This is a genomic window from Leucobacter allii (assembly GCF_022919155.1).
GTDB lineage: Bacteria > Actinomycetota > Actinomycetes > Actinomycetales > Microbacteriaceae > Leucobacter > Leucobacter allii.
This window is the reverse complement of the sequence record NZ_CP095045.1, coordinates 2,888,499-2,999,467: the sequence shown is the minus strand read 5'-3', so window position 1 is coordinate 2,999,467 and position 110,969 is coordinate 2,888,499. Positions and strand designations below refer to the sequence as shown.

102 protein-coding genes, 3 tRNA genes and 1 pseudogene (2 of these 106 cut by a window edge) are annotated in these 110,969 nt (G+C 72.5%); 60 read left to right on the top strand and 46 right to left on the bottom strand.

Going from position 1 to position 110,969, the window contains the following annotated elements; genetic code table 11:
- Nucleotides 1-691, top strand: the 3' portion of a protein-coding gene (locus MUN78_RS13880; protein ID WP_244727188.1) for a 1,4-dihydroxy-2-naphthoate polyprenyltransferase. Its footprint begins 266 nt before the window's first position; only the last 691 of its 957 coding nucleotides appear in the window; its start codon lies off the left edge, out of view; the stop codon is at nt 689-691.
- Nucleotides 692-710: 19 nt separating this feature from the next.
- On the opposite strand, the gene MUN78_RS13875 is transcribed toward MUN78_RS13880, so the two are convergent.
- The 4 genes from MUN78_RS13875 to MUN78_RS13860 all read right to left on the bottom strand — a co-directional run bounded on the left by MUN78_RS13875 (nt 711) and on the right by MUN78_RS13860 (nt 5,677).
- The gene (locus tag MUN78_RS13875; protein ID WP_244727186.1) at nt 711-2,075 is read right to left on the bottom strand and encodes a toxic anion resistance protein; all 1,365 of its coding nucleotides are present in this window, start codon (nt 2,073-2,075) and stop codon (nt 711-713) included.
- Between the two features lie 31 nt (nt 2,076-2,106).
- Complete coding sequence (locus MUN78_RS13870) at nt 2,107-3,192, bottom strand: hypothetical protein (RefSeq protein WP_244727184.1); 1,086 nt, start codon at nt 3,190-3,192, stop codon at nt 2,107-2,109.
- A 9-nt stretch (nt 3,193-3,201) separates the two neighbouring features.
- Nucleotides 3,202-5,025, bottom strand: a complete 1,824-nt coding sequence (locus MUN78_RS13865) for a substrate-binding and vWA domain-containing protein (RefSeq protein ID WP_244727182.1) — start codon at nt 5,023-5,025, stop codon at nt 3,202-3,204.
- 166 nt (nt 5,026-5,191) lie between these two features.
- On the bottom strand, nt 5,192-5,677 hold the full coding sequence (locus MUN78_RS13860; RefSeq protein WP_244727180.1) for a DUF4229 domain-containing protein: 486 nt from the start codon (nt 5,675-5,677) through the stop codon (nt 5,192-5,194).
- Between the two features lie 97 nt (nt 5,678-5,774).
- Here MUN78_RS13860 and MUN78_RS13855 point away from each other — a divergent pair, with 97 nt between their 5' ends.
- From MUN78_RS13855 to MUN78_RS13830, 5 genes are all read left to right on the top strand, one after another.
- Nucleotides 5,775-6,320, top strand: coding sequence for a PLDc N-terminal domain-containing protein (locus MUN78_RS13855; RefSeq protein WP_244727179.1), 546 nt, complete (start codon nt 5,775-5,777; stop codon nt 6,318-6,320).
- 29 nt (nt 6,321-6,349) lie between these two features.
- Nucleotides 6,350-8,224, top strand: a complete 1,875-nt coding sequence (gene menD / locus MUN78_RS13850) for a 2-succinyl-5-enolpyruvyl-6-hydroxy-3-cyclohexene-1-carboxylic-acid synthase (protein WP_244730103.1) — start codon at nt 6,350-6,352, stop codon at nt 8,222-8,224.
- Nucleotides 8,225-8,754: 530 nt separating this feature from the next.
- Nucleotides 8,755-9,867, top strand: a complete 1,113-nt coding sequence (locus MUN78_RS13840; protein ID WP_244727177.1) for a PucR family transcriptional regulator — start codon at nt 8,755-8,757, stop codon at nt 9,865-9,867.
- A gap of 124 nt (nt 9,868-9,991) precedes the next feature.
- Nucleotides 9,992-11,281, top strand: a complete 1,290-nt coding sequence (locus MUN78_RS13835; protein WP_244727175.1) for an ArgE/DapE family deacylase — start codon at nt 9,992-9,994, stop codon at nt 11,279-11,281.
- Between the two features lie 184 nt (nt 11,282-11,465).
- The gene (locus MUN78_RS13830; RefSeq protein ID WP_244727174.1) at nt 11,466-12,335 is read left to right on the top strand and encodes a PPK2 family polyphosphate kinase; all 870 of its coding nucleotides are present in this window, start codon (nt 11,466-11,468) and stop codon (nt 12,333-12,335) included.
- Between the two features lie 36 nt (nt 12,336-12,371).
- Here MUN78_RS13830 and MUN78_RS13825 read toward each other — a convergent pair whose 3' ends face one another.
- On the bottom strand, nt 12,372-13,673 hold the full coding sequence (locus tag MUN78_RS13825; protein ID WP_244727172.1) for an isochorismate synthase: 1,302 nt from the start codon (nt 13,671-13,673) through the stop codon (nt 12,372-12,374).
- A 32-nt stretch (nt 13,674-13,705) separates the two neighbouring features.
- Entirely contained in the window at nt 13,706-15,223 is a 1,518-nt protein-coding gene (locus MUN78_RS13820) for a SulP family inorganic anion transporter (protein WP_244727170.1), read from the bottom strand.
- 208 nt (nt 15,224-15,431) lie between these two features.
- On the opposite strand from MUN78_RS13820, the gene MUN78_RS13815 reads away from it, so the two are divergent.
- From MUN78_RS13815 to MUN78_RS13805, 3 genes are all read left to right on the top strand, one after another.
- The gene (locus MUN78_RS13815) at nt 15,432-16,595 is read left to right on the top strand and encodes a class I SAM-dependent methyltransferase (RefSeq protein WP_244727169.1); all 1,164 of its coding nucleotides are present in this window, start codon (nt 15,432-15,434) and stop codon (nt 16,593-16,595) included.
- 41 nt (nt 16,596-16,636) lie between these two features.
- Nucleotides 16,637-17,650, top strand: a complete 1,014-nt coding sequence (locus MUN78_RS13810) for a polyprenyl synthetase family protein (protein WP_244694065.1) — start codon at nt 16,637-16,639, stop codon at nt 17,648-17,650.
- A gap of 113 nt (nt 17,651-17,763) precedes the next feature.
- Nucleotides 17,764-19,140: a ferredoxin--NADP reductase domain-containing protein gene (locus MUN78_RS13805; RefSeq protein ID WP_244690780.1), complete on the top strand. Its 1,377-nt coding sequence runs from the start codon at nt 17,764-17,766 to the stop codon at nt 19,138-19,140.
- 63 nt (nt 19,141-19,203) lie between these two features.
- On the opposite strand, the gene MUN78_RS13800 is transcribed toward MUN78_RS13805, so the two are convergent.
- The gene (locus MUN78_RS13800) at nt 19,204-20,217 is read right to left on the bottom strand and encodes a LysR family transcriptional regulator (protein ID WP_244727167.1); all 1,014 of its coding nucleotides are present in this window, start codon (nt 20,215-20,217) and stop codon (nt 19,204-19,206) included.
- Nucleotides 20,218-20,300: 83 nt separating this feature from the next.
- Here MUN78_RS13800 and MUN78_RS13795 point away from each other — a divergent pair, with 83 nt between their 5' ends.
- Entirely contained in the window at nt 20,301-21,341 is a 1,041-nt protein-coding gene (locus MUN78_RS13795) for a YeiH family protein (RefSeq protein WP_244727165.1), read from the top strand.
- A gap of 70 nt (nt 21,342-21,411) precedes the next feature.
- On the opposite strand, the gene MUN78_RS13790 is transcribed toward MUN78_RS13795, so the two are convergent.
- From MUN78_RS13790 to MUN78_RS13755, 8 genes are read right to left on the bottom strand one after another with little or no spacing between them, the layout of a single operon-like run.
- Nucleotides 21,412-22,581, bottom strand: a complete 1,170-nt coding sequence (locus tag MUN78_RS13790; protein WP_244690775.1) for an acetyl-CoA acetyltransferase — start codon at nt 22,579-22,581, stop codon at nt 21,412-21,414.
- On the bottom strand, nt 22,553-23,188 hold the full coding sequence (locus MUN78_RS13785; RefSeq protein ID WP_244727163.1) for a TetR/AcrR family transcriptional regulator: 636 nt from the start codon (nt 23,186-23,188) through the stop codon (nt 22,553-22,555). Before MUN78_RS13785 ends, MUN78_RS13790 begins: the two co-directional genes overlap by 29 nt.
- 48 nt (nt 23,189-23,236) lie before the next feature.
- Entirely contained in the window at nt 23,237-24,064 is an 828-nt protein-coding gene (locus tag MUN78_RS13780; protein ID WP_244727161.1) for a VOC family protein, read from the bottom strand.
- Nucleotides 24,061-24,798: an SDR family oxidoreductase gene (locus MUN78_RS13775; RefSeq protein WP_244727159.1), complete on the bottom strand. Its 738-nt coding sequence runs from the start codon at nt 24,796-24,798 to the stop codon at nt 24,061-24,063. Before MUN78_RS13775 ends, MUN78_RS13780 begins: the two co-directional genes overlap by 4 nt.
- Complete coding sequence (locus MUN78_RS13770) at nt 24,795-25,265, bottom strand: MaoC family dehydratase (protein WP_244727157.1); 471 nt, start codon at nt 25,263-25,265, stop codon at nt 24,795-24,797. Before MUN78_RS13770 ends, MUN78_RS13775 begins: the two co-directional genes overlap by 4 nt.
- The gene (locus MUN78_RS13765) at nt 25,262-25,699 is read right to left on the bottom strand and encodes a Zn-ribbon domain-containing OB-fold protein (protein ID WP_244727155.1); all 438 of its coding nucleotides are present in this window, start codon (nt 25,697-25,699) and stop codon (nt 25,262-25,264) included. Before MUN78_RS13765 ends, MUN78_RS13770 begins: the two co-directional genes overlap by 4 nt.
- Nucleotides 25,684-26,469, bottom strand: a complete 786-nt coding sequence (locus MUN78_RS13760) for an enoyl-CoA hydratase (RefSeq protein WP_244690764.1) — start codon at nt 26,467-26,469, stop codon at nt 25,684-25,686. The genes MUN78_RS13765 and MUN78_RS13760 overlap by 16 nt, the downstream gene beginning before the upstream one ends.
- Nucleotides 26,466-27,680 (bottom strand): CaiB/BaiF CoA transferase family protein, encoded by a 1,215-nt coding sequence (locus tag MUN78_RS13755; RefSeq protein WP_244727153.1) that lies wholly within the window; start codon nt 27,678-27,680, stop codon nt 26,466-26,468. The genes MUN78_RS13760 and MUN78_RS13755 overlap by 4 nt, the downstream gene beginning before the upstream one ends.
- 241 nt (nt 27,681-27,921) lie before the next feature.
- On the opposite strand from MUN78_RS13755, the gene MUN78_RS13750 reads away from it, so the two are divergent.
- Nucleotides 27,922-29,265, top strand: a complete 1,344-nt coding sequence (locus MUN78_RS13750) for an SLC13 family permease (RefSeq protein WP_244727151.1) — start codon at nt 27,922-27,924, stop codon at nt 29,263-29,265.
- A 74-nt stretch (nt 29,266-29,339) separates the two neighbouring features.
- On the opposite strand, the gene MUN78_RS13745 is transcribed toward MUN78_RS13750, so the two are convergent.
- Together MUN78_RS13745 and MUN78_RS13740 are read right to left on the bottom strand one after the other, a co-directional pair.
- Entirely contained in the window at nt 29,340-30,176 is an 837-nt protein-coding gene (locus MUN78_RS13745) for a Sir2 family NAD-dependent protein deacetylase (RefSeq protein WP_244727149.1), read from the bottom strand.
- Complete coding sequence (locus MUN78_RS13740) at nt 30,173-31,789, bottom strand: PucR family transcriptional regulator (RefSeq protein WP_244727147.1); 1,617 nt, start codon at nt 31,787-31,789, stop codon at nt 30,173-30,175. Before MUN78_RS13740 ends, MUN78_RS13745 begins: the two co-directional genes overlap by 4 nt.
- 84 nt (nt 31,790-31,873) lie before the next feature.
- Between MUN78_RS13740 and lysA the strand changes: the two genes are divergently transcribed.
- From lysA to MUN78_RS13690, 10 genes are all read left to right on the top strand, one after another.
- A complete protein-coding gene (gene lysA, locus MUN78_RS13735) occupies nt 31,874-33,199 on the top strand; it encodes a diaminopimelate decarboxylase (protein WP_244730101.1) in 1,326 nt (441 codons plus the stop codon).
- Between the two features lie 10 nt (nt 33,200-33,209).
- Entirely contained in the window at nt 33,210-33,764 is a 555-nt protein-coding gene (pyrE, locus tag MUN78_RS13730; protein ID WP_244727145.1) for an orotate phosphoribosyltransferase, read from the top strand.
- Between the two features lie 787 nt (nt 33,765-34,551).
- Nucleotides 34,552-35,049, top strand: a complete 498-nt coding sequence (locus tag MUN78_RS13725) for a RidA family protein (protein ID WP_244690750.1) — start codon at nt 34,552-34,554, stop codon at nt 35,047-35,049.
- A 22-nt stretch (nt 35,050-35,071) separates the two neighbouring features.
- Complete coding sequence (locus MUN78_RS13720) at nt 35,072-36,220, top strand: branched-chain amino acid ABC transporter substrate-binding protein (RefSeq protein ID WP_244727143.1); 1,149 nt, start codon at nt 35,072-35,074, stop codon at nt 36,218-36,220.
- A 76-nt stretch (nt 36,221-36,296) separates the two neighbouring features.
- Nucleotides 36,297-37,202 (top strand): branched-chain amino acid ABC transporter permease, encoded by a 906-nt coding sequence (locus MUN78_RS13715; RefSeq protein ID WP_244727141.1) that lies wholly within the window; start codon nt 36,297-36,299, stop codon nt 37,200-37,202.
- A gap of 2 nt (nt 37,203-37,204) precedes the next feature.
- Entirely contained in the window at nt 37,205-39,064 is a 1,860-nt protein-coding gene (locus MUN78_RS13710) for a branched-chain amino acid ABC transporter ATP-binding protein/permease (protein WP_244727139.1), read from the top strand.
- On the top strand, nt 39,061-39,786 hold the full coding sequence (locus MUN78_RS13705; RefSeq protein ID WP_244690742.1) for an ABC transporter ATP-binding protein: 726 nt from the start codon (nt 39,061-39,063) through the stop codon (nt 39,784-39,786). The genes MUN78_RS13710 and MUN78_RS13705 overlap by 4 nt, the downstream gene beginning before the upstream one ends.
- Before the next feature lie 57 nt (nt 39,787-39,843).
- A complete protein-coding gene (locus MUN78_RS13700; RefSeq protein ID WP_244727138.1) occupies nt 39,844-40,587 on the top strand; it encodes a FadR/GntR family transcriptional regulator in 744 nt (247 codons plus the stop codon).
- Entirely contained in the window at nt 40,584-42,146 is a 1,563-nt protein-coding gene (locus MUN78_RS13695) for a gamma-glutamyltransferase family protein (RefSeq protein WP_244727136.1), read from the top strand. Before MUN78_RS13700 ends, MUN78_RS13695 begins: the two co-directional genes overlap by 4 nt.
- A 97-nt stretch (nt 42,147-42,243) precedes the next feature.
- On the top strand, nt 42,244-43,020 hold the full coding sequence (locus MUN78_RS13690; RefSeq protein ID WP_244727134.1) for a sulfite exporter TauE/SafE family protein: 777 nt from the start codon (nt 42,244-42,246) through the stop codon (nt 43,018-43,020).
- Between the two features lie 36 nt (nt 43,021-43,056).
- Here the strand turns inward: MUN78_RS13690 and MUN78_RS13685 are convergent, their stop codons facing one another.
- A complete protein-coding gene (locus tag MUN78_RS13685) occupies nt 43,057-43,938 on the bottom strand; it encodes a fumarylacetoacetate hydrolase family protein (protein ID WP_244690734.1) in 882 nt (293 codons plus the stop codon).
- Between the two features lie 110 nt (nt 43,939-44,048).
- Between MUN78_RS13685 and MUN78_RS13680 the strand changes: the two genes are divergently transcribed.
- From MUN78_RS13680 to MUN78_RS13665, 4 genes are read left to right on the top strand one after another with little or no spacing between them, the layout of a single operon-like run.
- Nucleotides 44,049-44,783, top strand: a complete 735-nt coding sequence (locus MUN78_RS13680) for a FadR/GntR family transcriptional regulator (protein WP_244690732.1) — start codon at nt 44,049-44,051, stop codon at nt 44,781-44,783.
- Nucleotides 44,780-46,006 carry a DUF3500 domain-containing protein gene (locus tag MUN78_RS13675; RefSeq protein ID WP_244727133.1) on the top strand — a complete coding sequence of 409 codons (1,227 nt, stop codon included), beginning with the start codon at nt 44,780-44,782 and terminating at the stop codon, nt 46,004-46,006. Before MUN78_RS13680 ends, MUN78_RS13675 begins: the two co-directional genes overlap by 4 nt.
- Nucleotides 46,007-46,036: 30 nt before the next feature.
- Nucleotides 46,037-47,344: an MFS transporter gene (locus MUN78_RS13670; protein WP_244727131.1), complete on the top strand. Its 1,308-nt coding sequence runs from the start codon at nt 46,037-46,039 to the stop codon at nt 47,342-47,344.
- Nucleotides 47,341-49,152 (top strand): FAD-dependent monooxygenase, encoded by a 1,812-nt coding sequence (locus MUN78_RS13665; RefSeq protein ID WP_244727129.1) that lies wholly within the window; start codon nt 47,341-47,343, stop codon nt 49,150-49,152. Before MUN78_RS13670 ends, MUN78_RS13665 begins: the two co-directional genes overlap by 4 nt.
- 74 nt (nt 49,153-49,226) lie before the next feature.
- Here the strand turns inward: MUN78_RS13665 and MUN78_RS13660 are convergent, their stop codons facing one another.
- Nucleotides 49,227-50,138, bottom strand: coding sequence for a LysR family transcriptional regulator (locus tag MUN78_RS13660; protein ID WP_244727127.1), 912 nt, complete (start codon nt 50,136-50,138; stop codon nt 49,227-49,229).
- Between the two features lie 217 nt (nt 50,139-50,355).
- Here MUN78_RS13660 and MUN78_RS13655 point away from each other — a divergent pair, with 217 nt between their 5' ends.
- Nucleotides 50,356-51,561 carry a CaiB/BaiF CoA transferase family protein gene (locus tag MUN78_RS13655; RefSeq protein WP_244727126.1) on the top strand — a complete coding sequence of 402 codons (1,206 nt, stop codon included), beginning with the start codon at nt 50,356-50,358 and terminating at the stop codon, nt 51,559-51,561.
- A complete protein-coding gene (locus MUN78_RS13650; protein WP_244727124.1) occupies nt 51,558-53,093 on the top strand; it encodes an acetyl-CoA carboxylase carboxyltransferase subunit alpha/beta in 1,536 nt (511 codons plus the stop codon). The genes MUN78_RS13655 and MUN78_RS13650 overlap by 4 nt, the downstream gene beginning before the upstream one ends.
- Nucleotides 53,094-53,146: 53 nt before the next feature.
- Here MUN78_RS13650 and MUN78_RS13645 read toward each other — a convergent pair whose 3' ends face one another.
- The 6 genes from MUN78_RS13645 to MUN78_RS13620 form a co-directional block, all read right to left on the bottom strand.
- Nucleotides 53,147-53,941: an HAD-IIA family hydrolase gene (locus MUN78_RS13645; protein WP_244727122.1), complete on the bottom strand. Its 795-nt coding sequence runs from the start codon at nt 53,939-53,941 to the stop codon at nt 53,147-53,149.
- A gap of 89 nt (nt 53,942-54,030) precedes the next feature.
- Complete coding sequence (locus tag MUN78_RS13640) at nt 54,031-54,825, bottom strand: ABC transporter ATP-binding protein (protein ID WP_244727120.1); 795 nt, start codon at nt 54,823-54,825, stop codon at nt 54,031-54,033.
- Nucleotides 54,822-55,628, bottom strand: a complete 807-nt coding sequence (locus MUN78_RS13635) for an ABC transporter ATP-binding protein (RefSeq protein WP_244690714.1) — start codon at nt 55,626-55,628, stop codon at nt 54,822-54,824. The genes MUN78_RS13640 and MUN78_RS13635 overlap by 4 nt, the downstream gene beginning before the upstream one ends.
- Nucleotides 55,625-56,509: an ABC transporter permease gene (locus MUN78_RS13630; RefSeq protein WP_244690713.1), complete on the bottom strand. Its 885-nt coding sequence runs from the start codon at nt 56,507-56,509 to the stop codon at nt 55,625-55,627. Before MUN78_RS13630 ends, MUN78_RS13635 begins: the two co-directional genes overlap by 4 nt.
- On the bottom strand, nt 56,506-57,591 hold the full coding sequence (locus MUN78_RS13625; protein ID WP_244690711.1) for an ABC transporter permease: 1,086 nt from the start codon (nt 57,589-57,591) through the stop codon (nt 56,506-56,508). Before MUN78_RS13625 ends, MUN78_RS13630 begins: the two co-directional genes overlap by 4 nt.
- 19 nt (nt 57,592-57,610) lie before the next feature.
- Nucleotides 57,611-59,206 (bottom strand): ABC transporter substrate-binding protein, encoded by a 1,596-nt coding sequence (locus MUN78_RS13620; RefSeq protein ID WP_244727118.1) that lies wholly within the window; start codon nt 59,204-59,206, stop codon nt 57,611-57,613.
- A gap of 315 nt (nt 59,207-59,521) precedes the next feature.
- On the opposite strand from MUN78_RS13620, the gene MUN78_RS13615 reads away from it, so the two are divergent.
- From MUN78_RS13615 to pheA, 7 genes are all read left to right on the top strand, one after another.
- A complete protein-coding gene (locus tag MUN78_RS13615) occupies nt 59,522-60,277 on the top strand; it encodes an IclR family transcriptional regulator (protein ID WP_244727116.1) in 756 nt (251 codons plus the stop codon).
- Nucleotides 60,278-60,344: 67 nt separating this feature from the next.
- A complete protein-coding gene (locus MUN78_RS13610; protein WP_244727115.1) occupies nt 60,345-62,084 on the top strand; it encodes a hypothetical protein in 1,740 nt (579 codons plus the stop codon).
- Complete coding sequence (locus tag MUN78_RS13605) at nt 62,081-62,785, top strand: hypothetical protein (protein WP_244727113.1); 705 nt, start codon at nt 62,081-62,083, stop codon at nt 62,783-62,785. The genes MUN78_RS13610 and MUN78_RS13605 overlap by 4 nt, the downstream gene beginning before the upstream one ends.
- Nucleotides 62,782-63,792, top strand: coding sequence for a dipeptidase (locus MUN78_RS13600; RefSeq protein WP_244727111.1), 1,011 nt, complete (start codon nt 62,782-62,784; stop codon nt 63,790-63,792). Before MUN78_RS13605 ends, MUN78_RS13600 begins: the two co-directional genes overlap by 4 nt.
- A complete protein-coding gene (locus tag MUN78_RS13595; protein WP_244727109.1) occupies nt 63,789-64,223 on the top strand; it encodes a RidA family protein in 435 nt (144 codons plus the stop codon). Before MUN78_RS13600 ends, MUN78_RS13595 begins: the two co-directional genes overlap by 4 nt.
- A gap of 70 nt (nt 64,224-64,293) precedes the next feature.
- The gene (locus MUN78_RS13590) at nt 64,294-65,946 is read left to right on the top strand and encodes a phosphoglucomutase (protein WP_244727108.1); all 1,653 of its coding nucleotides are present in this window, start codon (nt 64,294-64,296) and stop codon (nt 65,944-65,946) included.
- Between the two features lie 28 nt (nt 65,947-65,974).
- A complete protein-coding gene (pheA, locus tag MUN78_RS13585) occupies nt 65,975-66,934 on the top strand; it encodes a prephenate dehydratase (RefSeq protein WP_244727106.1) in 960 nt (319 codons plus the stop codon).
- Nucleotides 66,935-66,966: 32 nt separating this feature from the next.
- On the opposite strand, the gene MUN78_RS13580 is transcribed toward pheA, so the two are convergent.
- The gene (locus MUN78_RS13580) at nt 66,967-67,965 is read right to left on the bottom strand and encodes a diacylglycerol/lipid kinase family protein (protein ID WP_244727104.1); all 999 of its coding nucleotides are present in this window, start codon (nt 67,963-67,965) and stop codon (nt 66,967-66,969) included.
- A 41-nt stretch (nt 67,966-68,006) separates the two neighbouring features.
- On the opposite strand from MUN78_RS13580, the gene serS reads away from it, so the two are divergent.
- Together serS and MUN78_RS13570 are read left to right on the top strand one after the other, a co-directional pair.
- A complete protein-coding gene (serS, locus tag MUN78_RS13575; protein WP_244727102.1) occupies nt 68,007-69,278 on the top strand; it encodes a serine--tRNA ligase in 1,272 nt (423 codons plus the stop codon).
- A 4-nt stretch (nt 69,279-69,282) separates the two neighbouring features.
- Nucleotides 69,283-70,161, top strand: a complete 879-nt coding sequence (locus MUN78_RS13570; protein ID WP_244727100.1) for an HAD family hydrolase — start codon at nt 69,283-69,285, stop codon at nt 70,159-70,161.
- Nucleotides 70,162-70,295: 134 nt separating this feature from the next.
- Here MUN78_RS13570 and MUN78_RS13565 read toward each other — a convergent pair whose 3' ends face one another.
- A complete protein-coding gene (locus tag MUN78_RS13565) occupies nt 70,296-71,225 on the bottom strand; it encodes a sulfurtransferase (RefSeq protein WP_244727098.1) in 930 nt (309 codons plus the stop codon).
- A 58-nt stretch (nt 71,226-71,283) separates the two neighbouring features.
- Between MUN78_RS13565 and MUN78_RS13560 the strand changes: the two genes are divergently transcribed.
- Nucleotides 71,284-71,371 (top strand) — tRNA-Ser (locus MUN78_RS13560).
- Between the two features lie 297 nt (nt 71,372-71,668).
- On the opposite strand, the gene MUN78_RS13555 is transcribed toward MUN78_RS13560, so the two are convergent.
- Nucleotides 71,669-72,145 carry a hypothetical protein gene (locus MUN78_RS13555; protein ID WP_244727096.1) on the bottom strand — a complete coding sequence of 159 codons (477 nt, stop codon included), beginning with the start codon at nt 72,143-72,145 and terminating at the stop codon, nt 71,669-71,671.
- A gap of 130 nt (nt 72,146-72,275) precedes the next feature.
- Between MUN78_RS13555 and MUN78_RS13550 the strand changes: the two genes are divergently transcribed.
- Both MUN78_RS13550 and MUN78_RS13545 read left to right on the top strand, forming a co-directional pair.
- A tRNA-Thr gene (locus tag MUN78_RS13550) sits at nt 72,276-72,347 on the top strand.
- 28 nt (nt 72,348-72,375) lie between these two features.
- Nucleotides 72,376-72,449, top strand: a tRNA-Met gene (locus tag MUN78_RS13545).
- A gap of 57 nt (nt 72,450-72,506) precedes the next feature.
- Here the strand turns inward: MUN78_RS13545 and MUN78_RS13540 are convergent.
- From MUN78_RS13540 to MUN78_RS13520, 5 genes are all read right to left on the bottom strand, one after another.
- A complete protein-coding gene (locus MUN78_RS13540) occupies nt 72,507-73,493 on the bottom strand; it encodes an AraC family transcriptional regulator (protein WP_244727095.1) in 987 nt (328 codons plus the stop codon).
- A 4-nt stretch (nt 73,494-73,497) separates the two neighbouring features.
- The gene (locus MUN78_RS13535) at nt 73,498-73,998 is read right to left on the bottom strand and encodes a flavin reductase (RefSeq protein WP_244690682.1); all 501 of its coding nucleotides are present in this window, start codon (nt 73,996-73,998) and stop codon (nt 73,498-73,500) included.
- Nucleotides 73,995-74,315, bottom strand: coding sequence for an EthD family reductase (locus MUN78_RS13530; RefSeq protein ID WP_244690680.1), 321 nt, complete (start codon nt 74,313-74,315; stop codon nt 73,995-73,997). Before MUN78_RS13530 ends, MUN78_RS13535 begins: the two co-directional genes overlap by 4 nt.
- Before the next feature lie 14 nt (nt 74,316-74,329).
- The gene (locus MUN78_RS13525; protein ID WP_244727093.1) at nt 74,330-75,559 is read right to left on the bottom strand and encodes a styrene monooxygenase/indole monooxygenase family protein; all 1,230 of its coding nucleotides are present in this window, start codon (nt 75,557-75,559) and stop codon (nt 74,330-74,332) included.
- 213 nt (nt 75,560-75,772) lie between these two features.
- Nucleotides 75,773-76,468, bottom strand: coding sequence for an IclR family transcriptional regulator (locus MUN78_RS13520; RefSeq protein WP_244727091.1), 696 nt, complete (start codon nt 76,466-76,468; stop codon nt 75,773-75,775).
- Between the two features lie 125 nt (nt 76,469-76,593).
- Between MUN78_RS13520 and MUN78_RS13515 the strand changes: the two genes are divergently transcribed.
- Nucleotides 76,594-77,430 carry a class I SAM-dependent methyltransferase gene (locus tag MUN78_RS13515; protein ID WP_244727089.1) on the top strand — a complete coding sequence of 279 codons (837 nt, stop codon included), beginning with the start codon at nt 76,594-76,596 and terminating at the stop codon, nt 77,428-77,430.
- 79 nt (nt 77,431-77,509) lie between these two features.
- Complete coding sequence (gene fdhA, locus MUN78_RS13510) at nt 77,510-78,736, top strand: formaldehyde dehydrogenase, glutathione-independent (protein WP_244727087.1); 1,227 nt, start codon at nt 77,510-77,512, stop codon at nt 78,734-78,736.
- A 122-nt stretch (nt 78,737-78,858) separates the two neighbouring features.
- On the opposite strand, the gene MUN78_RS13505 is transcribed toward fdhA, so the two are convergent.
- Entirely contained in the window at nt 78,859-80,076 is a 1,218-nt protein-coding gene (locus MUN78_RS13505; RefSeq protein ID WP_244727085.1) for a pyridoxal phosphate-dependent aminotransferase, read from the bottom strand.
- 211 nt (nt 80,077-80,287) lie between these two features.
- Here MUN78_RS13505 and MUN78_RS13500 point away from each other — a divergent pair, with 211 nt between their 5' ends.
- The gene (locus MUN78_RS13500) at nt 80,288-80,857 is read left to right on the top strand and encodes a TIGR02611 family protein (RefSeq protein WP_244727084.1); all 570 of its coding nucleotides are present in this window, start codon (nt 80,288-80,290) and stop codon (nt 80,855-80,857) included.
- A gap of 237 nt (nt 80,858-81,094) precedes the next feature.
- On the opposite strand, the gene MUN78_RS13495 is transcribed toward MUN78_RS13500, so the two are convergent.
- Nucleotides 81,095-81,694, bottom strand: coding sequence for a DUF4870 domain-containing protein (locus MUN78_RS13495; RefSeq protein ID WP_244727082.1), 600 nt, complete (start codon nt 81,692-81,694; stop codon nt 81,095-81,097).
- Between the two features lie 90 nt (nt 81,695-81,784).
- Entirely contained in the window at nt 81,785-82,486 is a 702-nt protein-coding gene (locus MUN78_RS13490; protein ID WP_244727080.1) for a winged helix-turn-helix domain-containing protein, read from the bottom strand.
- A 385-nt stretch (nt 82,487-82,871) separates the two neighbouring features.
- Here MUN78_RS13490 and MUN78_RS13485 point away from each other — a divergent pair, with 385 nt between their 5' ends.
- The gene (locus MUN78_RS13485; RefSeq protein WP_244727078.1) at nt 82,872-83,417 is read left to right on the top strand and encodes a GNAT family N-acetyltransferase; all 546 of its coding nucleotides are present in this window, start codon (nt 82,872-82,874) and stop codon (nt 83,415-83,417) included.
- A gap of 60 nt (nt 83,418-83,477) precedes the next feature.
- On the opposite strand, the gene upp is transcribed toward MUN78_RS13485, so the two are convergent.
- On the bottom strand, nt 83,478-84,116 hold the full coding sequence (upp, locus tag MUN78_RS13480) for a uracil phosphoribosyltransferase (protein ID WP_244727076.1): 639 nt from the start codon (nt 84,114-84,116) through the stop codon (nt 83,478-83,480).
- Between the two features lie 57 nt (nt 84,117-84,173).
- Between upp and MUN78_RS13475 the strand changes: the two genes are divergently transcribed.
- Complete coding sequence (locus tag MUN78_RS13475; protein ID WP_244730099.1) at nt 84,174-84,608, top strand: nucleoside deaminase; 435 nt, start codon at nt 84,174-84,176, stop codon at nt 84,606-84,608.
- Nucleotides 84,609-84,638: 30 nt separating this feature from the next.
- Here the strand turns inward: MUN78_RS13475 and MUN78_RS13470 are convergent, their stop codons facing one another.
- Nucleotides 84,639-85,601, bottom strand: a complete 963-nt coding sequence (locus MUN78_RS13470; protein ID WP_244727075.1) for a cation diffusion facilitator family transporter — start codon at nt 85,599-85,601, stop codon at nt 84,639-84,641.
- 175 nt (nt 85,602-85,776) lie between these two features.
- Here MUN78_RS13470 and proC point away from each other — a divergent pair, with 175 nt between their 5' ends.
- Nucleotides 85,777-86,589 carry a pyrroline-5-carboxylate reductase gene (gene proC / locus MUN78_RS13465; protein WP_244730097.1) on the top strand — a complete coding sequence of 271 codons (813 nt, stop codon included), beginning with the start codon at nt 85,777-85,779 and terminating at the stop codon, nt 86,587-86,589.
- A 27-nt stretch (nt 86,590-86,616) separates the two neighbouring features.
- Here proC and MUN78_RS13460 read toward each other — a convergent pair whose 3' ends face one another.
- Both MUN78_RS13460 and MUN78_RS13455 read right to left on the bottom strand, forming a co-directional pair.
- Complete coding sequence (locus MUN78_RS13460; RefSeq protein WP_244727073.1) at nt 86,617-88,209, bottom strand: amidohydrolase; 1,593 nt, start codon at nt 88,207-88,209, stop codon at nt 86,617-86,619.
- The gene (locus MUN78_RS13455; RefSeq protein WP_244727071.1) at nt 88,202-89,572 is read right to left on the bottom strand and encodes an MFS transporter; all 1,371 of its coding nucleotides are present in this window, start codon (nt 89,570-89,572) and stop codon (nt 88,202-88,204) included. The genes MUN78_RS13460 and MUN78_RS13455 overlap by 8 nt, the downstream gene beginning before the upstream one ends.
- 105 nt (nt 89,573-89,677) lie before the next feature.
- Here MUN78_RS13455 and MUN78_RS13450 point away from each other — a divergent pair, with 105 nt between their 5' ends.
- The gene (locus MUN78_RS13450) at nt 89,678-90,562 is read left to right on the top strand and encodes a LysR family transcriptional regulator (RefSeq protein WP_244690656.1); all 885 of its coding nucleotides are present in this window, start codon (nt 89,678-89,680) and stop codon (nt 90,560-90,562) included.
- Between the two features lie 9 nt (nt 90,563-90,571).
- Here MUN78_RS13450 and MUN78_RS13445 read toward each other — a convergent pair whose 3' ends face one another.
- Nucleotides 90,572-91,237, bottom strand: coding sequence for a potassium channel family protein (locus tag MUN78_RS13445; RefSeq protein ID WP_244690653.1), 666 nt, complete (start codon nt 91,235-91,237; stop codon nt 90,572-90,574).
- Nucleotides 91,230-92,603 carry a TrkH family potassium uptake protein gene (locus tag MUN78_RS13440; RefSeq protein WP_244730096.1) on the bottom strand — a complete coding sequence of 458 codons (1,374 nt, stop codon included), beginning with the start codon at nt 92,601-92,603 and terminating at the stop codon, nt 91,230-91,232. Before MUN78_RS13440 ends, MUN78_RS13445 begins: the two co-directional genes overlap by 8 nt.
- 202 nt (nt 92,604-92,805) lie before the next feature.
- Here MUN78_RS13440 and MUN78_RS13435 point away from each other — a divergent pair, with 202 nt between their 5' ends.
- The 4 genes from MUN78_RS13435 to MUN78_RS13420 all read left to right on the top strand — a co-directional run bounded on the left by MUN78_RS13435 (nt 92,806) and on the right by MUN78_RS13420 (nt 94,260).
- Nucleotides 92,806-93,279 carry an ArsR/SmtB family transcription factor gene (locus MUN78_RS13435; RefSeq protein ID WP_244727070.1) on the top strand — a complete coding sequence of 158 codons (474 nt, stop codon included), beginning with the start codon at nt 92,806-92,808 and terminating at the stop codon, nt 93,277-93,279.
- A 113-nt stretch (nt 93,280-93,392) separates the two neighbouring features.
- Entirely contained in the window at nt 93,393-93,491 is a 99-nt protein-coding gene (locus MUN78_RS13430) for a 30S ribosomal protein bS22 (protein WP_005504750.1), read from the top strand.
- 111 nt (nt 93,492-93,602) lie between these two features.
- Complete coding sequence (locus MUN78_RS13425) at nt 93,603-93,893, top strand: glutaredoxin family protein (RefSeq protein ID WP_244727068.1); 291 nt, start codon at nt 93,603-93,605, stop codon at nt 93,891-93,893.
- Between the two features lie 64 nt (nt 93,894-93,957).
- Nucleotides 93,958-94,260 (top strand): Dabb family protein, encoded by a 303-nt coding sequence (locus tag MUN78_RS13420; protein ID WP_244690648.1) that lies wholly within the window; start codon nt 93,958-93,960, stop codon nt 94,258-94,260.
- Nucleotides 94,261-94,303: 43 nt separating this feature from the next.
- Here the strand turns inward: MUN78_RS13420 and MUN78_RS13415 are convergent, their stop codons facing one another.
- On the bottom strand, nt 94,304-95,629 hold the full coding sequence (locus tag MUN78_RS13415) for a flavin-containing monooxygenase (protein ID WP_244727066.1): 1,326 nt from the start codon (nt 95,627-95,629) through the stop codon (nt 94,304-94,306).
- A 238-nt stretch (nt 95,630-95,867) separates the two neighbouring features.
- On the bottom strand, nt 95,868-96,821 hold the full coding sequence (locus MUN78_RS13410; RefSeq protein WP_244727064.1) for a LysR family transcriptional regulator: 954 nt from the start codon (nt 96,819-96,821) through the stop codon (nt 95,868-95,870).
- Nucleotides 96,822-96,977: 156 nt separating this feature from the next.
- Here MUN78_RS13410 and MUN78_RS13405 point away from each other — a divergent pair, with 156 nt between their 5' ends.
- From MUN78_RS13405 to MUN78_RS13375, 7 genes are all read left to right on the top strand, one after another.
- The gene (locus MUN78_RS13405) at nt 96,978-97,409 is read left to right on the top strand and encodes a RidA family protein (protein WP_244690642.1); all 432 of its coding nucleotides are present in this window, start codon (nt 96,978-96,980) and stop codon (nt 97,407-97,409) included.
- Nucleotides 97,406-98,083, top strand: a complete 678-nt coding sequence (locus tag MUN78_RS13400; protein WP_244727063.1) for a DUF1028 domain-containing protein — start codon at nt 97,406-97,408, stop codon at nt 98,081-98,083. Before MUN78_RS13405 ends, MUN78_RS13400 begins: the two co-directional genes overlap by 4 nt.
- The gene (locus MUN78_RS13395; RefSeq protein ID WP_244690638.1) at nt 98,076-99,272 is read left to right on the top strand and encodes a M20 family metallopeptidase; all 1,197 of its coding nucleotides are present in this window, start codon (nt 98,076-98,078) and stop codon (nt 99,270-99,272) included. The genes MUN78_RS13400 and MUN78_RS13395 overlap by 8 nt, the downstream gene beginning before the upstream one ends.
- A complete protein-coding gene (locus MUN78_RS13390) occupies nt 99,269-100,759 on the top strand; it encodes an aldehyde dehydrogenase family protein (RefSeq protein WP_244727061.1) in 1,491 nt (496 codons plus the stop codon). The genes MUN78_RS13395 and MUN78_RS13390 overlap by 4 nt, the downstream gene beginning before the upstream one ends.
- A gap of 129 nt (nt 100,760-100,888) precedes the next feature.
- On the top strand, nt 100,889-101,659 hold the full coding sequence (locus tag MUN78_RS13385) for an SDR family NAD(P)-dependent oxidoreductase (RefSeq protein WP_244727059.1): 771 nt from the start codon (nt 100,889-100,891) through the stop codon (nt 101,657-101,659).
- Nucleotides 101,660-101,692: 33 nt separating this feature from the next.
- Nucleotides 101,693-103,102 (top strand): purine-cytosine permease family protein, encoded by a 1,410-nt coding sequence (locus MUN78_RS13380; RefSeq protein WP_244690632.1) that lies wholly within the window; start codon nt 101,693-101,695, stop codon nt 103,100-103,102.
- A gap of 19 nt (nt 103,103-103,121) precedes the next feature.
- A complete protein-coding gene (locus MUN78_RS13375; protein ID WP_244727057.1) occupies nt 103,122-104,447 on the top strand; it encodes an amidase family protein in 1,326 nt (441 codons plus the stop codon).
- A 12-nt stretch (nt 104,448-104,459) separates the two neighbouring features.
- On the opposite strand, the gene MUN78_RS13370 is transcribed toward MUN78_RS13375, so the two are convergent.
- Nucleotides 104,460-105,596 (bottom strand): FAD-dependent oxidoreductase, encoded by a 1,137-nt coding sequence (locus MUN78_RS13370; RefSeq protein WP_244690628.1) that lies wholly within the window; start codon nt 105,594-105,596, stop codon nt 104,460-104,462.
- Here MUN78_RS13370 and MUN78_RS16835 point away from each other — a divergent pair.
- A pseudogene (locus MUN78_RS16835) lies at nt 105,567-106,055 on the top strand (DUF6389 family protein); the annotation flags it as partial. The gene MUN78_RS13370 and the pseudogene MUN78_RS16835 overlap by 30 nt on opposite strands.
- A gap of 62 nt (nt 106,056-106,117) precedes the next feature.
- Here MUN78_RS16835 and MUN78_RS13365 read toward each other — a convergent pair.
- A complete protein-coding gene (locus tag MUN78_RS13365; RefSeq protein ID WP_244727055.1) occupies nt 106,118-107,986 on the bottom strand; it encodes an FAD/NAD(P)-binding protein in 1,869 nt (622 codons plus the stop codon).
- A 176-nt stretch (nt 107,987-108,162) separates the two neighbouring features.
- Between MUN78_RS13365 and MUN78_RS13360 the strand changes: the two genes are divergently transcribed.
- Nucleotides 108,163-109,311 (top strand): ABC transporter substrate-binding protein, encoded by a 1,149-nt coding sequence (locus tag MUN78_RS13360; protein ID WP_244690623.1) that lies wholly within the window; start codon nt 108,163-108,165, stop codon nt 109,309-109,311.
- Nucleotides 109,312-109,375: 64 nt separating this feature from the next.
- Nucleotides 109,376-110,969: the 5' portion of an ABC transporter permease gene (locus MUN78_RS13355; RefSeq protein ID WP_244690621.1), read on the top strand. The gene runs 335 nt beyond the window's last position; only the first 1,594 of its 1,929 coding nucleotides appear in the window; its start codon is at nt 109,376-109,378; its stop codon lies beyond the right edge, outside the window.

Genomic DNA, 110,969 nt, shown 5'->3' with positions numbered 1-110,969 from the left:
CTACTCCGACGGCATCCGCGGCACCGACGACTTCCGAGTCGGCCCCGCCAGGCTCACCGGTTCGGGGCTCGTCGAGCCGAAGCGCGTGCTCGCGCTGGCGCTCGGCTTCTTCGCCCTCGCGGCGATCAGCGGCCTCGCGGCCGTGGTGCTCAGCGGGCGATGGTGGTTCCTCGCGCTCGGCGTGCTCGCGATCCTCGCCGCGTGGTTCTACACCGGGGGGAAGCGCCCCTACGGGTACGCGGGGCTCGGCGAGGTAATGGTCTTCATCTTCTTCGGCCTGGTCGCGACGGTCGGCACCGTGTACCTCCAGAGCGACGTGCAGACCCAGGAGGCCTGGTTCGCGGGGGCCGGGGTCGGGCTCTTCGCGGTCGCCGTGCTCGTGGTGAACAACCTCAGGGACATCCCGACCGATCGGCTCGCGGGGAAGCGGACGCTCTCCGTACGGATCGGCGCGACCGCCTCCCGCGTGCTCTACATCCTCTGCGTGCTGCTGCCGTTCGCGGTGCCGCTGCTCTTCGGCTTCGTGAACCCCGGCATGGTCCTGGTGTGGTTCGTGCTGCTGCTCGTCGTGCCCGCCGTGCTCATCGTGCTCTGGGGCAGGACGCCGCGCGAGCTCATCCTCGTGCTGCAGCTCACGAGCTTCGCGGCCCTCGCCTACGGCATCCTGCTCGGCGTCGGCTTCGCCTTCTGAGCCGGCCTCGGAGCCGGTCTCAGCTCGTGAGGCGGTTGAGGAGGTCGTCGCCCGCATCGCCCGGGTCGGCACCGGCCGCGGCGGGGGCCGGTGCGCCGCCCGGCCGGCTCGCGTCGGCCAGGGAGCGCTGCGCGAGCACGACCGCGTCCTCGATCGTGCGCTCGCCGCGCTCGAGCGCCTGCAGGTTGCGTGCGCGCAGGGCCCGCCCCGCCTTGTCCGCCGTGACGATCGCCGAGCACTGCGCCTTCACGGAATCGATCACGGCCCAGATCGTGTCCTCCGAGATGACGGGCGCCTGAGCCGCGTTCGCGATCGCCTCGACGGACTGCGCCGTCTCCGCGAAGGCGCTCTGGATGAGCTTGTTCGTGCCGTCCTGCACCGCGTCGCCGATCTCGCTGCCCTCCCGTGCGAAGGCCGCCTGCTGCCACATGGCGAGCGAGCGACGGGCGGAGGGCAGGCCCATGGTGCGGAAGGTCGCGAGGCGCCGGCGGAGCGCGAAGGTCGTGACGATGAGGTTGCGCGTCGCCGGGGCGTGCGCGAAGCCGAGGAAGAACTGCGAGCGCCAGTCGGCCCACGACTTCTCGGTCTCGGAGAGCACGAATGACAGGTTCGCATGGATCTCGCGCAGCTCGCTCACCGCGATGGTCTCACCGCGGTACGCGACGGACTCGGCCCCCGCGGCCTCGGCGCCGCGCAGCGCCGCGTCGGCCTCGTCGAAGTCGCCGCGCAGCACCTCGATGACCTGCTCGAGCGCCGCGAGCACGGCGACGACGTCGTCCATGTGCTCGAGGGTCTGCCGGTGCAGCAGCTGGCCGCGGGCGATGTTGTCGGCGAGGGAGGTCTCCATCTCCTGCAGCTTCACCTCGGCGAGGTCGATCTTGTCGGAGATCGGCTTCGACTCTCGCACCATCGTCGTCAGCGTGTAGCGGCCCTTCTTGAACCAGCCGACGACGGTGTTCACGGCGTCCTCGAGCTTCTGCGACCGCCACTTCTTCTCGAAGCCGTCCATGGTGCGCAGCATGTCGTTGACGATGGCGTCGGCCTCGGGCACCTTGATCTGGCGCTGCGCCTCGAGCAGCTGCACGGAGGCGCTGTTCATCTTCTCCATGATCGGCCCGCCGAAGGTGACGATCTGATTGACGTCGTCGGCGAACTTCCTGGCGAGCACGGGTGCGCCCCGCTCGAGGTCGGCGCGCTGCTGCGCCGTGAGCAGGCTGCGGAACTTGAACGCGGCGTCCTCGGGCCGCCGCACCTCGACCCCGTCGTCCGGGGCCTCGGCGATGGCGGCCTCCAGCGGGGTGCCCGGCACCTCCGCGCTCGGTGTGTCGCCCGGCTCGATCAGCGCGGCGAAGTCGATGGCGACGGTCTCCTGCTCTTCGGACATCGTTCGGCTCCTTCGGGGTGGGGTGGGAATCTCAGGACTCGCGGTCGGGGTAGACGTCGGAGAGCTTGGCCTCGGCGACGGTCTTGATCAGGGAGTCGAGCGCGACCTTGAACTCGAGGTCGCGCGACTCGTTCACCTGGCGGATGTTCTCGACGGCCTGCTGATCGACGGACTCGACGGCACGCCGCACCTCGGCGAGACGCGCCTCCGGGTTGCTCCAGTACTGGGGATTGCGCAGGATGTCGCCGTAGTAGTCCTCGTGCAGCGCCTTGAGCAGTTTCGACAGCGTGTCCTTGTACTGCGACTGCAGCAGGCGGATCTGCTGATCCGTGCCGCGGCGGCGCACCCGCACGAAGAGCTCCGAGACGTGCTGGGCGAGCGCCGCGATCCGTTCGCCGAGGTCGGGGTAGGCCCCGGTCAGTTCCTCGAGCGCGTCGACGGCCTCCGAGACGTAGGCGCCGTCCTCGCCGTCGAGCGCCGCGGCGAGCTCTTTCTCGAGCTTCGCCGAGATGGCGAACGCCGTCCGCTCGCGCCGGCGACGGCGCCGCAGGATCAGCCAGACGGCGCCCGCAGCGACGGCCGCGACCGCGAGCGCGGCGCCCGCGATGATGCCGGCGCCCGCGCCGATCGCGGCATCGGGGGCGTCCGCTCCGGCCGCGGGGACGAGCTCGTCCCGGATCGCGGCGACGGCCGTGCCGCCGTCGCTCGCGCCCTGGGAGTAGAGCGCCTCCGTGATCGCGGCGGCATCGCCCGCGGAGGAGACGGCGAAGCGATCCGTCGCCCGGTCCTCGATCACGATCACGGTCTCGGCGCCGGTCGCGCTCCGGAGCTCCGCGGCGATCGTGCTCGAGGGCACGCTCTGCGCCTGGTCCGGCTGCGGGATGACGACGACACGCACGCCCTCGGGGAGGGCGGAGCCCAGCTCCGCCGCGTTCTCGACGGAGGCCCCGTCGACCAGGCAGACCGGCTGCTCGCCGCAGCTCTGGGCGATCCGCCCCGCCTTCGAGGCCGCGTGGGCCGGCGAGGCGAGCGCGCCGGGGGCGCCGGCCGCCAGCAGCGCGCCGGCGAGCGCGAGGCCGGCGAGCCCCGCGCTCCGCGCCCTCCTGAAGCATCCCACGCTGCCAGCCTAGAAGTTGTTCATCACGGACTGGAAGGTCTCCGTGATCTTCTGCGGATCGGTCGCATCGAAGACCTGGCCGCCCGAGGCCGTGGCGAGGCGCTGCAGGGAGTCGACGTCGGCGTTGTTCGAGTAGGCGATCGCGAAGATGCGCACCGGCTGGTCGTTGCCGCCCTCCTGCTGATCCGCGTTGATCCGCTGGATCAGGGTGTCGAGCCGCGTCGTCGAGTCGGTGTCCTCGCCGTCCGAGAGCACCACGATCGCGTTGATGCGCCCCGGCTCGGCGTGGCCCTGCATGTAGTCGTACGCGGTCGCGATGGCGTCGTACATCGGAGTGCCGGCGCGCTGGCTGTTCGCGAGGTCCTCGATGCTCATGCGGAGCCCCTCCTTGTCGCCGCCGAGGGTCGAGAACTCGCGGACCACGCCGATGCCCGGCGTCTCGGCGCCGTCGATCTCGGAGGAGATCCCGGTCGTGAACGCCCAGACGCCGATCTCATCGGTCGAGCGCACCTGGCCGAGCGTCGTCGTCGACCCCTCGATCGCGCCGTCGAGGCGGCTCCGGCCCTCGCCGATGCTCTCGTCCATGGAGCCCGAGATGTCGATGAGCTGCAGCACCGCCGAGGGCTTGCGGATCGTCGCCCACTGGTCGATCGCGGCGGAGACGACCGCCGGATCCGGCTGCGGCAGCGAGGTCGCCGGCTGCGCGGGATCGATGCCGACATCCTCGTTCAGCGTCGCGCTGACGTCGATCTCGTCGTCGAGGGGTCGGAAGCCGTACTCCGGCAGCGTCTCCTGGGCCGCCTGCGTGTGCAGGAACGCGACGAAGGCCTCCGAGGCCGCCCGCTGCTCCGGGGTCACCCAGTCCGCCCCGAGCACGACCGCGGGGTTGTCGCTCCAGAGCGAGCCCTCCTCGGGATAGACGGCGACGAGCTTCTCGTCCGGCGGGGTCAGCGTCTCGCCCGGCTGCACCGTGTGCGAGTCGGGGTTGCCGATGTTGTAGTTGTAGAGCGAGGTCTCCTCGAGCGCGATCGCGCTCACGTAGGAGGACCCGCCGCCCGAGGTCTTGTCGGCGAGGTTCTGGAGCACCTTGCCGGTCGTGTCGCCGTAGTGGATGGCGCCCGATTCGAAGGTGCGGGAGAAGTCCTCGGCCGCCGCGACGTCCTCCGCGGTGAGTCCCTCCGACTTCCCCGAGGCCGCGTAGGCCTGCATGAGCAGCGTCGACATGCCGGTGGTCGAGCTGTTGGGGTTCGTCTTGGCGATCTTGAAGGAGCCCCAGATGGGCTTGCCGACCGCGCCCCACCCCTCCGGGTCCGCGATGAGATCGCGGATCTCGGCGATGCTGATGGGCTGCTCGGGGTAGTCGAGCGCGCGCGCCATCGACGCGGGCATGCCGAACACGACGGGCGTCTTGGTGAAGCTCTCAGCCCCGGCGACGACGCCCTCCCCGGCGATCGAGGCGACGCGGTCCGTCCAGACGGTCGACGCCGGCGACCACACGGTCGGAGCGGTGTCCGCGCCGAGGGCCCACTCCTCGGTCGAATCGGAGAGGTACTCCGCCGCCTTGCCCGAGGCCACGTTGACGGCGTGCACGGTGGCGCACTGCTCGAGCCCCTCGTGCTCCGCGGACTCCTTGAACTGCGCTCCGAGGTCCTCCATGAGGTTGACCTTCTCGGAGGAGGTCGCGACGACGACGGCCGTGCAGCCGTCGTCAGCGCCCTCGCCGGCGAGCAGGGACCCGCTCGCGGAGCACCCGGCGAGCAGCAGCGCGCCCGCACCCGTTGCGGCGATGACCCCGGTCAGCCTCCGGGCGAGCACTCCGTCGAACACCGTCACGTTGCGCTCCCCTCGAGTCCGGCCCCGATGCGCGATCGACACCGGCGGCGCAGGGCCGGCGACGCGAGCGACGCCACACCCTGGGAACCAACATACGCCATTGCGCATGCGGGATTCCTGCGCGTGCGGGAGTCAGGTGCGCGCGGGCGTCATGCGTTTGGGGGAGTCAGGCGCGCGCGTCGGGATCCGCGTCGGCCGCCGTCCGCCCGCGGCTCGCCGCTGCGTCTCCCGCTGTCGCGCCTTCCGCAGCTGTGTGTTCCGCTGCCGCATCTTCCGCAGCTGCGTGTCCCGCTGCCGCGACTTCCGCCGCGTCATCCGCCGCCGTGTCCTCCGCCGCCGCGTCCTCCGTCGCTGCTTCCGGGCGGATCTCGGCGTCGCCGTCGAGCGCCGCATCCTCGGCGATGTCGTCGGCGGTGCGATCCCGGTTGCGCCAGTCGTGGATGCTCTCCGCGGCGATGCTCCGCGGCTTCGAGAGCAGCAGCACCGAGAGCGAGATGCCGATGAGCGCGGCGAAGACCGCGGCGACGAGCGCGGCCGTCATCATGGAGAACCGCAGCGCCAGGCCCAGCACGTAGACGAGGGCGAACGGCACGGCGAAGAAGACGAGTCGCAGAACCGTGTAGGTGATCCAGGCGGAGCGGGTGCGTTTCACCCGCTCGAGTGTACCCGCGGAGCCTGGGCCCGGGCTCCGCCGCCCGCACGGCAGCCGCGGACGGCCGGCTCCCTGGTGGGACGGGTACGATGACGGTATGGTGCGATTCGTGATTATCGGGATCGTCATCGCCGTGGCATTCACGCTGTATGCGCTCGTCGATGCGGCGATGACCGACGGATCGCGCGCGCGGGGCGTGGGCAAGCCCGTCTGGGTGGTGCTCATCGTCGTGCTGCCCGTGGTCGGCGGCATCCTGTGGTTCTTCGTGGGCAAGGGATCGGCCGCCGCGCCGGGTCGGGCGAGGCCCGCGCCGGACGACGATCCGCGCTTCGCCGGCACGCGGATGTCGAGCAGCGACCTCGACACGCACATGCGCGATCTCGAGGAGCGCCTCCGCGAGCTCGACAACGAGACCTTCCCCGGCGAGCGCCCGGGATCGGGCGCCGATCCCGCATCGGAGACGGCCGATCCCGGGGGCGTCCGGCCGCAGGGTCCCGCGCCCGGCGGCGCGGCGTCCGGAGCTTCCGACGCGGGGACGGCCGATTCGCCCGCCGAGCCCGACGCCGAGGGCGATCAGGCGGATGGCCCGGCGGCGCCCGGGGAGCCCGGCAAACGCGCCGACGGCGACGCGGCCGCGCAGTGAGCGGGGCGCCGAGGCCGGCCGCCGCCTCGATGTTCGCCGTCGAGCTGCTGGCCGAGCTCATCCGCCGCGGCGTCCGCGACGCGGTCGTGTGCCCGGGCTCCCGCTCGCAGGCGCTCGCGCTCGCCGCCGCGGCGGCCGAATCCGCCGGCGCCGTGCGCCTCCACGTGCGGCTCGATGAGCGCTCGGCCGCCTTCTTCGCCCTCGGGATCGCTCGCGAGACCGGGCTCCCCGCACCGGTCATCGTGACGAGCGGGACGGCGGTCGCGAACCTCGGCCCCGCGGTGCTCGAGGCGCACGAGGCTCGGATCCCGCTCCTGCTGCTCACCGCGGACCGACCGACGGAGCTCCGCGGGATCCGTTCGAACCAGACCACCAGGCAGGCCGAGCTCTTCGGCCCCGTCGCGCGGCTCGTGCGCGACGTGCCGGCGCCGGATTACGGTCCGGACGGCGACCTCGCGCGCGATTCGGGGCGAGACCCGGGCGCGCTCGCGCGCATGGCGCTCGCGGCCGCGCTCGGAGCATCGGGCGGAGCGCCCGCTGGGCCCGTGCAGCTCAACCTCGCGTTCCGGGAGCCGCTGTCCGGCACCGCGGGGTTCGACGGCATGATCGCCCGCGGCTTCGCGGAGGCCGCGGCCGAGGGCGGGCAGGCTCGCGCGACTCGCGCGGCGTCGCATGGCGTGGGTGCTGGTGCTCGTATCGGCACGGGTGCCGATGCGGATCGGGCCGATGCCGATGGCGCCGCTCATGTGCCCGACCGCGCATACGTCCACCGCGGTGACGTGCTCGCCGTCGCGATCGCGGGAGCCGGTGCCGGCCCCGAGGCCGAGGCGTTCGCGCACGCCGCCGGGATCCCGCTCCTCGCCGAGGTCGTCAGCGGTGCCCGCTTCGGGCGCGAGGCGATCGCCGCGTACGCGAGCCTCATCGACGACCCCGCCGTCGGCGGACTCGTGGAGCAGGCGATCGTCTTCGGCCACCCGACGCTCACCCGCCAGGTGCCCGCCCTGCTGCGCCGCGACGACGTGGACGTCGTGGTCGTCGACCCGCACGCCGGTCCGGGCGTCGATCACTATGATCCGAGCCGCTCCGCCCGCGTGGTGCGCGAGGCCCGCGTCGCCGACGACCACGACGCGGCCGCGCTCCGGCGCTGGCTGGGCGCCTGGGTCGTCGCCGACCGCGCCCTGCAGCGCGCGCGCAGCACCGCGCACGAGCCCGACCTCGACGCCGCGCGCGCGACCGGCTACCAGGAGCGCAACGCCTTCGCCCGGGCCGAGGTCGCGGCGCTGCGCGAACCGGTCACGCGGGCGATGCTCGTCGAGCGCGTGTGGCGGGCCACCTGGCCGCACGACCGGCTCGTGCTCGCGGCCTCGCGGCTCGTTCGGGTGCTCGACGGCCTCGCGCCCGCCCGCCGCGCCCTCGTGCACGCGAACCGCGGCCTCGCGGGCATCGACGGCACCGTGGCGACCGCCCTCGGCATCGCCGACGCGGCGCAGTCCGATCCCGACCCCGTGCGCGCTGCCGGGACCGTGCGGCTCGTGATCGGCGACCTCGCGCTGCTGCACGACGCCGGCTCGCTGCTCCTGCCCGCGGCGGAGTCGCGGCCGCGCATCCAGGTCGTCGTCGGCAACGACGGCGGCGGCACCATCTTCGACGGACTCGAGGTCGCGGCCTCGGCCCCGCCCGCCGCCTTCGAGCGGGTGATGCGCACGCCGCAGCACGCCGAGCTGTCCGCGCTCGCCGCCGCCTACGGCTGGGAGTACCGGCGCGCCGAGAACCGCGGCGAGCTCGACCGGCTGCTCACCGAGCCCGTCGCGGGCCCCGTGCTCGTCGAGGTCGTGCTCGCGGACCCTGCTCCTGCTCCTGCTCCTGCTCCTGCTCCTGCTCCTGCTCCTGCTCCTGCGGACTGACGCAGTATCGGCTCAGGCAGGCCCGCCGCCGGTGCGGCCTGATGCGTGGCCGGCGCGGGCCCGCCTGCTGCGTGCGCCTCGGCTCGCCGCTCCGGTCTTGCCTGCCTCCGTGCCCGCGCGCCTCGCGCCGCCCCGCTCCGCGTGTGCGCCCCGCTCCGCGTGTGCGCGCCGCCCCGCACGTTCGGTCGTGGATGCGGCTTCGGTGAGCAGCATTCGCCGTTTGCGGGCTCACGGACGCCGCATCCCTCACGGAACGCGCGGCGGCGGAGGGCGCGGGGGCGCGGAACGCGTGAAGACCGCACGTTCGGTCGGTGATGCGGCTTCGGTGAGTCGTGATTCGCGTTTGAGGGCTCACGGACGCCGCATCCGTCACGGAACGTGCGGCGGCGGAGTGTGCGGCGGCGGAGCGGCTGGCGGCGGAGCGTCTGAATGCCGAACGAACGGCGGCGGAGCGGCTGGCGGCGGAGCGCCTGGCGGCCGAACGAACGGCGGCGGAGCGCGCGGCGGAGCGGACGCGCGAGAATGAAGGCATGTCAGACACCGGATGGGCGCAGCTGCTCGATCGCGTCCGCGCGCAGATCCCCGAGCTGCTCGCGGAGTTCCTCGACGAACTGCGGACGCACGGCGGCTACGCGGACGGCGAGGTGCCGCAGGCGGACATCGAGCGCACCGCGCTGCAGGCCTTCGACCTCTTCCTCGACCGACTCGCCGATCCCGAAGGGGCTGCGTCCTCCGCGTTCCCCGAGGCGCTCGGGCGGCGGCGGGCGCGCCAGGGCATGCGGGTCGAGCAATTCGCGGAAGGGGTCAGGATCAACTTCCGCCTGCTCTGGCGCGCGCTGCACCGGGCTGCCCAGCCCGACCTCGTCGACGCGCTCGTCGCCGGCGGCGAGCGCGTGCTCACCGTCGTCGAGGGATACGCGACGGAGGTGCAGGCCGCGTTCCTCGACGAGACGCAGACCATGGCGCGCTTCCATCGGACCGCCCGCGAGCGCGCCCTCGCCCGCATCTTCTCGGGGGCCGCCGCGGAGGAGGAGCTGCGCGCCGCGGCGGAGACCCTCGCGCTGCCGTTCGAGCAGCGGTACGAGCTCGTCTCGCTCGCCTCCGACGGCGTCGCGGAGGAGCTGCGCCGGAGCCTCGCGGAGCAGGCGCTCTGGGTCTACGAGGACGACGACCTCGTCCACGCCTTCCGGGCTCGGCGCGGGAGCGTCGACTGGTCCCTCGCGGTCCGCGATGTCGCGGGCGCCCGCGTCGCCCGCGTCCACGGCGTCGCCGCGCTCGCTCCAGCGGCCGCCCTGACCCGCCGGATCAGCGCGCTCGGCCGGGCGAACCGGATCCTCTCGGCGCGCGAGGCGTTCCCTGCACTGCTCCAGGAGCGCGCGCTGACCCTGTTCGCGGGCTTCGAGGAGGAGCTCCTGGGGGACTGGCGCCGCGCCCCGGCCGAGGAGCGCCTCAGGCTCGCAGAGACCCTCCGCGCCTTCATGCGCCGCGGCTCCGTGAAGGAGGCGGGCGAGGAGCTGTTCCTGCACCGCAACACCGTGTTCAAGCGCCTCCGGGCGTTCCAGGATCTCACCGGGCTCGACGTCACGGTGCCCGCGGATGCTGCGATCGCGGCGGTGATGCTCGCCGAGATCGCCGAGGTGTGAGGATCAACACGGCGGCGGCGGGATCGGCGGCGTTCTGACACTCCGCGCCTCGCGGGCCGCGCCTAGGCTCGGATCGCGGGCGCCGCGCCGCCCGCCGCCGCATCGAGCCGAGAGGACCCCGCCCATGATCCCCACTGAAATCGTCGAGCGCATCCTGGCGGCCGTCGACGCCCGCTTCGACGCCCAGCTCGAGCGCACCGCGGAGCTCGTCGCCTCGCCGTCGCTGCGCGCCGGCGAGGAGCCCGCGCAGGATCTCGTCGAACGCGGACTCCGGGAGCTCGGTCTCGAGATCGACCGCTGGACCATCGATTCGCCCGAGCTCCGCGCGCATCCGGGCTTCGGGCGGGCCACGGTCGACTACGGCGCCATGACCAACGTCGTCGGCACGTACCGGCCCGCCCGGGAGGTCGGCCGCTCGCTGATCCTCAACGGGCACATCGACGTGGTGCCCGAGGGGCCCCAGGAGCAGTGGTCGCGCTCGCCGTGGGACGCCGAGATCCGCGACGGGTGGATGTACGGGCGCGGCGCCGGCGATATGAAGGCCGGGCTCATCGCGAACCTGTTCGCCTTCGAAGCGATCGGCGCGGCCGGTCTCTCCCTCACCGGACGCGTCCACCTGCAGTCGGTCGTCGAGGAGGAGTGCACCGGCAACGGCTCGCTCGCGGCGCTGCTGCGCGGCTACACGGCGGACGCGGTGATCATCTCCGAGCCGGAGGAGGACGCTCTCGTGCGCGCGAACGTCGGCGTGCTCTGGTTCACCGTCCGCGTGACCGGGAGCCCCACGCACCCGCGCGAGATGGCGAACGGCTTCAACGCCATCGATGCCGCGTACGAGGTCATCGCGGCGCTCCGCGGGCTCGAGGCCGATTGGAACGCCCGACGCAGCGAGCACCGCTATTTCGAGGATCTCGACCACCCCATCAACTTCAACATCGGCGGCATCCGCGGCGGCGACTGGCCCTCGAGCGTCCCGGCGTGGTGCGAGCTGCAGGTGCGGGTCGCCACCTACCCGGGCACGACCGCCGACGACGCCTGGGGCGAGATCGTCGCGTGCGTCGAGCGGGCCGCGCGCACCGCCTCGCCCCGGCCCTTCGAGGTCGGGCTGACGCCCGACGGCTTCTACGCCGAGGGCTATGTGCTCGAGCCCGGGAGCGACGCCGAGGGCCTGCTCGAGGAGACGCACCGCGCGGCCTTCGACCGCGAGCTCACGAGCTTCACGACCCCCGGATACCTCGACGGGCGCGTCTTCGTGAACTACGGGGACATGCCGACGCTCGTCTACGGACCCGTGTCCGAGAACATCCACGGTTTCGACGAGCGGGTGAGCATCGAGTCGATCCGCCGCTGCACGCAGTCGATGGCGCTGTTCCTCGCCTCCTGGTGCGGGGTCGAGGAGGCCGAGCGGAGCTCCTGAAGACCGCGGGTGCTCGAGATCCCGCCGCGCGCCCGGTCGGAGATGCGGTTTCGGTGAGATGCGATCCGCGCGGGCGGACGCACCGAAACCGCATCTCCGACGGCATGCGCGCCGCCCGGGGACTCCCGCCCGGCCGGACGCTGCCCCTACAGTGGGGGTGACGGCCACGAGGAAGGGCGGGCGCATGTCGGGTGCATTCTGGGAGGCGGATCCGGGCGAGCTGCTCCGGGTCCGTGAGGGCTTCGCCCTCGGCGATGTCGATCCGGCAGCGACACCGGGGACCTCCGGGGGCAAGAAAGGCGGGATCGCGGAGCTCGCCCGCGCCGCCCAGGAGCTGCGCGGTCTGCAGGAGAAGCTCTTCGCCCAGAGCCGTCTCGGCGCGCCGGATCGGCTGCTCGTCGTGCTCCAGGCCATGGATGCGGCGGGCAAGGGCGGCATCGTCAACCACGTCTTCTCCCTTGTCGAGCCCTACGGGTTGCGCCTCACCGCGTTCAAGGCCCCGACCGCCGAGGAGCGGGCGCACGACTTCCTCTGGCGGGTCGAGCGCCGACTGCCCGGCCCCGGCGTGATCGGCGTGTTCGACCGCTCGCACTACGAGGACGTGCTCATCCAGCGCGTGCGCGGCCTCGCGCCGCCCGAGGAGATCGAGCGCCGCTACGGCGCGATCGTCGACTTCGAGCGGCGCTTCGTCGAGGACGGCGGGCGGATCGTGAAGATCATGCTGCACATCTCGCCCGAGGAGCAGGCCGAGCGCCTCCTCTCGCGGCTCGACGACCCCGAGAAGCACTGGAAGTACAACGCGGGCGACGTCGAGGAGCGGGTGCACTGGGCGGCCTACATGGAGGCCTTCGGCGCCGCGATCGCGCGCAGCGACGCGCCGAGCGCGCCCTGGTTCGTCGTCCCGGCGAACGCGAAGTGGTACGCCCGAGCCGCCGTGCAGCGGATCGTGATCGGCGAGCTGCAGCGCATCGATCCCCGGTGGCCCGATCCCGGCTTCGACGTCGCCGCGGAGCGCGCCCGCGTCGAGGCGACGCTCGGACTGCGCTGGCCCTGAGCGGCGCGGCGGCCGGGCTCAGGGGCGGCCCGCGGGCTATGCGGCGAACGCCTCGGTGACCGGACGGAGCTTCGACACCGTCTCGCCGAGCTCGTGCTCGGGATCCGAGCCGGCGACGATGCCGCCGCCCGCGCTCGCGACGACGGCGCGGGCGCCCGAGCCCGGCTGCGGGTCGCCGAGCTGCGCGCAGCGCAGCGCGATGACCCACTCGCCGTCGCCGGCCGCATCGATCCAGCCCACCGCGCCCGAGTAGCGGCCGCGGTCGAACGGCTCGAGCTCCGCGATGGCCGCGACGGCCGCGGAGGTCGGTGTGCCGGCCACGGCCGCGGTCGGGTGCAGCGCACCGACGAGCTCGAGCGCCGAGCTGCGCTCGTCGAGGCTCGCACCGAGGTCGGTCGCGAGGTGCCAGACGTTCGGGAGGCGCAGCGGGAACGGCTCCTCGCTCGTGCTGAGGTCCCGCACGTGCGGCGCGAGCGCCGTCACCACGCTCTGCACCGCGAAGGCGTGCTCGTGCTGCTCCTTCGCGCTCGTCACCAGCTCGTCGCGCGCCCGGGCGTCGCGCGCCTCGTCCTCGGGATGCCTGCCGCGCGTGCCCGCGAGCACGCGCGCGGAGACCGCGCCTCCCGTCGAGCGGATGAGGGTCTCGGGGCTCGCGCCGACGAGACCGTCCACCGCGAAGGTCCAGCAGTCGAGGTAGCGCTCGGCCAGGCGGCGCAACGGCACCCGGAGATCGGATCCCGCGGGGAGCTCCCCGCGGATGCGACGGGCGAGCACGACCTTCTCGAAGGCGCCGTCGTCGATGCGCCCCACCGCTTCGCGGACACCCGACAGGTAGTCGTCCACGGCCTCCGCGGCGAAGCCGACGCCAGGCCACGATCCCTCGGGAGCGGCCGCGGGCAGCGCCGCGGCGCCCGTGCCGTCCGCGGGCGGCGGAGCGTCCGTGGCGGCGGGATCGTCCACGCGACGGATCTCGGTCACCCACCAGCGGTCGCGATGCCGCGCGACGAGCAGCCGGGGCACGACGAGCACGCTCTCCGCGCCGCTCGCATCGTCGAAGGCGAAGGTGCCGAGCGCCACGAGCCCGGTGCCGGGCAGCCGCACGGGATCGTCGATCCGCGCGGCTTCGGCGACCCCGCGCCAGCTCCGCGCCGCGGCGGCGAAGCGATCTGGGCCGGAGAAGCTGAGCCTGAGCACCTCGCCGACGCCCACGCAGCCGCGATCGCCGCGATGCCAGAGCATCGGCTGCTCGGGATCCGCGAGGCCGATGAGATCGGGGGCGCCGTCGAGGAGTCGCGTCACCGCATGCAGGCGCGGTGCCTTCGAATCGCTCTTCACCATCCCAATCTACTCGCCCGCGCTGGGAGCGGCGCTCACGCCCCCAGCTCGCCCGTGAGCCGGCGATGGAAGCGGTCGCTGCGCTCGTCGAGGCCCTCGATGGTCACGGACGCGCCATGCCGCGCGTAGAGCTGCTCCACCGAGTCGAGCGCGGCGACCGTCGAAGCGTCCCAGATCTGAGCGGCGCTGAGATCGATGACGACGCGAGGCGGATCGTCGGCGTACGAGAAGCGCTCGACGAGATCGTTGCTGCTGCCGAAGAACAGCGGACCGTGCACCGTGTAGCGGACGGTCGGCGCGGCGGCGGCACCGTCGGCGCCGGCGGGGTCGCCTCCGGGGTCAGCGACGACCCGGGTGACGGTGATGACATGGGCCACGCGGCGCGCGAAGAGGACCATGGCGAGGAGCACCCCGGCGATGACGCCGTAGGCGAGGTTCTCCGTGGCCACGACGACGGCGATCGTCACGAGCATCACGAGCGTCTCGGGGAACGGCATGCGCAGCAGCGTGCGCGGGCGGACGCTGTGCCAGTCGACCGTCGTCACCGCGACCACCATCATCACCGCGGCGAGCGCGACCATCGGGATCTGCCCCATCACATCGCTGAGCGCGGTGATGAGGCCGAGCAGGAACACCCCGGCCACGAAGGTGGAGACCCGGGTGCGACCGCCGCTCGTCTTCACGTTGAGCACGGTCTGGCCGATCATCGCGCAGCCGCCGGTGCCGCCGTAGGCCGCCGCGAGGATGTTCGCGACGCCGAGGCCCCAGGACTCCCGGCCCTTGTGCGACGGCGTCTCGGTGATCTCGTCGACGAGTTTCGCGGTGAGCAGCGATTCCATGAGGCCCACGAGGGCGACGCTCACCGCGGTCGGCAGGATGATCCCGAGCGTCTCGGCGGTGAGCGGCACCGAGAGCTCGGTGAGGCCGGGGAGTCCGCCGCCGATCCGCCCCTCGTCGGCGACATCGGGCACCTGCAACTGCCAGATCATGGTGATGGCGGTGACGACCACGATGGCGACGAGGGCCGCGGGGACGGCCTTCGTGAGCCGCGGCAGGAGCAGCACGATCGCGAGCGTCGCCCCGAACAGCGCGAGGCCGATCCCGCCGCCGTGAAGCACGTGCGGGACCTGCGCGAGGAAGATCAGGATCCCCAGGGCGTTGACGAAGCCCAGCATCACGGACCGCGGCACGTAGCGCATCAGCCGGGCGAGCCCCGTGAGGCCGAACACCACCTGGATGAGACCGGCGAGCACGATCGCGGGGAGGAGGTACTCCGTGCCGTGCGCCGACGTCATGGGCGCCACGACGAGGGCGACGGAGCCCGCGGCGGCCGTGATGACGCCCGGGCGGCCGCCGAGGAACGACATCCCCAGGACGAGGACGACGGAGGCCACGAGGCTCACCATCGGGTCGACGCCCGCGACCACCGAGAAGGAGATGACCTCGGGGACGAGCGCGAGGGTGGTCACGATGCCGGCGAGCACCTCCCGGCTCAGGCGCATCGGGCTGCGGAGGGCGTCGCGAACGCCGATGCTGCGGGTGCTGTTGGCCATCGCTGCGCGGACCTGTCTTTCTCCTCGGGCCGTCGTGCGCGTCCGGCCGGGACTGCGGGCGGGCGGGAGGGCCGCCCGCAGCAGTGTATCCGCCCCCGGCCGCATCGCCCGTCGGAAGTCCCGTCGGAAGTCCCGCTGCCGTCCTGCCGTCCTGCCGGACGGGCCGCCGGACGGGCCGGCTGCCAGGGTGAACGGCTAGCATGGTGGGGTGACCCATCCCGACACCGCGACCAAGCCGGCAGCCGATGTCTCGGCGATGTTCGACGAGGTCTCGCCGCGCTACGACCTCATCAACGACGTGCTGACCGTGGGCAACGACCGCCTGTGGCGGATCGCCACGACGCGCGCGCTCGCCCCGCGGAAGGGGATGCGGATCCTCGACCTCGCGGCGGGCACCGGCACCTCCTCTGCGGCGCTCGCCGCGCACGGGGCGGAGGTCGTGGCCGCCGACTTCTCGGAGGGCATGCTCGCGGAGGGCCGGCGCCGGCACGCGGGCAACGCGCTCATCGACTTCGTGTGGGCCGACGCGACGGCGCTGCCCTTCGCGGACGACAGCTTCGACGCGGCCACGATCTCCTACGGCCTGCGGAACGTGAGCGATCCGCGCGCGGCGCTCGCCGAGATGCGCCGCGTGGTCAAGCCGGGCGGCCGCGTGGTCATCGCCGAGTTCTCGACCCCGCCCTCGCCGATCGTGCGCGGACCGTACGCGCTCTACGGCCGGCACGTGCTGCCGAGGGTGGCCGGCGCCATCAACCGCGACGCCGCGGCGGCCTACCGCTATCTCAACGAGTCCATCGAGGCGTGGCCGGCGCAGGACGAGCTCGCCGCCTGGTTGCGCGAGGCCGGTTTCGAGCGGGTCGCCTACCGCAACCTCACCTTCGGCATCGTGGCGCTGCACCGCGGCTTCGTGCCGCGGCAGGCTCCCGCCGTGGCCGAGCAGCCCGCCGCGGCGACGAAAAAGCCGGCCGCCGCGAGGAAGCCTGCGGCGACGAAAAAGCCGGCCGCCGCGAAGCAGCAGCCGGCCGCCGCGAAGACGCCCGCAGCCGCGACGAAGTCCGCCGCGGCGAAGCCGGCCACCGGCGGGAAGACGGCTGCGACGCAGCCCGCCGAGGCGACGCAGGCTGCGGCGGCTCGGAAGCCGGCTGCCGCGAAGCAGCCCACCGCGGCGAAAACGCCCGCCGCCGCGAAGAAGCCCGCAGCCGCGAAGAAGCCCGCAGCCGCGAAGAAGCCCGCAGCCGCGAAGAAGCCCGCAGCCGCGAAGACGCCCGCCGCCGCGAAGCAGCCCACCGCGAAGAAGCCGGCCGCCCGGAAGCCGGCCGATGCGGCCGCGGAAGCCGCGGCCGCGCGCGAGAGCAATGGAGAGACCGAGTGAGCCGCCCCATCGCCGAAGACACCGCCACCCAGGCGCTGCCGATGCGCCTCTTCCGGGGCGCCCAGGATCGTAAGCAGGCGAAGGCCCTCCAGGAGCAGCTCGAGCTGCTCGAGTCCGAACTCATGGAGCACCTGCGCTTCGCCTCGCCGGTGGCCGACGCGCCCGCCCGGTATCTCATGGACGCCGGCGGAAAGCGGATCCGGCCCATGCTCACGCTGCTCACGAGCGAGCTCGGTACCGGTCCCAACCCGCTCGTGCGCCGTGCCGCGCAGGCCGTGGAGATGACGCATCTCGCCTCGCTCTACCACGACGACGTCATGGACGACGCCCAGCTGCGCCGCGGCGTGCCCGCGGCGCAGACCGTCTGGTCGAACTCCGTCGCGATCCTCGCGGGCGATCTGCTCTTCGCCCGAGCCTCCTCCCTCGTCTCGGGAATGGGCGAGGAGGCGATCCTGCTCCAGGCCCGCACCTTCGAGCGGCTCTGCCTCGGGCAGCTGCACGAGACGGTCGGGCCGCAGGAGGGCGACGAGCCGATCGCGCACTACATCCAGGTGCTCGCCGACAAGACGGGTGCGCTGATCGCCACCGCGGCGCGCATGGGCGTCATGTTCGGCGAGGGCCCCGTCGAATATGCCGATCCGGTTATGGAATACGGCGAGCGGATCGGGGTCGCCTTCCAGCTCATCGACGACGTGATCGACCTCTCCCCGCAGAAGGACCGGACGGGCAAGCGCGCCGGGACCGACCTGCGAGCGGGGGTCGCGACGCTGCCGACGCTGCTGCTGCGCGAACGCGCCGCCGCCGGCGACACCGCCGATGCCGCCCTCCTCGCCCGCATCGACGCGGGGGTCGCCGCGATCCGCGAGGGCGCCGATCCCGGCCTCCTCGATCCCGAGGTCGACGCCCTGCGCGCCCACGAGGTGACGCGGGAGACCGAGCACACGGCGCGCCGCTGGGCACGAGAGGCCGTGGACGCGCTCGATGCGCTGCCGAAGTCGAACGTCAAGCGCGGCCTGGAGCGCATGGCGGACTCGATCGTGAACCGCGAGGGGTGACGCCCCGCTGAGCCGCACCGGCGCGGCGGAGCGCCGCCGCGGCACTGCGAGTCCGAGGATCTGCGACCCCCGCGGAGAATACCGCTCGGGGAATGAAGGGAAGAACTGAAGCGATGAGCACGATGCGATTGGCGATCGTCGGCGCCGGCCCGGCCGGCATCTACGCGGCGGACCTGCTGATGAAGGCCGAGCGGGACTTCGAGGTGGAGATCGATCTCTTCGAGCAGCTGCCCGCGCCCTACGGGCTCGTCCGCTACGGCGTCTCGCCCGACCACCCGCGCATCAAGGGGATCATCACGGCGCTGCGCGACGTGCTCGACAGCGGCGCCATCCGCTACTTCGGCAACGTCCGCTACGGGCGCGACATCACCCTCGCCGATCTCGAGCGCCACTACCACGCCGTCATCTTCTCGACCGGTGCGATCCGCGATGCGGGGCTCGACATCCCCGGCATCGACGCCGAGGGCTCCTACGGAGCTGCCGACTTCGTGAGCTGGTTCGACGGCCATCCGGATGTGCCGCGCACCTGGCCACTCGAGGCGACGCAGGTCGGCGTCGTGGGCAACGGGAACGTGGCCCTCGACATCTCCCGCATGCTCGTGAAGCACGCCGACGATCTGCTGCCCACGGAGATCCCCGAGAACGTCCATGCGGGCCTCGCGGCGAACCCGATCGAGGAGCTGCACCTCTTCGGCAGGCGCGGCCCGAAGTACGTCAAGTTCACGCCGCTCGAGCTGCGGGAGCTCGGCGAGGTGCGCGACGTCGACATGGTGCTCGACGAGCGCGACTTCGAGGTCGACGACGCGTACGCTGACGAGACCCTCGCGAAGAACAAGCAGGTGCTCGTCATGACGCGCGTCATGAACGCCTGGCGCGAGGAGCAGCGCGCTCGGGAGGCGGGGGAGACGGCGCCGGCGTCGCGGAGGCTGCACATGCACTTCTGGTCGAAGCCCGTGGAGGTCGTCACCGAGGACGGCAGGGTCGCGGGGCTGAAGATCGAGCGCACCGCGCCCGACGGCAACGGCGGCGTGATCGACACCGGCGAGTTCGAGGTCATCCCGATGCAGTCCCTCTACCGCGCCGTCGGGTACTTCGGCTCGCCGCTCGACGAGATCCCCTTCGACGACGCACGGGGCGTGATCCCGAACGCGCAGGGCCGCGTGCTCGATCTCGAGGGGGAGCGCATCCCCGGGGTCTACGCGACGGGCTGGATCAAGCGGGGCCCCGTCGGCCTCATCGGGCACACGAAGTCGGATGCCATGGAGACGCTCGAGTGCCTCATGGAGGATCGGGACGCCTGGTGGACGCCCGAGGTCGTCGCGCCCGAGGCGATCCCCGAGCTGCTGCACGAGCGGGGGGTGCCCTACACGACCATCGAGGGATGGCACCGGCTCGACGCGCACGAGCTCTCGCTCGGCGAGGCCGCCGGGCGCACGCGCGTCAAAGTCGTGCCGCGCGAGGACATGACGCGCATCTCCCGCGCCGAGTAGCGCGCGGCGCGGGCCGGGGGCGACGCGCGAGCGTGCCAGGCGGACGACGAGCCGCGGTCGCGCCTACGCCGCGTCGGTTCCCCTCGCCGCGCCCGTGCCTCCGGTCGTGCGACCCGCTCCGGTCGTGCCACCCGATCCGGTCGTGCCACCCGATCCCGCCGCGATCGTTCCTCCCGCCGCGATCGCCACGAGCGCCCGGCGGGCTCCTGCGAGGTCGCGGCGCGATCCGCGCCAGACGGCGGTGAGCGGCCGTTCGAGCGGCTCCGGCCCGATGGGGACCGCGCGGATGCGGCCGAGCCGGACGTCGTCGCGCACGGCGAGCTCGCTGAGCACCGCGGGCGCGACCCCCTGCGCCGCGGCCGAACGCACGGCCGCCTCGGTGGCGAGCGTGACGAGCGGCGCCCGCGGTGCGCCGCCGACGGCCCGCGCCGCGGCGCGTTCGAAGGCGTCCCGCGTGCCGCTGCCCTCCTCGCGGGCGACGAGCGGGATGCTCGCGAGCTCGGCGAGGGAGACGGCGTCTCGCGCCGCCCAGGGGTGATCCGGGGCGACGGCGACGACCATGCGGTCGCGGCGGACCGGGAGCGAGCCGAGGTCGTGGGGCGCGTCCGGGCACTCGACGAAGCCGAGATCGGCCTCGCCGCCGCGCACGGCTGCGATCGCTTCGCGACTGTTCGCCGTGCGCAGCGCGGTCGCGTCGGGGCTCGAACCGGCCCGCGTCTGCGCGCGCCGCAGCTCGACGAGCCATTCCGGCAGCAGGTGCGCGGCGATGGTCTGGCTGGCGACGATGCGGAGCGCTCGTGCCGGGGAGCCCCGAAGCCCGGCGAGTCCCTCATCGAGGCGATCGGCGGCCGTCAGCACGTCCCGCGCCCAGGCGAGGACGGCGTCGCCCTCCGGGGTCGGGGTCGCACCGGCGGGGGAGCGTCGCAGCAGTTCCACGCCGGCCAGGCGCTCGAGCGCGCGGATCCGATGCGATACGGCCTGCTGGGTGACGCGGAGCTCGCGCGCCGCCGCCGAGAGGCTTCCGAGGCGCGCGGCGCTCTCGAGGACGCGGAGTTCGATGAGTGAGGCGCCGGGCATGCCCCCAGGATACAAACGGGGCTTGTACCGGCCAAGTGATCCGGGGTCACGTCCTGCCCCTCGCGGAGGGCAGACTGGGGGGCATGCAGTTCGCCCCCGTCGCCACGCTCCCCGTCCGTCTCCTCGACCGGGGGCGCGCGGTGTGGCCCGGGGCGCTGGTGTGCGCGGCGATCGCGGCGATCGCGACCGGCATCGGCGCGCTCGCGCCGCTCCTCGGTTCCGCGATTCCCGCCGTCGTGCTCGGCGTCGCCGTCGCATGCATCCGGCGGCCCGGTCCCCGGCTCGCACCCGGGGTGGGATACGCCGGGAAGTTCGTGCTGCAGTGCGCGGTCGTGCTCCTCGGGGCCCAGCTCTCGCTCGCGAGCATCGCCGCGGTCGGCCTCGAGTCGCTGCCGGTCATGCTCGTCTCCCTCGCCGTGTGCCTGCTCGCCGCCTGGGCGCTCGGGCGCGCACTCGGCGTCGATCGCGACATCCGCACCCTCATCGGCGTCGGCACCGGCATCTGCGGCGCCTCGGCCATCGCGGCGATCGCCCCCGTGATCAAGGCGCGGAGCGCCGATATCTCCTACGCCGTGTCGACGGTCTTCCTCTTCAACGTGCTGGCCGTGCTCGCGTTCCCGGCGGTCGGCCACGCCCTCGGCATGTCGCCGCGCGCCTTCGGCCTGTTCGCCGGCACCGCGGTCAACGACACGAGCTCGGTGGTGGCCGCGGCGAGCGTCTACAGCGCCTCCGCGCTCGGCTTCGCCGTGGTCGTCAAACTCGTGCGCACGCTCATGATCATCCCCATCAGCGTCGGGCTCGCGGTCGTCGAGGCGCGACGGGACGGGGAGGGCGGCCGGATGACCCCGGCGCGGCTCGTGCGGCTCGTGCCCTGGTTCCTCATCGGCTTCCTCGTCGTGGCGACGATCCGTTCGAGCGGAGCGCTGCCGGACGGCGCCGTGGCGGCCGCCACGCAGCTGAGCGTGTTCCTCGTGGCGATGGCGCTGGCCGGCATCGGCATGTCGACCGATCTGCGGGCGATCCGCGCCGCCGGGTTCCGCCCCCTGCTGCTCGGCGGCGCGCTGTCCCTGCTCGTCGCGGCGACCACGCTCGCCACGATGGCGCTCACCGGCCGCCTGGGGTGATCCGGCCGCGCGGGTGATCCGCCCGCCTGGCGTGATCCGGCCGGGCGGTCCCCTGCCCGGGGGCGTCGCGTCAGTTCGTCAGCACGAGCGTCGCGGTGGCGGACAGCGTGCCGCCGGTGCCGTTCACGAGGCAGCTGCGCGCGCCGGGGATCGTCACGCCGGGGGACTCCCCGCGGAGCTGCCGCACGGCCTCGATGACGGCGAGCGTGCCCCGTCGCCCGGGGTGATTGGAGGAGAGTCCGCCGCCGTCGGTGTTGATGGGGAGCGAGCCGCCCGGTCCGATCGCGCCGCTCTCGATGAATCCGCCGCCCTCGCCGGGGCCGCAGAACCCGAGGCTCTCGAGAGTGAGCAGCACCGTGATGGTGAAGGAATCGTAGATCTGGGCGCAGTCGATATCGGTCGTCGAAAGACCCGCCGACGCGAGCGCCCGTCTCCCCGATTCGCGTGCGGAGGTGACGGTGAAGTCGGGCATCTGATTCATCTGCACCTGTCCGATGGCCTCTCCCCAGCCGTCGAGGAAGACGGGCCGCGTGCGCAGGTCGCGGGCGCGCTCCGCCGAGACCATGACGAAGGCGCCCCCGGAATCCGAGACGACGCAGCAGTCCAGCCGGTGGAGGGGGTCGGAGATCATGGGCGATGACAGCACGTCGTCGACGGTGATCGGCTCGCGGTACATCGCGTGCGGATTGCGCGCCGCGTTCTCCCGCAGCTGCACGGCGACGGCTGCGAGCTGTTCCGGGGTCGTGCCGTACTCGTGCATGTGGCGCGTCGCGGCCAGCGCGTAGCTCGCGACCGTCGTCGGCCCGTACGGCACCTCCCACTGGCCGGGGCCGGAGGCGTTGGTATTGAAATCGGGAGCGGGGAGGGGCGATGAGCGACCGCTCGAGCCGTAGGAGACCACGACGACGTCGGCGAGACCCGCTTCGATGGCGAGCGCCGCATGCCCGGCCTGCGAGATCGAGGCGGCGCCCCCGATGTCGGTGGAATCGAACCACCTCGGGCGGATCCCGATGTACTCCGCGACCTCCGCGACGCTCATCTGCCAGCCGGCTTCCTGGCCGAACGTCGCGGTCGTGCAGAAGCCGTCGACGTCTGAGAGCGCGAGGCCCGCGTCCCGCAGCGCGCCGAGCACCGCCTCGGCCTGAATGGCGTACGGATGGACTCCCGGCGCCTTCCGCCGCTCGGACTCGTACGCTCCGACGATCGCGACCCTATGCGAGGGGAACCCCTGCTGGTGCATTCCTATCTCCAATACCTAGTAGATGCGTGATCCAATGCTTGACCGGCGGCTGCGCCCGAAGCGCCATGAGCATCTCCTCGTCGATCGCCGCCTGATTCCCGAAACCGTCGGCGAGCGCGACCAGGGTCTCGGCGAGCGCCCGGGGGTCCCGCTCGGCGGAGACGTGCCCGGCGTCGATGAGGCGCCGGAGCTCCTCCTCGACGTCCTGGCGCCAGTTCCGCACGTACTGCCGCAACTCCTGGCCGAGCCCCGGGTCCGCGACGGCCTCTCCGAGGTAGAAGATGAAGATCCTCGTCAGGGCGAGCCTGCGGTCGTCGAGCGGGAGCGTCTCGCTCAGGATCCGCTCGAGGTGGGCGAACGGGCGCGCCGCGATGTCGTCGTCCGCGCGGAGATAGATCTTGCGCGTGGACGCCGCAGCGCGGGCGAGCGCGATCCTGAGGAGCCCGTCCCGATTGCGCGCGTAGTGGTTGAGGGTGCCGGTCGACCAGCCGGATTTCGCCGCCACGGCGCGGAGTGTGACGGAAGCGGTGCCCTCCTTCGCGATGACCTCGAGCACCGCATCGGCGAGTTCGCGGCGTCTCGCATCGTGATCGACGAGCTTGGGCATGGGCGTCTCCTCTGATTCCGCGGTGGACCTACGATCCTCCATCGTAAATCAATCGATCGTGCGAGAAACATGCCGCGGACTTCGCCGGAAGCGGGCCGACCCGAGATCGAACTCGCGCGCCAGCCCCGAGAGCTCGAGCGCCCGGACGCCGGGTTCAGATGCGCGGACGAAGCGGATCCGCCCCGTCGTCCCCCAGGCGACCTCGATGCTCGTGGGGCTCTCCGAGCAGAGCTCGCCGCCGAGCGCGCCGAGGAACAGCTCGCGCACGAGGCCGAGGTCGGCGACCTCGACGGCCACGCGTTCGAGGACGGCCGGACGCGCGCCGCGGGGCGCCGGGGGATGCCGCAGCGCCCACCAGAAGGGGTTCTGGCTCCGCTCGTCGAACGGTACGGGCGGCGGACGGCGTCCCGCGGCCGCAGCATCGAGCAGCTCGGCCATCGGCGGAGCGGGAACCGTCGACGCCGCCAGCTGGATCACGGTGCCGCAGCCGTGCTCCGGATGGATGAACGTCTCCTGCCAGGGGCCGAAATCGAACTTCGTGCGCACGAGACGATATCCGCGCGCCGCGAGGGCATCCGCTGTGGTGCGGACATCGGGCTGGAGGAAGGTGATGTGATGGGGCGCCGCCCCGCGACGACGGACGAAGCGCTCGAGGAAGTCGTCGGCCTCGGACTGCCAGGGCTCCAGCAGCTCCAGATTCATCCCGCGCTCGGCGTCGCCGACGCGGGTCATGGCGAATCGGTAGCCGGGCACCTCGTCGCCGCTGATGATGGCCGCGCCGAGCTCGGCGCGGAGCCGATCGAGCGCCGCGTCGATGTCGGGCACTGCGAGCGCGAGATGATCGAGCGCCACACCGGACGCCGCGGCCGCGATCACGCGTGGTGCTCCGATCCGTTGACGTCGAGCACGTGGCCCGTGACGTACGAGGCGTCCTCCGAGATCAGGAAGGAGATGGCGCTCGCGATCTCCTCGGGTTCGGCGAAGCGGCCGAGCGGGATGCCGTCCAGCCACTGCCGCTTGGTCTCCTCGGGCACGCTCGCGAGCATCGGGGTGTTCACCGCGCCCGGCGCGACGGCGTTGCAGCGCACGCCGTAGCGCGCGGCCTCGATCGCGATCGTCTTCGTGAGGCCCACGATGCCCGCTTTCGCCGCGGCGTAGTTGCTCTGGCCGAAGGATCCGTGCCGGCCGGTCGAGGAGACGTTCACGATCGCCGATCCGCGATGCTCGCGCAGCAGCGGCAGCATCGCCCGGCAGCCGAGCCAGCTCCCCTTCAGGTGCACGCCGATCACGGTGTCGAACTCCTCCTCCGACATCTTGAGCAGCGTGCGATCCCGCGTGACTCCCGCGTTGTTGACGAGGGCGCCGAGGCGGGCGCCGTGCTCGCGCAGTGCGTCGGCGAGCGCGGTCCAGCTCCTGTCACTGGCGACGTCGAGCGTCGCGCCCGCGGCCGAACCCCCGGCCGCGCGGATCGCCTCGGCCGTCCGATCGCCGCGCGCGCCGAGATCGGCGCAGATCACGTGGTGGCCGTCCGCGGCGAGGCGCGTCGCCGTCGCGAGGCCGATCCCGGACCCGGCCCCGGTCACGACCGCCGTGCGCGCCTCCGCGCTCATGATGCGCTCTCCTCGAGCTCGATCAGCAGGGTGTCCGATCCGGTCTGGACGGTCTCGCCGGCCTGGTTGCTCGTCCGCACATCGACCGTGATCACCGCGAGCCCGGGCCGCGACGACGACGGCCGGAGCGAGGCGAGGGTGAATGTCGAGGTGATCGTGTCGCCGGGGTAGACCGGCGACTTCATGCGTCGTTCGACGCCGAGGAACGCGACGACCGTGAGGTCGTCGTAGCCGGGGGTGCGCGCGCCGGTCGAGATCGAGGCGACGAGCATGCCGTGGGCGATGCGGCCCGTGAACGGGGTGTGCTCGCGCACCCAGACCTCGTCGGTGTGGAGCCGGTTGAAGTCGCTGCTCACGCCCGCGAACGCGGCGATGTCGGCCTCGGTCACGGTGCGACCGACGGAGGTCCAGCTCGTCCCGAGCGGCGGCGTCGTCCCCGCGGGGGGCGTGTTCGTGCTGTGGTTCATGAAGAGAGGGGTCCTGTCTCATCCGGTACGAAGTACGGCAGCGATTCCCGGTCGGGGCCGAAGCGGACCGAGACCGGCATGCCGCAGGCGATGCGAGCGATCTCCGGGGCGACGATGCGCGCGGTGACCCGCACGCCCTCCTCGAGCTCGACGATGCCGAGCACGTAGGGCAGCTGGTCCTGGAACGCCTCGTTCGGGGTCCGCCGCACCACGGTGAAGGTGTGCACGACGCCCCGCCCGCTGGCGGGCACCCACTCGAGCGCGTCGCCGGGGTCGGTCGTGCAGTGCTCGCGCGGGTAGTACTGGTAGGCGCCGCAGGCCACCCCGCGCTGCAGCAGGAACTCGCCGCGGGCGATGCCGTCGCGCCACGCCTCCGTGAGACGATCGGGGACGACCGTCGGCGCCGCCATCGCGTGCATCAGCGGCCCGCCCATCGGGGGGAGCGCTTCTCGAGGAAGGCGTTCACCGCCTCGGCGAAGTCGTCCGAGAGGTAGGCCTCGGTCAGGAGATCGAGGTTGTCCGCGTGGCCCGGGGCGTCGCGCATGCGTCTGATGCTCGTCTTGGTCCCGGACAGCGTCAGCGGTGCGAGCGCGCCGATCTCCTCCGCGATCTCGCGCGCGCGGCTCCCGAGCTCCGCGTCGCCGACGAGCTCCGAGGCGGCCCCTGAGGCGAACAGCTCGCGACCGCTCATGAGTCGTGCGCGGAGCACCATGTTCTTGACCCGGGGGACGCCGACGAGGTCGATCATGCGCCGGGTGTTCTTCGTGGAGAGGAGGTTGCCGACGGTGCGCGCGATGGGGAACCCGAACTTGACGGACTCCGAGACGATCACGATGTCGCAGCAGCCGACGATGAGGGCGCCCACGCCGACGCACGGCCCGCCCACGGCGGCGATCGTCGGCACGCCGATGCGCTCGATGGCCTCGAGCAGCTCCTCGGAATGCCGTTCGACCTCCTCGGCCGCCTGCGCGTCGGCGATCGCGCTGAGCTCTCCGACGTCCTGGCCGGCGACGAAGGCCGGTCGCTTCCCGGTCGCGCCGGTGAAGACGACGGCGTGGACGGTCGGATCGTCGTTGACGCGCGCGGCGACGCGCACCAGTTCGGTCTCCATATCCGCGGTCATGGCGTTCAACCGCTCCGGGCGGTTGAACACGACCGTGAGGACGCCGTTCTCCGTCGATGTGGACAGCGCGTCGATGCTCATGCGGCCCTGCTCGCGCTCTCGGCGTGCTGGCTGACGACGCCGCTCTCGATGAGCCTCCGGATCTCCCGCTCCTCGATGCCGAGACCGGTGAGCACGTCGACCGTGTCGGCGCCGAGCAACGGGCCGGCCGTGCGGCGCTGCACCGGGGTCTCCGAGAGCCGCATGGGCGAGCCCAGCTGGCGGACCGCGCCGAGCTTCGGGTGCGGGGCGTCCCAGAAGAAGCCCCGCTCGATGAGCACCTCGTCGGCGAACACCTGGTCGTAGCTCTGGATCGGGGAGCAGGGCACGCCGGCCGCTTGGAGCCGATCGACCCAGTGCGCGATCGGCTGCGTCCGGGTGATCTCCTCGATCTGCGCGATGAGCGGTTCGCGATGGGCGAGGCGGTCGGCGTTGGTGAGGTAGCGCTCGTCATGGGCGAGCGCCGGATCGATGATCTCGGTGAAGAGCTCCCAGGTGCGGGGAGTCGCGGCGCCGATGGTGAACCACCCGTCGGCGGCCTGGACCGCCTGGTAGGGCGCGGCCGACTGGTGCACCGAGCCCCGCCTCGTGGGCACCTCGCCCGATGCGAAGTACTTGCCCGATTCCCACAGTGCGAACGCCACCCCGGTCTCGAACAGGGAGACGTCGATGTGCTGCCCGCGCCCGGTCGTCTCCCGCGCGTGGATGGCCGCCACGGCCGCGAGCGCCGCGTAGATGGCGCAGACGATGTCGCACACCGGCACCCCGGCCTTGGCCGGGGGCCGGTCCGGCTCGCCGGTGATGCTCATGAGCCCCGATCGGGCCTGGGCCATGATGTCGAGCCCGGCCATCTCCGACATCGGGCCGTCCTGGCCCCATCCGGATGCGGAGACGTAGACGATCCTCGGGTTCAGCGCGGACATCTCCTCGTAGCCGAGGCCGAGTCGCCGCATGGCGCCGGGTCGGAGGTTCTCGACGATGACGTCGGCGGTGCGCGCCAGCTCGACGAAGAGCGCCTTGCCGTCGGGCGACTTGAGATCGATGGTGACGGATCGCTTGTTCCGGTTCATGCGGACGAAGGAGGAGCCTTCGCCGTCGATCAGGGTGCCGTAGCTGCGGACCACGTCGCCGCCGTTCGGGGACTCGATCTTGATGACGTCTGCGCCGAGATCGCCCAGCTGGGTCGCGCAGAAGGGGCCGGCGATGTAGTTGCCGATCTCGAGGACGCGGATGTTCTCCAGCGGGGTCGTCACGGGCGCTCCTGGTTGTATTTTTTATCGGACATGTGATTTAGAATAGAGTCCGCGGCCCGTCGGGTCAAGGCGGCTCGGGTGGTTGACGAGCGCGACGGACATCCGTACCATCGCATCTTGATTCTATTTCGCACATGCGAGACATTTAGTTCCGCTGTCCGTCGCCCCGGCGCGGCATCGGGCGGTCGCGGGTTCCACTCCCCATCATTTCTGCTGAGCACAACACCAAAGGCGGTCACTCATGACAGCGCAGATCATCGCGATTTCGATATTCGTGGTGCTATTCATCGTCGGCACGATCCGACGGATACACCTCGGGGCCGCGGCCCTGGCAGCCGCGGTCTGCGTCGGGCTCTTCGTCGCGTCGGAGACCGTCGCCGACGTGCTCGGGGGCTTCCCGGTCAGCCTGATGCTCCTGCTGCTGGGCGTCACGTACCTCATCTCGATCGCGAAGACCAACGGCACGCTCGACCTGGTGGTCACGCGCGCGGTCGCCCTCGCGGGCTCGAGGACCTGGCTGATCCCGTGGGTGCTCTTCGCGATCTCGACCCTCATCGCCTCCCTCGGGAACCCCCTCGCCGCGATGGTCACCATTCCCATCGCGCTCGTGCTCGCGGGCAAGAACGGCCTCGACCCGGTCGTCACCGGCCTCGCCGCGATCAACGGCTCGCTCGCCGGCTGCTTCGCGCCGACGAGCCTCTACGGGATCCTCACGGTGCAGATCGCGAAGGACAGCGGGGCCTCGATCAACCCGATCCTCCAGTTCGTCTACACCCTCGCCGTCGTGATCGTGCTGCAGTTCGCCGTGCAGTTCGTCTTCGGTCGCCGGAGGCGCGGCGCGGGCGCGGCGTCCACGGGGGCGCAGCGCATCACCATCGGAGCCGGCGTCGCCAAGGACAACGCCGAGTACGACGACATCGTGGGCTCGCAGACCGAGGCCGTCCGCCTCATGCAGCGCGCCGAGGAGCGCGTGCGGCTGTCCGCGGAGCAGTGGTGGACCGCGATCGCGCTCCTCGTGCTGATCGTCGGCGTCATCGGCACCTCGCTCATCGGGATCGAGCTGGATCTCGGCACCTTCGCGCTCGCGCTCGCGGTCATCCTGAACCTCGTCTTCCCGGCCCGCGTCGCCGAGGCCGTCAAGGGCATCGACTGGCCCACGATCCTGCTCGTCGGAGGCATCGTCACCTACGTCGGCGTGCTGCAGCGCCTCGGAGCGGTCGACAGCATCGCGGACTGGATCGCGGGGATCGGCGTGCCGCTGCTCGCGGTGTTCGCGATCTGCGTGTTCGGCGGCCTCGTATCGGCGTTCGCCTCGACCACCGCGCTCATCGCCGTGCTCATCCCGCTCGCCGTCCCGCTCGTCGAGCTCGGCGGCCTGCCCGCCGGCGGTGTCATCATGGCGCTCGCGATCTCCTCGACCCTCGTGGACTCGAGCCCGTTCTCGACCTCCGGGGCGATCATGGTCGCGAGCTCGTCGGACGCGGATCGGCCGAGGGTCACGAAGGCGCTGCTCCGCTGGGGCATGTCCATGGTCGTCGTCGGCCCGGTGATCACGGTGCTGACGCTGGTCGTGCCCGGCATGTAGTCCGCGCGCACGGAGGCCCGGGGCGGAGCCGCCCCGGGCCTCCGTGCGCTCCCGGGGTACTGCGGGTGAGCGCCTCAGCGCAGGCGTTCGGCGAGCGCCGTGAGCGTCTCGCTCGTGCCGCCCTCGATCCGCACCCGCACGGCCGGTCGGCCGTCGACCGCCGTCGGTCCGCGGTTCACGACGCCGAGCGGCAGGCCGCGGCGCTCTGCGCGGTGCACGAGGCGCAGCCCGGTGTTCACGGCGAGGGACGTGCCGGCGAGGAGCACGGCGCTCGCCGCCGAGACGAGCGCGGCCGCACGCGCGAAGACCTCGGGCGGCACGGTCTCCCCGAAGTAGACGACGTCGGGGCGGAGCACACCGCCGCAGACCGGGCACTGCGGCACGCGGACCCCCGCGACGTCGCGCACCACCGCGTCCCCGTCGGGCGCGATCTCGGCGTCCCGATGCGTCTCGGCGAAGCCCGGATTGCCGAGATCGAACCATCCCAGCACCTCGCCCCGGGAGAAGCGGGAGGCGCAGGCGGTGCAGCGGATCACCCCGCCGTCGCCGTGCAGCGGGACGACGGTGCGGGATCCGGCCCGCGCATGCAGCCCGTCGACGTTCTGCGTGATGACGCCGTCGATCGCCCCCGCGGCCTCCAGTCGGGCGAGCGCGCGATGGCCCGCGTTCGGCTCGATCCCGGCGGTGCGGATCGCTCCGATGCGCGCGCCGGCCCAGAACCGCTGACGGTAGGCCGGATCCTCCGAGAACTGCGAGATGCTCATGGGCGTGCGGGGCGGCGTGCCGGCGCCGCGGTAGTCGGGGATGCCGGAATCCGTGCTGATGCCCGCCCCGGTGAGCACGGCGACGGGTCCGGCGGCGAACAGCTCCGCGAGGGCGTCGACGCCACGCGTCCGATCCTCGATCGTCATCTCCTCGACCGTCCTTCCTCGGCCGCTCGCAGCTGCAACCAGGTCGTCAGCAGGCCGTCGGCGTCCCGCAGCGCGACGCCGTGGCGCTCGCCGGCCTGGCGCATACGATAGCGCACCGTGTTCTCATGCACCCCGAGCTCCCGAGCGGTGCGCGCGATGTTCCCGAGGTTCGCGCACCAGCTCGCGATCGTGCCGGCGAGGGCGGGATCCTCCGCGAGGAGGCGTTCGACGGCCGGATCGCGCAGCTCCGCGTGCTCCGCGAACAGCGCCGCGACGCCGTCGAGCACGAGCCTCGGGCGGGTCGAGGCGGCCGTCAGGATCCGCGGTGCGCCCTGCGCCCCGCCCCGCGGCGCGACGCGCAGGATCCGCCCGCCGAGCTCCGCGAGCGCCGCGACGTCTCCGGGGCGGCGGGCGACTCCCGGGACGGCGACGCGCACGCCGGGGGCGAGGAGCCGATCGAGGAGGGGGAGGAGGGCGGCGAGGCGATCCTCGAGCGGCGGATCCGCGGAGAGCAGGGCGTGCACCCGCCCGGCGCGCACGGTCGCGGCGACCTCCGGATGGTGCAGCGCGAGCTGCCGCTGCACCGCGCCGCGCAGCTGCGCGAGCTCCGCCTCCGCGGCCCCGGGGGCGGCGTCGAACACGAGCAGCTCGGCGCCGCGATCCTCCGCGAGACCGAGCTCCGCGAGCTCCGATCCCGCGACCGCGGTGCCGTCGAGGAGCGACCGCAGGCGCTCCTCGCGCTGCCGCTCGGCCGGGCCCCCGGCGCGCAGCTCCTCGAGCAGGCGGGCGGCCGCGACCCCCGCGGCGGCGGCCAGGCGCTCCCGCTGGGCCCGTGCGAGCGGCGCGTCCGCCGACGGATCCACGATCCAGATCGTGCCGAGGGGCAGCGATCCCGAACGGATCGCCTGCGCGATCCTGGCCTCCTCGCCGTCGACGGGCGGGAACCGGACCGGTCCGCTCGCGCGCAGCACCGTGCGGTACTGGTCGTCGTTGGCGGGGGAGTCGGGAACCGCGCGTGCGAGGATCCCCTCCATGCGCACGGCGTCGATGAGCTGTCCGGGCAGCGCGGAATAGGCGATGACGCGGCGATCGAGATCCTCGACGGCCACCGAGCCCCCGAAGCACGCCGCGAGCTCGTCGGCGAGGGCGAACAGGGCACCGGCGCCGCGTGGCGGGCGCTCGGCGCCGCCCGGACCGCGGCTTTCCAGCCACGTCGAGATGAGGGCGTCGGCGGCGCGCCAGCCCAGCGCGTCGGCGAGACGCAGGAGCGGGACGCCCGAGGAGCGGGCGAGTCCGGCGAGCTCGGGGAGCTCCTCGGCCCCGCACTTCAGCACGATGCCGGCGGCTCCGCGCGCACCGGCCGCCGTCGCGAGCGCGGCGATCTCCGCCGTACGCCCCGCCGATGGGACCAGCAGGATCGCGCCGGGAAGGTCGGGGAGCGGATCGCGCACGTCGTGGAGCTCGACCCGGGCGGGCGCGGCGGCGCCCGCCGCCAGAAGCGGGGCGAGCGGAGCGATCGGGGTGACGACCGCCGGGCCGAGTGCTGCGACGAGCGCCTCGAGCGACGGCCCGCCCGCCCGCCGCGACGGAATTGTCGAGATCGCTGCATTCATGGGCGCAATCTATCCGAAATCTCCGAGGTGCGCGCGGCGGGTGCTCGGTAGCGTGGCGGTGTGGGGAATCTGAAGGGAGTGCGCATGCAGCACGGGAAGCACCAGCCGGACGTCGCGGGGACGCGGATCGCGGAGCTCTGGGGGATCCTGCCCGAGGAGGCCGGGCGCATCGAGCTCGGCGACGGGAGCGGGGAGCTCGCGATCGGCGGCGTCGGGGTGACCGAGCTCGCGGAGCGCTTCGGCACGCCGCTCCACGTCGTCGACGAGGACGGCCTGCGCAGGCAGATCCGCCGTTTCGTCGACGGGCTCCGCGCGCGGTGGCCGCGCTCGGAGGTGCTGTTCGCCTCGAAGTCCTTCCCCGCGGTGGCCATGTACCGCGCGGCGCACGAGGAGGGGCTCTCCATCGACGTCGCGGGCGGCGGGGAGCTCCAGCTCGCGCTCGCCGCGGGAGTGGACCCGACGCGGGTGCACGTGCACGGCAACGCGAAGACCGACGCCGAGCTGCGGATGGCGCTCGACGCGGGGGTCGGCGCGATCATCGTCGACAACGAGGATGAGCTCGACCGGCTCGAGCGCCTCCTCGAGCGCCCCCAGTCGCTGCTGCTGCGCGTCATCCCCGGCGTCGAGGCCGAGACGCACGCGTCGCAGGCGACCGGAGGCCGTCGGTCCAAGTTCGGTCTGCCGCTCGACCAGGCCGAGCGCGCCATCGCGCGGATGCGCGCCCACCCCCTCATGGAGTTCGCAGGCGTGCACCTGCACATCGGATCGCAGATCCTGAACACGCGGCAGTTCGCCGAGGCGGTGGCGAACATCTCGTCCGTCGGCGAGTTCGCCGGGTACGACGTCGGCGGCGGGCTCGGCGTCCGCTACACCTACGAGGAGCGACCGCCGAGCGTCGAGGAGTACCTCGACGCCATCGTCGCGGCCGCGCGCGAGCACCTGCCGGCCGACGCGAAGCTCCTCATCGAGCCGGGCCGCTCGATCGTCGCCCGCGCGGGAGTCACCCTCTACCGGGTCGTCAGCGTGAAGCGCACGGGCGACGTGTTCGTCGCGGTCGACGGGGGGCTCGCCGACAACCTCGACATCGCCCTCACCGATCAGCGCTACGAGGCGCTTCTCGCGAACCGGATCGACGAGCCGTGGACGGAGTCCGTGCAGCTCGTGGGGCGCCAGTGCGAGTCCGGCGACCGCTTCATCGACGGTGCGCCGATGCCGGCCGCGCGCGTCGACGACGTCGTCGCGCTCGCCGCGACGGGCGCCTACGCCTATACGCTCTCGAACAACTACAACGGCGCGCTCAAGCCGGCCATCGTCTTCGTCCGGGATGGCGAGGCGCGGCTCGTCGTCCGCCGCGAGAGCTACGCCGAACTGCTCGCGACGCACGCGCCGGCCCTCCCCTCGGCCGGGTAGCATCGTTCCCATGACCACTGCGCGCGAACAGCTCATCGACCTCATCACGAGCGAGGCCGTCTTCCACGGCGACTTCACCCTCACGAGCGGCAAGAAGGCGACGTACTACATCGATCTGCGCAAGCTCTCCCTCGACCATCGCGCCGCGCCGCTCATCGGCCAGGTCATGCTCGACCTCATCGAGGACGTCGACGGCGTGGTCGCGGTCGGCGGCCTCACGATGGGCGCCGACCCGATCGCCTCCGCGATCATGCACCAGGGCGTCGCGCGCGGCCGCGTCTACGATTCCTTCGTCGTGCGCAAGGAGCCGAAGGACCACGGGCGCGGCCGCCAGGTCGAGGGTCCCGATCTCGAGGGCAAGCGCGTGATCGTGGTCGAGGACACGTCGACGACGGGCGGCTCGCCGCTCAAGGCCATCGAGGCGCTCGAGAAGGTGGGCGCCATCGTCGCCGGCGTCGCCGTCGTGGTGGATCGCCGGGCCCCGGCCAAGGAGCGCATCGAGGCCGCCGGCTACGAGTACCGCTACGCCATCGGCCTCGACGACCTGGGCCTCGACCCCCAGTAGGCCCCTGCGGGCCGCCCCGCCCCGCCCCGCCCCGATCCCGCCCCCGCTCTCGACCCGCGGGATGCCCCCGACCCCGCTCCCGACTTTCTTCGCGCGTCAGTCGTTGCGACTTGCGGGCGCGCTGAGTCGCAAGTACTGACGTCCGAATCACGGGGGCGCTCCTGAGAACGGTTGCTCGACGCGTTCGAGCGTTGCCGCCCCGCGCCCCCGGGGTGGGGAAGGGGCGTGGGCGGCGTCGCTGGTTTCCCGCGGCGCCACGTGCGCTGATCGCCCCGTGCCCTGATCGACCTGTGGGCCGATCGCCAGTGCGCTTGATCGCCAATGCGCTTGATCGCACGGTCCTCGGGCGCCCCGATCGGCCCGACGACCCCGAGTGCAGTCGGCTTCGCGTCCCGATCTGACACGCGCCGAGCTTCCCGTGCCCGAATGCCGCGGCCGCCTGCCGTGGGCCCCGAGTCGCCCGCCAAGCCGCTCGCCGTCTCCCGTCGGCCCCCTTCCGCCGCATGTCGCGGGCACACCGAGTCGCCCGCCGTTCGTCCTCCGCTGTTCGTCCCCCGCCGTTCGCCGCCGGCCCGCCCGCTGCCCGCGCCCAGGCCCGCGCGCCCCGGGCCGTCCGCCCTGCCCGGCAGCGCGGCGGATGTTGCATTCTCGTGACGTTCGCGAAAAATCTCGCGCACGCCCTTCCCCTCCCGTCGTCGCGCATGTAGTCTCATCGTTAGTCGGTCATTTGGTCAGACCAATAGCCCGACGACATGACTCAACGTAGAGAAGTGAATGGAGAACCACGGTGTCTGTATCTTTTGAAGCGCGCGTTGCCGAACTCGGTCTCGACATCCCCGATTACACGAGCGGCGGCTACCACGGCACGTACTACGGCACGATGAAGGCGTTCCACAAGACGGGGAACCTGCTCTTCCTGTCCGGCCACGTCGAGGACGAGCTCGGCAAGAACGGTCAGCCGATCCACCCCGGCCGCCTCGGCGCCGAGGTCACGGTCGAGCAGGGCTACGAGGCGGCGCGGCGCACGGCGCTCAACTGCCTCGGCACGATGCGGCTCGCGCTCGGCTCGCTGGATCGCGTGAAGTGCCTCGTCAACTCGCTGAACTTCGTGGTCGCGGCCCCCGACTTCGTCGACGTCAACCTCGTCTCCTGCGGGGCGACGGACCTGTTCCGCGACGTCTTCGGCGAGGAGGCCGGCCTCGGCGGCCGCGCGACGATCGGCGTGACCTCCCTCGCGGCGAACCACTGCTTCGAGAACTGGATGACCATCGAGACGGTCGACTGACCGCCGACCCTCAGGAGTGATGATGAAGAGAAGCAGCGGCCTCGCGGCCCTGGCGATCGTGTCGGGCTCGGCCCTCCTCGCCCTCAGCGCGTGCTCGTCGAGCGGCGGCGAGGGCGACGGCGGGGCGGGGTCGATCCCGCTCGGCTACACGGCGACGCTCTCCGGCGACTTCGCGAGCTACGGCCTCGAGATGCGCGAGGGGATCGACCTCGCGATCGAGGAGATCAACGCCGACGGCGGGGTGCTCGATCGCGAGCTCACCATCGAGAGCATCGACGACGAGGGCAAGCCCGCCAACGGGCCGGTCGTCGCCCAGGAGCTGTGCGACAACGCGGAGATCCCTGCGGTGCTCGGGTTCAGCTTCTCTAGCGTCGCCCTGTCCGGGCTCCCGATCTACACGCAGTGCGGGCTGCCGATCGTCGCGTCGGCGGTGACCTCGCCCGAGCTCAGCGGTGCGAGCGAGATCTTCTTCCGCACGGTCTTCACGGACGCCTACCAGGGCGCGGAGGCGGCGAAGTTCTTCTCCGAGCACCGGGACGTCTCGAAGATCGCCGTGCTCTACCAGCAGGACGACTACGGCAAGGGCGTCGCCGACGCGTTCTCCGAGGCGTTCACGGAGGCCGGCGGAGAGGTCACCAGTTCGCAGGCCTACCAGCTCGGCACGGTGAACTTCGGCAGCACCGTCGAGTCGGCGCTGCAGAGCGGCGCGGAGGCCGTGTTCATCGCGGGCTTCTACACGGAGGCGAGCAAGATCGTCACCCAGGTGCGAGCATCCGGATCCGAGGTCCCGATCTTCGTCTCCGACGGCGCGAACAGCCCGCTGTTCACCGAGCTCGCGGGCGGCGATGCCGAGGGCGTCGAGCTCTACGCGGCGTTCTCCGCGAGCGACACCCGCCCCGAGGCGAAGGCCTTCGTCGACGCCTTCACGGCGAAGTACGACAAGGAGCCGAGCAACTGGGCGGCCCTCGCGTACGACGCGACCCACGTGGTCGCGGACGCCATCGAGTCCGCCGGCAGCACGGATCGCGCCGCCGTCGCCGAGGCGATCCGGGGAACCGACGGCTTCGCCGGCGCCACGGGCACCATCGCCTTCGACGACGACGGCAATCGGGTGGGCGAGCTCACCTTCCAGCGCGTCGAAGACGGCAAGTTCGTCGTGATCACCGAGTGATCGCTCCGGCGGGCGCCCCCGCGGGCGCCCGCCGGGCCGATCCACACACCCTCCACACCCGCTACGGAGACAAGTGATGCAGGAAATCATCAACGGACTCGCGGTGGGCGGCATCTACGGCCTCCTCGCGGTGGCGTTCAGCGTCGTCTACGGCGTCCTCGGCATGGTCAACTTCGCGTTCGGCGAGATCTTCATGTTCGGCGCCTTCGGGGCGCTCGTCGCCGGGCAGACGAACAGCGTCATCGCGGGGAACAGCGTCGACGGCGCCGCTCTTCCCAGCTGGCTCGCCATCCTCATCGGCCTGCTGCTCGGATCGATCATCGGCTGGCTCATCGAGCGCATCGCCTATCGGCCGCTGAGAACCGCCCCCATACTCTCGATGCTCATCACCGCGATCGCGGTCTCGATGCTGCTCCGGGCGATCGCCACCTTCCTCTTCGGCGCCGCGCAGGTGCCGGTGCCGCGGGCCGAGCTCGGCGCGCCGGTGGAGTTCCTCGGCGCCCGCGTGCAGCGGATCGATCTCGTCGTGCTCGCCGTCGCCGTGCTGGTGACCCTGGCCTTCTGGGCGGTGATCCGCTTCACCCCGATCGGCCGCGCCATCCGCGCCACGGCCGAGGACAAGGACGCGGCGCGCCTCATGGGCATCGGCGTCGACCGGGTGATCTCGACCACCTTCGTCCTCGGCTCCGCGATGGCCGCGGTGGCCGGTCTGCTCTACTCGCAGCGCTACGGCTTCGCCGCGGCGACCATGGGCTTCATCCCCGGGCTGAAGGCGCTGGTGGCGGCCGTCCTCGGCGGCATCGGCAGCATCCCCGGCGCCTTCGTCGGGGGGCTCGTCCTGGGCGTCAGCGAGGAGCTCGCCGCCGCCTACGTCCCCCAGGGATCCGCGTACCGCGACGTCATCGCGTTCGGGATCCTCGTGATCATCCTGTGGCTGCGGCCGCAGGGCCTGCTCGGCCGACGAGAGGTGCAGAAGGTCTAGCCATGTCGAACACGCACACCACACCGATCATCGTGAGCCGGCCCGCGCTCGGGCTCACGCGCTGGATCTGGCCAGGGGTCTTCCTGGTGCTGGGCCTCATCGCCCCCTTCGTGCTGCCGGGCGACAAGTGGGTGAGGGTCGCGGCCCTCGCGCTCGTCTACGTCGCCCTCGCGTCCGGGCTCAACATCCTCGTGGGGCTCACGGGGCTGCTCGACCTCGGATTCATCGCCTTCTTCATCGTCGGGGCCTACACGGCAGCGATATTCACGGTCAGCACCTTCGGCCCGCTGCTCGCGGAGCACCCCGCGGCGCTCGCCTGGGTGCTGCCGATCAGCATCGTCGCCGCGATCCTCTTCGCCGGGGTCGCGGGCTCCATCATCGGGTACCCGACCCTCCGGGCGCGCGGCGACTACCTCGCGATCATGACGCTGGCCTTCGGCGAGATCGTCCGCATCGTCTCGATCAACTGGACGGAGTTCACCGGGGGCGCCGTGGGCATCCGCAACATCCCGCCGCTCAGCTTCTCCGGCGAGGGGGTCGTGCCGCCCACGACCACCTACTACATCATCCTCGTCGTCGTCGTGATCCTCGTCGTGGCGCTCGCCTCCCTCATCGCCTCGCCCGTCGGCCGCGCATGGGTGGCCATCCGCGAGGACGAGCTCGTGGCCTCCTCCATGGGCATCCGGACCCGGCGCTACAAGCTGCTCGCCTACGTCGTCGGCGCCTCGACGGCCGGCGTGATCGGCGTCTTCTTCGCCCACATGAACCAGTTCGTCAACCCCGACAGCTTCACGCTCGAGGACAACTTCATCGTGCTGAGCCTCGTGATCCTCGGCGGAGCGGGCACGCTCTGGGGGCCGATCACCGGAGCGGTCCTGTGGATCTTCTTCCAGGCGGTCGCCAAGGACATCCCGGTCATCGCGGCGCATCCCGAGTTCCGCACCGGCCTGCTGGCCCTCATCGTCGTGGTGCTCATGATCCTGCGCCCCGGCGGCCTGGTGTCGAAGCGGCTCGAGCTCACCCGCGCCCGCGGCGGGACCGCCGAGCCCGACGGCGCGCTCGAGACGCCTGCCGACCGCGCGCTGCCCGCCGCGGGGGCGCCCGTGCTGCGGGTCGCCGAGGTAAAGCAGGTGTTCGGCGGTCTCACGGCTCTCGAATCGGTGAGCTTCGAGCTGCGGCACGGCGAGGTGCTCGGGCTCATGGGCCCCAACGGCGCGGGCAAGTCGACCCTGCTCAACGCCATCTCGGGCGTGACGCGCGCCACCTCGGGCACGATCGAGCTCGAGGGGGAGCGCACGGAGCGCCTCGAGTCGAACGCCGTGTCGGTGCGCGGGATCGCCCGCACCTTCCAGACGGTGCGGCTGTTCTGGGACATGACCGTGCTCGAGAACCTCCTCGTCGGCGGGCACGCGAGGCTCGCGGGGTTCCTGCCGCGCTTCCTGTCGCCCGTCCCCTTCGTGCGGAGGAACGAGCGGCGGACGGTCGAGGAGGCCGAGGCGGCGCTCGCCTTCGTGGACGCGTGGGACTGCCGCGATCGCCGCGCCTCCTCGCTCGACGCCTACCAGCAGCGGAAGGTGGAGATCGCGCGGGCGCTGATGACCCGGCCCAGGGTGCTGCTGCTCGATGAGCCGGCGGCGGGGCTGAACGAGAGCGAGACGCGAGATCTCGCACGGCTCATCTCGCGGATCCGCGAGCACGGGATCGACGTGATCCTCATCGAGCACGACATGGACCTGCTCATGGGGGTGTCGGATCGGATCATCGTGCTCGACCACGGCGTGATCATCGCCGACGGGACGCCGGCGGAGATCCGCACGGATCCCGCGGTGCTCGAGGCCTACCTGGGGAGTGACGCACGATGAAGATGCTCGAAGTGCAGGGGCTCAACGTCCGCTACGGGGCGGTCAAGGCCGTCCTCGATGCGGACCTCGAGGTCGACGACGGCGAACTCGTCGTCGTGGTCGGCGCGAACGGCGCGGGGAAGAGCAGCCTGCTGCGCGCCGTGGCCGGACTGAACAAGCACCGCGGCAGGATCGGCTTCGCCGGCGCCGACATCTCCGCCCGTCGCGCCGAGCAGCGCGTGAAGCGCGGCCTGTCCCTCGTCCCCGAGGGGCGGCACATCTTCGGGCGGATGACCGTGCTGGAGAACCTCCAGGTCGCCGCCTGGGGGGCCAGGGTGGATCTCTCCGCGGAGATCGCGGGGGTGTTCGCCCGCTTCCCGAGGCTCGAGGAGCGCAAGCACCAGGTCGCGGCGACCCTCTCGGGCGGCGAGCAGCAGATGCTGGCGCTCTCCCGTGCGCTGATCCGGCACCCGAAGCTGCTCATGCTCGACGAGCCGTCGATGGGCCTGGCGCCGAAGATCGTGGCGCAGATGTTCGAGATCATCGAGGAGATCAACGCCGCGGGGACGAGCGTGCTCCTCATCGAGCAGAACGCGCGGATGGCGCTCTCGATCGCGCACCGCGGCTACCTCATGGAGACCGGGGCGCTGTCGGGCGGCGGCGACGCCCGTGCCATGCTTGAAGACGAGCGTCTGCACGAGGCCTATTTCGGCAAGGCCTCCGAGCCGGATGGAACGCCGTGAGGCGCGTCGGCGAGGCGGACGCCCGATCTGATGCGGATGGTGAGTGAGTAGGTCGTCATGGACTGGGATTCTGTGAGCAAGGGAGAGATCCTCTCCGTGCCCGATCGGCTGTCGGTCGATCTCGAGCGCCTGATCCTCGAGGGGGAGCTGGGCGCCGGGGACCGGCTGCCGCCCGAGCGCGAGCTGGCGAGCTACCTCGGCGTCTCCCGGGTCTCGATCCGCGAGGCGCTGCGCGAGCTCGAGAACCGCGGGCTCATCGACCGCAAGCCGGGACGCGGCACGATCGTGCTCCGCCCGGGGGAGCGGGCGAGCACCGCGCTCGGGGAGCTCGGGATCGTGGCAGGGCTCAAGCCGGAGCTGCGCGACATCATGGAGCTGCGCGCCATCGTCGAGCCGCCGATCGCGCGCATCACCGCGGCCCGGGCGACGGCGCGCGACCTCGCCCAGCTGCGGGAGCTCGTGGAGGCGATGGAGGTCGACGTCACCAAGGAGCGGTACGCCGAGCTCGACCGCGCCTTCCACCAGACCATCGCCCAGTACGCGCACAACCCGCTGCTGGAGCTCATCAACGAGCAGATCGCCCAGCAGATCGAGCCGAGCCGGGCCAACCGCTACCAGACGCGGGCCCGCAGGCAGGCCTCGAGCGTCGCCCATCGCCGCATCTACGAGGCGATCGCCTCGGGCGACGGGGACGCGGCGGAACGGGCGGCCCGCGAGCACGTGCTCGACATCAGCCAGCAGATCCAGGCCGCGGCGTCCCGGAGGACCCCGGCGCAGACGAAGGGGAGCGGAACCCGATGAGCCCTGCAGCACGCCCCCGCGGCGCGATCTCGACCTCGCACCACCTCGCGACCGAGGCGGGCGCCGCGGCGCTCCGCGCGGGCGGCAACGCCGTCGACGCCGCGCTCGCGGCCGCCGCGACGCTCTGCGTCGTCTACCCGAACAACGTCGCCCTCGGCGGCGATCTGGTGGCGATCGTGCGCAATCCGCGCGGCGAGATCCGCTTCCTCAACGCGACCGGGCCGGCGCCCGCGGGGCAGAGCCTGGCGGCGCTGCGCACGAAGCACGGGGACGCCCTGCCGCTGCGCGGCATCGACACGGTGACCGTTCCGGGCGGCGTCTGCGGCTGGAACTCGCTCCACGGGTACGGGGCCACCCGGCCCTGGGCCGCGCACTTCGACGATGCGATCCGCCACGCCGAGGCGGGCTTCCCGAACTCGCGCTCGGTCGCCGCCGCGCTCGTGGAGGATCGGGACTCGCTCTCCCGGGACCCGGGAGCCCGGGAGGTCTTCTACCCCGACGGGGCCCCGCTCGCGGAGGGGGCGCGGCTCGTGCAGCCGGCGCTCGCGCGCACGCTGCGGCGGCTCGCCGCGGGCGGCTCGGCCGAGTTCTACGAGGGCGAGACGGCCGAGCGCTGGATCGCGGGACTGCAGGCCCTCGGCTCGAAGATCACCCGGCAGGACGCGCTCGACTACTCGGCGAGCTGGGGCGAGGCGCTCGAGGGCGAGTTCGGCGGGGTCCGCGTGCTCACTGGGCCGCCCAACACCTCGGGCTTCATGCTGCTGCGCGCGCTCGACGCGGTCTCCGGCGCCGACGGCGGGCCCGGTATCGAGGACCCGCTCGGCGCCGGAGCCGGCGCGCTCGCCCGCGCCTTCTTCGCGAGCAACCTGGTACGGGCCGCCGCGCTCGCCGACCCGGCCGCGGGCGGCGCCACGGGCGCGGAGCTCGTCGCGATGGCCGCGCCCGACCGCCCGATCGCCGGGGACGCGAAGGCGAGCGGCGACACCGTCGGCCTGAGCGCCGTGAGCGCGGACGGCTGGGCGGTCTCCCTCATCAATTCCGTCTACTGGGGCTTCGGCGCGCACATCCTCGAACCGGCCACCGGCATCGTCTTCCAGAACCGCGGCACCTCGTTCTCGCTCGACCCCGCGTCCCCGAACGCGTTCGCGCCGGGCAAGCGACCCCGCCACACGCTCATGCCCGTGCTCGTGCTCCGAGGCGAGGAGCTCGCCTGGGTGCCGGCCACCATGGGCGGCGCGGCGCAGCCGCAGGTGCACGCCCAGCTCCTGCTGCGCTCGCTCGCCGGAGCCGACCCGCACGAGGCGACGCACGCCCCGCGCTGGATGGTGGACGAACTGCCCGGGGCATCACCCGGGGGCCGTGCGACCGTCACGGCGGAGGCCGACGTGCCCGAGGCCGTCCGCGACGCGATCGCGGCCGCGGGCTTCGCCGTCTCGGTCGTCCCGCCGCGCACCGAGGACCTCGGCCACGCGAACCTCATCCGCGTCGACGACGACGGCTACGCGGCGGCGAGCGATCCGAGATCGGACGGCTCGGCGATCGTGGTGGGGACGGGCTGAACGGTCGGGATCGGCGCTCACCGCCGATCCCGATCCCGACCCCGACCGCCGCCCGCGCAGCGCCACGGCCCCGCGCAGAGACACCGAGACGACGCCCATGAACCAGACCGCCCGCCCCTCCCTGATCATCCTCGCGCTGCTCGGCGCGGCCACCGGCCTGCTCTCCGGCCTCTTCGGCATCGGCGGCGGGGTGATCCTCGTCCCCATGCTCGTCATGATCCTCGGCTTCCAGCAGCGGCTCGCCGCGGGCACCTCGGTCGCGGCGATCCTGCCGGCCGCCGTGGTCGGCGGCATCGGCTACGCCGTGCAGGGCAACGTCGACTGGCTCGCGGCCGTGCTGCTCGCGGTCGGCATCGTGGTCGGCGCCCAGATCGGCAGCTACCTGCTCTCGCGGGTGCCCACCGGGTTCCTCCGGTGGATGTTCATGGCGTTCCTGCTCGGGATCGTCATCAGCCTCTGGTTCGTGGTGCCGCAGCGCGACGCCGCCATCGAGATCACGGTCCTCTCGGGTGCGCTCCTCGTCGTGACGGGCCTCGTGACGGGCGTGCTCTCCGGGCTGCTCGGCGTGGGCGGCGGCGTGATCGTCGTGCCCGTGCTCATGTTCTTCTTCGGAGCGAGCGATCTCGTCGCGAAGGGCACCTCGCTCATCATGCTCATCCCCGGCTCCATCTCGGGCACGATCGGCAACACCAGGCGGCGCAACGTCGATCTGCGCTCGGCGCTCGTGCTCGGCATCGCCGCGAGCATCCTGTCGCCCCTCGGGTCCGTGATCGCGACGCACATCCCGCCGTTCTGGTCGAACGTCGCCTTCTCGCTGCTGCTCGCCTTCGTGCTCGGCCAGATGGTCTGGAAGACCCTGCGCCCGAAGCGGTAGCGCGGCCGACGGGCTGGGCCCCGCCGGCCGCGCGGTTCAGCGCGTCCCCGGCCCCGTGATCGGGGTGCGCAGCGTGCCGAGGCGCTCGACCTCGACCTCGACGACGTCGCCGTCGCGGAGCAGCCACTCGGGGTCGCGCGCGTACCCGACGCCCGAGGGCGTGCCCGTGCAGAGGATGTCCCCGGCGCGCAGGGTGAGGGTCCGCGAGATGTGGGCCAGCGTCTCCGCGGCCTCGTAGATCTGCAGATCGGAGGTCGACTGCTGCACCACCTCGCCGTTCACCCGGGTCTCCAGGTGCAGGCCGTCGCGCAGATCGCCGGCCTCGTCGGCGGTGACGAGCGGCCCGATCGGGCCCGAGCGGTCCCCGTTCTTGCCGAGGATCCACTGCGAGGTGAGCTTCTGCGCGATGCGCGAGGTCAGGTCGTTGAAGGTCGAGTAGCCGAGGATCGCCGCGCGCGCCTCCTCCGTGCCCGCGTCGCGCAGCTCCGCGCCGACCCACGCCGCGATCTCCCCCTCCCAGTCGAGGCCGCGCTCGTTCGCGTTCGTCGGCGCGCTCACGCCGCCGGCCACGAGCGACGGCGTCCAGCGCGCGAAGAGGGTGGGGTAGGGGGGATGCTCGACGTCGGCGAAGGACCCCTCGGCGATGTGATCGCGGTAGTTGAGCCCGATGCAGAGCACCCGGGCCTCGGGCAGCACGGGGGGCACGACCTCGGCGCCGAGGTCTCCGCCGACCTCGATCCCGCGCCCGTCGGGCGCGGCCATCGCCGCCCGCGGATCGCTCCAGAACCGCCGCAGCGGGGCCACGAGCGTCGCCGCACCGCGGGTGGGGGTGTCGAGCTGTTCGGTGCTCGCGACCCAGGTCTCGGGCTCCGCTCCGCCTCCGGCCGCCGGGGGGAGGACGACTCCGATCAATCGCATGCGCGCATCCTGTCTCGTTCGGGATCGGCGCCCCGCTCCGGATGGGAATCGGCGACGATCGATGGGAAAGATATTTAACATACATACCTTATGCGTCTATAGTAGCTGGCATGACCTCGATGTCGAGCCTCGATCAGCTCTCCGTGACCCCGCCCCGCTCGCGCGCCGAGCAGCTCGCCGACACGCTCCTGGACCACATCCGCGCGCGCGGCCTCGGCCCGGGCGACCGGCTGGGCACCCTTGACGAGATCCGCGCCGAGGTGGGCTTCGCGCGCACGACCGTGAGCGAGGCCGTCCGACTGCTGCGCGAGCGCGGCGCGCTCGAGATCCGTCCCGGCCGCGGCGGGGGCCTCTTCATCGCCGCCGAGACGCCCGTCGTGCGCATGCGGCACACGCTGCTCACGGCGCAGGGCTCCGTCGTCTCCGTGCGCGACGCCATCGAGCTCCGGGAGGCGCTCGAGGCGCCCATCGCGCTGAGCGTCGCGGCCGTGTGCAGCGACACCGACATCGAGGTGCTGCGCGACGCCGCCGAGGCGATGGCCCGCACGGGGGCCGACTTCGAGGAGTTCATCCGCCTCAACTGGCACCTGCACGAGCTCATCGCCGGGCTCAGCCCCAACGCCATGATGAGCGCGGTGTACACGAGCTGCCTCGGCTACCTCGGCCGCAGCGCCCCGAGCTACGGCGACGACGACGCGGTCAGCGACTACATCGCCGATCGCGCGGCGGCGCACCTCGAACTGGTCGAGGCGATCGGCTCGCGCGACGCGGCGCGCATCGCCGCCGCCGTCGCCGCCCACAACCACGGCACCGCCGGCGAGGCCGACGCGACGGGGGCGCGATGAGCTTCCGGGAGCACCTCTACCCGCCCGAGCATCCGAGGATCGCCGAGCTCCGCGGGCTCGACGCCTATGCGTACGTCCCCCATGCGCGCCACGACGCGTTCACGGGGACCCTCATCGAGGGGTGGAAGCTCCTCTCCGCGGACCCGTACGTCGGGACCACCTCGGACGGCCGGCTGATCCCCGGACTCTTCCCGCTGCAGGAGCCGGAGGACGCCGACGCCGCGCCCGTCGCGGCGATGGTCGCGGCCGCCGAGCGACTGCTCGACGGGCTCGACGACGCGCAGCGCGCGCGCATCGTCTACCCCGTCGACTCGATCGAGTGGCGGCACTGGGCCAATCCCGAGTTCCTGCAGTTCGACACGGGGCTCCGGCTGGAGTTCCAGCCGGCGGCCGTGCGCGAGCGATTCCTCGCGCTCGTCGAGGCGAGCCTCAGCCCCCGCGGCGCCGCCGACGTGCGCACCATGATGCGCATCAACGGCTTCCTCGGCGAGGTCGTCGGCCTTCCCGGCATCATGAACGAGTTCTCCTACAACGCATCGATCTTCGGCACGCCGAGCCTCACGGAGCCGTGGGGCTGGCAGCTCTTCGGCCATCACTGCGCCGTGAACTGCCTCGTGGTCGGCGGCCAGCTGGTGGTCTCCCCGGTGTTCCTCGGCGCCGAGCCCAACGAGATCGACGCGGGCCCCCACGCGGGCACCGTCGCGTTCGTGGAGCGCATCGCGCTCGGCCGCCGGGTCCTCGACGCGCTGAGCGACGCGCAGCGCGCCGTCGCCATCACGGCCCCGAGCCTCACGGACCTCCCGCCCGGGCGCATCCACCCGGGCGACGAGCGCCACCTCGCGGGGGCCTTCCAGGACAACCGCGTCATCCCCTACGAGGGGGTGTGCGTCGCAGAGCTCGATCCGAGCGCCCAGGAGCGCGTCTGGGAACTAGTCGCGGACTTCGTCTCCATCCTGCCGGACGGCCCCGCACGGCTCCGCATGCGCGAGATCCGCGCGCAGCTCGCCGACACCTGGTTCTCCTGGATCGGCGGGAGCGGCCCGGACGACCCCTACTACTGCCGCGTCCAGAGCCCCGTCGTCATCGTGGAGATCGACCACCACTGCGGCGTGTTCCTCACGAACGACACCCCTCAGCCCTTCCACATCCACACCGTGATGCGCACGCCCAACGGCAACGACTACGGCCACGCGCTCGTGCGCCAGGCCCGCGCGCCGCGCTGATCGGCGCATCCCACACAGAAAGGCTCGATGATGAGCACCCTCGCCCCGCCGCGGACGCGGCCCCGTTCCACCTTCCCGATCTTCCTCCTCTGCTGGCTCGCCCTCGTGAGCGACGGCTTCGACCTCTACGTCTACGGCGCGACCCTGCCGGGCTTCCTCGGGCCCGAGAACTGGGGCGTCACGCCGCCGCAGGCCGGACTCGTCGGCTCCTTCGCCCTCGTCGGCATGCTGATCGGCTCGCTCGTCGCCGGCATGCTCTCCGACCGCATCGGCCGACGGCGCATGCTCGCGGCCTCCGTCGCGTGCTTCGCGGTGTTCATGCTCGCCTGCGCCCTCGCCCCGGACTTCGCCTGGTTCGCCGTCTTCCGCTTCCTGGCCTGCCTCGGCATCGGCGGGCTCCTCCCCGTCGCCGTCTCCATGGCGAACGAGTTCGCCTCGCCGGCGAGGAAGTCGATCGTCGTCGGCGCCGTGCTCACCGGCCCCGCCGTCGGCACGGTGATCGCCTCCTTCGCCTCGCTCACCCTGCTGCCGAGTGCCGGGGTGCGCCCGGTCTACGCGATCGGCGGCGTCTCGCTCCTCCTCATCCCCTTCCTCCTCAAGGCCCTGCCCGAGTCGCCGACGTTCCTCCGCGCGCACGGCCGGGACGCGGAGGCCGCCGAGCTCGCGGCGCGCTACGGCCTGCCCGAGACCTCCGCGACGACCCGTGCGATCTCCGTCGCCGATACCGCGTCCTCCTCGCGCCGCCGCGTCGCGGCGCTCTTCGCGCGCGGCTACGCCCTCCCGACCGTCGGCATGTGGGCCCTCTGCCTCATCAGCCTGCTCACCATCTTCGGCCTCACGACCTGGCTCCCGCAGGTGATGCGCGACAGCGGCTACGGCACCGAGGCCTCGATCGCCTTCCTCCTCTGGTACTCGCTCGGCGCCATCGTCGGCACGGTCGTGGCCTCCTTCGTCGGCCAGTCCACCTCGCCGAAGCTCGTCGTCGTCGTCGGCTTCGTCGCGGCGGCGCTCGCGCTCGGCGCGGTGGCGCTCGGACTGTCGGGCGCGGCGCTCGTCGCCGCGGTCGTCGTCGCCGGCTTCGGCGGACTCGGCACCCAGAACATGCTCAACGACCACATCGCGCAGTTCTACCCGGGAGAGGTGCGCGCCACCGGCCTCGGCTGGGCGCTGGCCGTCGGCCGCATCGGCGCCATCGCCGGCCCGACGTACGGCGCGCTGCTCATCGGCTCCGGCGGTTCGATCACGGGAGCCGCGCTCGCCTTCGGCATCCCGGCCGCGCTCGGCGCGGTGCTCGCCATCGCCCTCCCCGCACGACGAAAGGCGGCGCTCCCCGCATGACCCCGTCCACCCACCCCCAGACCGCGCGCCGGGCCCTCTCGACGCTGCCCGACCGAGCGCGCGTCCTCGTCGCCGGCGCGGGGCCCTCGGGCCTCATGCTCGCGCTGGATCTCGCCGAGCGCGGCATCCCGACGCTCGTGATCGAGCCGCGCGTCGCCGTCGACCCGTACCGGCCGCGGGCGAAGACCACGAACGCGCGCACGATGACGCTGCTGCGCCGCCTCGGGCTCGCCGACCGGCTGCGCGCCGCGGCGCCGCTGGACGCCGACTACTCGGAGGACGTCGTCTTCTGCACGGGCCTCGGCGGCCACGAGCTGCGACGCTTCCGCCACGCCTTCCAGCTCTACCGCGCAGGCTTCCCCCACGCGCCGGAGGCCGGTCAGCAGGTGCCGCAGCCCACCGTCGAACGCGTGCTGCGCGCCGCCGCTGCCGAGCATCCGCTCATCGACCTCGCGCTCGGGCTCCGCGTCACCGGCACCGAGGCGCGTGCGGAGGACGTGCTCGTCACGGTCACGGCCGAGGGCGCCGAGAGCGCCGAGGGCGCCGAGAGCGCCGAGGGTGACGGGGGCACCGAGGACGCCGGGGCGGCGCCCGAGGCCGTCGTGCGCGCCGAGTACGTCGTCGGCGCCGATGGCGGGAGCTCGGCGGTGCGCCGCTCCCTCGGCATCCGGCTCGCCGGCACCTCGGCCCCGCGCCCCAACTTCAACGTCGTCTTCCGATCCCGGGCGCTCGCCGAACGGGTGAGCGTCGACACGGCCGTGCAGTACTGGGTGGTCGGGGAGGTCTCCGGCATGATCGGCCAGCTCGATCTCGACGGCCTCTGGTGGGTCATCGCGCAGGGCGTCGACCCCGAGGAGTGCACGGATCCCGAGGGGCTCGTGCGCCGGCTCGCCGGCGTTGGCGACGACCTCGACGTCGAGGTGCTCGGCACCGATCCGTGGACCGCGCGCATGCTGCTCGCGGATTCCTACGGCGGCGGCCGGGTGTTCCTCGTGGGCGACGCGGCGCACCTGAACCCGCCCTTCGGGGGACACGGCTTCAACACCTGCGTGCTCGACGCCCTGAATCTGTCGTGGAAGATCGCGGCCGTGCTCGGCGGCTCGGCGGACGCGGCGCTGCTCGATTCCTACGAGGCCGAACGCCGGCCCGCCGCGCGGCGCATGATCGACGTCGCGGCCCACAACACGCGCCACCTCGCCTACACCTTCGTCGACCCGGCGCTCGACGCGGACGGCGCGGCCGGGGAGCGGGCCCGGGCCGCGGCGCACGAGCGGCTCGCCGTGAAGGAGGCCGAGTTCCTCGCCGAGGGGCTCGTGCTCGGCTACGCCTACCCCGGCAGCCCGATCGTCACGGACGACGGCAGGCCCGTGCCGGAGCCGGACGCGGTGACCTACCGCCCGACGGCCGCACCCGGGCATCTGCTGCCGCACCTGTGGCTCGACGACGGGCGCGCGGTCTACGACGCGCTCGGCCCCGAGTTCACGCTCGTCGCGCTCGTCGACAGGGTTCCCGGTGCCGATGCTGCCGGTGCCGGTGCCGCCGTGCTCGCCGCGGTGGATGCCGCCGTCGGGGCGACCGTGCCGCCGACGGCGCTGCAGACGCTCGAGCTGCCGGACGGCCCGGCCCGCGACCGCGCCCGCGCGCTCTGGGAGGCCGACTACGTGCTCGTCCGCCCCGATCAGCACGTCGCCTGGCGCGGCGACGATCCCGCGCAGCTCGCGGGGGCGCTGCGGCGCAGCCTGGGGCGGGGGCTCTGCGCGGGCCGCGCCGAGGCGCCCCGCGAGGCACGGGCGGAGCCGGTGCGCTGAGCCGCGGCGACCCGGTGCGCTGAGCCGCGGCCACCCGGTGCGCAGAGCCGCGGCGGCGCCCCGGGCGAGGCCGCTCACACCTCGATGTTCGCCCAGTCCGGGTGCCGGCGCTCGAGCAGCTCGACGTGGGCGAGCAGCGCCTCCGCGCGCGGGCTCGGGCGATCGGCGTGCCAGACGAGCCCGAACTCGCGCTGCGCCGCGGGCTCCGTGAGGGTCAGGGTCGCCACGCGCGGGCGGTGGACCGCGTCGGCGGGCAGGATCGCGACTCCCTGACCGGCCGCGACGTAGTTCGCGACGGTCTCCACGCTGTCGGTCTCGATGCCGATGTGGGGCGAGACCCCCGCGGCGGCGAGCAGCGAGTCGACGATCCGCCTGGTGTGGTACCCCTGGTCGAGGGTGAGCAGCCGCTCCTCGGCGATGTCGCCCACGGAGGCGGCGGAGCGCCCGGCGAGGCGGTGGCCGCGCGGCACCATGAGCACCAGCGGCTGCCTGCCCATGCGGCGCCAGGCGAAGCGATCCGGCGGGCGCGGCGCCGAGAGCACGATGTCGACATCGCCGCGGTCGAGGGCGTCGAGCGCCCCCGCCGAGGAGAGCTCGTGGTGCACCACGTGGGCCGCCGGGTGCGCCTGCAGGTACGAGGAGACCAGCTCGCCCACGACGGCGGGGCCGAGCGACCGCAGGAAGCCGATCCGCAGGGTCGCGTCCGGTTCGCCCGCGATGCGCCGGATCGCGTCGTCGAGGTCGCCGAGCGCCCGTCGCGCGGTGATCGCGAGCATCTCGCCCTCGGCGGTGAGCTCCGCGCCGCGGCCGTGCGCGCGGATCAGCGGCGCGTCCAGCCGCCGCCCCCAGCGCTGCACGGCCCGCGTCATGGTGGACTGGCTGGTCCCCGTGCGCCGCGCGGCTTCCGTGAGGCTCGACGCGTCGAGGAGCGCGGCGAGCCAGCCGAGTTCGGGGAACAGCTCCGCGGCTCGCGCTCGTTCATGCATACCTGCATGATAGCCCCCCGTCTTCGGGGAGGGTGAAGATGATCGGCGAGTGCATCTCAGAAATACCGGGCGAACGACGCCGGAGCCATCCATGCACGACTGCATGGTCCGGAGCCGTCTCGGCTGGTGACGGCGTCGCCACGCGGACACAATGAAGGCGGAACGGCGGATGCGCCGACCGGGCGCAGCGCGCTCGAGAGCACTCGGAGGTACGGCAATGGCAACAGCTCCCCTCGACGGAATCCTGGTCGTGGACCTCTCCCGCGCCCTCGCGGGCCCGCACGCCGGGCAGGTGCTCGGAGACCTGGGTGCCCGCGTGATCAAGGTCGAGGCGCCGGGCAGCGGCGACGACACCCGTTCGTGGGGCCCGCCCTTCGTCGACGGCGCCGACGGGGCCGCGTACTCGACGTACTTCCTCTCGTGCAATCGGAACAAGGAGTCGATCGCGCTCGATCTGAAGTCGGAGGACGGGCGCACCGTGCTGCGGGAGCTGCTCGGGCGGGCCGACATCCTCATCGAGAACTTCCGCACCGGGGTGATGGATCGCCTCGGCTTCGGCACGAGCGCGCTCGCCGAGCTCAACCCCCGCCTGATCCAGGTCTCCATCACGGGCTTCGGCCACGACGGGCCGGAGGGCGGCCGCGCGGGCTACGACCAGATCGTGCAGGGCGAGGCGGGGCTGATGTCGCTCACCGGCTCGGGGCCCGACGATCCGCAGCGCGTCGGCACGCCGATCGCCGATCTGCTGGGCGGCCTGCACGGCGTCATCGGCGTGCTCGCGGCGCTGCACGAGCGGGAGCGGACCGGCCGCGGCCGCGTCGTGCGCACCTCGCTGCTCGCCTCGGTCGTCGGCGTGCACGCCTTCCAGGGCACCCGCGCCACCGTCGCGGGGCAGACGCCCGAGGCGCAGGGCAACCACCACCCCTCGATCGCCCCCTACGGGCTCTTCCGCTGCCGCGACGGCGCGGTGCAGATCAGCGTCGGCAGCGAGCGCCTGTGGCAGGCCTTCTGCGCGGCATTCGCGCTCGATCCCGAGACGCCGGGGCTCGCCACGAACCCCGAGCGCGTCGAGCGCCGCGCCGAGACCATCGCCTTCGTCGAGGCCGCCTTCGCGGCGCACGACGCCGAGCCGCTCCTCGAGCTGCTGCGCGAGGCGGGCATCCCCGCGGGCAAGGTCCGCGACCTCGCCGAGGTCTACGCCTGGGACCAGGTGCACGCGCAGGGCCTCGTCGTCGACGTCGAGCACACGGCGCTCGGCAGCATCAGCCTGCCCGGACCCGCGATCCGCTTCTTCGACGTCGACGGAACCGGGGAGACGGAGCGGGCCCGCACGGAGCACGCGGCGCCCCCCGTGCTGAACGAGCACGGCGACGCGATCCGCGCCTGGCTCGCCGAGCCCGCCGACGGGGCGGCCGGCGCGTGACGGGGCGGGATCCCGCGGCGTCCGCGCGCCCGGAGCGCCTGACGGCGCACGAGCTCATCGGCCTCATCGCCGACCCCGGCAGCTACCTGTCCTGGGACGCGGCGCCCCGGGAGCCCGCGCTGGGCGAGGCCTACACCGCCGAGCTCGCCGCGGCCGAGGCGAAGGCCGGCACGGACGAGTCGATCGTGACGGGCGAGGCGCTCGTCGACGGCCGCCGCGTCGTGCTCATCGCCTGCGAGTTCCGCTTCCTCGCGGGCTCGATCGGCGCCGCCGCCGCCGAGCGCTTCGTGCTGGCCGTGGAACGGGCGACGGCCGAGCGGCTTCCCGTGCTCGCCGCCGTCTCCTCCGGGGGCACGCGGATGCAGGAGGGCACGCTCGCGTTCGTCGCGATGGTGAAGATCGCCGCGGCCGTCGCCGCGCACCAGGCGGAGGGGCTGCCCTACCTCACCTACCTCCGCCACCCGTCCACGGGCGGGGCGCTCGCCTCCTTCGGCTCGCTCGGCCAGGTCACCGTGGCCGAGCCCGGCGCGCTCGTCGGCTTCCTCGGCCCTCGCGTCTACGAGGCGATCTACGGCGAGCCCTTCCCCGCGGGCGTGCAGTCCGCCGAGAACCTCGCGAGGCACGGCATCATCGACGGCGTGCTGCCGCCGGAGGAGCTCCGCGACATGATCCGGCGCGTCCTCCGCCTCCTCGAACCCCCCACCCGGGCCGAGCTCATGGCGCGCGCCCACGAGCCGGGCACCGCGCCGGAGCACGCGCCCGGCTCCGACGACGCCTGGGACTCCATCACGCGCACCCGCGATCGCCGCAGGCCCGGGCTGCGCGAACTGCTCAGGCACGCCGCGACCGACGTCGTGCCGCTCTCCGGCACCGGTCAGGGGGAGCGCGACCCCGGTCTCGCGCTCTGCCTCGCCCGCTTCGGGGGCGTGCCGTGCGTGGTGGTCGGGCAGGATCGGCGCACCCAGCGCTCGCACGCGCCCCTCGGGCCCGGCGCGCTGCGCGCCGCCCGGCGCGCCATGCATCTCGCCGAGGAGCTGCGGCTCCCGCTCGTGACCGTCGTCGACACCCCGGGCGCCGCGCTCTCGCAGACCGCGGAGGAGGGCGGGCTCGCCTCGGAGATCGCGCACTGCCTCGCGGACCTCGCCACGCACCGGGGCGCCACGCTCTCGGTCATCCTCGGCGAGGGCACGGGCGGCGGTGCGCTCGCGATCCTCCCGGCCGACCGCACCCTCGCGGCGGAGCACGGCTGGCTCTCGCCGCTGCCCCCGGAGGGGGCCTCGGCGATCGTGCACCGGGATACGAGCCACGCCCCGGCGCTCGCGGCGCAGCAGGGCGTGGCCTCCGCGAAGCTGCTCGCGCACGGCATCGTCGACCGCGTGATCCCCGAATCCCCGGACGCCGCCGAGGAGCCGGTCGCATTCTGCGTCCGTCTCGGCGACGCCGTCGCGCAGGAGCTCGCGGCCCTCAGCATGCAGCATCCCGAGCGCCGCCGCGTCGCCAGGCATGAGCGCTACCGCCGCATCGGGCTCTAGCGAGGCGCGGGCGCGGCTGCGGGTGCGTGCCCGCGCCCGGGGCGGGCGCCCCGCTACGCGTCGAGGAGCTCCGCGACCGAGCCGAGCACCTCGTCCGGGCGGAAGGGGAAGCGCTCGATCTCGGCGCGGTCCGAGATGCCCGTCATCACGAGCACCGTGTGGAGCCCCGCCTCCATCCCGGCGACGACGTCGGTGTCCATGCGGTCGCCGATCATGCCGGTGTTGTGGGAGTGCGCGCCGATCTTGTTGAGCGCGGAGCGGAACATCATCGGGTTCGGCTTCCCCACGATGTAGGGCTCCTTGCCGGTCGCCTTCGTGATGAGGGCGTTGATCGCCCCGGTAGCCGGCAGCGGGCCCTCCGTGCTCGGCCCGGTGGCGTCGGGGTTCGTCGAGATGAAGCGGGCGCCGGCGTTGATGAGCCGGATGGCCTTCGTGATCGCGTCGAAGGAGTAGTGCCTGGTCTCGCCGACGACCACGAAGTCGGGGTCGGACTCCGTCATGACGTAGCCCGCGTCGTGCAGAGCGGTGAGGATCCCGGCCTCGCCGAGCACGAAGGCGGAGCCGCCGGGCTGCTGCTGGGCGAGGAACGCGGCCGTCGCGAGTGCGCTCGTCCAGATCCGGTCCTCGGGCACGTCGATGCCGGAGGCGGCGAGGCGCGCGCTGAGATCCCGCGCCGTGAAGATCGAGTTGTTCGTGAGCACGAGGTAGGGCGTCTCGGTCTCGCGCCAGTGCTGCAGCAGCTCGGCGGCGCCCGGGATCGCCTGGTTCTCGTGCACCAGCACGCCGTCCATGTCGGTGAGCCAGCATTCGATCTCGTCGCGCCTCGTGCGGTCCGCGGTCTCGTTCATGGCTCCAGCGTAGCCGCGCCGGATGAACCGCCGGTTTCGGCGGTGCGCCGTCTCCGAGCCCGCGCGGCGGCGGGCCCGGAGACGGCGGCTCAGGCCTCGCGGCCGACCAGGTCGGGCACGGCGCTCAGCAGCTCGAGCGTGTAGGGATCGCTCGGGCGGGTCCACACCCGCTCGGTCGGCCCCTGCTCGACGAAGCGGCCCGAGCGCATGACCGCGGTGCGGTCGGCGATCGTCGCCACGACCGCGAGGTCGTGCGAGATGAGCACCATGCCGATCTGCAGCTCGTCGACGAGGGTGCGCAGCAGCTGGCCGACGTACTTCTGCGAGGAGGCGTCGAGCGCGGAGATCGGCTCGTCCGCGACGATGACGCGCGGGTTCGCGATGAGCGCCTTGGCGATCGCGATGCGCTGCCGCTGGCCGCCGGAGAGGGCGTGGGGGTAGCGCTCGCGAAGCTCGGGATCGAGGCCCACGCGCTCGAGCACCTCGATCACGGCCGCCTCGCGCGCGGTCGCCGAGCGGGCGCCGCGGTGCGCGGCGTCCCACACCTCGGCCAGCTGCTTGGCGACCCGGCGCCGCGGGTTGAGCGACGCGTACGGGTCCTGGAAGACCATCTGCAGGGGGATGAGGTGCGCGGGGCGGCGCCGGATCGGCAGCGGGGTGACGGGCTCGCCGAGGAACTCGATCGACCCGCCGCTCAGGCGGTTGATGCCCACGAGGGCGCGCGCGAGGGAGGACTTGCCGCAGCCGCTCTCGCCGACGATGCCGACGATCTCGCCCGGGCGGACCTCGAGATCGACGCCGCGCACCGCGAGGAACTTCCCCTTGCCCTTGATGCGGTAGCTGACGTGCGCGTCCTGGACGGCGATCAGCGGTGCCTCGCTCATGACTGGACCTCCTTCGGGAGCGGCCACGGCACCTGCGGCACCGCGTCGAGCAGCACCCGCGTGTACGGATGCTGCGGGGAGCGGAACACCGACTCCGCCTCGCCGGCCTCGACGATCTCGCCGGTGCGGAAGACGTTCAGACGGTCCGCGATGGAGCTCAGCATCGCCAGGTCGTGCGTCACGAAGATGATCCCCATGCCGCTCTCGCGGCGGAGCTCGTCCAGCAGCGCGATGATGCCGGTGCGGATGTTCGCGTCGAGCGCGGTGGTCGGCTCGTCGGCGATGAGCAGCTTCGGGTCGCAGGCCAGCGCGATGGCGATTGACACGCGCTGCTTCATGCCGCCCGAGAGCTGATGCGGGTACTGCCCGAGCAGCCGGTCGGGCTCGCGCAGGTGGACGCGCTCCAGGAGCTCGCGGGCCTTGGCCTGCGCCGCCGCCCTGCCGAGCCCGAGATGCAGGCGCACGTGATCGGTGAGCTGCTCGCCGAGCTTGAGCATGGGATGCAGGCTCGACGAGGGATCCTGGAGGACCATCGCGATGTCGGCGCCGCGAGTGCGCTGCCACTGCTTCTCGGTCTGGGCGAGGAGCTCGCGGCCGTCGAAGACGATCGAGCCCGAGGCGCGCAGGCCGTGCGGCAGGAGGCCGAGCAGGCTGAGGCCCGTGAGGGTCTTGCCCGATCCGCTCTCTCCGACGACGCCCACGACCTCGCCGCGCTCGACGGTGAAGGAGGCCTCGCGCACCAGCGGCTCCCCGGCGCCGCTCGCCCGCGAGATGGTCAGGCGGTCCACGTTCAGCAGCGTCATGATGCGCCCCCGCTCTCCTTGAGCTTCGGTTCGAGATTGTCGCGGATCGCGTCGCCGATGATGTTGAAGGCGAGCACGACCGAGACGATCGCGATGCCGGGGGCGACGGCGAGCCACCACTGGTCGAAGTACTGTACGGCGCCCGAGATCATCGAGCCCCACTCGGGGGCGGGCGGCACGGCGCCGAGGCCGAGGAACGACAGGCCGGCGAGGAGCAGGATCGCCGATCCCACGTCGAGCATCGCGAGCACGAGCACCGAGCCGCTCACCGCAGGCAGCAGGTCGACGACGATGGAGCGGAACGGGCCGACGCCCGAGAGCCGGTTGGAGAGCACGAACTCGGACTCGCGGAGCGCGAGCACGATGGATCGGACGGCGCGCGCGTAGGACGGCCACCAGCTGATGGCCGCGGCGATGACCGCGTTCTGCACGCTCGGGCCGAGCGCGGCGGCGATCGCCATGGCGAGGATGATGCCGGGGAAGGCGAAGACGAGGTCGGCGACGCGCATGAGCACCTCGTCGATCCAGCCGCCGAAGAAGCCGGCGATGAGCCCGATCGCCGTGCCGACGACCGCGGCCGCCAGCACGATGAGCAGGCCGTTGGGCACGGAGGTGCGCGCGGCGGCAAGGGTGCGGCTGAGGTTGTCCCTGCCGAGCGCGTCCGTGCCGAGCAGATGCGCCGCGTCGGGCGGCGCGAGCGCCGGCCCCACGGTCGCGAGCGGGTCGTACGGGGTGAGGGCCGGGATCAGGATGACCAGCAGCCACGCGAGCAGCACCGCGTAGGAGGCGAGGACCATGGGGGTGCGCGCCCAGCGGGGGATGCGGAGGCGCTGCGTCCTCCGGGGCGGGTCGACGAGCGAGAGTACGTCTGTGCGGCTCATTGGAGTCGGATCCTCGGGTCGAATGCAGAGGAGAGGAGGTCGGCGATGAAGTTCACGGCGAGGAAGATGACCGCGATCACGACGGAGATGCCGGTGATCGCCGTGACGTCGAGGTTCGTCGCCGAACGGTAGGCGTACTGCCCGATGCCGCCCCAGGAGAAGATCTGCTCGACGTACACGGTCGCGGCGAGCAGGAAGCCGAAGGAGAGCGCCGTCACGGTGATGATGGGGCTCGAGGCGCTGCGCACCGCGTAGCGGATCAGCACGCGCGAGCCGGGGAGGCCCTTGGCGTGCGCGGCCTTCACCGCGTCGGTGTTCAGTCCGTCGATGACGGCGCTGCGCGTGAAGCGGAGCACCATGCCGAGGTTCGACAGCGCGAGCACGGCGGCCGGCAGCACCAGGTGGCTGAGGGCGGAGCCGAAGGCGGCGCCGTTCCCCGCGAGCAGGCTGTCGACGGTCATGAAGCCGGTGACGGTCGGCGGCGGCGTGATCGTGGCCGAGAGCCGGCCGCTGCCCGGCAGCCAGTCCAGCTGCCGGAAGAAGATCGTGGAGCCGACGAGGGCGATCCAGTAGGTCGGCAGGCTGACGCCGATCAGCGAGACGATGCGCGCGAGGTGGTCGGGCCAGCGGTTCCGCATGTACGCCGCGATCGTGCCGAAGAGCACGCCGAGGATCACGGTGAGCAGGGTCGCCGTGATGACGAGCTCGAGGGTCGCGGGGGCGTACTTCGCGAGGTCGGCCGCGATGGGCTGGCCGGTCTGCTGCGAGATGCCGAGGTCGCCCTGGAAGAGGCCGCCCAGATAGCGGAGGTACTGCTCCCAGATGGGCTGGTCGAGGCCGAACTTCTCGCGGAAGGCGGCGACCGCCTCCGGGTTCGCGAGCGCCTGCTGGCTGAGGTTCGCGGTCTCGGGGCGCAGCGGCACCAGCACGCCGAGCCCGAAGGAGACGACGGTGATGCCGAAGAGGGTGATGAGCGAGGTGCCCAGACGGCGGAGGACGAAGCGGAGGTAGCCGCTGCCGCCGCCCTTCTCCGGGGCGGACGGACGTGCGTCCGCCCCGGATTCAGCGAGTGTCTGTGTCACGATGGTGCGTCCGGACGCGTCAGCGGATCTGCGAGAGGTTGATCGTCGCGAGCGGATCGTGGCTGATCTGCTCGACGCCGGAGGAGGCGACCAGGTAGAAGGACGGCTCGAGCAGCGGGACGAACGGGGACTGCTCGTTCATGAGGCGGTTCCACTCGGTGAAGGCCTCGGCCCCGGCGTCGCCGCCGGTCGTGCGGGCGGTCTCGGCGAGGGCCGCGATCTCGGGGGCCGCCTCGGCGCTCCAGTGGACGCGCTCGCCGAGCAGGTCACCGGCGGAGAACACGAGCACGTCGGTCGGCGCTGCGGTGTCCGGCGGCCAGGACCACATGGCCATCTGGGTGCTGCCGTCCACGTAGTTCTGCAGCGAGGTCGACGTCGGGGTGGGGTTCAGGGCGACCTTCAGCCCGATCGCCTCGAGCTGGGACTGGATGCCCTGCGCGAGCGTGTTGTAGTCGATGCCCGCGAGTCGCGTGTAGTCGTTCGCGAAGTCGAAGGTGACCTCGGTGCCGGCCTTGCCCGCGTCCTCGAGCAGCTTCTTGGCGGCTTCGGGGTCCGACTTCGGCGCCTCGTCCTCGGGCAGGGCGCCGATGAGCTTCGTCGGGATGATGCCCGTGGCCGGCACGGCCCCCGCGCCGACGATCGTGCGCAGCGCCTCGTAGTCGAGGCCGAGCTTGACGGCCTCGAGGATGTCGGGGTCGGAGGTCGGGGCGCCGTCGGCCTGCGAGAGCGCCAGGTAGAGCACCTCGGGGGAGGAGGTCGACTGGACCTGCAGCGCGTCGGAGGCCATGCCCTCGGCGATGCGACCGGGGATGTCGAGCGCGATCTGGCTCTCGCCGCCCTCGATGTTCGCCTTCTGCTGCTGGGCGTTGTTCACGTTGCGGATCACGATCCGGTCGTACGCGGGGGCCTCGCCCCAGTAGTCCTCGTTCTTCACGAGCACGATCTGCGAGTTCGTGTCGTAGGCCTCGAGCACGTAGGGGCCGCTGCCCGCGCCGTTCGCCGGCTCGGTGAAGAAGGTCCCCGCGGTGTCCGCGTCGATCGCGTCCTCGGCGTCGGTGCCGCCCGCGGCGCGCACGGTCTCGTCGTCGACGATCGAGAGGGGCGTGGCGGTGAGCGTGTGGGCGAAGTACGGCATCGGCGACTCGGTCGTGAACGTCACGGTGCGCTCATCGGCGGCCGCGACGGTGACGCCGTCCATCCGGTACGCGGGGCTCGACTGGAGGTGCTTCAGCCGGTTCAGCGAGAAGACGACGTCGTCGGCCGTGACGGGGTTGCCGTTCGCGAACGTCGCGTCCTCGCGGAGCACGACGGTGAACTGGGTGGAGTCGTCGTTCGCCTCGATGGACTCGGCGAGGAGCGGCTGCGGCTCGGGATCGTCGCCGATGTAGGTGAACAGCGTCTGGTAGACCCCGGTCGCGGTGATGGCGTCGGTGACCTGGAAGATCGTCGCCGGGTCGATCGATTGCGCGGTGAATGCCTGGTCGATCACGAGCGTCCCGGTGCTCTCGGCCGGGGCCTCGCTGCCCCCGCCTCCCGCGCAGCCGGTGAGCGCGAGTGCGCCGACCAGGAGTGCGGAGGAGATTCCCGTGGCTCGCCGAAGCGTCTTCGGTGCCATGTCGCAGATCCTTTCGAAGAGTCGATGTCTCGAGCTGCCACAGGACCGGGGGAGGGCTTGCGTGACCTCACTGTCGGAACTAGTGTCAACTATATCGTGACAACTGCATCGTATTTGAGAAGCAGTGAGAGCGATATTACCGGTGCTGCGCCGTTCGTCAAGTCGCGAAGCTCGATTCGTTATCGAAGCTCTCTCGGATGAGCGGGCAGGCGCGTCGGTGAAATCCGGAGTTGACGAATCTGAAATCGATGGCTAGTTTCGTGTCACACAATGCGGAACCTTGTCATTGAATAGGTGACATGCATGGGAGAGAACATGACCGAGAGCGCTTCGACCGGCGGCACCGCGCCGCTCACCTCGAGCCTCAAGATGCTGCGGCTGCTCGAGGAGATCGCGAAGACGAGCGGGCCGTTCGGCGTCTCCGAGATCGCGCGCCGCGTCGGCGGCTCGCGCTCGATGGTGCACCGGCAGCTGGTGACGCTCGTCGCAGCCGGCTGGCTGGCCACCGACGCCCAGGGCGCCTACACGCTCACCTTCTCACCGGTCCGCCTCGGCCAGGCCGCGCTGCGCCACGCGAGCGTCGACCAGCGGATCACCGCGGTGCTCACCCGCATCGCCGACGAGCTCGGCGAGGGGACCTCCCTCGGCACCATCGACGGCGACGCCGTGCTCATCGTCGGCCGCGGCCTGCCGCAGCGCAACGTCCACGTCTCGCTCGCCCACGGCCAGCGCTTCAGCCTCGAGGGCAGCGCTCTCGGCTCCGTGCTCGCAGGCTACCTCGATGCGCCGGAGCGCCGCCGCATGCGCGCCGCCGGCATCGAACTGCCGAGCGAGACGGCGTGCGCCAAGGTGCGCGACGAGGGCTACGCCATGCTCATCGACGACGAGTTCGACCCCATCGAGGTCGTCGCCGTCCCCGTCGGCCGCACCCCCGGCCGCGTACGCTTCGCCCTCTCGGCCCACTGGCCGCAGGGGCGGGCGAAGCCCGATCACGTGCTGTCGACGCTCGAGGCCGGCGCGCGCGCGATCGAGGACCTCACGGAGCAGAGCGCCGGCCTGCTGCTCAGCTGAGCCCCAGAGACCCGGGCGGCCGGAGCGCCGGCGGCCCGTCACCCACCCAGATCACGAAGGAGTGCTGATGTCCATCACGCCCCCGTCCGTCGACGTTCCTCGTCGGATCCTCGACCCCGACGCGCTGCTGCAGCCGAACCGGCTGCAGTCGCTGCCCGCGAGTCGGATCTCGGCGGGCCGCAGCCTGCTCGAGAAGATGCAGCGGGAGCGGTGGACCTTCGAGCGGGTGGCGCTCGACATCGACGAGCGCGCCGAGGGCGAGGCGCTCTACCGCGTCGACGCGGGCGGCGGCAGGGTGTTCGACTTCGTGGTCTTCAGCTTCGAACCGAGCATGGAGGGCCGCACCGGCCGGATCACGGGTGTGAACTGGGACATGATGGGCGCGCTCATCGAGGGCCCGACGACCCCGGAGGACCGGGCGCAGACGCGCGCGGAGCTGCCGAAGCTCTACGCCGGACGCGCGGTGCCCGGCACGCTCACCTGGGCGCGCTCGAACCGCAGCTTCCGCGCGTTCGACCACGCCGCGGAGGCGCTCGCCGAGGGCCGCCAGCCCGACACCCGCGCGCTCTGGGAGGTCGGCTACCTCATGCGCAACACCGGGCTCGACGGCAACGGCACCTTCCTCACCCGCTCCTTCCTCACCCTCGACGCCGAGCATCCGCTCCGGCTTCCCCTCCACGCGCAGCTGCTCTCGGCGTACATCATGCGCGAGTTCGCCGCCGATCTCGTCGAGACCATGGCGCGCCACCGCAGCGCCGACGCCGTGCCGCTCGACCGGGAGCTGCGCCGCATGATCGGCATCGGCAACGGCTCGGCGCTCGGACTCCTCTTCTTCGTGAACACGCACCCGATGCTCATCGGAACGTGGCTCGAGCAGCGCCAGACGCTGCTGGCCGAGGCCACGCTCCTGCCGCTCGCGGCCGGCGCCGGCGATGCCGAGGCGTACCTGACGCTCCTCGAGCGCGCCGCGGACTTCGCCCGGGTCGATCCCTACGTCTACGCGCGCTTCGAGGACCCCGCCGACGTCGCCCGCGACCTCGACCGCGTGGTCGCGCGGCTGCGCGAGCTGCTCGCCGCGGGCACGACGAGCGGCGCCGAGCTCCTCACCGAGTTCGATGGCGCCATCTGCGACGAGGCGTGGGAGCTCGCGGCCGCGAATCTCCTCGAGCTGCTGCCCTACGAGCGCGTCTCCGCGGCGATCGAGGGCGGGATCCGCGCCGAGCAGTTCGTCTGCGAGCCGACCATGCCGCTCGCCGAGCTGCGCGGCATCCTCGACCGCGACTACCGTTGGGCGCTCGAGACCGACATGGAGCGTCCCGGGGCGCGCGAGTACGTCTGGTACAAGTCGGCCGACGCCGAGGAGCCCCGCCGCGGCCCCGCCTCCGAGGTCGACGGCGGCCGGAACTGGGCGCTCGATCTGCCGGGCGATGTGCAGCGCGTCGACGCGGCGCTGCGCGAGCGGCGCGAGGAGCCGGCGACCACCGTCGGCGAGCTGCTGCGCGAGCATCCCGAATTGCGCGCCGCGATCGAGCGGATCCAGTCCCTCCGCGGCTACCGCTACCACTCGCCGCACATGAACATGCTCGCCGACGACTTCGTCCCGGTCTCCATCGTGCGCTTCATGAACTCCGCGGTGCACGGCCTGCTGCGCACCGTCGACGAGGGCGACGACCGCAACGTCCTCGGCCTCATCTACCTCGGCGCGCCGACGGCCGCCGACCTCAACGAGGGTCTCGAGATCGAGACCCGCTACCCCCAGATGCCCCGCGCCGCCGAGGCCCAGACCATGATCGGAGCCGGACGATGACGACGACGATGCGGGCCTCGGCCCGCGAGATGCGCCACATGGTGGGCCGCTATCTGCACGCCCGCCGCTGCCCCGGGTACGCGGTGAACGCGATCCGCGACGCCATTATGGCGGCCCAGGCCGAGGGCTACGACGCGGTCACCCGGATGGAGGAGATCCGCGAGGCGTACGCCGACGCGCGCACGGGCTTCGCGGTGCGCGCCTCCGAAACCGGGCTCGTCCTCGACGGCGCGGGCACCCCCGCCGCGATCCTCGCCCCGGCCTTCGTCGACGAGCTCGCGCTCGCCGCGGCCGCCGGCCCCGCGACCGTGCGGGTCGAGGGCGTCCCCGGCGTCGCGATGCTCGCCGCGCTCGGTGAGTACGCGGCCGTGCGCGGCGTCGCCTTCCGCCTCCACGCCGACGGCGACGACACGGCCACCGCGACCGCCGAGCGCGTGACGGCGACCCCGGTGGTCCCGGCGGAATCGGCGGCCGGTCCCGCGATGCGGCGCATCCTCCTCGAGGGGTACGAGATGGACGCCGAGCAGTTCTGGCGGCTCTTCCACGAGTCGAACGAGGCGCTCACCCCGGATTCGGAGCTCTCGCGCCGGCATGCGGGGTCCCAGCTGTACGACGAGGACGGCAACCTCCTCGGCGAGGCCGGCGAGGAGACCTACGTCCACCTGCGCAGCGAGAGCGGCGGCTCGGCGGTGCCCGCATGAGCGGCGCGCCGGTGATCGACGGCCTGCAGTGCGGCCGCTACGACCGCGAGCTCATCGAACGGATGCGCGACGGCGGGCTCCGCGCCGTCACCATCACCGCCTCCTTCTGGGAGGACGCGCTCGAGACCATGGACGTGCTCACCGGGTGGAACGACCTCGTCCGCGAGCACCCGGATGTGGCGCTCATCGCGCGCAGCGGCGCCGACATCGACGCGGCCGTCGCGACGGACCGCGTCGCCATCGTGCTCGGCACGCAGAACTCGTCGCTCTTCAACGACCGCATCGGCTTCATCGAGCACTTCTGGGACATGGGCGTGCGCATCGTGCAGCTCACCTACAACATCCAGAACGCGATCGGCTCCTCCTGCTACGAGCCGGTGGACACGGGGCTCTCGCGCTTCGGCCGCGAGGTCGTCGAGGAGATGAACCGCGTCGGCATGATCGTCGACCTCTCGCACGTCGGCGAGCGCACCTCCCTCGAGGCGATCGAGGCATCGGAGCGTCCGGTGGCGATCAACCACGCGAACGCCCGCGCGATCTACGAGCACGCGCGCAACAAGGGCACGGAGGTGCTCGACGCGCTCGTGGCGCACGGCGGCGTCCTCGGGGTGTGCACGTACAACAACATCGCGGGCGACTACGCGGCGACGCTCGACGGCTCCGCCGAGCTCGTCGCCCGGCACGTCGAGCTGCTCGGGATCGACCACGTGGCCTACGGCTCCGATCTCGATCCGAACTCCCCGGCCGACAACATCGCCTGGATGCGCAACGGACGCTGGAGCCGGAAGGTGCAGCACGGGGCCTCCCGCCCCGACATCGCGCCGCCGCCGGAGGCGTGGATCGACAACTTCGACTTCCACAAGTTCGGCGAGGTGCGCGATCGCCTCGTCGAGCGGGGCCTCCTCTCCGCCGCGGAGGCGGAGCAGGTGTTCTTCGGCAACTGGAAGCGCATGTACGACGAGGGATTCGCGCCGGCCGGCGCGACGCAGCAGGAGGAGACGCGATGAGCCGCACGGAGCACGGGATCGAGCCGCAGGAGACGACGCCGGAGGCCGCGTCGCGGCAGGTGCGCCGGGTGCCCGAGCCCGCGGACGGCGCGCTCTCGGCGAGCGTCACCGTCATCGACGGCACCGCCTACACGACGGTGATCCCGGTCGACGGCGACGGCGTGCTCGCCGAGGGCATCGAGGCGCAGTCCGAGCTCGTCATCGACGAGCTCGAGCGCGACCTCGCGGGCGTCGGCGCCACGCTCGCCGACATCGCGCACCTCACGATCTACCTGCGCGACCTCTCCGTGAATCGGGGGCCGTTCAACGAGGTCTACGCCCGCCGCTTCGGCGGCACCGTGCCCGTGCGCTGCGCCGTGGGCGTCGCGGAGCTCGCGCGCCCGACGATGCTCGTCGAGCTCACGGCGATCGCCGCGATCCCCGGCGCGTAGCCGCCCGGGAGCCGTCGCCGGGGGACCCGGATCCCGGGCCTCCCCGGCGACGGCGTGGGAGGATGGGACCATGCATGAGAGAGCCGGTCGCCCCGCCCGGGCGGAAGACCTGATCGACGTGGACGCGCTGCTCGCGGCCTACGCGGAGCGCGTTCCGGACCCCGCGATCCCCGAGCAGCGGGTCGTCTTCGGCACCTCGGGGCACCGGGGATCCTCGCTGGACGCCTCATTCACCGAGTCGCACATCGTCGCGATCAGCGCCGCGATCGCCGAGCACCGGGCCGCGCAGGGCATCAGCGGGCCGCTCTTCATCGGCGCGGACCCCCATCCGCTCTCCGCGCCCGCCGAGCGCACGGCCAGGGAGGTCCTGCTCGCGGCCGGCGTGCACCTCGTCGCCGCGGCGGGCGCCGGCGACGAGGCCTTCGTGCCCACCCCGGCACTCAGCCACGCGATCCTCGGCCACAATCGCGGCCGCGCCGCGGACGACCCCGGGCGCGCCGACGGGATCGTCGTCACCCCGAGCCATAACCCGCCGGGCGACGGCGGCTTCAAGTACAACCCGCCGCACGGCGGCCCCGCGGGCACGGAGACGACGGACCGGATCGCGGCCCGCGCGAACGAGCTCCTCGAGCGGGGGGTCGCGGGCATCCCCCGCGTCGCCGCGTCCGGGGACGACGAGCATCCGCTCGGTCGCTACGACTTCCTCGGCGAGTACGTCGAGTCCCTCGGCGACGTCATCGACGTCGCCGCCATCAGGCGATCCGGGCTGCGCTTCGCCGCCCACCCGCTCGGCGGCGCGAGTGCGGCCTACTGGTCCGCGATCCGGGATCGCTTCGGCCTCGATCTCACCGTGCTCGGCCCCGGCATCGACCCCCGGTGGGGATTCATGCACCTGGACTGGGACGGCCGGATCCGCATGGATCCCTCCTCCGCCTCGGTGATGTCGACCGTCGAGGCCGCGCGCGGGCTCTACCCGATCGTCACGGGCAACGACGCCGATGCGGACCGCCACGGCATCGTCACCGCGGACGCCGGGCTCATGAACCCGAACCACTTCCTCGCCGTGGCGATCGACTACCTCCTCGCGCACCGCCCGGACTGGCCCGAGACCGCCGGGATCGGCAAGACGCTCGTGTCCTCGGCGCTCATCGATCGCGTCGTGGCGGCGCACGGCCGCAGCCTGCTCGAGGTGCCCGTGGGCTTCAAGTGGTTTGTCCCCGGCCTCGCCGACGGCGGCCTCGTCTTCGGCGGGGAGGAGAGCGCCGGCGCCTCCTTCCAGCGCTTCGACGGGACGGCGTGGAGCACCGACAAGGACGGCATCCTGCTCGCTCTCCTCGCCGCCGAGATCCAGGCCGTCACGGGGCAGTCGCCGTCGGAGCGGTACCGGGAGCTCGTCGCCCGATTCGGGGAGCCCGCCTACGCGCGCGTCGACGCGCCGGCCGACCGGGAGCAGAAGGCGCGGCTCGCCGCGCTCGCGCCCGAGGACGTCGCCGACACCGAGCTCGCGGGCGACCCCGTGACGGGGATCCTCACCCGCGCGCCGGGCAACGACGCCGCCATCGGCGGGCTGAAGGTGCAGACCGAGCACGCCTGGTTCGCGGCGCGGCCCTCCGGCACGGAGGACGTGATGAAGATCTACGCCGAGTCCTTCCGCGGCCCCGAGCACCTGGCCGAGGTGCAGGCGGCGGCCCGGGCGCTCGTCGCGCGCGTGCTCGGGGCGTAGCGCCGCGGGCGGCGTGTACGCTTCTGCTATGCCCGCAGCGCCCGCCGTTCCCCGCCGCTACTCCTACCTCGGCCCGGCGGGGACCTTCACGGAGGCGGCCCTCAAGCAGGTGCCCGAGGCCGCCGGGCAGGAATGGAGCCCGGTCGACAACCTCGGCGAGGCGCTGAACGACGTCGTGACCGGTGCGAGCGACGCGGCGATGATCGCGATCGAGAACTCCATCGACGGCGGCGTGACGGTCGCGCAGGACGCGCTCGCGACGGTGCCGGGGCTGCGCATCGTCGGCGAGTACCTCGTCCCCGTGAACTTCGTGCTCGTCGCGCGGCCGGGCACCCGGCTCGAGGACGTGCGGGTCGTCGCGGGGCACCCGGTCGCCTACGGGCAGTGCCGGGCCTGGCTCGACGCGCACACGAGCCGCCATCGGCATCTGGTCGCCACCTCCAACGTCGCCGCGGCGGTCGACCTCTTCGACGAGGCGAAGGGCCTCGACGCCGCCATCGCGCCCCCGGGCATCGAGGAGCACTACGACGTCGAGGTGCTCGCGAGCGGCATCGCCGAGAACCCCGACGCCGTCACCCGCTTCGTGCTCGTGAGCCGCACCGTGCCGGTGGGGGAGCCGAGCGGCGCCGACAAGACCTCGCTCATCGCCGAGCTCCCCGAGGACCGCTCGGGCGCCCTGCTCGAACTGCTCGAGCAGTTCGCGACCCGCGGCGTGAACCTCACCCTCCTGGCATCGCGTCCGATCGGCGACCGCATGGGCCGGTACCGCTTCGTCATCGACGCCGAGGGGCACGTCAAGGACGAGCGCGTCGCCGACGCCCTGCTCGGCGTCAAGCGCTTCAGCCCCCGCGTCGTCTTCCTCGGATCCTACCCGCGGGCGGACCGCGTCGCGGCGACCATCAGGGACGCGCAGGACGACGACGCCTTCCGCGACGCGCGCGACTGGTTGCGGGGCGTGATCGAGGGCACCGCCGACGGCGCGGCGTAGCCGCGCGACGATCCGAGCGGGCGCGGTCCGCGTCAGGCCGCCGACGCCCACTCGGGCAGCACGCGGACGATGAGCGCGCCGGGATCGACGCGGCCGCTCACGGCGAGCGCGCGCCCGAAATCGTCGCCGTCGAGCTGCACCGGTTCCGGCCGACCCACGGCGAGCGCGTAGCGCTCGGCCCTGAGGTAGTTGACGCTGCGGGTGTCGTGCACGAGGTCGATGATGCGCCGCCCGGCCCGGGTCTTGCGGAGCACGCCGTTCTCCCAGCCGATCTTGTTCCAGATGCGCAGCCACGAGAAGGGGCCGAGCGGGCGCAGCGCGACGATGTCGAGACGGCCGTCGTCGAGCTCGGCGTCGGGGATGAGCAGGACGCCGCCAGGCATGAGCCCGCAGTTGCCGATCATCACCGTGTAGACGGACAGCGGCTTCACCGCGGAGCCGTCGACGGAGTAGTGGATCTGCAGCGGGCGGTCCTTGAGGATGGTGCGCACCCCCGCGTCGACGTAGGCGAGCCAGCCGAGCCGCTTCTTCAGCGTGGAGCGCGTCGCCGAGATGGCCCGCGCATCGAGTCCCATGCCCGCGAGCACGAGGAAGGCGTGCTCGGTCTCCTCGCCGTCCTCCCGCACGATCCTGGCGAGGCCGAGGTCGATCGCGCGCCCCCGGCCGTGGAAGGCGGCCCGCGCAGCGACGTCGAGGCGGTTCAGGGGCATCCCGAGGTTCCTGGCCAGCAGGTTGCCCGTGCCCTGCGGCACGATGGCGATGGGCACTCCGGTGCCGCGAAGGGCCTCGGCCACGGCGCGGATCGTGCCGTCGCCTCCGCTCGCGAGCACGACGCTCGCGCCCTCGGCGACGGCCCGCCGGGCGGCCCCCACGCCGGCGTCCGCCGCCTCCGTCTCGTACCACCGCGTCGCCGCCCAGCCGGCCTGGCGCTCCTGCGTCGCCACGGCGCTCCGCAGCGCCGGCAGGTCCGTCTTGAGCGGCTGGTAGACGACCGCGGCGCTCGGCTGCTGGCGCGCGGGGAGCGGGGACATGCGTCCAGCGTACTGGTGCGCCGCACGGGTAAGCTTGAGCCGTGATCGATCCAGTCCTCCTCCGCAACGATCCCGAGACCGTCAAGCGCTCGCAGCGCGCCCGTGGCAACGCGGAGGAGGTCGTCGACGAGGCGCTCGCCGCCGATGCGTCCCGGCGCCGCGCCCTCGCGGAGTACGAGACGCTCCGTGCCGAGCAGAACGCCTTCGGCAAGCGGGTGAAGGCCGCGGCCAAGGAGGAGAAGCCGGCCCTGATCGCGCAGGCCCAGGAGCTCGCCGCCGCCGTGAAGGCGGCGGACGCGCGGGCCAAGGAGGCCGAAGCCGCCTTCGACGCCGTCGCCATGCGGATCGAGAACGTCGTCGTCGACGGCGTGCCCGCCGGCGGCGAGGAGAACTTCGTCACGCTGCGCGAGGTCGGCGAGAAGCCCGCGTTCGACTTCCCGGCGCGCGATCATCTGGAGCTCGGCGAGCTCCTCGGCGCGATCGACATGGAGCGCGGCGCGAAGGTGTCGGGCGCCCGCTTCTACTTCTTGCGCGGCATCGGCGCGCGGCTCGAGCTCGCCCTCATGAACCTCGCGCTGGATCGCGCCCTGCAGCACGGCTTCACCCCGCTCATCACCCCCACGCTCGTGAAGCCCGAGGTGATGCGCGGCACGGGGTTCCTCGGCGAGCACGCCGATGAGGTCTACCACCTCCCGGCCGACGACCTCTTCCTCACGGGGACCAGCGAGGTCGCGCTCGCGGGCTACCACGCCGACGAGATCATCGACCTCGCCGATGGACCGCTGCGCTACGCCGGCTGGTCCACCTGCTACCGGCGCGAGGCCGGCTCGCACGGCAAGGACACCCGAGGGATCCTGCGGGTGCACCAGTTCAACAAGCTCGAGATGTTCGTCTACGCGGATCCCGCCGAGGCCGAGGCGGAGCACGAGCGGCTCGTCTCGTGGCAGGAGGAGATGCTCCAGGCGCTCGGCCTGCACTACCGCGTGATCGACGTCGCCGCGGGCGACCTCGGTTCGAGCGCGGCGCGCAAGTACGACATCGAGGCCTGGGTCCCCACGCAGGACGCGTACCGCGAGCTCACCTCGACGAGCAACTGCACCACGTATCAGTCCCGCAGGCTCGCCACGCGCTTCCGCACGGAGAGCGGCAGGACCGCGCCGGCGGCCACGCTCAACGGCACGCTCGCGACGACGCGCTGGATCGTGGCCATCCTCGAGACCCACCAGCAGGCCGACGGCAGCGTGCGGGTGCCCGAGGCGCTGCGGCCGTACCTCGGCGGCCTCGAGACCCTGACTCCGATCGCCGGGGCCTGAGGCCGTGCCGGCCCGAGCGGGCGCCCGCGTCGCGGGCGACGAACGCCACATCATCGCCCTCGACCTCGACGGGACGGTGCTCGACAACGGGCACCTCGGCGCGGGGGACGACCCCGTTTCCGGGCACATCGATCCCGAGCTCGGCGACGCGATCCGCGAGCTGCACGAGACGGGGCACGAAGTGGTCATCGCCACGGGTCGCTCGGTCGACGCGACGCTGCCCGTGGTCGAGAAGCTCCGGATCCGCCCGGAATGGGTCGTCGCGGCGAACGGCGCGGTGACGCTGCGCCGCGATCCGCTCGCGGCACGGGCCTACCGGCGCGAGTTCGTGGAGGCCTTCGACCCGAGCGACGCGCTGCTGCGCATCCGCACCCGGCTCGCCACGGCCAGGTTCGCCGTCGAGCTCGCGAGCGGGGGCTTCCTCTATACCGAGGAGATCCCGACCGGCACGCTGCCGTCCGAGCAGCGGCGGGTGCCGTTCGAAGAGCTGCTCGGCGTGCAGGCGTCGCGCGTGGTCGTCGTGTCGCCCGACCACCGCCTGGAGGAGTTCCTCGACGCGGTCTCGACGCTCGGGCTCACGCACGTCTCGTACGCCGTGGGCAGCACCTCCTGGCTCGACATCGCGCCCGACGGCGTCACCAAGGCGAGCGCGCTCGAGGTCGTGGCGGAGAAGCTCGGAATCCCCGCCTCCCGGGTGTTCGCGGCGGGCGACGGCCGCAACGATCTCGACATGCTCCGCTGGGCCGGCAGGCTCGGCGACTCCGTCGCGATGGGGCAGGCGGTTCCCGAGGTGCAGCAGGCGGCCTCGCGCGTCACCGGCACGGTCGACGAGGGGGGTCTGCTCGCGGCGCTGCGCGACCGGTTCCCCGCGCTGCGCCCGTAGCGGGCGTCCGCGTTCGCGCGGTGCGACGTCCGCGCGGTTCTACGTTCGCGCGGTGCGACGTCCGCGTCGGGCGAGGTTCCGCGTCGGCCGAGGCTCCGCGCCGGGCGAGGCCCCGCGCCGGGCGAGGTACCGTGTCAGGACCCGGGCGCGTCGCCCGTCGCGAGCGGCAGCTCCGCGCGATGCGCCCACTGCGACCAGGAGCCGGGATAGAGCGCGCCGTCGAAGCCCGCGAGCGCCAGGGCGACGAGCTCGTGGGCCGCGGTGACCCCGGAGCCGCAGGAGGCGCCCACGGCGCGGCCGTCGACGACACCGAGCGCGGCGAAGCGCTCCCGGAGCGCCGCGCCGGGCAGGAAGCATCCGGCGGCGTCGAGATTGCCTCCGGTGGGCGCGCTCAGCGCGCCGGGGATGTGGCCGGCCCTCGGGTCGACGGGCTCCGCGTCGCCGCGGTAGCGCTCGGCGGCGCGGGCGTCGAGCAGCGCGCCGCCGTCCGCGATGAACGCCGCGACGTCGCCGGCGCCCGGTGCGCCGTCGATGCCGAGCACGGGGAGCCCGCCGGATCCGAGCACCACGTCGCCGGGCCGGGGCGTTGCGGCCGGACCGGTCTCGAGCGGCAGTCCGGCGTCCGTCCAAGCGGGGAGCGCGCCGTCGAGCAGGCGCACGCGGTCGAAACCGGCGTCGCGCAGCAGCCACCAGACGCGGGCCGAGGCGAGGTTGCCGCCGCCGTCGTACGCGACGACTCGATCCTGCGCGCGGATGCCCCAGGAGCGCGCGGCGTGCTGGAACGCCGCCGGGTCGGGGAGCGGGTGGCGGCCGTCGCGCGGCGAGGGGCGCGCGGCGAGCTCGGCGTCGAGGTCGACGTACGCGGCGCCGGGGATGCGCCCGGCCGTGAAGTCGGCGCGACCGTCGGGGCGGGGGAGCGTCCATCGCACGTCGAGCACGCGCGTCCGCGGAGCGGCTTCGGGGAGATCGCGCTCGGCCTCGAGCTGCGCGTGCAGGGCGGCCGGGGCGATGAGGATCGCGTCGCGGGGAGCCGGTTCGCGTCGCCCGGCGTCGGAGGAGCTCATGGTGAGGAGCGTAGCGGGTGCGTCTGTCCGCCGGGGGCGCTTTGCTAAGCTCGACGGCGGAGGGTTGTCCGAGCGGCCGAAGGAACTTGTCTTGAAAACAAGCGTGCAGTAACCCTGTACCAGGGGTTCAAATCCCCTACCCTCCGCTCGTCGGGGCCCGTACGCCTCCTTCCCGGGGAACGTGCGGGCCCCGCTCATGCTCCCCTCGAGCCCTCAGCGCTCCGCGCCCGTGCTCCGCGCGAGACCCTACGTTGTCGAGACCCTACGTTGTCGTCGAGACCCTATGTTGTGAGCGGCACATGTCGTAGGGTCTCGCGCAGATCGTAGGGTTTCGCGCAGTTGCACGAGTCTCGCGAGCGGGCACGGTCGGTCGCGGTAGTGGCGCAGGGCGTGCGCAACGATCCGCGCGACCGTGAGCCCGCGCGACAGTGAGCCCACGCACCTCAGGCGAGCGGGTGCCGCACCATTCCGCCCTCGCCCGGGATCTCGTCCTCCTCCGGCTTGGGATCGCGCGCATCCGCGGCGGAGAAGCCGAGCGCCGCCACGAGGAGCGCGAAGGCGAGGATGCCGAAGGGGTTGCACAGCGCGATGGACATCTCAGCGGAGAATCCCGATCCGGCCGCGAGGCTCAGGATCGATACCAGTTCGTCGCCGGCGCGATCCGGAACGGTCAGGCCGAAGCCGATCGCGCAGGCCCACGACAGTGTGAGCGAGACGATGGTGCTGCGGCTCGTGCGCTTGCCGCGATCCCGCGTGATGCGCAGGCGCCGGGCGAGCCAGAGGTGGAGGGCGAGGAAGCCGAGGCCGATCGTCGGCGCGTACCACCAGCTCAGGGTGCCGCCGATCCCGAACGCCCACCGGCCGACGCTCATCCACAGCGCCAGTACCGCCCCCACGATCGCCACGATCCGGCCGTTCACATGTCCTCCTCTGATGCCGCCGAGTCCCCGTGCGGCGCGACGCGCCAGGGGTGCACGACTAGCCAAGCAGATTTCGCATCGCTTCGCGAAAAGTGCTATTCTCTAACGGTTGTCATCGCACGGTGATCGCGCCCCGATAGCTCAGTGGTAGAGCACTTCCATGGTAAGGAAGGGGTCGCCAGTTCAATCCTGGCTCGGGGCTCTGACTCTGCCGGTTCTGCCGGAAGTTTGGCTGAGTAGCTCAGCTGGTTAGAGCGCACGACTCATAATCGTGAGGTCGCGGGATCGAGCCCCGCCTCAGCTACCGGAGTCACGAAGAACCCCCGGCCCGCCGGGGGTTTTCTCGTTCCCGGGCCGGCCCTCAGCCGTGGGCGGTCGCACCGGCGCGACCGGAACCCGCGAGCGTGCACGACGGCGCCTCGCCGAAACGCTCGCGGTACAGCCCGGAGAAGCGGCCGAGGTGGAGGAAGCCGTGCCGTCTGGCGACCGCCGCAACGGTGTCGCACCGCGGATCACCGGCGTTCAGCTCGGCGCGCACGCGTCGCAGGCGCTCCTCCCGCTGCACCCGCATGGGCGTCGTGCCGAGCACCTCGCGGAAGGCGAGCTGGACGCTGCGCCCGCAGACGCCCGCGTAGTCGGCCATCGCCCCGAGCGTGAGCGCCGGGCCTCGGGTATAGACGATCGCCTCGCGCACGCGGTCGACGATCGCGGCATCGGCCGCTGGCGCGCGCGGCTCCGGCTCCCTGCCGAGGGCCGCGAGCACGAAGCCGTCGATGCAGCGCCCCGCGAGGTGCTCGGCGAGACCCTCATCGAGATCGGGGACGCGCTGCACGGTCGCGATCAGCATCCGCACCGAGGCGATCCACGCGGCCCCCGCTCCGGCGTGCACGTCGAGCTCCGGTGCGAAGCGCTCCGCCGAACCCGGCCCGCGCTCGGCGGCCACGCGGGCCTCCACGAGCGCCCGGTCCATCTTCACCGCGAGCATGACGCAGGGCTGCTCCCAGCCGCTGATGGCGGTCGGCACGTCCGGCCCGTACACGGCGGCGCGGGCGCGCGTGGCGTCGACCCGGCGTTCGCCGACGGAGGTGCGCAGCTGCCCCCGCAGGGGGACGTTCATCTGGAAGGAGGTGAGATAGGGCTCGGTGTCGATCCGGATCGACGAGGAGTAGCTCAGCAGCCCGGCGGTGACGGCGCCGAGTCGCGCCGCCACCGCCGTGAAGTGGAACCGCTCGGGGCGCGCGAGGGGCGTCAATTCGTGCGGATAGTACAGCTCCGCGCCGAGGGAGCGCGCCGCGGCCACGGTCGTGGCGCGCGCCGCGAGCCCCGGGATGACGCGGTCGGACGACATGGGCTCAGGCCGCCGCGCCGATCGCGTGGAATGCCCGGCTGTCGTAGACGAGCCCCGGTGTGTTCTCGCGGTGCCTGATCCCCTCCACCCGCACGAGGAAGATCGTGTGGGTGCCCTGCTCGATCCGGCTCGCGATGCGGCCGGCGAGGGCGACCCGCGCCTCGCGCACGGTCGGGATCCCGGCCAGATCCTCCCAGATATCCCAAGCGAAGCGCTCGTCCATGGGCACTCGCGTCTGGCCGGAGAAGTGCCTGGCGAGCTCCTCCTGGTCGCCGGCGAGGACGTTGAGCGCGAGCCGCCCGTTGTCGGAGAAGATGTCGTGCGCGGAGCTCGATCGGTTGATGCAGACGAGGAACGTGGGCGGGGCGTCGGTCACGGAGCACGCCGCGCTGACGGTGATCCCCAGCCGGCCGTGCGGACCGTCCGTGGTGACGACGTGGACCGCCGCCGCGAGGTTCGACATCGCCTGCCGGAACTCGAGCTGCTGCGGGCTGAGCTCGGTCATGATGCTCCTCCTCCGGTGACGGCGTAGTCCAGGACGGTGGCGCCGCCGGTCGCGTAGTTCGGCACGTCGGCGGCGACCGCCAGCCCCTCGGGAGAGGCCATCGCCGCGCGGAAGGCCTCCGCGTCGGCGAACTCCGCCTCGAATACGGCGAAGTAGGGCGCCGGCTCGCCGGCGGGGCCGGTCGAGACCTCGACGCTGTAGCGCCAGTCGAGCAGGCCGGGAAGCGCAGCGGCGAGCGGCAGGTGCGTGCCCTCGTAGTAGGCGACGAAGGCGGCGCGGTCCGTCGGTTCGGGGTACAGGACGGTGAGCTTGTGCACGGTCGTTCCTCTCGTCAGTGCTCGGAGGTCTCGGCGATCGCCGCGGCGACCCGTTCGGGCGTGGCCAGCAGGTCGATCTGGCGGATGGGGGCGTTGAAGTTCTCGGTGAAGCGATCGGCGAGGGCCTGGTTGCGCACCATCTCGCTGAAGAGCTGCGGGATCTGCGGGGCCGGCGGATTCCGGATCATGGTGTTCACCCAGTCGGTCGCCGCCTCCAACCGCTCGGCGCGGCGCCGGGCGACCTTGCGCATGAAACGCTCGTCGAAGACGCGGTCCTCGCGGATCGTGTCCGCCACCACCTTCGCCGAGTAGGCCGCGGAGTTCGCGCCCTGGGCCTGCACGGGGTCGACGGTCATGTGCACGTCGCCGAGGGCGAGGAGGTACTTGCCGTTCGGCAGCAGCGCGTAGTCCTCGCGCAGCACCGGGGTCACCGCCCCCTGGAGGATGTCCTTCTCCCCGGACTGCAGCTCGAACGCAGCGGGATCCACGCGTTCGAAGACGGAGGGGTGGAATTCCTCGAGGATGCGCAGGACGAGCTCCCGGTAGGCGGCGGGGTCGTCCTCGTAGCGCTGGTCCGTGAGGATCTCCTGCGGCCCGCCGGGTGCGCTCTCGAAGAGAAGGGCGTTCACGGCGCCCGAGAAGGACCACATCGGGAGCACCAGCAGCTCGCCGGCGGGCGGCACGACGCTGATCTCCACGCCGCGCGGTTCCCGCGGCGCGACCCCCTTCCAGAAGCCGACGGCGAGCTTGCGCTGCGGCGAGGTGTACGGGGATCGGTCCTCTCGGCGGGGGAAGAGCGCACCGATCTCGCCCTTGCCGGTGGAGACCACGACGAGGTCGTGCTGCTCGGTGAGCCGCTCGATATCGGCGACGGACAGGTTGCGCAGCTCGATCCGGCCGCCCCGCTCCTCGAATTCGCGCATGAGCCGCGGCAGGTAGATCCGGTAGTCGATGATGCGCGCCGGCTCGGCGAACGCGGCCGAGAACCGCCGCTCCTCGCCCCAGCCGTTGTAGTGGTGGTGGTAGGAGTACTCGGCGTCGGTCTCGGGCCAGTCGGCGATGCCGAGCTCGCGCTCGATATCGATCGTGGCGCTCATGTGGGCGACGCTGTTCATGATGCGGCCGTCGGCGACGTCCTCGGCCGATCGGTTCGTATAGATGGTCACGTCGAGATCCTGCTGGCGCAGATGCAGTCCGAGGTGGAGCCCCGCGACGCCTGCTCCGACAATGCCAATGCTCGTCATAGTGTCCTGCTGCCTCCTGATTGCGGCGCCGACACCGGGTCCGCACCGTTGCGATTCAAGCTCCATATGCGAACTCTTGAGTGGATCAAGTTCGATATGTGAGCTTTATGCTACGCGCGACCGTGGTGATGCGACAGGAGTTTCGCAAAGTGGATAGCCGCGCGTGCGCCGGCCGCGCCCGCCGCGCCCGCCGGGACGTCGGGTGCCGGCCCGCTACACCGTCCAGAGATCGTCGGGGTGCTCGATCCGCGCAACGGCGTGCCGCAGCGGCGGCAGCGCCTCACCCAGCCCGACCGCGGCGTTCGGGAATACTACGGAGATGCTCGCCGACTGGCCGTCCTCCAGCCGCACCGGCCGCGCGACGGCATCGAAGCCGGGGAAAGGCGCGCCCTTCGAGTGCACGTACCCCGTCGTCCGGGCCAGCACGGCCTCGTCCGGCTCGTACGGGCGCGGCGCCTCGAGGGCGAGGATCGCGAGCCCAGGGGCTCCGCGGTCGAGCGGCAGGCGCGTGCTGCGCCGGATCGCGACGGCGGCCGTGCTGCCGGACGGCCGGGCCGCGGCGAGGACGACCGCGTGGTCCTTCTGCGGCACCGACAACAGGGCGGTCGCTCCCGAGGCGTTCGCGAGCTCCTCGAGCACGTCGCCGATGCGCGACTCCGCGCCGACGATCCCCGCATCCGCGAGCGCGGCGACGCCGAGCCCCACGGTATAGCGTCCGTCGGCGACCCGTGCGACGAAGCCGTGATCCTCGAAGGTGCGCAGCATGCGGTAGACGATCGAACGGTGCAGGCCGAGCTCGTCGGCGAGCTCCTGGCTCGTGCGGCGGTGCCCGTCGGCGAGCAGCTCGAGCGCGTCGAGCGCGCGATCGAGGGTCTGCGAGCGCGCGCCGCGATTCTTCTCTTCCGCCATGGTGCTCCCATCCTACGGGCGACGGTAGACTCCGAATCGCGGCCGCGTCCGCGGCCGCGTCGTCGGTCGTCGCGCCGACGCGGCGACCCTCCGTCACCGCCCCCGCCGAACCCCGAGGAGCGTCGATGACCCCCGACTACTTCGCCGTGAACCGAGCCAACTGGGACGAACGCGCGGCACTGCACGCGGCGCGCGACGGCAGCGGCTACGGGGTGCAGCGCTACATCGACGACCGCTCGGCGCTCTCGGACGTCGTCCGCTTCGACCTGCCGAGGCTCGGCGACGTCGCGGGGCTCAGGACCGCCCACCTCCAGTGCCATATCGGCACCGACACGCTCTCCCTCGCGCGGCTCGGCGCGCGCGTCACGGGCCTCGACTTCTCGGAGGAGGCCGTCCGCCAGGGGCGCCGCCTCGTCGCGGAGACCGGCGACGCCGTCGACTTCGTGCGCGCCGATGTGCGTGCGGCCGCCGAGGCGCTGCCGCGCGGGGCGTTCGAGCTCGTCTACACCGGCATCGGCGCCCTGTGCTGGCTGCCGCACGTCGACGAGTGGGCGGCGGTCGTCGCGGCGCTGCTCGCCCCGAACGGCGCGCTGTTCATCCGCGAAGGGCACCCGATCCTTTGGGCCATGGACGAGACGCTCGACGACGACCTGCACCTGCGGCACCCCTACTTCGAGCACGCGGCGCCGACGGAGTGGGACGACGAGCAGAGCTACGTGCCGACCGCCGCCGCCCTCCGGGCGACGAAGACTTACGAGTGGAACCACTCGCTCGGGGAGATCGTCACCGCGCTCATCGACGCCGGCCTCCGCATCGAACTGCTCGTCGAGCACGACTGCGTCCCCTGGGAGGCCCTGCCCGGGCAGATGAGCCTGCGGCCCGACGGCGAATGGGAGCTCGCCGAGCGCTCGGGAGTCGCGCCGCTGAGCTACACGATCCGCGCGCGGCGCCCCGGTCCTTGACACGCTCGCCGGCGGCTGAGAGCGTGGGGGTGCGGCCGGTACTCGAGGCCGCACCCACCGTATCGACAAGGAGGTCGTCATGGCAGGAAACCGGGCAGTCGCGTACCAGGGGCCGGGGGTCGTGGAGGTGGTCGACACCGCCTATCCGACGTTCGAGTTGCAGGACGGGCCGGGGGTGAATCCCGCCAACGTCGGGCGGAAGCTGCCGCACGCCGCCATCCTGAAGGTCGTGACGACGAACATCTGCGGCTCGGATCAGCACATGGTGCGCGGCCGGACGACCGCGCCCGCCGGCCTCATCCTCGGCCACGAGATCACCGGCGAGGTCGTGGAGGTCGGCCCCGGCGTCGAGTTCATCAAGTCCGGCGACGTCGTCTCGGTGCCGTTCAACATCTCCTGCGGACGCTGCACGAACTGCAAGAAGCAGCGCACCGAGATCTGCCTGAACGTGAACCCCGATCGCCCCGGCAGCGCCTACGGCTACGTCGATATGGGCGGCTGGGTGGGCGGCCAGGCCGAGTACGTGCTCGTGCCGTACGCCGACTGGAACCTGCTGAAGTTCCCCGATCGCGACCAGGCGCTCGAGAAGATCCTCGATCTCACCATGCTCTCCGACATCTTCCCGACCGGCTTCCACGGGGCGGTGAGCGCGGGCGTGGGCCCGGGGTCATCGGTCTACGTCGCCGGGGCGGGGCCCGTCGGCATCGCCGCCGCCGTCGGTGCGCAGCTGCTCGGCGCGGCCGCGGTCATCGTCGCCGACATGAACGCCGACCGTCTCGCGCAGGCCGCGTCCTTCGGCTGCGAGACGATCGACGTCTCGCAGGAGGACCCGCGCCAGGGCATCGCGCGCATCCTCGGTCGCGAGGAGGTCGACGCCGGGGTGGACGCGGTCGGCTTCGAGGCGCGGGGGCACGGGCACGGCGCGCAGGAGGCGCCGGCCACCGTGCTCAACACGCTCATGGACATCACGGAGGCGGGTGGCGCCCTCGGCATCCCCGGCCTCTACGTGACGGGCGATCCCGGCGGCATCGACGAGGCGGCGAAGGTCGGATCGCTGTCGCTGCGCCTCGGTCTCGGATGGGCGAAGGCGCTCTCGTTCACGACGGGGCAGTGCCCGGTCATGAAATACCACCGGAGGCTCATGGAGGCGATCCTGCACGACAGGGTGCGCATCGCGGACGCGGTCCACGCGACGGCGATCTCGCTCGAGGACGCGCCGAAGGGCTACGCGGAGTTCGACGCCGGGGTGGCGCGCAAGTTCGTCATCGATCCGCATGGCGTCACCGGCAAGGTCGCCCCGCTCTGAGCGGATCCGGATCGGGGGCATGCGGCGGAGCCCGTCCCCGATCCGGTGCGCGGCCACCGATCCGGTGCGCCGTCCCCGATCCGACGCGCCTGCGCCGATTCTGCGGAACGGCGATCCGGTGTTCAGCCTCGGAGCGCGCTGAGCCGATCGATCGCGGCGTCCAGCGTCGCCGCGTCCTTCACGAAGGTGAATCGCACCCAGGGGGCGAGTGCGCGCGCCGTGGCGGATCCCTCGCGGCAGAACGCCGAGAGCGGCACGCAGGCGACCCCCGCTCGGCCGGGCAGGGCGCGGGCGAAGGCGGCGCCGTCCGGGGTATCGGGGGTGAGGAACGGCGTCGCGTCCGCGCAGACGAAGTAGGTGCCGTGCGGCACGACGACGGAGAATCCCGCGGCGCGCAGCCCGGTTACCAGCCGGTCCCGTCTGGCGGCGAGCGAATCCCGCAGCCCGGCGACGTCGGCGTCCCCCTCGGAGAGCGCGCGGGCGATCGCGGGCTGGAAGGGCGCGCCGCCGGAGTAGGTGAGGAACTGCTTCACCGCGAGGACCGCCTCGATGAGCCCCGCCGGCCCCGAGACCCAGCCGACCTTCCAGCCGGTGAGGGAGAAGGTCTTGCCGGCCGAGGAGACCGTGAGCGTCCGCTCCGCCATGCCGGGCAGGCTCGCGATCGGGATGTGGGCGGCGTCGTCGAAGACGAGGTGCTCGTACACCTCGTCGGTGACGACGATGGCGTCGGCGCGCTGCGCGGCGGCGGCGATCCGCGCGAGCTCCTCGGCGCCGAGCACGGCGCCGGTCGGGTTGTGCGGGGAGTTCACGAGGATCGCGCGCGTGCGCGGGCCGACCGCCGCGTCGAGCGCGTCGAGGTCCACTCGGAAGCCGCCGGTCGGGTCGGGGGCGAGCGGCACCGTGACGTGCGTGGCCCCGGCGAGCGCGATCGCGGCGGCATGCGAGTCGTAGAATGGTTCGAGGGTGACCACCTCGTCGCCCGGGCCCGCGAGCGCGAGCACGGCCGCGGTGAGCGCCTCGGTCGCCCCCGCGGTGATGAGGATCTCCGTCGCGGGATCGAGTTCGATGCCGTAATGGCGTCGCTGGTGCGCCGCGACGGCTTCCCGGAGCTCGGCGATCCCGCGCCCGGGCGGATACTGGTTCGCGCCCTCCCGGATCGCCGCGATCGCCGCCTCGCGGATCCACGCGGGACCGTCCTCATCGGGAAAGCCCTGGCCGAGGTTCGCGGCCCCGCTCGCCTGCGCGAGCGCCGTCATCTCGGCGAAGATCGTGGGTCGGGTCGACCCGTCGGGGGAGACGAGCCCGGTCGCCCGGGCCACAGCGCGCCAGCGTTCCTTCACGGGCCCAGTCTAGGGCGGCGGCGCGCGACCCGGGCCCCGCGGGCGATGCGGCGACGGCTGCCGCGCTCCTGTCTCGGGGGCGCGCCCCGGGTGCGCGCCCCGGTGCTCGCCCCCGGCTCGCGCCTTGGCCACCGGGCTCGCCGAGGGATCGGCCCGGTCGGCACTCCGGCCATCCCGGCGTCCTGCCAGCACCGTCGCGTACGCTCGGACCATGGGAGACCCGTACGCCGACGACGCGGAGCGCGCGCATCGCCTGGGCCGCCGCTTCGGCCGGTTCATGGAGCGCGGCCGCGCGGCGATCCGGCGCAGGCCCTGGCTGAACTCGCTCTACAAGATCGTCGTGACGACCCTCGGAATCGTGGTCGCCGTCGTGGGGCTGATCCTCGTGCCACTGCCCGGGCCCGGCTGGCTCATCGTGTTCATCGGCCTCACGATCCTCGGCACCGAGTACCACTGGGCGCGGCGCCTGCTCGGCTGGCTGCGGAAGGTGCTCGCGCGGTTCTGGGAGCGGTGGAACGCCTGGCGGGCGGAGCGCCGCGCGCGGAAGGCCGAGCGCGCCGCTCGGGGGAACCGGGGCGCGGGGCCGAGCGGCGGCGCGCCGGCCAGGCCGGCTGAGCCCGCTCGCCCCGCACCCGCGCCCGTCTCGCACCCGGGCCCGCCGATCCCGAGCCGCCCGGCCTCCCCGTCGGACCCTGCCCGACTCGTCTGTCTCGCCCTGCCCTGCCCGGGTTTCGCACGTCATGAAATGCGGGTTGAAGCCGCTTCAGACGACATCTTCTGACGTGCGAAGACCGGGGGCCGCGGCGATCGGGGCCGGGGATCGGGGGCCGCACGGATCGGGGGCCGCGGGGATCGGGCGCCGCACGGATCGCGGGCCGCGGGGATCGCGGGGCCGGGGAGGTCGGGACCGGGGGCCATGCGGATCGGGAGCCCTGCGGATTGCTGGGCGGCGCCGTGGGTGGGGGAACGCCGACGGCCCCGGCACCCGCGAGGGGTGCCGGGGCCGTCGGGGATCCCGCTACTTGACGAGGGGGATGTTGAAGATGAACGGCGGACGCTCGCCGTTGCGGTACGACTGCGGCGCCTTGACGGCCGCGATGATGTGGAACACGAACAGCACGGCGAGGCCGATCCACACGATGATGGCGAGCACCCAGCCGATGTAGGGGATGACCATCAGGATGTAGGCGGCGATGACCGCCGCGACGCGCAGCAGCGAGAAGTTCAGGTTGTCGCGGTGGTAGTCGTAGGCCTGACGGTTGCCCTTGTCCTTCTCGATGAGGAAGAAGATGAGGGCAGGGATCCAGGTGAAGAACACCGACAGCCAGTAGTTGAGCGTGACGTTGCTCACCGGATCGCTGACCGGCTGCGCGTACCCCGGCTGGGGCTGCTGGTAGCCGCCCGGGGGCGGCGTCTGGCCCCCGGCGGGCGCCTGGTACTGGGGGGCGGCCGGGGGAGCCTGGTACTGGGGCTGCGCGGGCTGCTGCGGCGCCTGGTACTGCGGGGTCTCCGGAGCCGCGGGGGCCGCGGGCGGGACCGGAGCCTCGGGCGCGGGGACGTTCGGGGTCTGGTCGGCCGGAGTCTGGCCGTCCTGTCCCTCGGGGGGCAGCGTGGTCATGTCGATCTCCTTCGGAATTGATCTGCCATCGACGTTACCGCAGGAGCGGAGCCCGTGGAAGAGCGGCCGCGGCGCGGTTGGAATGCCAGATTAGAAAACGTCGGGGCTCGGCGCCGCCGTGCTGAGGATCGACACGTCCGCGTGCCGGTCGAAGCGGTACCCCGTGCCGCGCACCGTGCGGACGATGTCCTGGTACTGCGCGAGCTTCACCCGCAGGCGGCGGATGTGCACGTCGATGGTGCGCTCGCTCGGCGTCTCCTCCTCGGAGGCGTCGCTCCAGAGCGCCGTGATGAGCTCCTCGCGGCTGACCGTGCGGCCCTCGCGGAGCACGAGGTACTGCAGGAGCTCGAACTCCCGGAAGGTGAGCGCCGCCGCCACGTTGTCGAGGAGCACCCGCTTGCGCGAGAGGTCGAGGATCACGCCGCTCGCGGCGCGGTCGTCCGCATCCTGCTCGTGCTGCTTCTGACGCGCGTGCGCCGCGGGATCGCCGAGCGCGAGCCGCACCACGTCGACGTCGCGGCCGCCGGTGCCCTCGGGGGCGAGTGCGACGGCGGCGTAGGTCTCCGCGGCGGGGGAGAGCTCGGCGACGAGCTGCTTGATCCGCGTCACGATGGCGCCGAGGCGGGGATCGCCGTCGGCGATCTTGTCATCGGCGAGGCCGACGTAGAGCGCGAAGCCGCGCACCTCGGTGCCCTCGGGCACGTTGCGCTCGGGCGCGGCCTGGACGGGCAGCTCGGCGGCGAGGTCGGGGCGGGCGGAACGGAGCGTGCGGGGGGCGGTGGTGGAAGCCATGATGATGTCCTTCGGAAGCTGTCGACCCGTCGATGCGACGGGGAGCGGCGGGGCCGCGGAATGCGAGACGCGCGCCGCCGATCGGCGATGCGCGGAGAGCGGCCGACCGGGGCGGCGGCTCAGAGGGGAGCGCGTCTCAGAGGAGGCGCGCAGATGCGGAACGGACTATCGGAAATCGTTCACTTGCACATTCGACAGCGCATGACACCCCGACCGGCCATCATCATGCCGGTCTGCCCAATGTTCACCTCGAAGGCGGACTGGGGACGAGTGGATTCATGCATAACGCCAAGTTAAGCAAATCATTCCTCGCGGTGTCAAGCGACGCCGTCCACGCGACGGCGCACCGCCGCCGGCGCCTCACGGCCGGCGCTACAGTTGCCGCATGGAGATCCGCGACGCGACGCCCGCCGAGCTGCCCGGGATCGCGGCCATCCTCAACGAGGCCATCGCGCGCTCGACGGCGGTCTGGTCCAGCCAGCAGGTCACCGCGGCGGATCGGGAAGCGTGGCTCGCGGAGCACGAGCGGCTCGGATATCCGGTGCTCGTCGCGGTCGACGAGGCGGCGGGCGGTCGGGAGGTCCTCGGCTACGCCGCGTTCGGTGCCTACCGCGGCGCCTTCGACGGGTACCGGCACACGGTCGAGCACTCCGTCTACGTCCGCGCCGACCGGCAGGGGCTCGGCGTCGGACGCGCCCTGATGGAGGCCCTCGTCGTGCGGGCCAGGCGGCTCGGCAAGCACGTCATGGTCGCCGCGATCGACGCCGCGAACACCGGCTCCATCGCGATGCACGAGCGCCTCGGCTTCGAGCGCGCCGGAGTGCTGCGCGAGGTGGGCGCGAAATTCGGCGGCTGGCGCGACCTCGCCTACCTCACGCTCGCGCTCGACGCCCGGGACGACCCCGACCCCGACCCCGCCGCGCGGCGCTGATCGGACCCGGTCGCGCCGGGGGCCGCACCCGCGCGGGGGCCGGACCCGGTCGCACGCGGCTCAGTGGTCGACGGTGCCGTAGAGCCGATCGCCGGCGTCGCCGAGACCGGGGACGATGTAGGCCTGTTCGTCGAGCCCCTCGTCGAGCGCGCCGAGCACGAGCGTGACCTCGCGGTCCCCCGCGGCCTCGCGGATCGCCTCGACGCCCTCGGGGGTGCCGAGCACGCAGATCGCCGTCACGTCGTCGGCGCCGCGGTCGAAGAGGAATCTGATCGCCGCGGCGAGGGAGCCGCCGGTCGCGAGCATCGGATCCAGCACGAAGCACTGGCGGCCCGCGAGGGAGTCGGGGAGCCGTTCCGCGTAGGTGGTCGGCTGCAGCGTCTCCTCGTCGCGGGCCATGCCCAGGAAGCCGACCTCGGCGGTCGGTACGAGCTTCACCATGCCCTCGAGCATGCCGAGGCCGGCGCGCAGGATCGGCACGATCAGCGGCAGCGGCTCGCTGAGGCGCACGCCCGTCGTGGGCGCCACGGGGGTCTCGATCTCGTGCGGCTCGACGCGCACCTCGCGGGTCGCCTCGTAGGCGAGCAGGGTCATGAGCTCCTCGATGAGGAGCCGGAACGTGGGCTGCGGCGTCTTCGCGTTGCGCAGCACCGTCAACTTGTGGGTGATGAGGGGATGATCCGCAACGAAGACTCGCATGCAACTATCCTAGGTGCCGTGCCGCCCTTCCCCCCATCGCGCTCCGATCTCGCGGTTATGGATCGCGCCCTCGCGCTCGCGCGCGAGGCCGGGGAGGCCGGGGAGATCCCGGTCGGCGCGATCGTGCTCGACGCCGAGGGGCGGGAGATCGGCTCGGGGCGGAACGATCGGGAGGCGGGTCGGGATCCGACCGCGCACGCCGAGGTCCTGGCGATCCGCGCCGCGGCGCGCGAGCTCGGGGACCGGGTCCTCGCGGGATGCACGCTCGTCGTGACGCTCGAGCCCTGCGTCATGTGCGCGGGCGCGATCCTCGCCGCGCGCGTGCCGCGCGTCGTGTTCGGCGCCTGGGACGAGAAGGCGGGGGCGGCGGGCAGCGTCTACGACCTGCTGCGAGACGGCAGGCTCCCGCACCCCGTGCCCGAGGTCGTCGCCGGAGTGGGGGCGGCGGACAGCGCCGCGCTCCTCAGGGAGTTCTTCGCCGAGCGCCGGTAGCGCGTCAGAGCCCGCGGCGCCCGCCGCAGCTCAGTCGCTCGAGAGCATCACGATCGAGCTCGTCGACGGCGTGTCGGCGTTCGGATCGAGGTAGACGTCGGGCTCGAGGTAGATGACGCGGGCCGCGGGGACGGCGTCGCGGATGCGGCGCTCGGCCAGGTTCACGATCGCCGAGACCTCGCCCATCGTCGCCGTCGCGGCCACGTCGATCTTCGCGCCCACCATGAACTCATCGGGCCCGAGGTAGAGGGTTTTCATGTGGATGATGCGGCCGATGTCCTTCGAGTCGAGGATCGCGGCCTCGATCTTCGCGATGTCCTCGTCGCTCGCGCCCTCGCCGACGAGGAGGCTCTTCACCTCGATGCCGACGATGAGCGCGACTCCGACGAGCAGCACGCCGATGAGGATCGTCGCGATGCCGTCGAAGAGGCCGTTCCCGGTGATCACGGTGAGGCCGACGCCGAGCAGCGCGAAGACGAGGCCGGTGAGCGCCGCGAGATCCTCGAGCAGCACGACCGGCAGCTCGGGCGCCTTGGAGCGGCGGATGAACTGGAACCAGCTGGAGTCGCCCTTGTGGGGCAGGCTCTCCTTGACGGCGGTGCGGAGCGAGAAGCTCTCGAGGACGATCGCGATCACGAGGACGAGCAGCGGCAGCCACCAGACCTCGAGCGCGTGCGGATGCTGCACCTTCTCGATGCCCTCGTAGATGGAGAACACCCCGCCGACGGAGAAGAGCACGATCGCGACGACGAAGGCGTAGACGTAGCGCACGCGGCCGTAGCCGAAGGGGTGCTCCTTGTCGGCGCGCTGCTGCGCGCGCTTGCCGCCGATGAGCAGCAGGATCTGGTTGCCCGAGTCGGCGAGCGAGTGCACGCCCTCGGCGAGCATCGAGGAGGAGCCGGAGAACGCCCACGCGATGAACTTCGTGATCGCGATGCCCAAGTTGGCGAGAAACGCCGCGATGATCGCTTTGCCGCCGCCTGACGCGCTCATGTCGGGATGCCTCCTGGGGACCTGATCTGCCGGTGATCCGTACTGTCCGCCATTCTACGGGGCGCGGCTCGCGGAACGGGGAATGCGCGCCGGGTCGAGGCGCGCCCGATCGTAGACTGTGCGGGTGAGCGAGAACCGAGCAGTCCAGGCAGACGACGTCCTTCCCCGCACCGCGATGATCGGGGTCGGCTCGATGGGCGGGGCGATTCTCGCCGGGCTGCGCGACCCGGAGGTGCGGATCGAGCGGCCCATCGCGGTCACGACGCGATCGGCGGCCAGCGCGGCCGCGTTCGCCGGGTCGCCCGACGTCGTTGCGCACGCCGCCGAGACCGACCCCGAGGCGAACCGCCGCGCCGTGCGCGGCGCGGCGGTCGTCGTGCTCGGCGTGAAGCCCTGGATGGTCGTCGACGCGGTGCGCGAGATCGCCGGGGAGCTCGCGCCGGGAGCGATCGTCGTGAGCGTGGCCGCGGGGATCCCCTGCGCGGCGATCGAGGCCGAGCTGCCGGAGGGGACCCCCGTCGTCCGCGCGATGCCGAACACGCCGTCGCAGATCGGTCTCGGCGTCACGGGGATCGCGGCCGGGGCGGCGGCGGGATCCGCCGAGATCTCCGTCGTGCGGCGACTGTTCGAAACGGTCGGGGAGGTCCTCGAGGTGCGCGAGTCGCAGATCAACGACGTCGCCGCGGTCTCCGGATCGGGGCCCGCCTACCTCTACCTCTACGCGGAGGAGATGCTCGCCGCGGCCGAGCGCCGCGGCTTCGATCCGGCGCAGGCGAGAACGCTCGTGCAGCAGACCATCCGCGGGGCCGCGGAGCTCTGGGCGGCGAGCGGCGAGGAGCCCGCCGAGCTCCGACGCCGGGTCACGAGCCCGAAGGGCACGACGGAGCAGGCGGTCCTCGTGCTCCAGGATGCGGACTGGGGCGGGCTCTTCGACCGTGCGCTCGCCGCCAACGTCCGCCGCTCCGAGGAGCTCGAGGCGGGGGCGTAGCGGCTCCTCCCGATCGCGAGTCGGCGGCTACTCCCTACTGAAGACGAGCTCGCCGTCGACGTAGGTGCGCACGGCGGCGATCTCCGAGATCGCGAACGGATCGACGGCCCTCGGGTCCGCGTCGAGCACGGCGAAGTCGGCGAGCATGCCGGGGAGCAGGCGTCCCTTCCGACGCTCCTCGCCGGTCGCGGCGGCGGAGCCGGCCGTGTACACGGCGAGCGCCTCCGCCGGGGTGATCCGCTGGACCGCTCCCACGAGGCTCCCGTCGTCGCCGGTGCGGGTGACGAGCGACTGCATCGCGGCGAAGGGGGAGACCGGGCTCGCCGGGTGATCCGTGGACGCCGCGACGGTCACGCCGGCGTCGAGGAGCGCCCGATGCGCGAACATGCGCTCGGTGCGGTCCTTCCCGTACCATCGCTCCAGCCGACCGCCGTAGAAGCTCGCGTAGCGCGCGAACGGCGTCACGATGAGGTCGAGGGCGGCGATCCGGCGAATGATGTCGTCGTCGACGATGCTGCAGTGCTCGATGCGGTGGCGCGTGGGCCGCGGGTCGTCACGCTGCGCCGCCTCGTACGCGTCGAGGAGCATGCGGATGGCCGCGTCGCCGTTCGCGTGGATCCCGAGCCGGTTGCCGTCGCCGTGCACGCGGCGCACGAGGGCGTGCAGCTCCTCGGGCGAGGTGATCCGCAATCCGTGGTCGTGCGTGCCGCAGAACGGCTCGGAGACGAAGCAGGTGCGGCCGCCGATCGCCCCGTCCACGAACGCCTTGACGCCGGCGATGCGCAGCCACTCGTCGCCCATCCCGGTGCCGAGGCCGAGCGCCGCGTAATCGTCGTAGCACTCGGCCGCGAGCAGCATCCCGACGCGCAGCGAGCGCTGGCCCGCGCGGTGCGCCGCGGTGTGCACGCCGAGCTGCTGCCCGCCGACGAAGGCGTCGCAGCTCGACGTGATGCCGTAGGCGTTCCACTCCGCGAGGGCCGCGCGGTACGCGTCGACCACCTCTGCGGGCCGGGGCGCGGGGATCGGCGCCGGCCCCGCACCGCTCCGCGACACGTAGCGCGAGAGGAGCGCGCGCTCGTAGATGCGCCCGTCGAGCCGCCCGGCGCCGTCTCGGCCGTAGCTGCCCCCGCCGCCGTCGACGACCGTCTCGTCGATCCCGAGCTCCCTGAGCGCCGCCGAGTTCAGCACGGCCCAGTGGGCCGATACGTGGCGTACGAGGACGGGCCGATCCGGCAGCGCCGCGTCCAGCGCTTCGCGATTGATCGCCCCGCTGAGCGAGTCGTCGTAGCCGGCGGCGATCACCCATCCGGAGGAGCGGGGGGTCGCGCCGGCGAGGCGCCGCAGGAGGGCCGGCGCATCGGGAGCGTGCGCCGGCGCCACGTCGAGCTCGAGCCGGCCCTGCGCCGCGTCCGCGAAGTGCGCGTGCGCGTCGTTGAAACCGGGCACGACGAGACGGTCGCCGAGGTCGACGCAGGATGCGCCGGGGAAGCGGTCGGCGAGTTCCGCGTGGGTGCCCGTCGCGATGATCCGGCCCCCGCCGACCGCGAATGACTCGACATCCGCGGAGCCGGCGGAGTAGACGGCGCCCGCGCGGAAGCGGGTGACGGGGAGCTCATGCATCGGGCCGCTCCGATCCCGCGCGCGCCGCCGTCGGAGCCGGATCGGGGAGCACGGCGCCGGAGGGGCCCGAACCCTGCTCCCGGCCGCGTCGCACGTGCCGCGCCAGCGCGACGACGCAGAGCAGCGTGATGGCGAGGAGCACGAGGTGGTAGCCGGCGACGCCCCAGACCGCCCCGCCGAACGCGTTGAGCAGGGACTGGGCGACGAGCGGCGTGGCGCCGCCGACGATCGTGGCGGAGAGCTGGTACGCGATGGAGAGGCCGGAGTAGCGGACGCGGGGCGGGAAGGCGTCGGCGAGGAAGCCGGCCAGGAGCGCGAAGTAGGCGGCCCCGGAGATCGTCGACAGCGCGAGGCCCGCCGTGATCAGCACCGGTTCGCCGGTCGCGATGAGGAGATACGTGGGGATCGTGGTGAGGAGACCGGCGCAGAGCATGATGCTCATGAAGCGCGCCATGCCGATGCGGTGCGCGATGAGCGCGGCGAGCGGCTGGACCACGAACTGGACGACGGCGATGATGAGGAGGATGTTCAGCATCGTCGTGCGGTCGACGCCGAGCTCCGTCGTGGCCCAGGCCAGGCTGAAGGTGTTGTTGAAGTACGCCGCGGCGATGCCGATCGCGCTCGCACCCATCCCCAGGAGGATCGCGACGGGCGCGATCCGGAACGCCTCGGCGATCGGCGCCTTCGCGACGGTCTGCTCCGCGCGCATCCGGGTGAATGACGGGGTCTCCTCGACCGTGACGCGGGCGATGAGGGCGACGAGGACCAGGAGCGAGGAGGCCAGGAAGGGGATCCGCCACCCCCAGGAGAGGAACTGCTCGTCCGGCAGCGCGCCGACGGACAGGAACACCAGCGTCGCGAGGATCGAGCCCATCGGCGAACCCTGCTGCACCCAGCTCCCCGCGAGACCGCGTCGCTTCTCGGGGGCGTTCTCGGTGGCCATGGTGACGGCGCCGCCCCACTCGCCGCCGAGGCCGAGCCCCTGGACGGCGCGGAGCACGACCAGCAGGATCGGCGCCCAGATCCCGATCGTCGCGTAGCCGGGCAGGAGCCCGATGGCGGTCGTGGCGACGCCCATGATGAGCAGCGTCGCGACGAGGGTGCCGCGCCGGCCGAGGGTGTCCCCGAGATGGCCGAAAATGAGCCCTCCGATGGGGCGGGCGATGAATCCGACCCAGAAGGTCGCGAACGAGGCGAGCAGGCCGACGGCGGGCGTGGCCTCGGGGAAGAAGACGGGGCCGAAGGCGAGGGCCGCGGCGGTTCCGAAGATGAAGAAGTCGTACCACTCGATCGCGGTGCCGACGAAGGTCGCCACCGCGGTTTTCGCTTCGGTGGATCGGGAGACGTGGGGTTCGGCTGACATCGGTGTCCTTTGCGCTTCTGCGACCGTGCGGCCGGCAGTGCACTCATTCCAGCAACGACGTTACATGCGGTCAAATGATGCTTTGTTGCAATTAGTATGCTCAGCATGCATGACCCGCTGAATCTGCGCCTGCTGAGCCACTTCCTCGCCGTCGTGGAGGCCGGCTCCGTCTCGGCCGCCGCCGTCCGGCTGAATCTCACGCAGCCCGCGCTCTCGCGTCAGATCCAGCAGCTCGAACGGAGCATCGGGGTCCGGCTCTTCGAGCGCACGCCGACCCGGCTGATCCTCACCTCGGGCGGATCCCACCTCGTCGGGCTCGCCAGGGAGCTCCTCGACCACGCCGGCGACGTCGGCGACGCCCTGGAACGCATGGCCGCCGGCGGCGCGACCCGGCTGCGCGTGGCCTGCCCGGAGGCCACGGTCCGCGGCGTCATCGCCCCCTTCGTCGCGGCGACGGGCGCCCCCATCGTCGACGCCGCGATCGACCTCGCGGTGCGGGTGTACGGGCACGTGAGCCGGCGCGAGGCCGATCTGGCGGTCAACACCCTGCCCCCGCCGCTCGGGCTCGGCTCGAAGCTGGTCGGCACGAACGGCGTCTCCGTCTTCGTGCCCGAGACCCATCCGCTCGCGGGGCGGGAGACGGTCGGCGTGGGCGAGGCCGTCGCCCACCCGCTCGTGCTGCTCTCCGCGGGCTCGGGGTTGCGGAGGATCATCGATGAGGCGCTGTGGCCCGTGCGCGAGCGCGTGCGGGTCGTCGCGGAGCCGGTAAGCTCGGAACTCGTGATGGCGCGCGCCGCGTCGGGCGACGGCGTCGGCATCGATCTCGGCAGGCCGAGCTTCGGCCTCGTCGCCCGGCCGCTCGTCGACACGGCGGGCGCCCGGGTGCGGATGCCGATCTACGCGGCGTGGGAACCCACCCATTTCGCCGCGGCGGAGATCCGCGGGATCGTGGACGAGCTGATCGCCTGGGGCGAGCACGTCTGGGAATGATGCCGCGCGCTACCCGATCGCGGCGAAGCGCTCCACGTCGGCGGCCGCGCCGCTCACGATGATGAGATCGTGCGGCGAGACCACCGTGTCCTGGGTCGCGTGCGTGAACGGCTGGCCCGGGGTCTTCACCCCGACGACGGTCACGCGGTAGCGGGTGCGCACGCCGCTCTCGGCGAGGGACCGCCCGCGGATCGATCGCGGCGGGTACATCTTCGCGATCACGTAGTTGTTGTCGAACTGGATGAAGTCGAGCATGCTGCCGCTGAGCAGGTGCGCGACGCGCTCGCCGGCCTCCCGCTCGGGGTAGATGACGTGGTTCACCCCGATGCGCTCGAGGATCTTCCCGTGCGACAGCGAGATCGCCTTCGCCCAGATCTGCGGGATCCCGAGGTCCACGAGGTTCGCGGCGATGAGCACGCTCGACTCGATCGACGCGCCCGTCGCGACGACGGCGATCTGGAACTCGTCGGCGCCGATCTGCCGGAGCGCCTCCATGGAGCGCGCGTCGGCCTGCACGGCGTGCGTCACGCGGTCGGACCACTTCTGCACGAGCTGCGGGTCGGTGTCGACGACGAGCACCTCGCGATCCTGGCGGTCCAGCTGCCCGGCGGTGGCCGCGCCGAAGCGGCCGAGCCCGATGACGATCACCGGGGCGTCACTGCGAATATCAACCAACGATCGGCCTTTCTTCAGGGAGACGGAACATGCGCGAACGGCTCGTCGCCGCGACGGCGGCGGCGAGCGTGACGGTGCCGACGCGGCCCGCCCACATGGTCGCGGCGAGGATGTACTTCCCGGCGTCGCCGACCTCCCCGGAGAGCCCCGTGGACAGTCCGCAGGTGCCGAACGCCGAGATCACCTCGAACAGCACGAAGTCGAGGGACTCGCCCGTGAGGTGCATGAGGGCCACGGTCGCCGCGAGCACGATGGTCGCCCCCCAGATGAGGATCGACACGGACACCCGCAGCACCTCGTTCGGGATCCGGCGGCCGAAGGCCTGCACGTCCTGATAGCCGCGGGCCTCGGCGTAGGCGGCCAGGAACAGCACCGCGATCGTCGTCACCTTGATGCCGCCCGCGGTCGACGCCGAGCCGCCGCCTACGAACATGAGCATGTCCATGACGAGCAGCGTCGACCCCTCCATCTGGGCGGGGTCGATGATCCCGAGCCCGCCGGAGCGGGTCATCACCGACATGTACCCGGAGCTCAGCACCGTGTCCCAGAAGCCGTGGCCGCCGAGGGTCGCCGGATTGCTCATCTCGAGCACGCCGATCGCGAGCCAGCCGAAGATCACGAAGACGAGCGTCGTGGTGAGGGTGAGCTTCGCGTGCAGCCCGAGCCGCTTGTGCGCCCGCCAGCCGCCGCCCACGACGTAGCGGTAGAGGGCGAAGATCACGGGGAAGCCGATGCTGCCGAGGAACACGCCGACCGCGAGCACGCTCAGCAGGTAGACGTCGGTCTCGAAGGGGGCGAGGCCCCCGGCCAGCGGCACGAAGCCCGTGTTCGTGAAGGCGGAGGCGGCGAGGTAGAAGCCGTTCCAGACCGCGGACCAGAAGTCGTACCCCTCGGTCATGAGCCGCGGCGCGATGAGCAGGGTCAGGGCGACCTCGATGACCACGAGGCTCGTCGCCACGGCCGCGAGCAGCCCGCCGATGTCGCCGAGCCCCACGGCCTGGCTCTCGGAGACGTCGCGGCCCATGCGCATCGGGTTCGTGTCTCCCGCGGCGAGCAGCCGCTGCCTGAGCCCGAGCCTGCGCGTGACCGTGAGGCCGAGGATGCTCGCGAGGGTGAGCACGCCGATCCCGCCGATCTGGAGGCCGGCGAGGATGACGAGCTCCCCGAACAGCGACCAGTGCGCGGACATGTCCACCGTCGAGAGCCCGGTGACGCAGATCGCCGAGACCGCGGTGAACAGCGCATCGGCGAGCGGCGTGATCGTGCCGGTGCTGCTCGAGAACGGCAGCGACAGGAGCACGGTCCACAGCAGGATCAGCCCCGTGAAGATCAGCAGCGCGAATCGTGCGGGGGAGGAGTGGATCATCGCACTGACCCACGACTTCTGCGAGAGCGCGGCGGATGCCCGCCCGCTCACGGCCCGTGCCCTCACTGCTCCTTCTTTCCCGTGCCCGGTGCACCGGGAGACGCTCCCGGTTCGATGCTTCATGCTACACAGCGGATCGCGCCGCCGGGACGAAGCCGCGGAAAAGCATGCTCCGCCCGGCGGTCCCCGCTACCCTTGTCGCATGCCAGATATTTTCGGAGTGATCGCCGATGCGACGCGGCGCGACATCCTCGGAGTGCTGCTGGAGCGCTTCCAGCAGGATGCCGAGATCAGCGTGTCCGAGATCGTCGGGCAGCTGGAGATCAGCCAGCCGACGGTCTCCAAGCATCTGAAGGTGCTGCGCGAGGCCGAGCTCGTGACCGTGCGCGAAGAGGGGCAGCACCGCTACTACTCGCTCGATCCCGAACCGCTCGAGATGGTCGAGGACTTCGTGATCCCCTTCCTCTCGGCGGGGTTCGACACCGAGGTGACGGTGGAGTACCTCTCCGAGGAGGGCGAGCGGGTGCCCGGGCCCGCGGGCGACGACCCCTTCGCCGAGGAGGGGGAGGTGCTGCCGGAGGAGGCGGCGGCGGCGGCGGAGCGGATCGGTCGCGCTGCGGCGCGCGCCGAGCACCGCGTGAAGGAACTCGTCGCGCGCTTCCGGCTGAAGGGCTGACGTTCCGCCGGTCCCGATCCGGCGCCCGGATTTCCCGTTGCGCGCCGCCCCGGGTAGGATATGTGTTTTGTGGGCCCCGAATCCGACGGCCCGAGAGACGTTGTGAGGTGACCGTGGGTTCTGTGATCAAGAAGCGCCGCAAGCGCATGTCCAAGAAGAAGCACCGTAAGCTGCTTCGGAAGACGCGTCACCAGCGTCGCAACAAGAAGTAGTCGGCGCGGCCGCCAGCGGGCGGCCCGCGATCGATGGGAAGGCGTCGGGCATGAGCCCGGCGCCTTTTGCGTGCCCGAGGGCTCCGCCGGCCTCGCCTAGACTGGGGGACCGTGACGCACGTTCGGATCACCCTCATCGGCAAGCCAGGCTGCCATCTCTGCGACGACGCGCGCGCGGTCGTGGAGCGGGTGCGCGGGGAGGTCCGCGAGCGCGACGGCGTGGAGACCTCGCTCGAGGAGCTCGACATCCTCGCCGACGCGGCGCTCGCTCGGAAGCACTCCGAGGACATCCCCGTCGTGCTCGTGAACGGGCGCCGTCACGCGATCTGGCGGGTGGATCCCGAGCGCTTCGCCTCGGCCCTCGCGAAGGCGGCGCGGCGGCCGCGCCTCGGCCAGGGCTGATCCCGATCCCAGATCCCGCACCCCGCGCGCACGGCGCGACCACCCTCGAGAGCGAAGGACACCCATGACCCTGCGACACATCGTCAGCTGGAAGTTCACCGGCGAGACCCGGGAGGAGCGCGACGCGCAGGCCGCGCAGGCCGTCGCCGCGATCGCTCCGCTGGCCGAGTCGGTGCCCTCCGTGCGCGCGCTCGCGCTGCACCGCAACGAGCTCTTCGACGGCGAGAACTACGACCTCACCCTCGTCGCGGATTTCGACGACGCCGACGGCCTCGCGGTCTACGCCGGGCACCCGACGCATCTCCCGGTCATCGACCTGATGAAGCGCATCACGGCGGCCCGCGCCGCGAGCGACTTCACGGTCTGACCCGGGGGAGGCGCCGGCGGCGCGGCGCCGGGCCGCGCGGCTGCTAGGCGGTGACGGAGGTCGCGGCCCTCGCGGGGTCCTGCGTCGTCGCCGCGGTGCTCGCCGGGAGCGCGTTCCCGGTGTAGGCGAGGTAGCCCCGCTGGATCTCGATCTGGTCGGCGATGTACTTTGCGTCGTGCCAGCAGCCCCAGATGAAACTGGAGCCGCGGCGCGACTGCCACGGAACGCCCACGAAGTAGACGCCCGGCTCCTCTGAGACGCCGCGCTGCTGCACGGGCCGACCGCGATCGTCGAAGGCGTCGACCTCGAGCCAGCCGTAGTCGACGCCGAAGCCCGTGGCCCAGACGATGGTCGTGACGCCGGCCTCGGCGAGGTCGAGCGCGCGGAGCGGGTCGGTGACGGATTCGGGCAGCGGGCCGAGCTCCCACGCGCTCGGCTCCTCGGGCAGCGGGATGCCCGTGCGGGCGACGAAGGCATCCGCCTGCTCGAGCACCGAGAGGTAGTTGGCGTCGCCGCGGCGGATGTCGCGCTCGAGGTCGCCGCCGAAGGCGAGCACGCCGTCGGCGTAGGTCTCCGCCCGTCCGACGAGGGTGATGCCGTCGCGGGCGAGGTCGCGGAAGTCGATCGTGCGCCCGCCGTGGGCGCCGCTCACCGCGATGGTGGTGTGCTCGGCGCCCGCCGGCGGCGTGGCCTTCTCCCACAGCCCGAGCGTGCCGAGCCACCACACGAAGTTCCGGCCGCGGTAGCGCTGGGGCGGGCGGTCGTGCGCGCCGACCGCGAGGTACACCTCGCGTCCGCTCGCTCGGAGCTCGTCGGCGATCTGCACGCCCGAGGAGCCCGCGCCCACCACGAGTACGGCACCCTCGCGCAGCTGCTCGGGATTGCGGTAGCCGCTCGAGTGGAGCTGGTCGACTCCGGCCTCCTCGGGCACGATCGCGGGGTACGCGGGCACCTGGAATGCGCCGGTGGCCGCGACGACGTAGCGGGCGGAGAACGCGCCGGCGCTCGTCTCGGCGCGGAAGCCGCCGACGCTCGGATCGCGGCGCACGCTCGTCACCTCGACGCCGGTGCGTATCGGGAGGCCGTACCTCGCGACGTACTCCTCGAAGTACCGCGCCACCCGCTCCTTCGGAGCGAAGGCGTCGGGATCGACGTCGTCGAATTCGAGACCGGGGAAGCGGTCGTGCCAGGCGGGGCCGTTGGCGACGAGGGAGTCCCAGCGCTCGCTCCGCCAGCGCTCGGCGATGCGGCTGCGCTCGAGCACGACGTGGGGGATCCCCCGCGCGCTCAGATGCTCGCTCATCGCGATTCCGGCCTGGCCGGCGCCGACCACGAGGACCTCGGTGGCCTCGATCTCTGGGCTCGACATACGTTTCTTCTCCGCTCGTGACGACAGCTGGCGCGGCCGGGCATCGGGCCGGGACCGCGCGCCGCGGAGCGGCTGATCCGCTCCGGACGCCCCCAGCAAACCCCACGCGGCGTGCCCGGCGCCAATAGTTGTTCGCGGTGAACTGCATCAGATCAACTGATGGCAAGGCAGATGTGCATCTGGAGAATGCATGCCATTCGCGGCCGTCCGACGGCCTGATCGCGCGCCTCCGCCCGGGTCACCCGGCGGAGGACGCCGGCACGATGGGCGCGGCGGGGTGGGCCGGATCGGCGAGCAGGGCGCGCACGGCCTCCTCGACGGCCCGTGCGCGGCTCGAGCGCCTCACCTGCGCGAGTGAGGCGATCTCCACGCTGAGACTCGGCGCGTCGTCCGCGATCTCGAGCGCGACGGTGCGGTCGCCGGTGTAGGTCTCCGTCGTGCGCGGGCGCTGGTTGAGGATCGAGTAGCCGAGGCCGGTCGAGACCATGGCGCGCACCGTCTCGTAGCTCGCGCTGCGATACCGGATGTTCGGGGCGATCCCCGCGTCGCGCAGGATCGCGAGGAAGTAGTCGCTGCTGCTCGGCAGATCGAGGAGCACGAAGGGGTCGTCCGCGAGCTGGCGCAGCGCGACGGTGCCCGCGTCGGCGAGGGGGTGCCCGGGATGGACGATGACGTGCGGGCGGAACTCGGCCATGACCGTGCGGGCGATGCCGTCGCCGCCCGGCAGATCGTAGGTGATCGCGATCTCCGCCCTGCCGCCCCGAAGCGCGGAGAGGCAGGCGTCGTGATCGCCCTCGATGAGCTCGACCTCGAGTTCGGGATGGGTCTCGCGCAGGCCGCCGAGCAGCTGCGGGAGCATGAAGGGGGAGAGCGTGTTGAAGCAGGCGACGGTCACGGAGCCGCGCACGTGGTGCTGGTCGGCGCGGATCGTGTCGATGGCGTCGGTGAGCGCGCCGAAGATGCCCTGGGCGTCTCGCAGCAGGGTTTCGCCGGCGGACGTCAGGATGAGCCCCTTGGAGTGCTGGCGGATGAAGAGCGATGCGCCGAGGGAGCGCTCGAGCTGGGTGATGGCCGTCGAGACGGCGGACTGCGCGACGTGCAGCTCCTGGCTCGCCGCGGTCATGTTCAGCGATTTCGCGCACTCCGTGAAGTAGACCAGCTGGGTCAGCGTGACGGGGAACCGTTGGACCATGAGCGCGCTCCTCGTTCGGCGGCGGCCGTCGTCATCGACGGGAAATCTGTTTATTAGATGATATGAGTAACTTTTCACTATTTTACAGATGAAACGAGGCTCTCGACAATGGTGCTGACCCATCCGCGCATCCGCGCAGCTCGAGGAGGAGGACCCGTGACCGAGACGACCCACGTGCGACTGAGGAAGTTCAACACCCGGGAGACCTACCCGGAGCAGAACCTCGACAACGACCTCTGCCAGGCGGTCGTGGCGAACGGCGTCGTGTATCTCCGGGGCCAGATCGGTCAGGATCTCGATACCCGGGAGTCCGTGGGCATCGGCGACGTCGCGGCGCAGACCGTCCGCGCGATGGAGAACATCAAGATGCTCCTCGAGGAGGCGGGCAGCCGGCTCGAGGACATCGTGAAGGTGACGGTCTACCTCATCGATCCCCGGTACCGCGAGGAGGTGTACCGCACGATGGGCGCGTACCTGCGCGGCGTCCACCCGGTCTCGACCGGGATCGTCGTCCAGGCGCTTGCCCGCCCCGAATGGCTCGTCGAGATCGACGCCACCGCCGTGATCAGCGAGCGGGCCGAGGCATGACCTTCTCCCTCATCCTCCGCGACCCGGCGACCGGTGAGTTCGGCTCGGCGATCTCCTCGTCCTCGCCCGCCGTCGCGGCCCGCTGCGTGAACCTCGCGGACGGGATCGGCGGGGCGCACTCGCAGAACGTGACGGACCCGCGCCTCGGCCCGCGCCTGATCGACGCGCTGCGCTCCGGTGCGAGCGCGGAGGGCGCGCTCGACGCCGTCGTCGCCGGAGCCGATCCCGAGACGATCGACTATCGTCAGCTGCTCGTCCTCGACGCCGAGGGGCGCGCAGCCGTCTTCTCCGGCGGCCGCGCGCTCGGAATCTTCGGCTCCGCAGTCCGGGAGAACGCGGTCGCGGGCGGGAACATGCTCGCGAGCCCCGCCGTGCTCGACGCCCTCGTCGACACCGGCCTCTCCGCCTCGGGGCGGATCGAGGAGCGCCTGCTCGCGGCGCTCCGCGCCGCCGTCGCGGCGGGCGGCGAGGAGGGGCCGGTGCACTCCGCGGGCATCGCGGTCGTCGCCGATGCCGGCTGGCGGGTCACCGATCTCCGCGTGGACTGGTCGGAGGACCCCATCGGCGAACTCGGACGGGCGCTCGACGCCTGGCTCCCGCAGCGGGACGACTACACCCGTCGCGGCCTGCGGCCGGCGGAGGCCCCCTCCTACGGGGTGCCAGGCGATGAGTGATGCGCGGCCCGGCGTCGACCGCGATGCGCTGAAGCGGAGCATCGCCGAGCGCCGCGGCACCGTCGACGCGGAACTCGTCGCGCTGTCGAACGCGCTCCACGCCGACCCCGAGACCGGCTGGCAGGAGCACCGCTCCTCCGCCGCGGTCGCGGGGGTGCTCGCCGAGCACGGCTTCGTCGTCGAGCAGCCCTATCTCGGGCTCGAGACGGCGTTCCGCGCCACGTTCGCCGCGCCCGCCGCACCCGGATTCACCGTCGGCTTCCTCGCCGAGTACGACGCGCTCCCCGGGCTCGGCCACGCCTGCGGGCACAATCTCATCTCGGCCATGTCCGTCGGCGGCGCGATCGCGCTCGCGGCGGTCTCAGCCGAGCTCGGGATCTCGGTCGAGGTCATCGGCACCCCGGCCGAGGAGGGCGGCGGCGGCAAGATCGAGCTGCTCGAGCGCGGCGCGTTCACCGGGCTCGACTTCGCGCTGATGGCCCACCCCGCCCCCGTCGACGTCGCCGAGGCGCGGCCCTTCGCCGTCGCGCACTGGCACATCCGCTACGACGGACGGGCGGCGCACGCCGCCGCCTACCCGGAGCGCGGCGTGAACGCCAACGACGCCTTCGTCGTCGCGCAGACCGCCATCGCGCTCCTGCGTCAGCAGCTCCCCGCGGGCGTCCGCGTCCACGGGGTGCAGACCCGCGGCGGCGAGGCGCCCAACGCGATCCCCGAGCGTACCGAGGGGCGCTGGTACGTGCGCGCCGAGAGTCTTGAGCAGCTCCGCGAGCTCGAGGACCGGGTGCTCAAGTGCTTCGAGGCGGGCGCACTCGCGAGCGGTGCCGAGCTCACCGTGACGCCGGAGAGCAAGCGCTACTCGGAGATGCGCACCGACGAGGAGGCGCTCGCCCGCTACCGCGCCAACGCGCGTGCGCTGGGCCGCGACTTCGACGTCGATCCGATCGCCGCGACGATGAACCGGGCGTCCACGGACATGGGGAACGTCTCGCTCGTCGTCGACGCGATCCATCCCTACATCGGCGTCGGCGGCGACGCCAGCAACCACCAGCCGGCATTCGCCGACGCCTGCGTCGGCGAGACGGCCGAGCGCACGCTCCGGGACGGGGCGACCGCCCTGGCGTGGACGGCCCTCGATGTCGCGCTCGACCGCGGCGCACGAGACGACAGGAAAGCGAGCACACGATGACGCGCAGTTACGACGAGTGGAAGGCCGCAGCGGCGGCGATGGAGTTCGACGGTCGCCCGGTGATCGGCGGTGTCCGCGTCGCCGCCCGCTCCGGCGAGACGATCGCCAAGACGAATCCTGCGACCGGGGAGGTGGTCTCGCAGATCCACGCCTGCGGGCAGGAGGACGTGGATGCGGCCGTCGCCGCGGCCCGGGCCGCCTACGAGGCCGGCGAGTGGTCGCGCGCCGGCGCCGGCTTCCGCCGCGAGCGCCTGCTCGCCTTCGCCGGGCTCATCGAGGAGCACGCCGACGAGCTCGCGCTCTTCGACTCCCTCGACATGGGCAAGCCCGTGCGCGAGGCGGCCGCCATAGACGCGCCGGGATCGGCCGCGCTCTACCGCTTCTACGGCGAGGCGATCGAGAAGGCCGAGGACCTCATCCCGGTGACCCCTCCGGGGTCGACCGCGCTCGTGACGCGCGAGGCGCTCGGCGTCGTCGCCGTGATCGTCGCGTGGAACTACCCCCTCGAGATCGCGACCTGGAAGCTCGCCCCGGCGCTCGCCGCGGGCAACTCCGTCGTCGTGAAACCGCCGGTGGAGGCCTCGCACTCGACGCTGCTCCTCGCCGAGCTCGCGATCCGGGCCGGGATCCCCGCCGGCGTGCTCAACGTCGTCACGGGACGCGGCTCCGCCGTGGGGCGCTCCCTCGCGCTGCACGAGGACGTCGACATGCTCGCGTTCACGGGCTCCACCGAGGTGGCGAAGCAGCTGCAGCAGTACGCCGGGCAATCCAATATGAAGCGCCTGGCACTCGAGGCCGGGGGCAAGAGCTCGAATCTGATCTTCGCCGATTGCGACGACCTGCGCCTCGCCGCGCAGAAGGCCGCCTTCGGCAGCTTCTACAACCAGGGGGAGGTCTGCTCGGCGAACTCGCGGATCTTCGTCGAACGCTCGGTGTACCCGGAGTTCCTGGAGCTGTACGCCGAGGCCGCGCGGGCGTACGCGCCGGGCGACCCGCTCGACCCGGAGACCGGTATCGGCGCACTCGTGTCCGAGGCGCACGCCGACACGGTGTGGGCGACGATCGAGCGCGCCCGCCGCGACGGCACGATCGCGGCGGGAGGGACGCGCCCCGAGATCAACGGGTCGCGGGCGTTCATCGAGCCGACCATCGTGACCGACGTCCCGGCGGATCACGAGGTGCACACGCGCGAGATCTTCGGTCCCGTTGCGGTCGTCGCCCCCTTCGATTCCGAGGATGAGGCCGTCGCGCGCGCCAACGAGACCCCCTACGGTCTCGCCGCGTCCCTGTGGACGGGGTCGCTGGCCCGCGCCCACCGGGTGTCCCAGCGGCTCGTCGCCGGCACCGTCTCGGTGAACACGGTCGATGCGCTCGGATTCACCACGCCGTTCGGGGGCTTCAAACAGTCCGGCTTCGGGCGCGATCTCTCGGTCCACGCACTCGAGAACTACACCGACTACAAGACGACCTGGATGCAGTGGGGGTAGGGCGTCCGCCGCCACGACCCCCGCACGCCGGGATCCATCCATCACACCCCGCCCGCGCATCAGCGGGCCAGTACCGACCGGGACTTCCGGTCAGGTGCGCAGCAGCACTGAGAGGACAAGGACACGAACATGAACGGTCTGACTGAGAAGGTCGCTTTCGTCACCGGCGGAGGCTCCGGGATCGGGCGGCAGGTGTCGCTCCGCCTGGCGCGCGAAGGCGCGAGGATCGGCGTCGTCGACCTGCGCGAGGAGTCGGCGCGCTCCGTCGTCGAGGAGATCCGGGCGGCGGGAGGCGAGGCGACCGCGATCGTCGCCGACGTCACGAGCGCCGAGCAGGTCGAGGCCGGGGTCTCGAAGCTGGTCGCCGACTTCGGCGCACTCCACTTCCTCGTCAATTGCGCCGGCGTCGCGCTCGGCGAGGGCGGCGTGGTCGAGTGCAGCGAGGCGGCCTGGGACACCACCATGGCGGTCAACGTGAAGAGCATCTTCCTCACGGGCAAGTACGCCATTCCGCAGATCATCGCGGCGGGCGGCGGCTCGGTCGTGAACATCGCCTCGGTGTTCGGCATGGTCGCGAACCCCGACGAGTGCGGCTACGCGGCGTCCAAGGGCGCCGTGATCAACCTCACCCGACAGATGGCGGTGCAGCACGCGAGCGATCGCGTGCGAGTCAACGCGGTCCTCCCGTCCGACTGCGACACACCGCTCATCGCCGGGCTCCTCGGCGTGGAAGGCGCCGAGCTCGAGGCCGCGAAGGCGGAGCTCGCCGCCCCGATCCCGTTCGGGCGGCTCGCCCGGCCCGAGGAGATCGCCGCAGGCATCGCCTTCCTCCTCTCCGACGACGCCGGCTTCATCACCGGTGTCTCCCTGCCCATCGACGGCGGATTCCTGACCAAGTAGGTCGGAACCGCTGCTGCTCGAAAGATCTCGCTCATGACTGCAACGACGCACGGTCAGGTCCCCACCATCGAGGACAAGACGATCCAGCCCATCCCGCTCGACGAGCGCCATGGCAAGGCCCGCGACCTGTTCACCATCTGGTTCGGGTCCAACATCATGGTGCTGACCATCGTGACGGGCGCGCTCGCCACGACGCTGTTCGGCCTCGACTTCTGGAGCGGCATCCTCGCGATCGCCATCGGCCAGCTCGTCGGCGCCGTCTTCATGGCTCTGCACTCCGCCCAGGGCCCTCAGCTCGGCGTGCCCCAGATGGTGCAGACGCGCGGCCAGTTCGGCTCGTACGGATCGCTCCTGGTGGTCATCGTCACGGTGCTCATGTACATCGGCTTCTTCGCGGCCAATCTCGTCCTCGGCGGTCAGGCGCTCGCCACCATCGTGCCGGGCCTTCCGGTGGGCGCGGGCATCGTGATCATCGGCATCGTGAGCGTCATCGCGACGATCTACGGATACCGGCTGATCCACGCGTACACGAAGATCCTCAGCGTCGTCTCGGGCCTCGCGCTCGTCGTCGCATTCTTCCTGCTGATCGTCAACTCGCCGGGCGACGGCGCGACCACCGCGATCGGCGGCTTCAACTGGAGCGGCTTCATGGGGACGATCTCCGTCGCGGCGCTCTGGCAGATCGCCTACGCGCCCTACGTGTCGGACTACTCCCGCTATCTCCCCAAGGGCATCGGTTCCAAGCAGGCGTTCTGGTCGTCGTACTGGGGCTGCGTGCTCGGCGCCTCGCTGCCGATGTTCCTCGGCGCGCTCGTCGGCGCGAAGCTGATCGCCGCGAATATGAATCCGGACGATGTGGTCGGGGGCATGGGCGTCCTGCTGCAGCCGCTCACGATCATCATCGTCGGGATCTTCTCGCTCGGCGTCGCGGCCACGAACTCGATGAACCTCTACTGCGGGGTGCTCTCGACGCTGACCGTCGTGCAGACGTTCCGTCCGAGCTGGAAGCCCCGCGCGGGCACGCGCGCCGTGACCGCCGTCATCATCTTCGCCCTCTCGCTGGTCCTGGCGCTCGTCGGAGCCGACGACTTCCTCGTCTACTACTCCAACTTCCTCGCGCTCCTGCTGTACGTGCTCGTACCGTGGACGGCGATCAACCTCGTCGACTACTACCTCGTGAAGCACGGCGAGTACCGGGTGGAGGACTTCTTCCGGCAGGACGGCGGCCAGTACGGGCGCTTCAACTGGGTCGCGATCATCTGCTACATCCTCGGGGCCGTGATCCAGGTCCCGTTCATGGTCACGGCGCTCTACACGGGGCCGGTGGGCGAAGCGCTCGGCGGCGTCGACATCTCCTGGATCGTCGGCCTCGTCGTGATCTGCCCGGTCTACTACGTCATCCAGCGGGCCGTCGAGCGTTCGGCGACGCCCGCCGCCGTCTGAAACGGCGAGCGTCGCCGGCATGGAACAGGGCGAGGCCTGGAGCGCGCGTCGTGCGCGCGACCTCGCGCGCGGCGACGCGCGGGGCATCTTCGTGGCCGTGACCGATGCCCGCCCGGCTTCGGGCGCTCCTCCGAGCGGCGGTCCGCTCGGGGGAGCGCCCTTCGCGGCGAAGGACACGCTCGACACCCGTGCGCTGCCGACGACCGGCAACACCCCCGCGCTCCTCGGAACGCATCGCTCGCGCGACAACCCGGTGCTGAGCCGGCTGATCGCCGCCGGAGCCGAGCTCATCGGGAAGACGAGCACCCACGAGCTCGCGCTCGGGATCACGACGAGCGCGGCCGCCTTTCCGGCATGCCGGAACCCGGCCGATCCCGAGCGCTCGCCCGGAGGCTCCTCGGGCGGTTCCGGGGCGGCGGTCGCCGCCGGGATCGTACCGTTCGCGATCGGCACCGATACGGGCGGCTCCATCTCGATTCCCGCAGCCTGGTGCGGCGTCTTCGGGCTCCGTCCGACGACCGGCCGCTGGCCGGTCGGGGGCGTCGTCCCGCTCTCCCGCACCCGCGACACGGTGGGGGTCATCGCGGACTCCGTCGGTCGCCTGGCGGCGGTCGACGCGGTCGCGGTGGGCGACCGCCGGCCGCCCTCGGACGAGGCGCTGCGGCTCACGAGCGGAGCCCGGATCCGCATCGGCGTCCCCGACGCAGATGCGACGTTCACCCGCCGTCTCGCCGATCCGGTGCGCCGCGCCTGGGAGGAGAGCCTGGACCGGCTCCGAGCGTCGGGTTCCGTGACGCTGATCCGGATCGAGACCGAGGAGCTGCACGAGATCGAACGGAGATGCGGGCACGAGATCGAGTTCTTCGAGATCGCGCGCGAGCTCACCGAGTACCTCGCGGGTCTGCCGCGACCCTTGCGCTTCGGCGAGCTTCTGGAGGGCGTGGCGCTCGACGAGGTCGGGGAGGCCCTGCGCGAGTCGGTACGGGCGGGGGCCCGCTCGGAGCACTACGCCGAGGCGCTCGTCGCGCGCTCGGCGCTGCAGGCGCGATACGACGCGATGTTCGCGACGAGCGGGGTGCAGGGGCTGCTCTACCCGACGACGCCGATCACGGCCCCGCGGCTGGGTGCCGAGCGCACCGCCGAGCTCGGGGCCGACGAGTCCGTCTTCGCCGTCGGCACCCGCAATCTGAACCCGGGTTCGGTTTCGGGGCAGCCGGTCGTCACCCTGCCCGCGGCGGGACGGGACCCGGGCCGCGCGCCGGTCGGGGTCTCGCTCGAGGGGCCCCGGCACGCCGATCGCGGCCTGCTGCGGGTCGCGGGAGCCCTCGCGGAGATCCTCCGCTGACCCCGCCCGTCCTCACCCCTGATGCGCGGCGAGCCGGAACGGCTCGGGCGGCCGGGCGGCCCCCGTCGCCGCGTCCGCGAGCACTCGGCCGATCGCCGGTGTGAACTTGAAACCGTGACCGGAGAAGCCGGCGCCGACGGTGATCGGGCCGACGGTGTCGAGCACGAAGCGGCCCGTCGCCGTCGAGGTGTAGGTGCAGCTGATCTCCTCGGCGCTCTCGGGAACGAGACCGGGGAACCAGTCGGCGACGTAGTCGCGCAGCGCGGCCCGCTGCGCCTCGCTCGCGCGGAAGGGGCGATCGTCGGGATCGACCACGGCGCCCACCTTGTGGAACCCCACCTTCACCCCCTCCCCGGGGCTCGGCATGCCGTAGACGTTGCCGTCGAAGGCGTCGAGATCGTCGGACTCGAGCAGGTGGTTGAACGACGGCCAGACGGTGCCGGCGTCGCGCGGCGCGAAGTGCGCCGGGTGCTCCTCGGTGACGGTGAGCTCGGGCAGCTCCACGAGCCCGGCGAGCAGCGGATCGCTCCAGGCGCCCGCGGTGACCGTGGCGTGCCCCGCGAGGATCTCCCTGACGGCGCCGTCGGCGCCCGTCGCGATGACCCGCACCCCGTCCGCCCCCGGTTCCAGGCCGTGCACGCGCACGCCGTGCTCGATCCGCGCGCCCGCCGCCCTCGCCGCATCGGTGAGGGCGTCGAGCGCGCGGGCCGCCCGCACGACCCCCGCGTCCTCGCTGAGGAGCACCTCGCCCTGGAAGCGCATGCCCGGCCAGCGCGTCGCCGCGGCGTCGGCGCTCAGCAGCGCGATGCTCGCCCCGCGCCGCGCGAGGGCGTCGTGCGCGGCGCCCACGAGCGCGCCGTCGCCGTGCGTCACGAGCCCGTGGAGCCCGAGGAGCTCCGCGCCGGTCGCGGACTCGAGTCCGCGCCACAGCCCCACGGCCTCGTCGAAGAGATCGAGGTAGTGCTCCTCGTCGTAGGCGTTGTTGAGGTTGCGGGTGGACCCGTGCGAGGCGCCCCGGGCGTGGTGCGGCGCGAAGCGCTCGAGCAGCAGCACCCGGGCGCCGCGCCCGGCGAGCTGCCACGCGGCGGCGAGGCCCATGGCCCCGCCGCCCACGACGAGATGGTCGATGCGTTCCGTGCGCGTGCTCATGATCCGGGGGTCTCCTGTCTGCGTGCGGCGGTCCGGGCCGTCCGGGGCGCGCGGTCGTGCTGCCGGGGATACGCTGGGCGCATGGACGCAGCGGCATACCGGGCGGCGGTGGGGGCGGCGCTCGCCGCGGAGTCGCGGCGGGCGGAGGAGCGGCTCGAGCGCTTCGCGGAGGCGGCGCTCGCCGATGACGCCGCCATCGATGGCATCGAGATCGATGTCTTCGTGGGCCAGGACGGCGAGGGGCCGTTCGACGTGTGGGCCAGGTTCCTCGGTCGCGACGCCTTCAGGCTCGACCGCCGCTTCGACGCGGAGCGGCGGCTCTTCGGCGTCGAGTGGGGCGAGCTCGGCTGGGAACCGGCGGTGCCCGCGCGGCCGCGCGGCTGGACGCGCGACGCACTCGCCGAGCAGGTGGCCGCGGCCGTCCAGGAGTGGCTCGAGCCCCTGCTGCCCGCAGCACCCCCGAGGGGTTCTGGGGCCTCGCCGCGCACTGACGCACGGAGCCGGGAGGATGGCGCAGGGGCTCAGGCACGCACCGCCTCCTCGGCCGCATGCGGTGACCCGGCGGCGACCGCGAGCAGCGCGGCCACGGCCGCATCGATCTCCCGCAGCACCGTCGATCGTGCGCCCGGGATCGGCGCGATGATCGTGAAACGGCGCAGCTCCTCGTGCAGCGGGCCCACCGAATGCAGTCCCGGTACGGCCGCGCCCGCGGCGTCGACGAGGGCGCTGGTGTCCGCGGTGATCTCGAGGGCGGGGGCGGCGTCGCCCCCCGCGTCCCACAGCCTCGCGAGGCCCGAGGCCAGCAGTCCGTCGAGGAGCGGATCCGAGATCCGTGTCGGATCCGGAAGGCCGAGATGGGCGTCGACGACCCGGTCGACCGGTGTGCGTCCCCTCGGCGCGGCCCGGCTCGTGGCCACGCGCCCGCGCGGCGTCTCCTCGACGCGGAAGCCCGCTCCGGCGAAACGGACGATCCCCGCCCGATGCGCCGCGAGCAGCTGCTCGACGCGGAAGAGCGGCGGACCGCTCCCGATGAGGCCTGCGATCTCGAGGAAGCGCCGGAGCGCGGGGCGGCTCTCCTCCGTGCATCCGCCGAAATCCGTCACCGGGATGATCGCCGCCCGCGCGGCCTGGTAGACGTGCAGCGCCCGTTTCCAGGGGCTGCCCGAGCCGAGGGCGGCCTCCGCGGCGTCCGCGGCGATGCGTCCCGCGATCTCGGCGTCGAGTGCGTCGGGTTCGGAGGCGGCGCAGGGCGCGGCGACGCGCTCGGGATCGAACCGCTTCGCCGGGTCGGGGATCAGCGCGCGTTCGAGGGCCCGCCAGTCGGGAAGCGCGTCCGCCGCGCATCCCGTCGCGCTCGCCGCATCGAGCGCGTCGAGCAGTGCCGTCGGCTCGACGGCGTAGGCCGACGGTTCGAGCCCGGCGAGTGCGCGGTGGTACTCCGCCGCGGCATCCCGCTCGATGAGCGGCAGCACCTCGCGCGCGAAGTCGACCGGACGACGGGCGACGAGCTCGGGGATCGCGGCGCCGAGGAAATCGAGCCGCGCCGGCGGCGGCACGCGGCCGAAGGCGGGCTTCGCCAGGAACGGCGCGCCGCTGCGCGAACCCGCGATGAGGCGCGGTTCGCGGCCCGACGGGGCGTAGCGGAGGGCGCTGCGCCGACCGGCCTCCGGGTCGGGGGAGTAGACGCCCCCGCGCTCCTCGGTGACGAGCCCGAGCAGATCGGTGAAGCCCATGCCGACTCCGCGCACCGCGACGCGCTCGCCCGGGGCGATCCGCGCGACGGGCTGGTCGATCGGGTTCTCCGAAGGCAGATCGTGGCCGTTTCCCGGATCCCGCGGGAGCCACCCGAGAGCGAGGAGCACGCCGTCGGCGGGGAAGGCTCCCTCGGCGCCGAGCTCCACGCGGAAGCGGCCGTCGACGCGCGAGATCCCCGTCGCGCGGGCGCGGTGCTCGTGAACGCGGACCCCTGCGGGCAGCGCGTCGCGGAAGCGCCCGTACGCCCAGCGCAGGTAGTGCCCGTAGAGCGCCCGCGAGGGGAAGCCCCACGGCGCGGTGCCGCGGGCCAGCCGGCGCATCGCCTCCGGCACGCCCGTGATGGTCCCGGCGGCGACCTCCGCGCACCACTCGGCGAAGTGGGGGCCGGGGAACGGGGCATCGAACGCGAGGGATGGATCGTCGAAGACGGTCGACTGCGCGGGCACGGTGTTCATCACGAGGGAGGCGGGCTGGTCCTCCCGCCAGATCCGGCCCGAGCCCGGGGGGAACGGATCCACGACGTGCACGTCGAGCACGGTCTCGCCGGCGGCGGACCGCAGGCGCGCGGCGAGGCGGCCGAGCGCCGCGGTTCCGCGCACGCCGGCCCCGATGAGCGCGATCGCGGGGGTGGTCACTCCTCGGTTATCCCACGCCGGGTGGCCGCTTGCCAAATTGATTCTCGAGGAACAGCTGTGCTTATATGTCATATTGCTTCATCTTCTCCGAGGATGAGGCGTTCGAATGGGATGCTGTGCATTCACCGGCGAGCAGCTGCGCGTCGCCGACGTTCCCTGATCAGAGGAGTTTCGCCATGTCGTCACGTCTTCGCCGGGCCCTCGCGGCCGGCGCTACCGCAGCGCTCGCGCTCGGCCTCGCCGCCTGCTCGTCCCCGTCGAGCGACGCCGAGGGCGGCAGCGACGAGCCGGTCCGCTTCGGCGTCGCGCTGCCCGACACCGGCAACTCCGCGCAGTACGGCGAGTACTTCCGGCAGGGCCTCGATCTCGCCGCGAGCGAGCTGAACGCCGACGGCGGCATCGACGGCCGCGACGTCGAGCTCGTGTACGAGGACACGCAGGCCGATCCCGCGCAGGCGCCCCAGGTCGCGCAGAAGTTCATCGACGACGCGTCGATCCTGGCGGTGCTCGGGGATTTCGGCACGCCCGCCACGTCCGCCGCGAGCCAGCTGTACCAGGACGCCGGCCTCGTGCAGTTCGCCTTCTCCGCCTCGGGCCCCGACGTCACCGATCCCGGCGACTTCGTCTTCGCGACCTGGGTCTCCCAGGAGTTCGAGGCGCCCCGCCTCGCCGAGTTCGCCGCGGAGACGGGCACCGACGCGGCGGTCTTCTACCACGACACCGATTGGGGGCAGGAGACCTACGGCTTCTTCCAGCAGGGCGAGCAGGAGTACGGGCTGAACGAGGTCTACGCCACGGCGTACGACCCCGAGAGCACCGACTTCCGGCCGCTGCTCCTCGCCGCGCAGAAGACCGACCCCGAGGTCATCGTGCTCATCTCCTACGCGGCCGACGGCGCGCTCATCACGAGCCAGGCGCGCGAGCTCGGCATCGACACGCCGATCGTCGGGATCAGTTCGATCTACAACCAGCAGTTCATCGAGCTCGCCGGCGACGCCGCCGAGGGCGTGCGGACCCTCAGCTACTTCACCCCTGAGAACGACGATCCGGCCGTGCAGCAGTTCATCAGCGATTTCGAGGCGGCCACCGGCGAGCCGACCCCGAGCGACTACGCGATCCGCGCCTACGACGCCCTGTACGCCGTGGCGCAGGGCGCCGAGCGCGCGGACGAGCTCACGCGTCAGGGCCTGCGCGACGCGCTCGACGACGGCGAGCCCTTCACCTCCATCCTCTACGGGGAGTACACCCTGGACGACACGCGCCGCGTGAGCGATGCCGAGCAGTTCCCGCTCGTCATCGCGGACGGCGCCTTCACCATCCAGTAACCCCGCCCATCCCGCGGAGCGGCGCCCTCGCGGGCGCCGCTCGCCGTCCGCCCGGAGTACCACCGTGGATATCCTGCTCGCCGGCCTCGTCGGAGGGAGCGCCTACGCGCTCATCGCCGTCGGGGTCTCCCTCGTGTTCGGGGTGTCGAACATCGTCAACTTCGCGCACGGTGCCGTCTTCGCGATCGGCGCCATGCTCTCCTGGTGGCTCTCGGGCCCCGCGGGACTGCCCATCTGGCTCGTCGCCCCCGCCGTGATCGCGATCACGGGCCTCCTCGGCTGGGCCGTGTACCTCTTGGCGGTCCGCCCGCTGCGGCGCGCCCCTGGGATCGCGGTCCTGCTCGCGACCTTCGCGGTCGGCGTCATCCTCGACAACCTCTCGCTCAAGATCTTCGGCGCGCAGACCCGCCGGCTCGAGAGCGCATTCCCGCGCGACAACTTCGAGCTCTTCGGCTTCCGCTTCGGCACGCTCTCGCTCGTCATCATCGGGGTGAGCCTCGTCTGCGTCGCGGCCCTCGCGTGGCTGCTCGGCCGCACCAAGACCGGTCGCGCGATCCGCGCGACCTCGCAGGACCAGGAGGCCGCGCAGCAGATGGGGATCCCGGTCGAACGGATCCAGGCGCTCTCCTTCGTGATCGCCTCAGCACTCGGCGGGATCGCGGGCCTGCTCGTGGGCATGTACACCTCGAACGTGTCGCCCGGCATGGGCTTCCTCGCGGGGCTCCAGGGCTTCGCCGCGGCGACCATCGGCGGCCTCGGATCCATCGCCGGCGCCGTGATCGGAGGCCTCCTCCTCGGGGTCGCCGAGGCCCTCGGCGTCTCGCTCTGGGGGGACTCGGTGCGGCAGCTCATCACCTTCGGATCGCTTCTGCTGGTGCTCTGGATCAGGCCGGGCGGGCTGCTCGGCCGCGTGCCGAGCATCGCGAGCGAACCGATGACGGGCACCTTCTTCGGGGCGGGCAAACCGCTCCGCCTGCCGCCATGGCTCGGGGTCGCGGCCGCCGCGGTGCTCGCGCTGCTCCCGCTCATCGCGAGCGACTACTTCCTCCGGGCCGGCAGTCAGGTGTGGATCTACGCGCTGTTCGCCCTGTCCATCACGCTCGCCGGCGGCTTCGCCGGTCAGATCGTGCTCGGCCAGGCCGGGGCGCTCGCGATCGGCGCCTACACCTCGGCGATCCTCGTCACGAGATACGACTGGGGGTTCTGGCCGAGCTTCCTCGCCGCCGGGCTCGCGGCCGGCGTGCTGCAGGTGATCCTCACGGCGCCGACGTGGCGGCTGCGGGGCCACTACGTGTCGATGGCGACCCTCGCGGCCGGAGCCTTCGTCGCGGCGCTCGCGCTCAATCTTCCCGAGCTCACCGCAGGGTCCCGCGGGATCTCCGCGATCCCGCGGCCCGAGCTCTTCGGCGTGCGGCTCGGCAGCGCCGACTCCATGTACTGGCTCACACTCGGCCTCCTGCTCGTGGGCGTCGTCCTCGTGCTGCGACTCGGCTCCTCCCGGCTCGGGCGCGTCTGGGCCGCGGTGCGCGAGGACGAGGTCGCCGCAGCGTCCGCCGGCCTGCACCCCGCGTCCTACAAGTCGCTCGCGTTCGGGCTGGGATCCGTGCTCGCCGGCTTCGCCGGTGCGCTCTACGCCGTGCAGGTCACGTTCATCGAAC

What these genes read in the sequence shown, in the direction of transcription:
- lysA (WP_244730101.1), top strand. Translation starts at nt 31,874, where the DNA reads ATGCAGCACGGGAAGCACCAGCCGGACGTCGCGGGGACGCGGATCGCG.
- MUN78_RS13500 (WP_244727084.1), top strand. Translation starts at nt 80,288, where the DNA reads ATGGGAGACCCGTACGCCGACGACGCGGAGCGCGCGCATCGCCTGGGC.
- MUN78_RS13440 (WP_244730096.1), bottom strand. Translation starts at nt 92,603, where the DNA reads ATGATCCACTCCTCCCCCGCACGATTCGCGCTGCTGATCTTCACGGGG.
- MUN78_RS13395 (WP_244690638.1), top strand. Translation starts at nt 98,076, where the DNA reads ATGAGTGATGCGCGGCCCGGCGTCGACCGCGATGCGCTGAAGCGGAGC.
- MUN78_RS13595 (WP_244727109.1), top strand. Translation starts at nt 63,789, where the DNA reads ATGAGCCGCACGGAGCACGGGATCGAGCCGCAGGAGACGACGCCGGAG.
- MUN78_RS13740 (WP_244727147.1), bottom strand. Translation starts at nt 31,789, where the DNA reads ATGAATGCAGCGATCTCGACAATTCCGTCGCGGCGGGCGGGCGGGCCG.
- MUN78_RS13670 (WP_244727131.1), top strand. Translation starts at nt 46,037, where the DNA reads ATGAGCACCCTCGCCCCGCCGCGGACGCGGCCCCGTTCCACCTTCCCG.
- MUN78_RS13540 (WP_244727095.1), bottom strand. Translation starts at nt 73,493, where the DNA reads ATGTCGTCCGACCGCGTCATCCCGGGGCTCGCGGCGCGCGCCACGACC.
- MUN78_RS13450 (WP_244690656.1), top strand. Translation starts at nt 89,678, where the DNA reads ATGCATGACCCGCTGAATCTGCGCCTGCTGAGCCACTTCCTCGCCGTC.
- MUN78_RS13640 (WP_244727120.1), bottom strand. Translation starts at nt 54,825, where the DNA reads ATGAGCGAGGCACCGCTGATCGCCGTCCAGGACGCGCACGTCAGCTAC.
- MUN78_RS13805 (WP_244690780.1), top strand. Translation starts at nt 17,764, where the DNA reads ATGAGCACGATGCGATTGGCGATCGTCGGCGCCGGCCCGGCCGGCATC.
- MUN78_RS13535 (WP_244690682.1), bottom strand. Translation starts at nt 73,998, where the DNA reads ATGACCGAGCTCAGCCCGCAGCAGCTCGAGTTCCGGCAGGCGATGTCG.
- MUN78_RS13600 (WP_244727111.1), top strand. Translation starts at nt 62,782, where the DNA reads ATGAGCGGCGCGCCGGTGATCGACGGCCTGCAGTGCGGCCGCTACGAC.
- MUN78_RS13750 (WP_244727151.1), top strand. Translation starts at nt 27,922, where the DNA reads ATGACAGCGCAGATCATCGCGATTTCGATATTCGTGGTGCTATTCATC.
- MUN78_RS13635 (WP_244690714.1), bottom strand. Translation starts at nt 55,628, where the DNA reads ATGACGCTGCTGAACGTGGACCGCCTGACCATCTCGCGGGCGAGCGGC.
- MUN78_RS13875 (WP_244727186.1), bottom strand. Translation starts at nt 2,075, where the DNA reads ATGTCCGAAGAGCAGGAGACCGTCGCCATCGACTTCGCCGCGCTGATC.
- MUN78_RS13420 (WP_244690648.1), top strand. Translation starts at nt 93,958, where the DNA reads ATGACCCTGCGACACATCGTCAGCTGGAAGTTCACCGGCGAGACCCGG.
- MUN78_RS13580 (WP_244727104.1), bottom strand. Translation starts at nt 67,965, where the DNA reads ATGTCCCCGCTCCCCGCGCGCCAGCAGCCGAGCGCCGCGGTCGTCTAC.
- MUN78_RS13715 (WP_244727141.1), top strand. Translation starts at nt 36,297, where the DNA reads ATGCAGGAAATCATCAACGGACTCGCGGTGGGCGGCATCTACGGCCTC.
- pyrE (WP_244727145.1), top strand. Translation starts at nt 33,210, where the DNA reads ATGACCACTGCGCGCGAACAGCTCATCGACCTCATCACGAGCGAGGCC.
- pheA (WP_244727106.1), top strand. Translation starts at nt 65,975, where the DNA reads ATGCCCGCAGCGCCCGCCGTTCCCCGCCGCTACTCCTACCTCGGCCCG.
- MUN78_RS13695 (WP_244727136.1), top strand. Translation starts at nt 40,584, where the DNA reads ATGAGCCCTGCAGCACGCCCCCGCGGCGCGATCTCGACCTCGCACCAC.
- MUN78_RS13490 (WP_244727080.1), bottom strand. Translation starts at nt 82,486, where the DNA reads ATGGCTTCCACCACCGCCCCCCGCACGCTCCGTTCCGCCCGCCCCGAC.
- MUN78_RS13830 (WP_244727174.1), top strand. Translation starts at nt 11,466, where the DNA reads ATGTCGGGTGCATTCTGGGAGGCGGATCCGGGCGAGCTGCTCCGGGTC.
- MUN78_RS13840 (WP_244727177.1), top strand. Translation starts at nt 8,755, where the DNA reads ATGTCAGACACCGGATGGGCGCAGCTGCTCGATCGCGTCCGCGCGCAG.
- MUN78_RS13655 (WP_244727126.1), top strand. Translation starts at nt 50,356, where the DNA reads ATGGCAACAGCTCCCCTCGACGGAATCCTGGTCGTGGACCTCTCCCGC.
- MUN78_RS13475 (WP_244730099.1), top strand. Translation starts at nt 84,174, where the DNA reads ATGGATCGCGCCCTCGCGCTCGCGCGCGAGGCCGGGGAGGCCGGGGAG.
- MUN78_RS13460 (WP_244727073.1), bottom strand. Translation starts at nt 88,209, where the DNA reads ATGCATGAGCTCCCCGTCACCCGCTTCCGCGCGGGCGCCGTCTACTCC.
- MUN78_RS13720 (WP_244727143.1), top strand. Translation starts at nt 35,072, where the DNA reads ATGAAGAGAAGCAGCGGCCTCGCGGCCCTGGCGATCGTGTCGGGCTCG.
- MUN78_RS13660 (WP_244727127.1), bottom strand. Translation starts at nt 50,138, where the DNA reads ATGCATGAACGAGCGCGAGCCGCGGAGCTGTTCCCCGAACTCGGCTGG.
- MUN78_RS13385 (WP_244727059.1), top strand. Translation starts at nt 100,889, where the DNA reads ATGAACGGTCTGACTGAGAAGGTCGCTTTCGTCACCGGCGGAGGCTCC.
- MUN78_RS13630 (WP_244690713.1), bottom strand. Translation starts at nt 56,509, where the DNA reads ATGAGCCGCACAGACGTACTCTCGCTCGTCGACCCGCCCCGGAGGACG.
- fdhA (WP_244727087.1), top strand. Translation starts at nt 77,510, where the DNA reads ATGGCAGGAAACCGGGCAGTCGCGTACCAGGGGCCGGGGGTCGTGGAG.
- MUN78_RS13415 (WP_244727066.1), bottom strand. Translation starts at nt 95,629, where the DNA reads ATGTCGAGCCCAGAGATCGAGGCCACCGAGGTCCTCGTGGTCGGCGCC.
- MUN78_RS13665 (WP_244727129.1), top strand. Translation starts at nt 47,341, where the DNA reads ATGACCCCGTCCACCCACCCCCAGACCGCGCGCCGGGCCCTCTCGACG.
- MUN78_RS13680 (WP_244690732.1), top strand. Translation starts at nt 44,049, where the DNA reads ATGACCTCGATGTCGAGCCTCGATCAGCTCTCCGTGACCCCGCCCCGC.
- MUN78_RS13790 (WP_244690775.1), bottom strand. Translation starts at nt 22,581, where the DNA reads ATGCACCAGCAGGGGTTCCCCTCGCATAGGGTCGCGATCGTCGGAGCG.
- MUN78_RS13455 (WP_244727071.1), bottom strand. Translation starts at nt 89,572, where the DNA reads ATGTCAGCCGAACCCCACGTCTCCCGATCCACCGAAGCGAAAACCGCG.
- MUN78_RS13590 (WP_244727108.1), top strand. Translation starts at nt 64,294, where the DNA reads ATGCATGAGAGAGCCGGTCGCCCCGCCCGGGCGGAAGACCTGATCGAC.
- MUN78_RS13515 (WP_244727089.1), top strand. Translation starts at nt 76,594, where the DNA reads ATGACCCCCGACTACTTCGCCGTGAACCGAGCCAACTGGGACGAACGC.
- upp (WP_244727076.1), bottom strand. Translation starts at nt 84,116, where the DNA reads ATGCGAGTCTTCGTTGCGGATCATCCCCTCATCACCCACAAGTTGACG.
- MUN78_RS13795 (WP_244727165.1), top strand. Translation starts at nt 20,301, where the DNA reads ATGCAGTTCGCCCCCGTCGCCACGCTCCCCGTCCGTCTCCTCGACCGG.
- MUN78_RS13710 (WP_244727139.1), top strand. Translation starts at nt 37,205, where the DNA reads ATGTCGAACACGCACACCACACCGATCATCGTGAGCCGGCCCGCGCTC.
- MUN78_RS13775 (WP_244727159.1), bottom strand. Translation starts at nt 24,798, where the DNA reads ATGAGCGCGGAGGCGCGCACGGCGGTCGTGACCGGGGCCGGGTCCGGG.
- MUN78_RS13745 (WP_244727149.1), bottom strand. Translation starts at nt 30,176, where the DNA reads ATGACGATCGAGGATCGGACGCGTGGCGTCGACGCCCTCGCGGAGCTG.
- MUN78_RS13520 (WP_244727091.1), bottom strand. Translation starts at nt 76,468, where the DNA reads ATGGCGGAAGAGAAGAATCGCGGCGCGCGCTCGCAGACCCTCGATCGC.
- MUN78_RS13765 (WP_244727155.1), bottom strand. Translation starts at nt 25,699, where the DNA reads ATGGGCGGGCCGCTGATGCACGCGATGGCGGCGCCGACGGTCGTCCCC.
- MUN78_RS13400 (WP_244727063.1), top strand. Translation starts at nt 97,406, where the DNA reads ATGACCTTCTCCCTCATCCTCCGCGACCCGGCGACCGGTGAGTTCGGC.
- MUN78_RS13435 (WP_244727070.1), top strand. Translation starts at nt 92,806, where the DNA reads ATGCCAGATATTTTCGGAGTGATCGCCGATGCGACGCGGCGCGACATC.
- MUN78_RS13700 (WP_244727138.1), top strand. Translation starts at nt 39,844, where the DNA reads ATGGACTGGGATTCTGTGAGCAAGGGAGAGATCCTCTCCGTGCCCGAT.
- MUN78_RS13360 (WP_244690623.1), top strand. Translation starts at nt 108,163, where the DNA reads ATGTCGTCACGTCTTCGCCGGGCCCTCGCGGCCGGCGCTACCGCAGCG.
- MUN78_RS13470 (WP_244727075.1), bottom strand. Translation starts at nt 85,601, where the DNA reads ATGAGCGCGTCAGGCGGCGGCAAAGCGATCATCGCGGCGTTTCTCGCC.
- MUN78_RS13835 (WP_244727175.1), top strand. Translation starts at nt 9,992, where the DNA reads ATGATCCCCACTGAAATCGTCGAGCGCATCCTGGCGGCCGTCGACGCC.
- MUN78_RS13410 (WP_244727064.1), bottom strand. Translation starts at nt 96,821, where the DNA reads ATGGTCCAACGGTTCCCCGTCACGCTGACCCAGCTGGTCTACTTCACG.
- MUN78_RS13685 (WP_244690734.1), bottom strand. Translation starts at nt 43,938, where the DNA reads ATGCGATTGATCGGAGTCGTCCTCCCCCCGGCGGCCGGAGGCGGAGCG.
- MUN78_RS13760 (WP_244690764.1), bottom strand. Translation starts at nt 26,469, where the DNA reads ATGAGCATCGACGCGCTGTCCACATCGACGGAGAACGGCGTCCTCACG.
- MUN78_RS13825 (WP_244727172.1), bottom strand. Translation starts at nt 13,673, where the DNA reads ATGGTGAAGAGCGATTCGAAGGCACCGCGCCTGCATGCGGTGACGCGA.
- MUN78_RS13495 (WP_244727082.1), bottom strand. Translation starts at nt 81,694, where the DNA reads ATGACCACGCTGCCCCCCGAGGGACAGGACGGCCAGACTCCGGCCGAC.
- MUN78_RS13390 (WP_244727061.1), top strand. Translation starts at nt 99,269, where the DNA reads ATGACGCGCAGTTACGACGAGTGGAAGGCCGCAGCGGCGGCGATGGAG.
- MUN78_RS13485 (WP_244727078.1), top strand. Translation starts at nt 82,872, where the DNA reads ATGGAGATCCGCGACGCGACGCCCGCCGAGCTGCCCGGGATCGCGGCC.
- proC (WP_244730097.1), top strand. Translation starts at nt 85,777, where the DNA reads ATGATCGGGGTCGGCTCGATGGGCGGGGCGATTCTCGCCGGGCTGCGC.
- MUN78_RS13785 (WP_244727163.1), bottom strand. Translation starts at nt 23,188, where the DNA reads ATGCCCAAGCTCGTCGATCACGATGCGAGACGCCGCGAACTCGCCGAT.
- MUN78_RS13610 (WP_244727115.1), top strand. Translation starts at nt 60,345, where the DNA reads ATGTCCATCACGCCCCCGTCCGTCGACGTTCCTCGTCGGATCCTCGAC.
- MUN78_RS13375 (WP_244727057.1), top strand. Translation starts at nt 103,122, where the DNA reads ATGGAACAGGGCGAGGCCTGGAGCGCGCGTCGTGCGCGCGACCTCGCG.
- MUN78_RS13565 (WP_244727098.1), bottom strand. Translation starts at nt 71,225, where the DNA reads ATGAGCTCCTCCGACGCCGGGCGACGCGAACCGGCTCCCCGCGACGCG.
- MUN78_RS13690 (WP_244727134.1), top strand. Translation starts at nt 42,244, where the DNA reads ATGAACCAGACCGCCCGCCCCTCCCTGATCATCCTCGCGCTGCTCGGC.
- MUN78_RS13370 (WP_244690628.1), bottom strand. Translation starts at nt 105,596, where the DNA reads ATGAGCACGCGCACGGAACGCATCGACCATCTCGTCGTGGGCGGCGGG.
- MUN78_RS13855 (WP_244727179.1), top strand. Translation starts at nt 5,775, where the DNA reads ATGGTGCGATTCGTGATTATCGGGATCGTCATCGCCGTGGCATTCACG.
- MUN78_RS13380 (WP_244690632.1), top strand. Translation starts at nt 101,693, where the DNA reads ATGACTGCAACGACGCACGGTCAGGTCCCCACCATCGAGGACAAGACG.
- MUN78_RS13705 (WP_244690742.1), top strand. Translation starts at nt 39,061, where the DNA reads ATGAAGATGCTCGAAGTGCAGGGGCTCAACGTCCGCTACGGGGCGGTC.
- MUN78_RS13605 (WP_244727113.1), top strand. Translation starts at nt 62,081, where the DNA reads ATGACGACGACGATGCGGGCCTCGGCCCGCGAGATGCGCCACATGGTG.
- MUN78_RS13770 (WP_244727157.1), bottom strand. Translation starts at nt 25,265, where the DNA reads ATGAACCACAGCACGAACACGCCCCCCGCGGGGACGACGCCGCCGCTC.
- MUN78_RS13620 (WP_244727118.1), bottom strand. Translation starts at nt 59,206, where the DNA reads ATGGCACCGAAGACGCTTCGGCGAGCCACGGGAATCTCCTCCGCACTC.
- MUN78_RS13675 (WP_244727133.1), top strand. Translation starts at nt 44,780, where the DNA reads ATGAGCTTCCGGGAGCACCTCTACCCGCCCGAGCATCCGAGGATCGCC.
- MUN78_RS13810 (WP_244694065.1), top strand. Translation starts at nt 16,637, where the DNA reads ATGCGCCTCTTCCGGGGCGCCCAGGATCGTAAGCAGGCGAAGGCCCTC.
- MUN78_RS13615 (WP_244727116.1), top strand. Translation starts at nt 59,522, where the DNA reads ATGACCGAGAGCGCTTCGACCGGCGGCACCGCGCCGCTCACCTCGAGC.
- MUN78_RS13820 (WP_244727170.1), bottom strand. Translation starts at nt 15,223, where the DNA reads ATGGCCAACAGCACCCGCAGCATCGGCGTTCGCGACGCCCTCCGCAGC.
- menD (WP_244730103.1), top strand. Translation starts at nt 6,350, where the DNA reads ATGTTCGCCGTCGAGCTGCTGGCCGAGCTCATCCGCCGCGGCGTCCGC.
- MUN78_RS13645 (WP_244727122.1), bottom strand. Translation starts at nt 53,941, where the DNA reads ATGAACGAGACCGCGGACCGCACGAGGCGCGACGAGATCGAATGCTGG.
- MUN78_RS13525 (WP_244727093.1), bottom strand. Translation starts at nt 75,559, where the DNA reads ATGACGAGCATTGGCATTGTCGGAGCAGGCGTCGCGGGGCTCCACCTC.
- MUN78_RS13800 (WP_244727167.1), bottom strand. Translation starts at nt 20,217, where the DNA reads ATGCCCGGCGCCTCACTCATCGAACTCCGCGTCCTCGAGAGCGCCGCG.